At 68.9% G+C, this 111,619-nt stretch carries 114 protein-coding genes and 2 tRNA genes (2 of these 116 cut by a window edge); 50 read left to right on the top strand and 66 right to left on the bottom strand.

All coding sequences use genetic code 11. The annotated features are described in order from the left end of the window. Nucleotides 1–307, top strand: the end of a protein-coding gene (locus ACNF49_RS03880) for an FAD-dependent monooxygenase (protein WP_482942822.1). The gene continues 1,244 nt to the left of window position 1, outside the view; only the last 307 of its 1,551 coding nucleotides appear in the window; its start codon lies off the left edge, out of view; its stop codon occupies nt 305–307. A 42-nt stretch (nt 308–349) separates the two neighbouring features. Here ACNF49_RS03880 and ACNF49_RS03875 read toward each other — a convergent pair whose 3' ends face one another. The 4 genes from ACNF49_RS03875 to ACNF49_RS03860 form a co-directional block, all read right to left on the bottom strand. Next, nucleotides 350–970 (bottom strand): DedA family protein, encoded by a 621-nt coding sequence (locus ACNF49_RS03875; protein WP_357983085.1) that lies wholly within the window; start codon nt 968–970, stop codon nt 350–352. 97 nt (nt 971–1,067) lie between these two features. Then, on the bottom strand, nt 1,068–2,096 hold the full coding sequence (locus ACNF49_RS03870; protein ID WP_482942821.1) for a CU044_5270 family protein: 1,029 nt from the start codon (nt 2,094–2,096) through the stop codon (nt 1,068–1,070). Further along, nucleotides 2,093–2,665, bottom strand: a complete 573-nt coding sequence (locus ACNF49_RS03865; RefSeq protein WP_482942820.1) for an RNA polymerase sigma factor — start codon at nt 2,663–2,665, stop codon at nt 2,093–2,095. The genes ACNF49_RS03870 and ACNF49_RS03865 overlap by 4 nt, the downstream gene beginning before the upstream one ends. A gap of 161 nt (nt 2,666–2,826) precedes the next feature. After that, nucleotides 2,827–3,537, bottom strand: coding sequence for a hypothetical protein (locus ACNF49_RS03860; RefSeq protein WP_357983094.1), 711 nt, complete (start codon nt 3,535–3,537; stop codon nt 2,827–2,829). A 70-nt stretch (nt 3,538–3,607) separates the two neighbouring features. Here ACNF49_RS03860 and ACNF49_RS03855 point away from each other — a divergent pair, with 70 nt between their 5' ends. From ACNF49_RS03855 to ACNF49_RS03840, 4 genes are all read left to right on the top strand, one after another. Beyond that, complete coding sequence (locus tag ACNF49_RS03855) at nt 3,608–4,420, top strand: TetR/AcrR family transcriptional regulator (RefSeq protein ID WP_482942819.1); 813 nt, start codon at nt 3,608–3,610, stop codon at nt 4,418–4,420. A 589-nt stretch (nt 4,421–5,009) separates the two neighbouring features. Continuing rightward, nucleotides 5,010–6,116, top strand: coding sequence for a hypothetical protein (locus ACNF49_RS03850; RefSeq protein ID WP_498702045.1), 1,107 nt, complete (start codon nt 5,010–5,012; stop codon nt 6,114–6,116). Nucleotides 6,117–6,118: 2 nt separating this feature from the next. Continuing rightward, nucleotides 6,119–7,594, top strand: coding sequence for a PrsW family intramembrane metalloprotease (locus ACNF49_RS03845; protein WP_482942817.1), 1,476 nt, complete (start codon nt 6,119–6,121; stop codon nt 7,592–7,594). A 110-nt stretch (nt 7,595–7,704) separates the two neighbouring features. Beyond that, nucleotides 7,705–8,208: a hypothetical protein gene (locus ACNF49_RS03840; RefSeq protein ID WP_482942816.1), complete on the top strand. Its 504-nt coding sequence runs from the start codon at nt 7,705–7,707 to the stop codon at nt 8,206–8,208. Between the two features lie 76 nt (nt 8,209–8,284). Here ACNF49_RS03840 and ACNF49_RS03835 read toward each other — a convergent pair whose 3' ends face one another. The 4 genes from ACNF49_RS03835 to ACNF49_RS03820 form a co-directional block, all read right to left on the bottom strand. Next, entirely contained in the window at nt 8,285–8,905 is a 621-nt protein-coding gene (locus tag ACNF49_RS03835) for a YxiH-YxzG fusion protein (protein ID WP_482942815.1), read from the bottom strand. 765 nt (nt 8,906–9,670) lie between these two features. Continuing rightward, entirely contained in the window at nt 9,671–10,075 is a 405-nt protein-coding gene (locus ACNF49_RS03830; RefSeq protein ID WP_482942814.1) for a hypothetical protein, read from the bottom strand. A 385-nt stretch (nt 10,076–10,460) separates the two neighbouring features. Then, nucleotides 10,461–10,928, bottom strand: coding sequence for an SRPBCC family protein (locus tag ACNF49_RS03825; RefSeq protein WP_482942813.1), 468 nt, complete (start codon nt 10,926–10,928; stop codon nt 10,461–10,463). Beyond that, nucleotides 10,898–11,254, bottom strand: a complete 357-nt coding sequence (locus ACNF49_RS03820; RefSeq protein ID WP_482942812.1) for a GntR family transcriptional regulator — start codon at nt 11,252–11,254, stop codon at nt 10,898–10,900. The genes ACNF49_RS03825 and ACNF49_RS03820 overlap by 31 nt, the downstream gene beginning before the upstream one ends. A gap of 61 nt (nt 11,255–11,315) precedes the next feature. Between ACNF49_RS03820 and ACNF49_RS03815 the strand changes: the two genes are divergently transcribed. Beyond that, nucleotides 11,316–11,843, top strand: coding sequence for a site-specific integrase (locus ACNF49_RS03815; protein WP_482942811.1), 528 nt, complete (start codon nt 11,316–11,318; stop codon nt 11,841–11,843). A gap of 100 nt (nt 11,844–11,943) precedes the next feature. On the opposite strand, the gene ACNF49_RS03810 is transcribed toward ACNF49_RS03815, so the two are convergent. Continuing rightward, a tRNA-Arg gene (locus ACNF49_RS03810) sits at nt 11,944–12,016 on the bottom strand. A 57-nt stretch (nt 12,017–12,073) separates the two neighbouring features. Further along, nucleotides 12,074–12,619, bottom strand: coding sequence for a hypothetical protein (locus ACNF49_RS03805; RefSeq protein ID WP_482942810.1), 546 nt, complete (start codon nt 12,617–12,619; stop codon nt 12,074–12,076). A 434-nt stretch (nt 12,620–13,053) separates the two neighbouring features. Here ACNF49_RS03805 and ACNF49_RS03800 point away from each other — a divergent pair, with 434 nt between their 5' ends. From ACNF49_RS03800 to ACNF49_RS03770, 7 genes are all read left to right on the top strand, one after another. Then, a complete protein-coding gene (locus ACNF49_RS03800) occupies nt 13,054–14,751 on the top strand; it encodes a histidine kinase (RefSeq protein ID WP_482942809.1) in 1,698 nt (565 codons plus the stop codon). Then, a complete protein-coding gene (locus ACNF49_RS03795) occupies nt 14,748–15,374 on the top strand; it encodes a response regulator (RefSeq protein WP_357983166.1) in 627 nt (208 codons plus the stop codon). Before ACNF49_RS03800 ends, ACNF49_RS03795 begins: the two co-directional genes overlap by 4 nt. Nucleotides 15,375–15,828: 454 nt before the next feature. After that, on the top strand, nt 15,829–16,101 hold the full coding sequence (locus tag ACNF49_RS03790; protein ID WP_357983169.1) for a hypothetical protein: 273 nt from the start codon (nt 15,829–15,831) through the stop codon (nt 16,099–16,101). 394 nt (nt 16,102–16,495) lie between these two features. After that, nucleotides 16,496–16,786 (top strand): hypothetical protein, encoded by a 291-nt coding sequence (locus ACNF49_RS03785; RefSeq protein WP_482942808.1) that lies wholly within the window; start codon nt 16,496–16,498, stop codon nt 16,784–16,786. A 4-nt stretch (nt 16,787–16,790) separates the two neighbouring features. Further along, a complete protein-coding gene (locus ACNF49_RS03780; protein WP_357983175.1) occupies nt 16,791–17,522 on the top strand; it encodes a prolipoprotein diacylglyceryl transferase in 732 nt (243 codons plus the stop codon). After that, complete coding sequence (locus ACNF49_RS03775) at nt 17,519–19,057, top strand: radical SAM protein (RefSeq protein ID WP_357983178.1); 1,539 nt, start codon at nt 17,519–17,521, stop codon at nt 19,055–19,057. Before ACNF49_RS03780 ends, ACNF49_RS03775 begins: the two co-directional genes overlap by 4 nt. A gap of 32 nt (nt 19,058–19,089) precedes the next feature. Beyond that, nucleotides 19,090–19,299 (top strand): hypothetical protein, encoded by a 210-nt coding sequence (locus ACNF49_RS03770; protein ID WP_352365768.1) that lies wholly within the window; start codon nt 19,090–19,092, stop codon nt 19,297–19,299. Here ACNF49_RS03770 and ACNF49_RS03765 read toward each other — a convergent pair whose 3' ends face one another. From ACNF49_RS03765 to ACNF49_RS03755, 3 genes are read right to left on the bottom strand one after another with little or no spacing between them, the layout of a single operon-like run. Continuing rightward, nucleotides 19,300–19,758, bottom strand: a complete 459-nt coding sequence (locus ACNF49_RS03765; RefSeq protein ID WP_357983181.1) for a MaoC family dehydratase — start codon at nt 19,756–19,758, stop codon at nt 19,300–19,302. It abuts the gene before it with no gap. Between the two features lie 11 nt (nt 19,759–19,769). Next, nucleotides 19,770–20,954, bottom strand: coding sequence for a TolB family protein (locus ACNF49_RS03760; protein ID WP_482942807.1), 1,185 nt, complete (start codon nt 20,952–20,954; stop codon nt 19,770–19,772). Next, nucleotides 20,951–21,478 (bottom strand): SigE family RNA polymerase sigma factor, encoded by a 528-nt coding sequence (locus tag ACNF49_RS03755; protein WP_498702030.1) that lies wholly within the window; start codon nt 21,476–21,478, stop codon nt 20,951–20,953. The genes ACNF49_RS03760 and ACNF49_RS03755 overlap by 4 nt, the downstream gene beginning before the upstream one ends. A 178-nt stretch (nt 21,479–21,656) precedes the next feature. Here ACNF49_RS03755 and ACNF49_RS03750 point away from each other — a divergent pair, with 178 nt between their 5' ends. Next, nucleotides 21,657–22,838 (top strand): DUF8462 domain-containing protein, encoded by a 1,182-nt coding sequence (locus ACNF49_RS03750; RefSeq protein ID WP_357983190.1) that lies wholly within the window; start codon nt 21,657–21,659, stop codon nt 22,836–22,838. A gap of 103 nt (nt 22,839–22,941) precedes the next feature. Here the strand turns inward: ACNF49_RS03750 and ACNF49_RS03745 are convergent, their stop codons facing one another. Continuing rightward, a complete protein-coding gene (locus tag ACNF49_RS03745) occupies nt 22,942–23,673 on the bottom strand; it encodes a MauE/DoxX family redox-associated membrane protein (RefSeq protein WP_498702027.1) in 732 nt (243 codons plus the stop codon). Nucleotides 23,674–23,739: 66 nt separating this feature from the next. Next, nucleotides 23,740–24,687, bottom strand: a complete 948-nt coding sequence (locus ACNF49_RS03740; protein WP_357983196.1) for a hypothetical protein — start codon at nt 24,685–24,687, stop codon at nt 23,740–23,742. Nucleotides 24,688–24,902: 215 nt separating this feature from the next. On the opposite strand from ACNF49_RS03740, the gene ACNF49_RS03735 reads away from it, so the two are divergent. Further along, entirely contained in the window at nt 24,903–25,433 is a 531-nt protein-coding gene (locus tag ACNF49_RS03735; RefSeq protein ID WP_357983199.1) for a SigE family RNA polymerase sigma factor, read from the top strand. 15 nt (nt 25,434–25,448) lie between these two features. On the opposite strand, the gene ACNF49_RS03730 is transcribed toward ACNF49_RS03735, so the two are convergent. Next, nucleotides 25,449–25,940, bottom strand: coding sequence for a MarR family winged helix-turn-helix transcriptional regulator (locus tag ACNF49_RS03730; RefSeq protein ID WP_357983203.1), 492 nt, complete (start codon nt 25,938–25,940; stop codon nt 25,449–25,451). Between the two features lie 94 nt (nt 25,941–26,034). Between ACNF49_RS03730 and ACNF49_RS03725 the strand changes: the two genes are divergently transcribed. Both ACNF49_RS03725 and ACNF49_RS03720 read left to right on the top strand, forming a co-directional pair. Beyond that, nucleotides 26,035–26,595 carry a YceI family protein gene (locus tag ACNF49_RS03725; protein ID WP_352318104.1) on the top strand — a complete coding sequence of 187 codons (561 nt, stop codon included), beginning with the start codon at nt 26,035–26,037 and terminating at the stop codon, nt 26,593–26,595. 164 nt (nt 26,596–26,759) lie between these two features. Beyond that, nucleotides 26,760–26,848 (top strand) — tRNA-Ser (locus tag ACNF49_RS03720). Nucleotides 26,849–26,932: 84 nt separating this feature from the next. Here the strand turns inward: ACNF49_RS03720 and ACNF49_RS03715 are convergent. From ACNF49_RS03715 to ACNF49_RS03665, 11 genes are all read right to left on the bottom strand, one after another. Further along, entirely contained in the window at nt 26,933–28,282 is a 1,350-nt protein-coding gene (locus ACNF49_RS03715; RefSeq protein WP_352365752.1) for a tyrosine-type recombinase/integrase, read from the bottom strand. Beyond that, complete coding sequence (locus ACNF49_RS03710; protein WP_352365750.1) at nt 28,279–28,482, bottom strand: helix-turn-helix domain-containing protein; 204 nt, start codon at nt 28,480–28,482, stop codon at nt 28,279–28,281. Before ACNF49_RS03710 ends, ACNF49_RS03715 begins: the two co-directional genes overlap by 4 nt. Continuing rightward, nucleotides 28,483–30,090: a replication initiator gene (locus ACNF49_RS03705; protein ID WP_482942803.1), complete on the bottom strand. Its 1,608-nt coding sequence runs from the start codon at nt 30,088–30,090 to the stop codon at nt 28,483–28,485. Continuing rightward, nucleotides 30,087–30,290, bottom strand: coding sequence for a hypothetical protein (locus ACNF49_RS03700; RefSeq protein WP_482942802.1), 204 nt, complete (start codon nt 30,288–30,290; stop codon nt 30,087–30,089). The genes ACNF49_RS03705 and ACNF49_RS03700 overlap by 4 nt, the downstream gene beginning before the upstream one ends. Continuing rightward, nucleotides 30,287–31,714 carry an FtsK/SpoIIIE domain-containing protein gene (locus ACNF49_RS03695; protein WP_482942801.1) on the bottom strand — a complete coding sequence of 476 codons (1,428 nt, stop codon included), beginning with the start codon at nt 31,712–31,714 and terminating at the stop codon, nt 30,287–30,289. Before ACNF49_RS03695 ends, ACNF49_RS03700 begins: the two co-directional genes overlap by 4 nt. Nucleotides 31,715–31,798: 84 nt before the next feature. Beyond that, nucleotides 31,799–32,110, bottom strand: a complete 312-nt coding sequence (locus ACNF49_RS03690; RefSeq protein ID WP_482942800.1) for a hypothetical protein — start codon at nt 32,108–32,110, stop codon at nt 31,799–31,801. Further along, nucleotides 32,107–32,373 carry a hypothetical protein gene (locus ACNF49_RS03685; protein WP_482942799.1) on the bottom strand — a complete coding sequence of 89 codons (267 nt, stop codon included), beginning with the start codon at nt 32,371–32,373 and terminating at the stop codon, nt 32,107–32,109. The genes ACNF49_RS03690 and ACNF49_RS03685 overlap by 4 nt, the downstream gene beginning before the upstream one ends. After that, the gene (locus tag ACNF49_RS03680; protein WP_482942798.1) at nt 32,373–32,801 is read right to left on the bottom strand and encodes a plasmid replication, integration and excision activator; all 429 of its coding nucleotides are present in this window, start codon (nt 32,799–32,801) and stop codon (nt 32,373–32,375) included. Before ACNF49_RS03680 ends, ACNF49_RS03685 begins: the two co-directional genes overlap by 1 nt. 122 nt (nt 32,802–32,923) lie before the next feature. Further along, nucleotides 32,924–33,640: a GntR family transcriptional regulator gene (locus ACNF49_RS03675; RefSeq protein ID WP_482942797.1), complete on the bottom strand. Its 717-nt coding sequence runs from the start codon at nt 33,638–33,640 to the stop codon at nt 32,924–32,926. Between the two features lie 287 nt (nt 33,641–33,927). Next, entirely contained in the window at nt 33,928–34,245 is a 318-nt protein-coding gene (locus ACNF49_RS03670; RefSeq protein ID WP_482942796.1) for a hypothetical protein, read from the bottom strand. An 11-nt stretch (nt 34,246–34,256) separates the two neighbouring features. Next, nucleotides 34,257–34,436 (bottom strand): hypothetical protein, encoded by a 180-nt coding sequence (locus tag ACNF49_RS03665; protein WP_482942795.1) that lies wholly within the window; start codon nt 34,434–34,436, stop codon nt 34,257–34,259. A gap of 362 nt (nt 34,437–34,798) precedes the next feature. Between ACNF49_RS03665 and ACNF49_RS03660 the strand changes: the two genes are divergently transcribed. Further along, nucleotides 34,799–36,022 (top strand): NsdA family TPR-like regulatory protein, encoded by a 1,224-nt coding sequence (locus tag ACNF49_RS03660; RefSeq protein ID WP_482942794.1) that lies wholly within the window; start codon nt 34,799–34,801, stop codon nt 36,020–36,022. On the opposite strand, the gene ACNF49_RS03655 is transcribed toward ACNF49_RS03660, so the two are convergent. Further along, nucleotides 36,000–36,563 carry an NUDIX hydrolase gene (locus ACNF49_RS03655; RefSeq protein WP_482942793.1) on the bottom strand — a complete coding sequence of 188 codons (564 nt, stop codon included), beginning with the start codon at nt 36,561–36,563 and terminating at the stop codon, nt 36,000–36,002. The two genes, ACNF49_RS03660 and ACNF49_RS03655, sit on opposite strands and share 23 nt — an antisense overlap. Nucleotides 36,564–36,693: 130 nt before the next feature. On the opposite strand from ACNF49_RS03655, the gene ACNF49_RS03650 reads away from it, so the two are divergent. Next, on the top strand, nt 36,694–40,134 hold the full coding sequence (locus tag ACNF49_RS03650; protein WP_482942792.1) for a tetratricopeptide repeat protein: 3,441 nt from the start codon (nt 36,694–36,696) through the stop codon (nt 40,132–40,134). A gap of 481 nt (nt 40,135–40,615) precedes the next feature. Here the strand turns inward: ACNF49_RS03650 and ACNF49_RS03645 are convergent, their stop codons facing one another. Both ACNF49_RS03645 and ACNF49_RS03640 read right to left on the bottom strand, forming a co-directional pair. Beyond that, nucleotides 40,616–41,062, bottom strand: a complete 447-nt coding sequence (locus ACNF49_RS03645) for a hypothetical protein (RefSeq protein WP_498702019.1) — start codon at nt 41,060–41,062, stop codon at nt 40,616–40,618. Nucleotides 41,063–41,231: 169 nt separating this feature from the next. Further along, nucleotides 41,232–41,708, bottom strand: a complete 477-nt coding sequence (locus ACNF49_RS03640; protein ID WP_482942790.1) for a hypothetical protein — start codon at nt 41,706–41,708, stop codon at nt 41,232–41,234. 250 nt (nt 41,709–41,958) lie between these two features. On the opposite strand from ACNF49_RS03640, the gene ACNF49_RS03635 reads away from it, so the two are divergent. Next, complete coding sequence (locus tag ACNF49_RS03635) at nt 41,959–42,321, top strand: hypothetical protein (RefSeq protein WP_482942789.1); 363 nt, start codon at nt 41,959–41,961, stop codon at nt 42,319–42,321. A gap of 41 nt (nt 42,322–42,362) precedes the next feature. On the opposite strand, the gene ACNF49_RS03630 is transcribed toward ACNF49_RS03635, so the two are convergent. Next, the gene (locus ACNF49_RS03630) at nt 42,363–42,890 is read right to left on the bottom strand and encodes an NUDIX hydrolase (RefSeq protein WP_498703787.1); all 528 of its coding nucleotides are present in this window, start codon (nt 42,888–42,890) and stop codon (nt 42,363–42,365) included. Nucleotides 42,891–43,275: 385 nt separating this feature from the next. On the opposite strand from ACNF49_RS03630, the gene ACNF49_RS03625 reads away from it, so the two are divergent. Both ACNF49_RS03625 and ACNF49_RS03620 read left to right on the top strand, forming a co-directional pair. After that, nucleotides 43,276–43,938, top strand: a complete 663-nt coding sequence (locus tag ACNF49_RS03625; protein WP_357983206.1) for a hypothetical protein — start codon at nt 43,276–43,278, stop codon at nt 43,936–43,938. A 761-nt stretch (nt 43,939–44,699) separates the two neighbouring features. Beyond that, nucleotides 44,700–45,065 (top strand): DUF2809 domain-containing protein, encoded by a 366-nt coding sequence (locus ACNF49_RS03620; protein ID WP_482942788.1) that lies wholly within the window; start codon nt 44,700–44,702, stop codon nt 45,063–45,065. 721 nt (nt 45,066–45,786) lie between these two features. Here the strand turns inward: ACNF49_RS03620 and ACNF49_RS03615 are convergent. Both ACNF49_RS03615 and ACNF49_RS03610 read right to left on the bottom strand, forming a co-directional pair. After that, complete coding sequence (locus tag ACNF49_RS03615) at nt 45,787–46,017, bottom strand: tyrosine-type recombinase/integrase (protein WP_498703785.1); 231 nt, start codon at nt 46,015–46,017, stop codon at nt 45,787–45,789. 62 nt (nt 46,018–46,079) lie between these two features. Continuing rightward, on the bottom strand, nt 46,080–47,054 hold the full coding sequence (locus tag ACNF49_RS03610) for a DUF4360 domain-containing protein (protein WP_482942787.1): 975 nt from the start codon (nt 47,052–47,054) through the stop codon (nt 46,080–46,082). Nucleotides 47,055–49,152: 2,098 nt separating this feature from the next. On the opposite strand from ACNF49_RS03610, the gene ACNF49_RS03605 reads away from it, so the two are divergent. Further along, a complete protein-coding gene (locus ACNF49_RS03605) occupies nt 49,153–49,281 on the top strand; it encodes a hypothetical protein (protein ID WP_357965905.1) in 129 nt (42 codons plus the stop codon). A gap of 119 nt (nt 49,282–49,400) precedes the next feature. On the opposite strand, the gene ACNF49_RS03600 is transcribed toward ACNF49_RS03605, so the two are convergent. From ACNF49_RS03600 to ACNF49_RS03580, 5 genes are all read right to left on the bottom strand, one after another. Next, on the bottom strand, nt 49,401–49,976 hold the full coding sequence (locus tag ACNF49_RS03600; protein ID WP_482942786.1) for a DoxX family protein: 576 nt from the start codon (nt 49,974–49,976) through the stop codon (nt 49,401–49,403). A 313-nt stretch (nt 49,977–50,289) separates the two neighbouring features. Beyond that, nucleotides 50,290–50,658: a VOC family protein gene (locus ACNF49_RS03595; protein WP_482942785.1), complete on the bottom strand. Its 369-nt coding sequence runs from the start codon at nt 50,656–50,658 to the stop codon at nt 50,290–50,292. Nucleotides 50,659–50,660: 2 nt separating this feature from the next. Beyond that, on the bottom strand, nt 50,661–51,038 hold the full coding sequence (locus ACNF49_RS03590) for a VOC family protein (RefSeq protein ID WP_357965914.1): 378 nt from the start codon (nt 51,036–51,038) through the stop codon (nt 50,661–50,663). 172 nt (nt 51,039–51,210) lie between these two features. After that, on the bottom strand, nt 51,211–52,431 hold the full coding sequence (locus ACNF49_RS03585; protein ID WP_357989098.1) for an IS110 family RNA-guided transposase: 1,221 nt from the start codon (nt 52,429–52,431) through the stop codon (nt 51,211–51,213). Between the two features lie 239 nt (nt 52,432–52,670). Then, complete coding sequence (locus tag ACNF49_RS03580) at nt 52,671–53,756, bottom strand: S1 family peptidase (RefSeq protein WP_482942784.1); 1,086 nt, start codon at nt 53,754–53,756, stop codon at nt 52,671–52,673. A 185-nt stretch (nt 53,757–53,941) separates the two neighbouring features. On the opposite strand from ACNF49_RS03580, the gene ACNF49_RS03575 reads away from it, so the two are divergent. Beyond that, a complete protein-coding gene (locus ACNF49_RS03575; RefSeq protein WP_498702010.1) occupies nt 53,942–54,460 on the top strand; it encodes a hypothetical protein in 519 nt (172 codons plus the stop codon). On the opposite strand, the gene ACNF49_RS03570 is transcribed toward ACNF49_RS03575, so the two are convergent. Both ACNF49_RS03570 and ACNF49_RS03565 read right to left on the bottom strand, forming a co-directional pair. Beyond that, nucleotides 54,417–55,574, bottom strand: a complete 1,158-nt coding sequence (locus tag ACNF49_RS03570; protein WP_357965920.1) for an MFS transporter — start codon at nt 55,572–55,574, stop codon at nt 54,417–54,419. The genes ACNF49_RS03575 and ACNF49_RS03570 overlap by 44 nt on opposite strands. Before the next feature lie 161 nt (nt 55,575–55,735). Further along, complete coding sequence (locus ACNF49_RS03565) at nt 55,736–56,074, bottom strand: winged helix-turn-helix transcriptional regulator (protein ID WP_357965923.1); 339 nt, start codon at nt 56,072–56,074, stop codon at nt 55,736–55,738. Nucleotides 56,075–56,153: 79 nt separating this feature from the next. On the opposite strand from ACNF49_RS03565, the gene ACNF49_RS03560 reads away from it, so the two are divergent. Then, the gene (locus ACNF49_RS03560) at nt 56,154–56,732 is read left to right on the top strand and encodes an NADPH-dependent FMN reductase (RefSeq protein ID WP_357965924.1); all 579 of its coding nucleotides are present in this window, start codon (nt 56,154–56,156) and stop codon (nt 56,730–56,732) included. 15 nt (nt 56,733–56,747) lie between these two features. Then, on the top strand, nt 56,748–58,028 hold the full coding sequence (locus tag ACNF49_RS03555) for a TIGR04013 family B12-binding domain/radical SAM domain-containing protein (RefSeq protein ID WP_482942782.1): 1,281 nt from the start codon (nt 56,748–56,750) through the stop codon (nt 58,026–58,028). Nucleotides 58,029–58,061: 33 nt separating this feature from the next. Here ACNF49_RS03555 and ACNF49_RS03550 read toward each other — a convergent pair whose 3' ends face one another. Next, nucleotides 58,062–58,292 (bottom strand): hypothetical protein, encoded by a 231-nt coding sequence (locus ACNF49_RS03550; RefSeq protein ID WP_352318077.1) that lies wholly within the window; start codon nt 58,290–58,292, stop codon nt 58,062–58,064. A 44-nt stretch (nt 58,293–58,336) separates the two neighbouring features. Then, nucleotides 58,337–58,846, bottom strand: coding sequence for a VOC family protein (locus tag ACNF49_RS03545; RefSeq protein ID WP_358007032.1), 510 nt, complete (start codon nt 58,844–58,846; stop codon nt 58,337–58,339). 63 nt (nt 58,847–58,909) lie between these two features. Here ACNF49_RS03545 and ACNF49_RS03540 point away from each other — a divergent pair, with 63 nt between their 5' ends. From ACNF49_RS03540 to ACNF49_RS03510, 7 genes are all read left to right on the top strand, one after another. Then, the gene (locus tag ACNF49_RS03540) at nt 58,910–59,359 is read left to right on the top strand and encodes a MarR family winged helix-turn-helix transcriptional regulator (RefSeq protein ID WP_482942781.1); all 450 of its coding nucleotides are present in this window, start codon (nt 58,910–58,912) and stop codon (nt 59,357–59,359) included. 95 nt (nt 59,360–59,454) lie between these two features. Then, nucleotides 59,455–59,643 (top strand): hypothetical protein, encoded by a 189-nt coding sequence (locus ACNF49_RS03535; protein ID WP_357965933.1) that lies wholly within the window; start codon nt 59,455–59,457, stop codon nt 59,641–59,643. 86 nt (nt 59,644–59,729) lie between these two features. Continuing rightward, the gene (locus tag ACNF49_RS03530) at nt 59,730–61,202 is read left to right on the top strand and encodes a xylulokinase (protein WP_482942780.1); all 1,473 of its coding nucleotides are present in this window, start codon (nt 59,730–59,732) and stop codon (nt 61,200–61,202) included. 178 nt (nt 61,203–61,380) lie between these two features. After that, nucleotides 61,381–62,190, top strand: a complete 810-nt coding sequence (locus tag ACNF49_RS03525) for a hypothetical protein (RefSeq protein WP_482942779.1) — start codon at nt 61,381–61,383, stop codon at nt 62,188–62,190. 181 nt (nt 62,191–62,371) lie between these two features. Beyond that, the gene (locus tag ACNF49_RS03520) at nt 62,372–63,055 is read left to right on the top strand and encodes a DUF998 domain-containing protein (RefSeq protein ID WP_357965941.1); all 684 of its coding nucleotides are present in this window, start codon (nt 62,372–62,374) and stop codon (nt 63,053–63,055) included. A gap of 56 nt (nt 63,056–63,111) precedes the next feature. Further along, complete coding sequence (locus ACNF49_RS03515) at nt 63,112–65,346, top strand: sensor histidine kinase (protein ID WP_482942778.1); 2,235 nt, start codon at nt 63,112–63,114, stop codon at nt 65,344–65,346. Further along, the gene (locus ACNF49_RS03510) at nt 65,343–65,717 is read left to right on the top strand and encodes a DUF742 domain-containing protein (RefSeq protein WP_357965947.1); all 375 of its coding nucleotides are present in this window, start codon (nt 65,343–65,345) and stop codon (nt 65,715–65,717) included. The genes ACNF49_RS03515 and ACNF49_RS03510 overlap by 4 nt, the downstream gene beginning before the upstream one ends. 53 nt (nt 65,718–65,770) lie before the next feature. Here the strand turns inward: ACNF49_RS03510 and ACNF49_RS03505 are convergent, their stop codons facing one another. The 7 genes from ACNF49_RS03505 to ACNF49_RS03475 all read right to left on the bottom strand — a co-directional run bounded on the left by ACNF49_RS03505 (nt 65,771) and on the right by ACNF49_RS03475 (nt 71,604). Further along, nucleotides 65,771–66,343: a GTP-binding protein gene (locus tag ACNF49_RS03505; protein WP_352318064.1), complete on the bottom strand. Its 573-nt coding sequence runs from the start codon at nt 66,341–66,343 to the stop codon at nt 65,771–65,773. Beyond that, nucleotides 66,324–66,686, bottom strand: coding sequence for a DUF742 domain-containing protein (locus ACNF49_RS03500; protein ID WP_352357593.1), 363 nt, complete (start codon nt 66,684–66,686; stop codon nt 66,324–66,326). Before ACNF49_RS03500 ends, ACNF49_RS03505 begins: the two co-directional genes overlap by 20 nt. Continuing rightward, nucleotides 66,683–67,090: a roadblock/LC7 domain-containing protein gene (locus ACNF49_RS03495; RefSeq protein ID WP_352318060.1), complete on the bottom strand. Its 408-nt coding sequence runs from the start codon at nt 67,088–67,090 to the stop codon at nt 66,683–66,685. The genes ACNF49_RS03500 and ACNF49_RS03495 overlap by 4 nt, the downstream gene beginning before the upstream one ends. After that, nucleotides 67,087–67,806: a sensor histidine kinase gene (locus ACNF49_RS03490; RefSeq protein ID WP_482942777.1), complete on the bottom strand. Its 720-nt coding sequence runs from the start codon at nt 67,804–67,806 to the stop codon at nt 67,087–67,089. The genes ACNF49_RS03495 and ACNF49_RS03490 overlap by 4 nt, the downstream gene beginning before the upstream one ends. Continuing rightward, a complete protein-coding gene (locus ACNF49_RS03485) occupies nt 67,803–69,197 on the bottom strand; it encodes a nitrate- and nitrite sensing domain-containing protein (protein WP_482942776.1) in 1,395 nt (464 codons plus the stop codon). The genes ACNF49_RS03490 and ACNF49_RS03485 overlap by 4 nt, the downstream gene beginning before the upstream one ends. A gap of 164 nt (nt 69,198–69,361) precedes the next feature. Continuing rightward, a complete protein-coding gene (locus ACNF49_RS03480) occupies nt 69,362–70,219 on the bottom strand; it encodes a PrsW family intramembrane metalloprotease (protein WP_357965954.1) in 858 nt (285 codons plus the stop codon). Further along, nucleotides 70,216–71,604 carry an NAD(P)-binding protein gene (locus tag ACNF49_RS03475; protein WP_498701999.1) on the bottom strand — a complete coding sequence of 463 codons (1,389 nt, stop codon included), beginning with the start codon at nt 71,602–71,604 and terminating at the stop codon, nt 70,216–70,218. The genes ACNF49_RS03480 and ACNF49_RS03475 overlap by 4 nt, the downstream gene beginning before the upstream one ends. 182 nt (nt 71,605–71,786) lie before the next feature. Here ACNF49_RS03475 and ACNF49_RS03470 point away from each other — a divergent pair, with 182 nt between their 5' ends. Together ACNF49_RS03470 and ACNF49_RS03465 are read left to right on the top strand one after the other, a co-directional pair. Then, nucleotides 71,787–73,508: an SPFH domain-containing protein gene (locus ACNF49_RS03470; protein ID WP_482942774.1), complete on the top strand. Its 1,722-nt coding sequence runs from the start codon at nt 71,787–71,789 to the stop codon at nt 73,506–73,508. A 107-nt stretch (nt 73,509–73,615) separates the two neighbouring features. Further along, entirely contained in the window at nt 73,616–74,263 is a 648-nt protein-coding gene (locus ACNF49_RS03465) for a hypothetical protein (RefSeq protein WP_357965963.1), read from the top strand. A 3-nt stretch (nt 74,264–74,266) separates the two neighbouring features. On the opposite strand, the gene ACNF49_RS03460 is transcribed toward ACNF49_RS03465, so the two are convergent. Both ACNF49_RS03460 and wecB read right to left on the bottom strand, forming a co-directional pair. Further along, on the bottom strand, nt 74,267–76,303 hold the full coding sequence (locus tag ACNF49_RS03460; protein WP_482942773.1) for a glycosyltransferase family protein: 2,037 nt from the start codon (nt 76,301–76,303) through the stop codon (nt 74,267–74,269). 54 nt (nt 76,304–76,357) lie between these two features. After that, nucleotides 76,358–77,488 (bottom strand): non-hydrolyzing UDP-N-acetylglucosamine 2-epimerase, encoded by a 1,131-nt coding sequence (wecB, locus tag ACNF49_RS03455; RefSeq protein WP_357965968.1) that lies wholly within the window; start codon nt 77,486–77,488, stop codon nt 76,358–76,360. Between the two features lie 56 nt (nt 77,489–77,544). Between wecB and ACNF49_RS03450 the strand changes: the two genes are divergently transcribed. The 7 genes from ACNF49_RS03450 to hisC all read left to right on the top strand — a co-directional run bounded on the left by ACNF49_RS03450 (nt 77,545) and on the right by hisC (nt 85,864). Further along, on the top strand, nt 77,545–79,218 hold the full coding sequence (locus ACNF49_RS03450) for a glycosyltransferase family 4 protein (protein WP_357965970.1): 1,674 nt from the start codon (nt 77,545–77,547) through the stop codon (nt 79,216–79,218). 130 nt (nt 79,219–79,348) lie between these two features. After that, on the top strand, nt 79,349–80,596 hold the full coding sequence (locus ACNF49_RS03445; RefSeq protein ID WP_357965973.1) for a nucleotide sugar dehydrogenase: 1,248 nt from the start codon (nt 79,349–79,351) through the stop codon (nt 80,594–80,596). A 19-nt stretch (nt 80,597–80,615) separates the two neighbouring features. Beyond that, nucleotides 80,616–81,704: a glycosyltransferase gene (locus ACNF49_RS03440; RefSeq protein ID WP_357965976.1), complete on the top strand. Its 1,089-nt coding sequence runs from the start codon at nt 80,616–80,618 to the stop codon at nt 81,702–81,704. A 43-nt stretch (nt 81,705–81,747) separates the two neighbouring features. Further along, entirely contained in the window at nt 81,748–83,547 is a 1,800-nt protein-coding gene (locus ACNF49_RS03435; protein WP_482942772.1) for a DUF4434 domain-containing protein, read from the top strand. Nucleotides 83,548–83,578: 31 nt separating this feature from the next. Then, complete coding sequence (locus ACNF49_RS03430) at nt 83,579–84,235, top strand: NUDIX hydrolase (RefSeq protein ID WP_357965982.1); 657 nt, start codon at nt 83,579–83,581, stop codon at nt 84,233–84,235. Nucleotides 84,236–84,245: 10 nt separating this feature from the next. Then, nucleotides 84,246–84,743 carry a GNAT family N-acetyltransferase gene (locus ACNF49_RS03425; protein WP_482942771.1) on the top strand — a complete coding sequence of 166 codons (498 nt, stop codon included), beginning with the start codon at nt 84,246–84,248 and terminating at the stop codon, nt 84,741–84,743. 62 nt (nt 84,744–84,805) lie between these two features. After that, nucleotides 84,806–85,864 (top strand): histidinol-phosphate transaminase, encoded by a 1,059-nt coding sequence (gene hisC / locus ACNF49_RS03420; RefSeq protein ID WP_357965987.1) that lies wholly within the window; start codon nt 84,806–84,808, stop codon nt 85,862–85,864. Here the strand turns inward: hisC and ACNF49_RS03415 are convergent. Continuing rightward, nucleotides 85,861–86,799, bottom strand: a complete 939-nt coding sequence (locus ACNF49_RS03415; protein ID WP_357965989.1) for an EamA family transporter — start codon at nt 86,797–86,799, stop codon at nt 85,861–85,863. The genes hisC and ACNF49_RS03415 overlap by 4 nt on opposite strands. A 159-nt stretch (nt 86,800–86,958) precedes the next feature. Here ACNF49_RS03415 and ACNF49_RS03410 point away from each other — a divergent pair, with 159 nt between their 5' ends. After that, a complete protein-coding gene (locus ACNF49_RS03410; protein WP_482942770.1) occupies nt 86,959–87,417 on the top strand; it encodes a rhodanese-like domain-containing protein in 459 nt (152 codons plus the stop codon). A 342-nt stretch (nt 87,418–87,759) separates the two neighbouring features. On the opposite strand, the gene ACNF49_RS03405 is transcribed toward ACNF49_RS03410, so the two are convergent. The 5 genes from ACNF49_RS03405 to purD all read right to left on the bottom strand — a co-directional run bounded on the left by ACNF49_RS03405 (nt 87,760) and on the right by purD (nt 92,644). After that, nucleotides 87,760–87,939, bottom strand: a complete 180-nt coding sequence (locus ACNF49_RS03405; RefSeq protein WP_482942769.1) for a helix-turn-helix domain-containing protein — start codon at nt 87,937–87,939, stop codon at nt 87,760–87,762. Continuing rightward, entirely contained in the window at nt 87,900–89,048 is a 1,149-nt protein-coding gene (locus ACNF49_RS03400) for a GTP cyclohydrolase IIa (RefSeq protein WP_482942768.1), read from the bottom strand. Before ACNF49_RS03400 ends, ACNF49_RS03405 begins: the two co-directional genes overlap by 40 nt. 201 nt (nt 89,049–89,249) lie before the next feature. Further along, nucleotides 89,250–90,515 (bottom strand): UDP-N-acetylglucosamine 1-carboxyvinyltransferase, encoded by a 1,266-nt coding sequence (gene murA / locus ACNF49_RS03395; RefSeq protein WP_357965993.1) that lies wholly within the window; start codon nt 90,513–90,515, stop codon nt 89,250–89,252. 78 nt (nt 90,516–90,593) lie between these two features. Continuing rightward, nucleotides 90,594–91,430 (bottom strand): phosphoribosylaminoimidazolesuccinocarboxamide synthase, encoded by an 837-nt coding sequence (locus ACNF49_RS03390; RefSeq protein ID WP_482942767.1) that lies wholly within the window; start codon nt 91,428–91,430, stop codon nt 90,594–90,596. Continuing rightward, nucleotides 91,427–92,644: a phosphoribosylamine--glycine ligase gene (purD, locus tag ACNF49_RS03385; protein WP_357965999.1), complete on the bottom strand. Its 1,218-nt coding sequence runs from the start codon at nt 92,642–92,644 to the stop codon at nt 91,427–91,429. The genes ACNF49_RS03390 and purD overlap by 4 nt, the downstream gene beginning before the upstream one ends. Nucleotides 92,645–93,106: 462 nt before the next feature. Here purD and corA point away from each other — a divergent pair, with 462 nt between their 5' ends. Beyond that, nucleotides 93,107–94,123: a magnesium/cobalt transporter CorA gene (corA, locus tag ACNF49_RS03380; RefSeq protein WP_357966001.1), complete on the top strand. Its 1,017-nt coding sequence runs from the start codon at nt 93,107–93,109 to the stop codon at nt 94,121–94,123. 61 nt (nt 94,124–94,184) lie between these two features. Here the strand turns inward: corA and ACNF49_RS03375 are convergent, their stop codons facing one another. Continuing rightward, nucleotides 94,185–95,093 (bottom strand): glycerophosphodiester phosphodiesterase family protein, encoded by a 909-nt coding sequence (locus tag ACNF49_RS03375; protein ID WP_482942766.1) that lies wholly within the window; start codon nt 95,091–95,093, stop codon nt 94,185–94,187. A gap of 155 nt (nt 95,094–95,248) precedes the next feature. Here ACNF49_RS03375 and ACNF49_RS03370 point away from each other — a divergent pair, with 155 nt between their 5' ends. Further along, entirely contained in the window at nt 95,249–95,935 is a 687-nt protein-coding gene (locus ACNF49_RS03370; RefSeq protein ID WP_482942765.1) for a GNAT family N-acetyltransferase, read from the top strand. A 110-nt stretch (nt 95,936–96,045) separates the two neighbouring features. On the opposite strand, the gene ACNF49_RS03365 is transcribed toward ACNF49_RS03370, so the two are convergent. The 3 genes from ACNF49_RS03365 to fbaA all read right to left on the bottom strand — a co-directional run bounded on the left by ACNF49_RS03365 (nt 96,046) and on the right by fbaA (nt 98,925). After that, nucleotides 96,046–97,329 (bottom strand): adenylosuccinate synthase, encoded by a 1,284-nt coding sequence (locus tag ACNF49_RS03365; RefSeq protein WP_357966008.1) that lies wholly within the window; start codon nt 97,327–97,329, stop codon nt 96,046–96,048. Between the two features lie 128 nt (nt 97,330–97,457). Next, complete coding sequence (locus tag ACNF49_RS03360) at nt 97,458–97,868, bottom strand: DUF3151 domain-containing protein (RefSeq protein WP_357966011.1); 411 nt, start codon at nt 97,866–97,868, stop codon at nt 97,458–97,460. Nucleotides 97,869–97,902: 34 nt separating this feature from the next. After that, nucleotides 97,903–98,925 carry a class II fructose-bisphosphate aldolase gene (gene fbaA, locus ACNF49_RS03355; RefSeq protein WP_352357541.1) on the bottom strand — a complete coding sequence of 341 codons (1,023 nt, stop codon included), beginning with the start codon at nt 98,923–98,925 and terminating at the stop codon, nt 97,903–97,905. 126 nt (nt 98,926–99,051) lie between these two features. Between fbaA and ACNF49_RS03350 the strand changes: the two genes are divergently transcribed. Together ACNF49_RS03350 and ACNF49_RS03345 are read left to right on the top strand one after the other, a co-directional pair. Then, complete coding sequence (locus ACNF49_RS03350) at nt 99,052–99,762, top strand: DedA family protein (protein ID WP_482942764.1); 711 nt, start codon at nt 99,052–99,054, stop codon at nt 99,760–99,762. 77 nt (nt 99,763–99,839) lie between these two features. Continuing rightward, a complete protein-coding gene (locus ACNF49_RS03345; RefSeq protein WP_482942763.1) occupies nt 99,840–100,277 on the top strand; it encodes a hypothetical protein in 438 nt (145 codons plus the stop codon). On the opposite strand, the gene pyrE is transcribed toward ACNF49_RS03345, so the two are convergent. The 3 genes from pyrE to ACNF49_RS03330 are packed head-to-tail and all read right to left on the bottom strand — an operon-like array spanning nt 100,252 to nt 101,493. Further along, nucleotides 100,252–100,785, bottom strand: a complete 534-nt coding sequence (gene pyrE / locus ACNF49_RS03340) for an orotate phosphoribosyltransferase (protein ID WP_357966018.1) — start codon at nt 100,783–100,785, stop codon at nt 100,252–100,254. The genes ACNF49_RS03345 and pyrE overlap by 26 nt on opposite strands. Before the next feature lie 10 nt (nt 100,786–100,795). After that, nucleotides 100,796–100,951, bottom strand: coding sequence for a hypothetical protein (locus ACNF49_RS03335; protein WP_482942762.1), 156 nt, complete (start codon nt 100,949–100,951; stop codon nt 100,796–100,798). Beyond that, nucleotides 100,948–101,493 (bottom strand): hypothetical protein, encoded by a 546-nt coding sequence (locus tag ACNF49_RS03330; protein ID WP_482942761.1) that lies wholly within the window; start codon nt 101,491–101,493, stop codon nt 100,948–100,950. Before ACNF49_RS03330 ends, ACNF49_RS03335 begins: the two co-directional genes overlap by 4 nt. Before the next feature lie 111 nt (nt 101,494–101,604). Here ACNF49_RS03330 and ACNF49_RS03325 point away from each other — a divergent pair, with 111 nt between their 5' ends. Beyond that, nucleotides 101,605–103,941 (top strand): sigma-70 family RNA polymerase sigma factor, encoded by a 2,337-nt coding sequence (locus ACNF49_RS03325; protein WP_482942760.1) that lies wholly within the window; start codon nt 101,605–101,607, stop codon nt 103,939–103,941. 186 nt (nt 103,942–104,127) lie between these two features. After that, nucleotides 104,128–105,378 carry an NYN domain-containing protein gene (locus ACNF49_RS03320; protein WP_482942759.1) on the top strand — a complete coding sequence of 417 codons (1,251 nt, stop codon included), beginning with the start codon at nt 104,128–104,130 and terminating at the stop codon, nt 105,376–105,378. 73 nt (nt 105,379–105,451) lie between these two features. Here the strand turns inward: ACNF49_RS03320 and ACNF49_RS03315 are convergent, their stop codons facing one another. Both ACNF49_RS03315 and ACNF49_RS03310 read right to left on the bottom strand, forming a co-directional pair. Further along, entirely contained in the window at nt 105,452–106,081 is a 630-nt protein-coding gene (locus ACNF49_RS03315) for a response regulator (RefSeq protein WP_364327633.1), read from the bottom strand. A gap of 3 nt (nt 106,082–106,084) precedes the next feature. Continuing rightward, nucleotides 106,085–110,275 carry a HAMP domain-containing protein gene (locus ACNF49_RS03310; RefSeq protein ID WP_357966033.1) on the bottom strand — a complete coding sequence of 1,397 codons (4,191 nt, stop codon included), beginning with the start codon at nt 110,273–110,275 and terminating at the stop codon, nt 106,085–106,087. Between the two features lie 462 nt (nt 110,276–110,737). Between ACNF49_RS03310 and ACNF49_RS03305 the strand changes: the two genes are divergently transcribed. Further along, a protein-coding gene (locus ACNF49_RS03305; protein WP_357966036.1) for a PP2C family protein-serine/threonine phosphatase crosses the window boundary here: on the top strand, nt 110,738–111,619 show its 5' portion. Its footprint extends 321 nt past the window's final position; the window shows 882 of its 1,203 coding nt (coding positions 1–882); its start codon is at nt 110,738–110,740; its stop codon lies beyond the right edge, outside the window.

Genomic DNA, 111,619 nt, shown 5'->3' with positions numbered 1-111,619 from the left:
GGAACCGGGCCGCCGGATGCCACACCTCTGGCTCGCCCGTGACCGCTCGACGCTGGACACGTTCGGCGAATGGTTCACCGTGCTCACCCCGGACCCCGCCGCCTGGGCGCGGCACACGACGCCATGGCCGCTGCGGGTCGAGCCCCTTCCCACGGAACACGCCGCGTTCTGCGGGCTCACCGCGCACGGCGCGCTGCTCGTCCGCCCCGACGGCCACGTCGCCGCCCGCTGGCCCGGCCCGCCCCCGTCCGCCACCACTCTTCTCGACGCCCTCACCGCGTTGACCGGCAAGGACGCCGGGACCTGACCAGCCGCGCCGCACGGCTGGACCGGCTGCTCCCGCGTGTCGTCAGCCGGTCTGCGCCGCATGCCGTCCCTTGCGCCGCTCGCCCAGCCGGACGCCCACGAAGACCAGCACGGCCAGCAGCACCACGGCGATGACCGCGTTGGTGCCCATGCCGACGTAGGACTCCACCAGCGACCAGTTCTCGCCGAGCGCCCAGCCGGCCAGCACGAACACGGTGTTCCAGAGCAGGCTCCCGGCCGTGGTCAGGAGCGTGAAGACACCCAGCGGCATACGTTCCACCCCGGCGGGAACGGAGATCAGGCTGCGGAAGATCGGGATCATCCGGCCGAAGAACACCGTCTTGCGCCCGTGCTTGAGGAACCACGCCTCGGTCCTCGCGATGTCGGAGACCTTCAGCAGCGGGAGCCGGGCGGCCAGGGCCAGCGTGCGCTCGCGGCCGAGCACCGCGCCCACCCAGTACAGCGCCAGCGCCCCGATCACCGAGCCGGCGGTGGTCCACAGGAGCACGGCGACCAGGCTCATGGTCCCCTGTGAGGCGGTGAAACCGGCCAGCGGCAGGATCACCTCGCTGGGGAGGGGCGGGAAAAGATTCTCCAGCGCGATCGCGATCCCCGCTCCCGGCGCGCCCAGCATCTCCATCAGGTCGATCAGCCATTCCGTCATGCGTCAGAGACTAGGAACGATCAGGGTGCGGCCACCATGAGGCAGGTGGCCGTTCGGGGGTGCGGGAAACCACACCCCCAGGCGGCCCTCTGCGGTACTACGGGGCGGTGCACCAGTTACCGCTCTTGAACCGCTCCTCGACCTCGACCTCGGGCGCGGAGTCGGTGACCGAGATGTCGAGTTGCGCCGTGGCGGACACCAGGGTGCCGGCCGGCGACCTGGCGGCCTTGGCGTCGACCACCACCTGCCGGTCGCCGAGCAGCGCGTAGGTGTCCCTGTCGAAGATCAGCTCCCAGCGCACCCCGTCCGGGCTGGTGAAGCCCACGCCGACGCCCTTGCGGCCCGCGGCGTCCTGTACTCCCTCGTCGAGGGTGATGCCGGGGAACGCGCTCAGGGCCTGGTACAACGCGCTGCGCTGCGCGGCCGGCAGGTACGTCTGCCACAGCAGCTGACGTGCGGCGAGGTAGGCGAGGAACGGCGTCAGCTTCTCCGCCTTGGGCTTCCACACGGCGTCGAGGTGGGCACGCATGCCCTCCACGTCGGTCGGCAGGTTCTTGATCGTCGGGTAGTCGTTCTTGAAGTCCTTGCAGTAGACGATGGGCTGGATCCTGGTTCCCATGTCCTTGTAGGCGGACTTCGGGATCGGTTCGCCGGCATAGGCCAGGGGCTCGATGTCTGTCTGCTTGCGCACGCCGTCGGCGTACTGCCCCCGCTGCCGCTCACCCGCCCGCAGCCAGACGGTGTCCTTGAAGCGCCGGTAGTAGTGCTCCCTGGACTTGTCGTAGGGCATCAGGGAGTGGTCCATGGTCTGCAGGGTCTTCACCAGGATGTACTGGTCGTCGCGCGGCTCGATCTCGTCGACGGCGGCCCTCGCCGCGCGGTGGAGCACTTCGGCGGCCGACAGCAGCTTCATCTCGGGAGGCGGGGTCGAGGCGGGCGGCGCCTGCACCACGACCAGGCCGACGGCCACCGCCAGCCCTCCGGCGAGGGCGAAGGTGTACGGCCTGCGCCAGGACCACCGTGACCGTCCCGCCCTGAGCAGCCGATCCCTGGCCATGGCCCTGGTGCCGGGGTCGTAGGGGGCCACTTCCGGCCGGGCCTCGTTGATCAGGTCGAACTCGTTCATCGGGGGTCCTCCAGGACGTTGCGGATCTTGGCCCGGATCCGGGACAGACGGGAACGGACGGTGCCCACCGGGATGTCGAACGCCTGAGCCGCCTGCTCGTAGGACAGCTCGGCCCAGGTGACCAGGAATAGCAGCTCACGTTCCGCTGATGAGAGCCTCGCCAGCGCGTCGGCCAGGCGGGGACCGAGCCGCTGGGCGTCGATCCGGTCGATGCTGCGCTGCTCGAAGGGGTTGTCGTCGGGACCCGGCATCCTGGCCAGGGCCCGCAGCCTGCGCAGCTCGGTACGGCGGTGCTTGGCGATCAGGTTGGCGGCGATGCCGTACAACCAGGGCGCGGCGTCCGGCCTGGACAGGTCGTAGCGGGACCGTTTTCGGAACGCCGCGAGGAACGTCTCCGCCGTCACGTCGTCGGCCGCGGAGGAGTTCTCCTGGCCGAGGCGTCTGGTGGCATATCGGTGGATCTCATCCGCGTACCTGTCGAAGAGGCTCGCGAACCGATCAGGGTCGGTCAGCGACTCCTCGATGAGGGCGGCGTCCGCGATGGCCGCCACTTCGGTGAGTCCTCTCATATGGGGAAGTCCTTCCGCAGGGCGCGTTCGCACCCTTCCCCCTAACTCACCCGCACCGGCCCTTCAGTTCCATCGCTCCCCGTGCGGGTTCGGCGCGTGGGAGTTCGGCGGAATCCGAGCCGCCGAACTCGCCACGCGTACGTGCCCGTGCGCCGCCGCCGTCAGACGAACCTCGACGCCGGCATGACCCTCTTCCTCAGCGCCGCGACGCCGACGGCCGCCACCCAGATGGCGGCGATGCCGTTGAACATCGCGACCGCGCCCCAGCCGTTCGAGGCGTAGAACTCCGACGAGTTGAAGCCGAAGAACATCGACGGCACCCCGGCCAGGTGCAGTGCGGCGATGCCGAACGACGACCAGCCGACCCACCGGGAAAGGGCGCCGGTGCGCAGCACCGCGTACCCGAAGGCGACACCGAAGACGACCAGCATCAGGTGGCTCATGGAGCCGTAGAGCAGGTAGGTGGGCACGGTACGGGTCGGGTCGATCTCCTCGACGGCCTTGATGGCGTTGCTGCCCTCGATCCCCTTGGCGACCATGTCGATGATCGTCCACGCCACGCCGGCGGTGCCGGCGACCGCCCCGAACCATTCGTAGCGGGCGTCGGCCCGCGTGATCAGAGACCGGACGCCGCTCATGAACACCAGGAACAGCGTCAGCGCGCAGAAGTTGAACAGCGTACGGGTGAGGATCAGCCAGTCCGGCATGAGTGCGCCGGTCTCGACACTGCAGGCCGGAGGGTCACATGCCGGGACGACGAAGTAGAGGGGGAGCTCGGCCATCGCGAAGACGGCGCCGAGGATCGCGGCCACGCCGATCCAGCGGCGAGCCGTGGGCGGGAGCTGAATCTGTGTAAGTAATGAAGTGTTCATGGCATGCACAGTAGCAACAACTGTGTAAGCCGTCTACTATTTCCTTCAGATCTTCGAGAGGATGCCGGCCATGACCCCACGCAAGAGCTCCGGGCGCGACCTCACGCGAGACCGCGAGCCCGCGCCGGACCCCGGGCACGCCGACGAGGCCGACCTCGATGCGCTGCCGCCGGGCCTGGCCGCCGCCTGGGGCGTCGTCGACGCCGGCGGGCGGCGCGGTCCCAAGCCGGCGCACAGCGTCGAGAAGATCATCGCGGTCGCGACGGAACTGGCCGACGAGGAGGGCATCGCCGCCGCCTCGCTGCCGAAGGTGGCCGCCCGGATCGGCGTGACCGCCAACGCGCTGTACCGCTACGTCAGCTCCAAGGAAGAGCTCATCGTGCTCCTGGCCGATCGTGCCTGGGGCGACCCGCCCGAACTGCCGGACGGCGACTGGCGGGAGGCGGCCGCGCTGTGGTCGCGCCGGCTGTTCGAGCGTTTCCTCTCCCGTCCATGGCTGCTGGACGTGCCGACGACCGTCTCCCTGACCCCGCACAACGCGGCCTGGCTGGACGCCCTGATCACCGCGCTCGGGCCGACCGGCATGGAGGCGCAGCTGATGCTGAACTGCGCGTACCTGCTAGACAGCCACGCCCGGTACGGCGCCAGCCTGCGCCGCAACACCCCGACACCGGCCGCGTTGCGCCGCGCGAACCCCGACCAGCAACGTGCGGTGCGCGCGGTCCGCGTGTTCCTGGACGGCCAGCTCCGCTCCCGCAACCTGAACGCCGTCGCGGACGCGATCCAGGACCCGATGTTCCTCGCCGACGAACCTCCGCTCGACGGCTTCGAATTCGGCCTCGCCAGAATCCTCGACGGCATCGAGGCGTACGTGCAGCAGTAGGAACGCCGCAACGCGGGAGCGTCCGTGGTGGTGGCGACGGCGCCTCCGGTCGGTAGGACGAGCACGGCTGTCGTCGCGAGCGACCTGGCCCACTTCGCCGGCCCGCCGGCGCGCAATGCGACGGCCGAGCCGGCCGCCCATGGTGTGCGACCTGCGAGCGGTGCTGGGCCCAAGGGCTAGAAGTTCGTGGGGGACACCCACGGGCTGCCGTTGCGCGTGATCGCCACCGCCGCGTCGGTTGCGGGGCGCATCCGCCGCTTGGTTCTCCACCGTCACGCTGCCATGGATCGATGGCGGCTGCCCGGCTCGTCGCGAGGCCACGGACTGGGCCGCCGTGCCCCAGAGGACCCGGCCCCTGATGCGCGAGCCTGTGGTCCCACCAGTCCTGAGCCGCAGGAGCGATCCTGCATGCCGGTCTTTTCCAGCCTGGCCGCCTGTCCCCATGGTCCGCCAACAGGCTCGGACCAGTTCTCTACGGGCCGATTCTCGTCAGCAATTGCGCCTTTGTCGGCAAGTTTTTGGGTGGGCCGGTATATGTTGCATGAATTATCAGCCCTGAGTTTCGACGTCCGGTCCGGAAAGTGTGATTATGGGATACGTCCCTTTTGTGATTGGCGCTCTGGGATTCGTGGCCGCCCTCCAGGCCTCGGGCGCTGCGATCACGAACTCCGCTCACTCCGGACCAGCCTCCGTCACCTGCGAGACGGGAGGAACCGGGCAACTGACAGTGACATCACCCCCGGTGATTCCGGCCGGCCCAACCGGGCCGTTTCAGGCGCGGCTCGACATAAGTGACATCGCTGCGCCGAGGGGATTTCCCGGCGGGAATGTCCAGGGCCTGCCCACGCAGATCTCCGGCAGAGTGACATTCTCCCTGCAGCCTGGCAAACAGCTCGAAGACTATGACAATCGCCCGGCTGCGGCGACGGTTGAAATGCTGATTCCCCTCAGTGGAACAGCAGTGGGCGGCCGCGCCGTCCTGACCGGTTTCGGCAACCTGGACGACGCCACATGGAAGCCGCTCCCCGGCACATACCAGCTGCACGCGACGAACCTCGCACTCACCATCCCCGGCGCGGGGCCCTGCCACGTGAGCGACATCGAACCGGTCGGCGAGTTCTTCGTACAACCGCCGGCCACAGACGAAAACGAAGTGCCGACGCTGACGCGCCTGGTGGCGGCGATACGTAGCATCATGATCACGCTGGCTGTCGCAGCGCTCGGCGTCTTCCTGTACACGAACAGACCCAAGAGATTCAGACGCCCCCAAAAACCACGCCCGCCCGACCCCCGCGCCCCGCAACCCGCGCACCCCCACGCCCCGCACCCCGGCCAGACCCGCCCGCCGCAACCCGAGCACCCCCGCCCAGCGCAACCCGAGCGGGCCCGCGCGCCTCGCAGGCTGCCGGAGCCCGCCGGTTTCGAGTCCCGGCCACATCTGCGCTTTTTCCGGACATATGCATCGATCGCCGGGGGCTGCCTGCTCACCCTCGGACTCATCGTGAGCTGCGCGATCGACCGGCACACCACTCTGGACGACCTGCCCGGCCTCCCCGGCCGGCCGTCCCCGCCCGTGCCGGATCGCGCCTGGCCGACGGCCGTTCCCTCGCACGCCGGTACCCGGCAGGAGCCGCCCGGGACGCCCGCCACACCGCCACCTGCCCGTCCCAGCCCTCCCGCACTGCCCGACAGGTGACCATGACCGAGGAAACGCCTACCCACCTCCTGCCGGCCTGCCGGCGGCAGCGCCTGGCGCTGCTCGTCCTGGTGTCGTTGCATGTGCTGGTCGCGCTGACCATGCTGATCAACCTGGTCCGTCCGCCGCAGATCGACGTGGCGCAGGCAGGTCTTCCGGAGCTGAAAAAGCTCTCGGACATCCTCGACTCGCTCGTCTACTGGCAGTACCTGCCGGGCTGGGCGCTGCTGGCGGTGCTGTCGGCCGTCGCCTGGGGACATCTGCGGTACGCGAAGGCCCGGCACGTGCCGCCGGACCGCCGTGAGCGGGTCGCACGGCGATACCGCCGGACGCTGGCGACAATGCTGCTGGCGCTGCCGGCCTTGCGAATCCCGTCCCTCATCGACCTGGCCGTCTGGCCGCGCGCCCACGTGCTGGCCTTTCTCGCGTGCCTGCCGACGACCCTGTACGCCTTGTGGCTCGTGCACCACATACAGCGCTTCCGGCGGGTGCCCGTGCTCCTGCTGGCGACCGCCCTGGGATGGGGAGCGGTCGTCGCCGGCGGCTTCGGCCTGACCATGAACGAGTGGTGGAAGTCCTTCTCCACCCTGCATTTCCCGCTCCCGGAGAACCCTCTCGACGTGATGCTCCTGAAGGACACCGGCCTGCCCATGGTCTCGGGGTTCTTCGAGGAACTCGGCAAGGGGGCGGGCGTGGCCATCCTCTTCCTGCTCTACCGGCGGCATTTCGACTCCGTCGTGTCCGGTGTCGTCGTCGGCGCCGCGACCGGGCTCGGCTTCAACCTCGGCGAGAGCATCACGTACATGGCCGCCTTCGACGGGGCGAGCGGCGGATTTCACTTCTGGGCCCGGCAGGTGGCCGGGCTCATGGCCGCGCACACCGCGTTCACCGCCATCACCGGCGCCGCCTTCGGCATCGCCCGGCAACTGCACAGCCGTCCCCAGCAGATCACCACGATCGCCCTCGGCTTCGGTACGGCGGCCGGCGCGCACTTCTGCAACAACGCCATGCTCGACTACATCGGCAAGGAGTCCCACAAGTGGTTCACCGCCAGTGACACCCTCAACGTCCTGGTGCTGACGCCCGCCCAGTTGCTGCTGTTCCAGAGTCCTCTGGTCATTCTGTACGTGCTCCTTCTGCGCCACGGACTGCGCAGCGAAGCAGGCGGCCTGCGCGTCGCCCTGACCACCCTGCCGCCCGCCGCCCGCGACGCGATCACCGAGTCCGAAGCGGCAGTGCTGCTCTCACCCGCCCGGCGCTTCCGGCTCAAGGTCGACGCACTACGCGCCGCGAAGACCCCGCGCCACGGCATCACCGCCTACCGCCGTCTGGCACGCCTGCACGCAGCCCAGCTCGAACTCGCCACGGAACGCTGGCACAGCCTGCGCGGCGAGGCCGACCCGCTCGCACCGGACGAGGCGTCGTCGCGGGCCCGCGTCCAGGCGATCAAGGCCGTACTCGCCGGAGACAGCACATAGCGCCGAACCCATCCTGTCTCTCCGCCACCGCCAAGCCCCGAAGGACTGCCGATGAACGACCGCACGCAGCGGCTGCTGGCACGATGCCTGCTCACAGCCGGGGGAGCGGTGTGGATCCTGCTGCTCGGCGCGCCCCCGCGGCGGCCGACTGCGGCACCATCACGTACGAACAGCGTCAGGACCCCGCTCCGCCCAAGCCCGCGAACGAGTGGATCGTAGGGCGCTGCGACCAATCCGTCCCCGGGGTCGCCGCCGCCGTCGTGGGCGCGCTGGGCATGGTCGCCACCGGCCTCTACATCTTGCAGCTCCACAGGGCCGGCGCCGGCGGGGTCGCACCCGCCGGACACGGAGAGGTCGAAGTCGTCGGCCCCGGCGAGGTCAGGGTCGGCGACGTGGACGGCGACGTCGTCGTCCGGGGCGGCACCCTCGTGGGGCACGTGTCCGGCACAGTGGTGATGGTGGAAGGCGCGACCCTCATCGGCACGGCCGAGAACGTGGTCCAGATCGGCGACCGCAACAGCGTGGTCGGCGACGTCGACGGCAATCTCGTCCAGGCCCGCTCGGTCCTCGGCAACATTTTCGCCAAAGGCCGCAAGCTATGGCCACTCGACTGACACAGACTCCGCATGTGCCGTTCGATCACTCACCCTGACGCCAGCTCCTCGAACCCCACCTTCAACCAAGCAGTGCCTACGACGACGTGCAGCTCACTGCCTCGGCCGAGGATGGCCGCCCCCTGGGAACCGGCCGTCCGCCGGGCATCACCAGCCGGCTGGGACGACCCACCGACAAGGTTTCTCCCTTGATGTTCCCGGTGACCACCCGACGCCGCTGCCCCCCATACCCGCCGACAAGCGCCACTCGGTCGCCGTCGACGACGAGCGCATGAGCGCCACTCACCTGCGTGGGCCAACCGGCAACCGCGCCGGCTCGAACCCGCACGATCGGAAAGTCGGTGTAGTAGTAGGCCCAGGCTTCATTTCCCGTCACGTTCAGCGCGTAGCAGTCGGAGATCGCGCCGAACTCACCGTCGTACGGATATCGCCACGCGGGAGCCAGGTCAGCCCCGAAGCGGATCAACCCTGGGGAGCCGATGGGTGCTGGATTGCCCGTCTCTCCCCATCCGAAGTTGCCGTACACGCCTTCGTCGAAATAGCTCACCCATATGTCGTCGGAAAGCGTCGTCTGCACGTCGGCGATTCCGTCGCCCAGCACGCCCTTTCGCAGCAGCTTTCCATCGGCATCGTAGACGGCGGCATTGGACTCGGCCGCTCCGTCACGCCATCGGCACCGCGCCCCCACCGAGAGCACGGCCCCGTCCGGCAGCGGCTGGACGTGGTTGTGCGCCTGTGAGTGCCGGGCGATGGAAACCGACCTCGTCAGGTGGGGACAGTACGTGGCGACGTGTAACGAGACGGGCGCGCCCGTACGCGAATGAGGAAATGATCCTCCATCGGGGGTGACAGTCCGTGCGGTCAGCGCATCGGAGTTCTCCCGCGAGGCCCACACGACGACGAGCTCCCCCGTGGGACCTGCCGCCGTACTCACCATTTCCGCGCCCTGGGACGGCGGAGCCAAGTCCGCGTGATGGCGCAGCCTCACAACGTCTGTCTTTCGATTTCTCCCGCCGCGGCCGCGCATGGGAGACACCTAATTGATCGCGTGCCTGAATCGCGCCTGAATAAATACCAGCCAGCGCATGCACCGACCACCCTGATGCCGCACTTTGATGCCGATCCCCATATCGCAAGCGATCGGCCCGACCATGTGGCATGAAACAACGGCGGGATCAGCAGCCAGGCCCGATTCCTCTATGGACAAACACGTCACCAGCGAGCCGGCGTGCCACCCGAACTATTCGGCGAGCCGCTGTGCCGAGGCCGCGTCCGCCGGTCCGGCCTGGAAGGCTCGCCGATCGGGATTCAGGGGGAAAGCCACACCCGCCCTGGTGCCCGCCCCCGATCCGGTCCGTGAAAGAGCCACGCCGACGAGCGCGGCCGGGCCGCGCCCCGCACTCAAGGCGCGGCGGCTGCGGCGGTACGGTCGGCGATGCCTTCGAACAGGTTGTCCCGGAGTTCAGCGGCGGGCTTTGCGCAGGCCGGTGATCTGCAGCTCGGCGAACAGCCCCACAACCAGGGCCTGCGCGATGGCCCAGACCGCCCCGAGCATGCTGAACTCGAGCGCGCCCGTCACGACTGCGGCCACGCTGCCGAGCGTCCAGACGATGTTCAACGCGATGACGGCCCTGACGGCGTTCTGGCTGATCGTAGGACGTGCGGCCACCAGGCCGACGGCGGCGCCGTACACGAGCAGGAAGATCCCGATCTCGCGCAGCAGCCCCGCGCCCGGCCCGAGCAGATCGCTCGCAGGCCCGGCCAAGGCCAGATAGACCAGTCCGTTGACGCCGGTGACGACGGCGTCCGCAACAAGGGCGAGGCGCAGGAACTTGGTCCGGTCGGCGGTGACGGTGAGGGCGGTCATCTCGGCTCCTTCAAGTGCTCGTTTCGACACCTGAACGATGCCAGCAGGCACGTAAGGACCGCGATTACGCGCCAGGTAATGAGAACGACAACGAGCCCGCCCACCTGGGCCAGAGTTCCTGGTTGCGGGCCATTCGCATGTGTGCGGCCGACGGTACTCGAAAACCCCAACCTTCTGATCCGTACCAAGAACGAAGCCCGTCCAGGGGCGTTCGAGGACGTCTGCTGGGTCTGCCTGAGTCGACGGTGTGCGAGGTGATCAGCCTCTAGCCACCCATCTGCGGGCAGGGCCGTGAAGCACTCCGCCTGACCTGCTCTTTCGTCGACTTTTCCTGCGCTGGCGATGCTATTCGGGTTGGGGCCCGTTGGCTGCAGGCCGACCTGAGTCAGCTGCCCCCTTCGACGTACGACGCCAGGTTGGCCAGCGATGAGGCGATCCCGGCTTCGTGTACGGCTTGGTCGATGCCGGGTGGTACGTCCGTTGCGGTGACGGTTACCTCGGTCCCTTCGCCGGCGGCAGCGAGGTGCCAGGTCATCGTCATGGTGCCCGCGTACGACGGGTCTTCGGCCTCGAACACTGCCCGCTGCACCACGCGCTCCGGTGGCACCAGTTCGGCGAACCCGACGTCGACGACGTCTGTCGCGTCGGACGTCTTGCCGGGGCTGTCGGTGGGGTCGAGGTACGTGAGGACCATCCGGAACCCGCCACCAGGACGGGGATCCCACCGCTCGATCTGCCCTCGCATGCCGTCCGGCGGCAACCAGGCTTCGAGGGCCTCCCGGTCGAGGAGGGCGCCGTAGACAGTCGCCGGTGGTGCCGCGATCAGCCGGCTGGCGCGGTCAGTCCTGTCCATGGCCCGAGTCTAGGACCGAAGCTCTCCAGGCCCATCCTCATGGAACGACAGAGAGACCAGCGCCTTTGAAGGTGTCGTGGACAGATCCCCCTCAGGTGTCGCCCGAGATGGGCGAGGGATGACTTCTGCGGGGACACGATGGAGCCCTCGCCGGGCTTTGTAGTGATCAGCTCTCGTTCTCTGAGTGCTTCCATCACCTTGCGGATGGTCACTCGTGCGACGTCGAACTCCTCCTGCAGCTTCACCTCGGAGATGAGGGTGAGGGGCGGGTAGATGCCGTCGCCGATGCGCTCGGCCACGACGAGCCGCAGGTCCCATTCGATCACGGGACGACTCTAGGTATCCCTGCACCTAACGCCATAGAACAGGCAGGGCTAGTAATGCTATTTGCTTCATCTGTGCTGGACCGATGTCGACCTTGAGGGCAGGCAGATCACCATCCGCGGCTCGGCCTCGTTCATCGACGGCAAGCACGTCGAGGGCACCACCAAGAGCGGTCGTAAGCGCGTCGTCAGCCTCGACGCGCGGACGGTCCAGGTCTTCCGTGCACAGCGCTCCCAGCAAGCCGCGGACAAGCTCCAGCTCGGCCCCGAGTGGCGAGGCGTTGGCGACTACGTGTTCACCACGGGATGGGGCGAGCCCGTTCACCCAGACACGCTCAGCTCGCTCTTCCCAATCTTGATCAAGCGGTACAACCAAACGAACACCGGCACGCCGTTGCCCCATGCACGGCTCCACGACCTACGCCATATCCATGCCACGATCCTGCTCCTGGCCGGCGTCCCTGTTCATGTCGTCGCGGCCCGCCTCTGCCACGCCGACCCGTCGATCACCCTCAGGGTCTATGCCCATGCGATCCGCGCCGCCGAGGCGTCAGCCGCCGATGTCTTCGTTGAGGCGATCGGTCAGGGATGAGAAGTCGTGTTAGCAGAGGCGTTAGCAAGATCTGGAGATTGTCCTGACAAACGGAAAGGCCCGCTCCCAGGAACCCCTGGGAGCGGGCCTTTCGCATGTGTGCGGCCGGAGGTACTCGAAACCCCAACCTTCTGATCCGTAGTCAGATGCTCTATCCATTGAGCTACGGCCGCTCGCTGCGTAAGCAAGCATAGCGGGTTCTGTGCAGTGCATCGAACCGAATACCGCGATCACTGGCGAGCCGACTCCTCCTTCTTGGGCCAGAGTGTGTGGCTCACCGGCCAGATCAGGGCGATCAGGGGAACCTTGAGGAGGTTGAGCATGAAGTCGACCAGGGCTTTTGTGCGGGAAGGGTCGTTCACGAGCCAGATGAGGCCGAAGAGGATGAGGCACGAGATTCCGTACGCCAGGAGCAGTTTCAGCCAGAACGTCCACTCGTAGCGCGTCCGGGCGGGTCCGCCTGCTGGAGGCTTCCAGGGTGGGGGGCCGTCGGCGAAGCGGTGGTGGAAGCGGGCGTCGGCCCAGCGCATCGTCCGGTGGCCGAAGACGATCGAGTAGGCCAGGTAGGCCGCCGCCAGACCGTGGCGCAGGTCCGCCGTGGCGCCGCCGCGCATGTCGATGACCGCCGCGGCCAGCAGGACCACGTCGAGGAGCGGGACGCAGAGCAGGAGGGCCGTGCTCAGCCGTCGGCGCTTCCAGAGGTAGCGGCAGGCCAGGCCGAGGCCCAGGAGGAGCCAGAAGCCGATTTCGCAGCCGATGAGGATGGCGACAATCACATGCACCAGCTTGCTGGGATTCGCGGCCCGGCACATCGTCGGCGAAAACGAGCCTGTGGATACATCGAAAGGTGTATCCACAGGCTGACCCTCGGAGGACGGCGGCGGCGTTCGGGAGTGGTGAGATGAGGACATGACACGAGCGGCGGTGAGGGGCTGTGGCGCCGGGGCGCGGGCGGTGGCGGGTCGGGCGACGCCGTCCGGGGCGCCGCTGGGGGCCGGCTTGGGTGCTTCACGGTGTGGGCGGGGTCGGAGTAGGCCGGGTGGTCCGGGTGCGTAGGGTCGCTGACTGGCCGCCGGCCTTGACGCGGTCGGTTTCACAGTGGTGGCGGTCGGTGCCGCTGCCGTGGGGGGCCGGGGTGCGCGGGGGTTCGCGGTGGTTGAGGCGGTTCGAGGCGCGAGGGGCTTCCGGCGGCGGCCAGGAGAAGGGCAGGGTGCCGCCCTGGGTGGCGGCCGGGGTGGCCTTCGTTCTGGGGGCGCTGCTGATTCTGGCCGGTGGATACCTGCGCCGCGGCGTGCCGGTGTGGGTGCTGCTGGTGCCGTTGGCGATCACGTGTTCGGCCGTGTTGCTGCGGCAGCGGGCTCCGTTGTGGTCGCTGGCGCTGGGGGTGGTGGCCGTCACGATCGACGGGCTGGTGGGTCCGTCGCTGGCGACCGTGCTGGTGTTCACCGACAATCTCTACGCCGCGGCGCTCTACGGGCCGGCGCGGCTCGCTCGGTGGCTGCTCGGGATCACGACGGTGCTGGCCGTGGTCGGCGGGGCGGTGGCGGCGTTCATCGCGGCGGACTGGCGGTTGCTGGCCGTCATGGGGATCCAGGCGGGGCTGGTGCTGGTCACGCCGGTCACCACGGCTTGGGTGCTGCGGGAGCAGCGCGACCGGGCGGCCGCGGAACGTGCGCGGGCCGAGCAGGTCGCGCATCTGGCCGAGCTCGACCGGCAGGCCGCGATCGCGGCCGAGCGTACGCGGATGGCTCGTGAGCTGCATGACATGATCGCGAACCATTTCAGCGCCATCGCCATCCAGTCGACGGCTGCTCTGTCCCGTAAGGACCTGGATCGGGAGACGGTCCGCAAGGTCATGGAGTCCGTACGGGAGAACAGCGTCAAGGGCATGGCCGAGATGCGGGACATGATCGGGTTGCTGCGGGAGGCCAACGGCGGGCGTGAAGGGGACGGGCCGGAGCTTGAGGCCACCCGGCCGCGGCTGGCCGACGCGGAGAGTCTGGTCGAGCGTACGCGGCGGGCTGGGATGGCGGTCGAGCTGCGGGTCGACGGGGAGCTGCGTGAGGTGCCGGCATCGGTGGATCTGGCCGGCTTTCGCATCCTTCAGGAAGGGCTGACGAACGCGCTCAAGCATGGTGAGGCGCCGGTTGTCGTCTCGCTGACGTACGAACCCGGGGAGGTTCTCCTGACGGTCGAGAACCGGGTCGGGCGGCGGGGGGCTCGGCTGCCGGGTTCGGGGGCGGGGCTGATCGGCATGCGTGAACGGGCTTCGCTGGTCGGGGGGTTCTTCGAGGCGGGGCGGTCGGGGGATGGGTGGCGCATTGCGGCGGCCTTTCCGACGTCGCTCAACCCCAACGCACAGTCGCTCGATGCCCGCCCGCCGAACGGTCGCGCGTCGGGTGGTCGTCCTTCGGATGGGCGTGCCTTGGGTGGTCGTGCCTCGGGTGACTGTCCTTCGGAGGTGCGTGCTGCTGGGGAGCGGGCTTCGTCGAGCGGTCATGCATCAGAGGAGCAGACTCCAGGAGAGCGGGGCTTTGGGGAGCGGGCTTCGAGGGGGCGGGGTGCGGATGTGCAGGTGCCCGCGGCTGGCGTTGGGGCTGTGGATGGGCTGGCCGTGCGGTGGCAGGCGGACGGAGGAGCAGCGTTGGCGCCGGTGGACGAGAGCGCAGGTGACGACGGCGAACACCTTAGAGACGGTGACGGTGAACGTCCCAGGGACGGTTACGGCGTACGCCTCAAGGATGGTGATGGTGAGCGTTTCAGGGACGGGGACGGGGAGTGTCTCAGGGACGGTGATGGCGAACGTCCCAGGAATGGTGACGGCGTACGCCTCAGGGGCGGTGTTGGTGAGCGTTTCAGGGACGGGGAGCGTCTCAGGAATGGTGATGGCGGAACGGGAGTGGCATGAGCATCAGGGTGTTGGTGGCTGACGATCATGCGGCCGTTCGGGCTGGGATTGTGATGATTCTGGACGGTGCCGACGACATTGAGGTCGTGGGTGAGGCTGCCGATGGTGAGCAGGCGGTCCTTCTGGCTCACGAGCTGCGCCCTGACGTCGTCCTCATGGACATCCGCATGCCTCGTCTCGACGGCATCTCCGCCACCAGGGAGCTGGCGGGGGTGAGTGACGTCCTGATCCTCACGACGTTCGACGTCGACGAGTACGTCTTCGGCGCCCTCCGGGCGGGGGCGGCCGGTTTCCTGCTCAAGAACACCGAGGCCGACGCCCTGGTGGAAGCGGTGAGGCTCGTGGCGGGCGGCGAGGGGATGATCGCGCCGGGCGTCACCAGACGGTTGATCGCCGCCTTCGCCGACCAGCCGCCCCGCCGTGAGCCGCCTGACCCGGAATCCTTGACCCCGCGCGAGCGCGAGGTGCTGGCCTGCATCGGCCGGGGCCTGTCCAATGCCGAGATCGCCAAGGAGCTCGACATGGCGGAGGCCACCACGAAGACGCACGTCAGTCGCCTGCTGAACAAACTCGGCCTGAAGAGCCGTGTCCAGGCGGCGATTTACTACTCAGAGTCGCTTTAGCCCCGTAGGGTGAACGCCGTGACCACGCCGCCGCCTCCATCCGGGGAGCCGCCCCCGAGCGGCCTCCATCGGGACAGCGTCCCCCTGGGCCGCCCGGCAGCCAGCCTTCACCCGGGGAGCTGCCCCCGAACGGGCTCCATCGGGACAGCGTCCACCCGGGCAGCCGCCCTCCGGGCAGCCTCCTGAGCAGCGTTCACCTGGGGCGCCTGGGCAGCCTTGGTCCGAGCCGTCCGGGCAGCCTTCGTTCGGGGCGCCTGGGGAGACTCCGTCTGGGCAGCGTCCGTCTGGACCGCCTCCGTCCGGGCCGTCTGGACCGCCTCCGTCCGGGCAGCATCCGTCCGGGCAGCCTTCGTTCGGGCAGCGTCCACCTGGGCCTCCTCCTCCCGGGCAGCCGCCGGTCGGGCCGTCGGTCGGGCCGCCGGCTGGGCCGTCGCAGGCGCGGCGTCAGCCTGGGTTGACTGTTGCGTTGGCGTTCGCCGGGAGTTTCGCCTACCTGGTGATCAACCTGGTGGTCGGGCTGCTCGCGGTGAGCATTCAGTCCACGGCGGCGATCGGCGTCGCGGCGGGGTTCCTCTTGCTCCTGGGCCTCGGCGTGGGCATCGTGCTGGTCGTCCTGCGGAAGCCGTGGTCGTTCGGCCTGGGGCTCGGGTTGATGATCGGATGGTCGCTGGCGTCGATCGTCTCGGCCGGATATTGCACGGGGCTGAACCCCGGCCTGTACGCATAGGTGAAGGCATTGATCGCTCGGCACGTACCACCCCCTGCCGGCCAGAGGTAGCGGGATGACGACACCACCGCCACAGGGTCCGCGAAGCCCGCAGGGGCCGCACCAGAACTGGCCACCACCACCGCCCCCGCCGCCGTCACAGCCGGGACCGTTGCCTCAGCCGCCGTCACAGCCGGGACTGTTCCCCCCGCCGCCGTCACAGTCACGACCGCTGCCGCCGCCGCCGCCGGGACCGTTGCCTCAGCCGCCGTCACAGTCGCGACCGTTGCCCCCGCCGCCGCCACAATCGGGGGCGGTGAACTCGCCACCGCCCCCGTCGTCACCGCCGGGACCGTTGCCGTCGACGCCTCTACCGCCGCCACCATCACCACCAACACCCAGCAGCCGCAACTCCATGATGCTTCTCGGCGCGATGCTGGTCGTCGGCGTGTTCACCTACACCGTCGTCAACGGCATCGTGGGTTTCTTCGCCTTCTTCTCCGCCATCAACGGCACGAACACAGGGGTGGTGATCGCCGCCGCGGTGCTGCTGGCCCTCGTCGGCCTGGGCGGCGGTCTGGGGTTCGGGCTGCTCCGCAAGTCGTGGTCGCGGGGGCTCGGGCTGGGGCTGGCGATCGGCTGGGCACTGTGGTCGATGCTGACGGCCGGAGTCTGCACCGGTCTCAACCCCAGCCTGTACGGCTGACACCATGCCGTACCACGAGATATTCGTCGGCCTGGGCGTCCTGGTGGCCTCGGTGGTCTTCGTCCGCGAGGCCAGGGCCAGGGGCGCGCTCAACGAGCAGTCACTGGTCGCCGTCACCGGAGCCCTGGTCGGGGGCGCGATCGGCATGCGCCTGGCGGGCTGGCTGGAGACGCTCGACCTCGCCGACCTCTGGCTGTACGGCTCCCGCAGCATCCTCGGCGGCCTGACCGGCGCGTACGTCGGCGTGCTGGTCGCCAAGAAGGTCATCGGCTACAAGGAGCGCACCGGTGACCTGTTCGCCCCGGCGGTGGCGCTCGGCATGGCGATCGGCCGTATCGGCTGCCACCTGACCGAGGCCCCCGGCAGGCCCACGGACCTGCCCTGGGGGGTGCACGCGCCGCCGTCCACGCCGGAATGCCCGGGATGTCTGACGGGCCAGGCCATGCACCCGTCGTTCGTGTACGAGATCGTCTTCCAGCTGGCCGCGTTCGTCGCGCTGCGGTGGGCGCGCAAGCGGCTGACCGAGCCCGGGGAACTGTTCACGCTCTATCTCGCCGGATACGCGGTCTTCCGGTTCCTGGTCGAGTTCACCAGGGCGAACGAGACGTTGTGGCTCGGCCTGACCGGGCCGCAGTGCTTCCTGGTTCCCGGCCTGACGCTGCTCGCGCTCAGGCTCGCGTACGGCTGGCGTCGAGGCCACTACGATGCCCTTTTCAAACGGAAGGTCACGACATGAGCGCAGGGATGGGGCTGCGGGGAGATCGCATCCTCCGGTACGTCAACGCGTTCTGCCCGAAATGCCACGGCCAGGACCTCGACCAGGTCGAACGGCTGAGCGGCTACCTGGCCGAACGCGACGGCAAGGTGTGGCTGGAACGCGGCTGCCGCGAACACGGCCTGATCCGCACGCTGTACGACGAGGACCCGGAGATCCTCTCCTACCTGGAGGAGTGGACCGCTCCCACCAAGCAGCACATCCCCGACGTGTCCGGAAACTTCGCCCCGATCCCCGGCGCGTACCTCAACGGCCTGCCCGAGATGCAGACCCAGCACACCTGCATCCTCCTGGAGGACATCGCCGAGGCGTGCAACCTGCGCTGCCCCACCTGCTTCGCCGACAGCTCACCCGACCTGACCGGCGTCGTCCCGGTGGCCGACGTACTGGCGAACGTTGACCAGCGTCTGGCCAGGGAGAACGGCAAGCTCGACGTCCTGATGCTGAGCGGCGGCGAGCCCACGCTCCACCCCGAGCTGAAGACCCTCCTCGCCGAGCTGGTGGGCCGGCCGGTCACCCGCATCCTGATCAACACCAACGGCGTCCTGATCGCCAGGGACGACGCGCTGCTCGACCTGCTCACCGAGCACCGCGACCGGGTGGAGGTCTACCTCCAGTACGACGGCTCGTCGGCCGAGGCGTCCAAGCACCACCGCGGCGGCGACCTGCGCCGGATCAAGGCGGAGGCCGTACGGCGGCTGTCGGAGCGGGAGATCTTCACGACCCTGGTCATGACCGCGGCCCTGGGCGTCAACGACGGAGAGATCGGCGACGTCGTGCGCCTCGCGCTCGACACGCCGTTCGTCGGCGGCGTGTCGCTGCAACCCCAGTTCGGCTCGGGCCGGTCGGGCGTCATCGACCCGTCCGACCGGCTCACCCACACCGGCGTGCTCAAGCGGCTCGGCCCGCAGACCGGCGGCCTGGTGACCTGGCGCGACCTGACCGCCCTGCCCTGCTCGCACCCCCACTGCTGCTCGGTCGGCTACCTGATCCGCGACGACGCCCAGCAGTGGCGCTCGCTGGTCGCCCTGATGGGCCACGACCGCCTGAAGGCGAACCTGGGCCTGGTCTCCAACCGCATCGCCGACACCGAGCTGCCGCGCGAGCTGCGGCTGGCCGTCCAGGAATCGCTGCTCGGGCTGTTGTCGGAGCAGTCGTCGCTGTCCCACCCGCAGATCGGCGACCTGTGGCGGGACATCTGCGAGAACTGCGACCTCGGCGTCGCCACGCTGCTCACCCTCGCCTCCTCGGCGCTGCCCGGCCGGCGCAGGAAGCTGCGCAGGATGCTGGGCGAGCGGGTGGTGCGGATCACGATCAAGCCGTTCATGGACATCTCGACCATGATCGAGGAGCGGCTCACGCAGTGCTGCGTGCACGTCGGCACGCGTGCCGAGCAGGACCAGTGCGCGCCGTTCTGCGCCGTGCAGGCCTGGCCGCAGCTGTCGCGGCAGCGGCTGTCCGCGGTGGCCGCCAAGCCGGGGCTGGTGATCCTCTGAAGACCCAGCCGTACGACCCGCTGCGGTTGTGTGTGTACGCCACCGTGGCGCTGCTGGCCTGGCTGCTCGGGCCGTGGGCGGTGCTCGGGTTCGCGGCGCTGGGGTTCGCGGGGTACTGGAAGGCGCGGCGGGCCGGGCTGACCCGGAGCAAATGCCTGCTCAGGGACACCCGGCTCGTGCTGGCCTATCTCGGGCTGATCGGGCTCGCCGCGGTGGTGGGAATCGTCCTGTCGCTGCGGTGATCAGCTCGCGGGGACGTACAGGATCAGCGACTCGGCGATGCAGGCGGGCCGGCGCTCGCCCTCGATCTCGATCGTCACCTTCAGGTTGGCCAGATGGCCGGCCGGGGTGCCCTTGACGTCGGTGAGCTCGCCCACGGCCCTGACCCGCGCGCCCACGGGCACCGGACGGGGGAAACGGACCTTGTTCAGCCCGAAGTTGACGCCCATCGCGATGCTCTCGACGCGCACCATCTCGAACATGAACGTCGGCAGCAGCGACAGGGTCAGGAAGCCGTGGGCGATCGTGCCGCCGAAGGGCCCCTCCTTGGCGCGCTCCACGTCCACGTGGATCCACTGGTGGTCGTCGGTGGCGTCGGCGAAGAGGCCGACCTGCTCCTGGGTGACGGTGCGCCACTCGGTCGGGCCGAAGGTCTCGCCCACGGCCGCCTTGAGTTCCTGTACGTTCGCGAAGGTCCGCATGGTCACGAACGCTATTGCGCGGGCGGGACGGCTGCCAAGTTGAGCACCCGGTACTCGTCGGGCAGCCTGTCGGCCCAGTACACGATCGCGGCCGGTTCGGCGGACATGTAGTTCCCGTACCAGATGCCGGGCCGGTCGAACGTGGCCAGCGTGCCGGTCGTCACGTCGTAGACCGCGTTGCCGGCCACCACGAAACGGTCGAGGGGCGGGTAGTCGCCGAGCCTGGGCACGAGACCGAGTCCCTGAGGCTCGGCCGCGGCGCTGCCGTCGATGTGCTGCAGGTACGTGCGCCCGCCCCGTACGCCCTGGCACCAGGACGGGCCGCAGCGCAGCCTCAGGGCGTCCAGGGGCGCGACGACGTCCTTGGTGGAGGGACGGCCGGTCGACAGGTTCACGACCCTGGCCTGGCTGCGGTCCTCGCCGTCGGCGATGTCGCTCGCCCACGGCCATTTGACGAGGTGCAGGCCCTCGCTGCCCGGAAAGCGTTTGGGGGCGCCGCCCGCGAGCGGCATCCACCACACGCCGTCGGTCCGTTCCGACCAGACGACCCGGTCGCCGTCGAGGGCGATGCGCTCGATCCGCAGGTGCTCTCCCGTCATCGCGGCGATCTGTCGGGGCTCGCCGCCGGCGAGGGGGACCGTCCAGATCTCGCGCACCTCGGTGCCGTCCTTCCGTACGGCGTTCACGTGCCAGGCGAGGTTCAGCCCGTCCAGCGCCGGCGGCTGGGGGCGGTAGGTCCTCATGCCTGGCGGAACCGATATGTCGGCGATCTCGCGGAACGTCCGGGTGGTGGTGTCGTAGACCTCGATCGCGCGGATCGTGTCGTCCTTGGGTCCGGCGACGGCCAGGATCCGGGCGGCGTCGAGCGCGGTGACCGGGACGCGGCGCAGGCCGTCGGCCCGCATGGTGGGCATCGTGACGACGGCCCCCGGCCACGCCCGCTCCAGGGGCACGGCCGCCGCCTGCGGGAAGGGCCGCGCCGCCGGGGACGGCGCGGCTGCCTGCCGTCCGTTCGCCGCCATGACCGTGCCGGTCGCGAGCACGGCCGCTACCGCCGTCGCGACGGCCAGCCCCCGGGTACGCCGCCTCCGCCTGCGCCGCCGCTGCACCTCCACCCCGGCGAGCAGCCCGCCCGGCTCCGGTGCGTGGTCCGCCGCGGTACGAAGCGTCTCGGTCAGGTCCTTCTCGGTCCTCATGCCCGCTCCCTCTCCAGCAGTGCCGGCCGGATCCTCAACGTGTGCAGCGCGCGCGACGCCTGGCTGCGCACGGTTCCGCGGGAGATGCCGAGGATGTCGGCGATCTCCTGGTCCGACAGGTCCTCGTAGTACCGCAGCACCAGGACCACCCGCTGCCTGCGCGGCAGCGTCGCCAGCTCCCGCCACAGCTCGCCGGAGGAGTGGCTGTCGGTGTACGCCCCCTCGGGCACCTCGTCCGTGAGCTGCTCCCTGCGCCGCCGGCGCCACCAGCTCACGTGCTGGCGGGTCATGATCGTGCGTACGTAGGACTCCGGGTTGTCCTTGTTGCGCACCCTGCGCCAGGTGTCGCCCAGCTTGAGCAGCGCCTCCTGCACGAGGTCGGCGGCGTCGTCGGGATTTCCGGTAAGCACGTATCCGTACCGGAGCAGGGCGGCGCCACGCGCTTGCACGAACTCCTCGAACTCCACAACACCCAGACGCGCGGGCGTCCGGGGCTGTTGCAAAGATCTTTTACTCGAAACCATCGCATGCATGTTCGAGTCCGCGCTACAGTTCTGGGTATCGAAATCGAACAAGGGTTCGGCCTGGTGAGAGGGGGTGTGTCCGATGACGATGCTCGCCACAGCTCCTGCTCGGACACGCCGTAGCACTTTCTTCCCAAATCTAAGACGGCCGCTATATCCGGCAATAAAGTCCGAGAGCGTGGACCCTGTGCGCAATCCCTACGCCCCCGGCGCCGGGCAGCGTCCGCCGGAGCTGGCCGGGCGTGACCGTGAGCTGCAGCAGTTCGAAGTGGTGCTGGAGCGGGTCGCCCGAGGCCGTCCCGAGCGCAGCATGGTCGTCACCGGCCTGCGCGGCGTCGGCAAGACCGTCCTGCTCAACACGTTCAAGTCCATGGCCATGCAGCGGCTGTGGGGCACGGGCAAGATCGAGGCCCGGCCCGACCAGTCGATCCGGCGTCCCGTGGCGGCCGCCCTGCACATGGCCATCCGCGAGCTGGCGCCGCGCCACCGCGCGCCCGAGCGCATCGAGGAGTTCCTCGGCGTGCTGAAGGCGTTCGCGATGCGCGACCCGTCCGCGGCCAAGGGGACCTCCCACTGGTCGCCCGGCATCGAGGTGCCCGCCAGCCGCGGGCGCGCCGACTCGGGCGACCTGGAGATCGACCTCACCGAGCTGTTCGTCGACGCCGCCGGCGTGGCGACCGACCTCGGCGTGGGCATCGCGCTGTTCATCGACGAGATGCAGGACGTGCAGTCCGCCGACGTCTCCGCGCTCTGCGCCGCCTGCCACGAGCTGTCCCAGTCGGGCGGGCCGCTGATCGTGGTGGGCGCGGGGCTGCCGCACCTGCCGAGCGTGCTGTCGGCCAGCAAGAGCTATTCCGAACGGCTCTTCCGCTACGCGCGCATCGACAAGCTCGACCGTGAGGCGGCCGACATGGCGCTGATCCTGCCCGCGCGGGAGGAGAAGGTCGAGTTCACCCAGGAGGCCCTCGACGCGCTCTATGAGGCCGCCGACGGCTATCCCTACTTCGTCCAGGCGTACGGCAAGGTCGCCTGGGACCTCGCGCTGCGCAGCCCGATCACCCTCGACGACGTCAAGGTCTCCGCGCCCGAGGCCGAGGAGGAGCTCGCCGTGGGCTTCTTCGGCAGCCGCTACGAGCGGGCCACCCCCGCCGAGCGCGACTACATGCACGCCATGGCCCAGATCGGCGACGAGCCGGTCGCCACCGCCGACGTGGCCGACGCCCTCGGGCGGAAGCCGTCCAGCCTCTCGCCCGCCCGCGACAGTCTGATCAAGAAAGGGCTCATCTACAGCGCCGAACGCGGTCTGATCGCGTTCACGGTGCCGCACTTCGGAAGGTTCCTGCGGGCTCAACCCATTTGAGCGCCGCCCCTAGACCTCTATTGGGCTGTCTAGTGGGGAAGCTAGACAGCCCAATAGAGCTGTATCGCCATGCCCGGATAGAGAAATCTAGGGCTCTCTAGCGTCACGCCGATACTGACGTATATTCCGGCAGAGAGTCGCTGTCGTCGCTGCTCACGACCGCCACGCGCACCGCCGGACGCCGTCCGCTCAGGTAGACCGCGAAGACCACGTCGTCGTGGTCGTGGCCGGTGAAGACGAAGAAGCGCCAGCACAGCTCGCGCCAGCTGTCGTACGGTTCGGGCGAGGCCAGCGCCTCCTGGTACGTCCGCCACGGGCCGCTCGATCTGAGCCTGGAGAGCATCACCTGCTCGGCGGGGCCGGGCCGCTGCTCGCAGGGGGCGCGGTACCGTACCCGATCGATCAGCTCCTCGATCTCGGGGGAGAGCAGCGCGATCATCGCCAACCCCGCGGCCGTGAACCAGGTCGGATGGGTCATCGCCGCCCAGCCCGACGTCGGCGCGGCCACCGACAACGCCGACATCCCGGTCAGCACGACCGTCCGGCCGATCGAGCGCATGCCGACCGGCGCCGAGCTGACCTCGCCGAAGCAGCCGCAGCCCGCGTCAGGACGCCGCCTGCGCAGCTCGATCAGCACGTACGTGGACAAAGCGAAGAAGCAGACCGTCCCCCACCTGAAGATCGGCGCGGTGGTGGCCAGCAGCCCGCCGGCGAGCACCAGCTCGCCCGCCGCGCAGACCAGCAGCGAGGGCGCCTGCATACGGCCGGGCATCAGCACGGCCGGGCCCAGCCTGGACAGGGCGCCCGGCTCCCCGCCCCCGCGGACCGTGACCACCTTCCGCGCCGCTGCCCATGACCAGCAGCACGATCAGGATCGGCATCTGCGATTCCAGCACGCCCGTCACCCCAATCCGATCTGAGCGTTGAAGCAGCCTTTGATCAACTCGCCGCCCAGCTCGACGAACGAGGCGGGCGACAGCTCGGCGACGCGGCCGCGCGGCGAGGTCTCGCACTCGACGCAGCGGTCGCAGAACCGCCCGGCCAGGCATCCGCAGGCGACCACCGGCAGGTTGGCCGTGCGGTCGGCGCACGTGTTCCTGATCTGCAGCAGCGAGCCGATGGCGAGGTAGGGCAGGCCGGCGCAGGAGAGCCCGGCGTCGGGGCAGCCGGTGTCCACGCGCTCCAGCATCGGGTACGCCGCGCCGCGCTCCTCCTCGTCGAACGTGTCGGACCAGGTGGCGGTGCCGGAGATGCGCGCCTGCGCCCCGGCGTAGGCCGGCGGCGGAGCCGGGACGCTGCCCGACCGGTGGGCGGGCTGCGAGGTCGCCGGCAGCAGCGCCAGGGCGGAGCCGTCGCGCCTGATCCCGATCGCGTCGAACAGGTAACCCGGCTCGAACTTCGGATGCCGCACCTGCAGCCGTCCGGTGGCCGGGTAGGGGATGACGATCGTGCGGGGGCCGCGGTGGGGGCCGCAGTCGAGCTCGACCGTCAGCTCCTTGCGCCCCTCGATCGAGACGATCGTGCCGGTGAGGCGGGTGGTGTCGGCCCAGATCCGCTCGACCACGCGGCCTTCGCGCAACGTGCGCATGAGCACCATGGAGCCCACCGGAAGGTCGGCGGGCGCGATCTCCGAACCGTGCCAGGCCGTGGCCCAGGGGGCGATCACCAGCCGCTCCTCGACGCCCTCGGGGGTCTCGATGGCGATGAGATGGGGGCTCACGTCAAGGATCTCGCCGGTGACGGCGCATAAAGGCGCGCCGTCGGCCGGGTCGGGGCCGGCGATGCCCGGGGCGCGGCCCAGCGCGGCGGCCGCGAGCAGTCTGCGGCGCTCGACGTTCGGATAGCCCATCCGCCCTCCCTCGTCAGGTACTAGGTTCACATGACTCCGGAGCGGCTCGTGCCGCGGCGAACAGATGGGAGCAAAATACGCATCCCCGGGGAAGGTAGCTGACACCCGCCTTCGAACAATCTGCCACCGACCTTGACTGACCTTTGTCTTCGTCGGGCCGAAACCTGAATTGTGGCTCAGTCGCAAAAGGGCATCAGGCTGCGATTCTGGCCACGATGCAGACCACCGGGTGGGAAGAGGAGTTCCGCGAGTACGTCATGGCCCGCGGTCCCGCGCTGCTGCGCGCCGCCCGTCAGCTCACCGGACATCCGCTGGACGCGGAGGACCTGTTGCAGAGCGCCCTGGCCAAGACGTACCTGGCGTGGGGCAAGATCGAGGACCGGGGGGCGCTGGACGGGTACGTCCGCCGGGCGATGGTCAACATCAACATCTCGCAGTGGCGGCGGCGCAAGCTGGAGGAGTACCCGTCGGACGACCTGCCCGAGGTGGCCACGGCGGACCCGCCGGCCTGCGGGGAGGTGCACGAGCTGCTGGAGCAGGCGCTGGAAGGGCTGCCCGAACGGATGCGGGCCGCGATCGTGCTGCGGTACTACGAGGACATGACCGAGCCGGAGATCGCCAGGACGCTCGGGATCAGTGTCGGCACGGTCAAGAGCACGGTGTCACGGGCGATGGGCAAGCTCAGGAGCGCCTTGGGGATCTCCTCCGAGGCGGGGGGCCCGGGGGTGCCGGAGGCGTCTTCGTAGGATCGCTCCAAGGGATCAGTTGAGCGACGGGGTGGTCTCCTCGGCGCCGGCGGTCGCGCAGGGGCGTACGACGTCTCTGATCTTGCGGAGCGTCTGCAGGAACGCGGCGAGCTCGTCCGGGCTCAGGAGGCCGGTGAAGGTGTCCTCGATGTCCTGAAGGTGTTGGGGGAGGACGCTCGCCAGCCGTTCGCGCCCTTCGTCCGTGAGCGCGGCGTAGGAGGCCCTGCGGTCGGTGGCGCACGCCTGCCTGGTCACCAGGCCCTCGCGTTCGAGCCGGTCGACGACCCTGGTCACGCCGCTCGTGGACAGGCCCGTCTGGGCGGCCAGATCGGTCATCCGCAGCGCCTGCCGCGGTGATCGTGCCAGGCGGATGACGGTCTCGAAGTCGATGCCCGACAGCCCCGCCGTGCTGAAGACGGGCTGCATCCGGGCTGTCAGACCTGCGTGAACCTCGGCGAGCAGGCCCATCGCCGTCAGCCTGGGGTCATCGATGTGCTTCACGTCCATACCTTAACCGACGTTAGTTGACTTGCGGAATATTCCTCGTGTAGACATTTGTTGCCGCAGACATCCGCACAGCAACGTTCCCAAGGAGAACCCGATGAGCACCCGCACCTGGGAGTCCCTGACCATCCCCGCCGCCGGCACGTACAACCTCGACGTGGCCCACACCCGCATCGGGTTCGTGGTCAAGCACATGATGGTGAGCAAGGTCCGCGGCCGCTTCGGCGACTTCAGCGGCACCGTGACGATCGCGGAGAACCCGCTGGAGTCCACGGCCGAGCTGACGATCAAGACCGCCAGCATCGACACCGGCGTCGGCGACCGCGACGGCCACCTGCGCAGCGACGACTTCCTCGCCGTGGACAAGTTCCCCGAGATCACCTTCCGCAGCACCCGCGTGGTCGGCCACTCCGGCGACGAGTTCACCGTCGTCGGCGACCTGACCATCCGCGACGTCACCAAGGAGGTCGAGCTCACGGTCGAGTACGGCGGCGCCGGCACCAACCCCTGGGGCAACTCGGTCTGGGGCTTCTCCATCAACACCGAGTTCGACCGCGAGGAGTTCGGCCTGACCTGGAACCAGACCCTGGAGGCCGGCGGTGTGCTCGTGGGCAAGAAGGTCAAGATCGAGATCGAGGGCGAGGCGAACCCCGCCTGAACTGGGTTGTCCACAACCTGGAAGCCCGCCCTAGCATGGGGCGGGCTTCATCCACAGGTGGTTACCCACAGGCTGTTGATAACTCTTGGCGAAGGCGCGACGCGCAACCGCTTTGCCGCCTCGCCAGAAGGCCGGTACGCTGTGCTGAGCCGCGATGGCTTCCAGGAGGATTCGCCTAGTCAGGTCTATGGCGCCGCACTGCTAATGCGGTTTGGTGGCAACACCATCCGGGGTTCAAATCCCCGATCCTCCGCAGGTGAAAGGCCCTCTCCCCGAGTACGGGGGGAGGGCCTTTCGATCTTCCGGGGCGTCATAGTTGCAGTCCTAGTTGCAACGGCTACGGATTTCCCCAGAGCGCGGCGGCCAGGCGTTCGCCTGCGTCGCGCATCAGGGGTGTGGATACGTGGGTGTACCGTTCGGTCGTCGTGACCCTCGTGTGGCCGAGGACCTGCTGTACGACGCGGATGTTCACACCCTGCTCGATGAGGAGTGTCGCGGCGGTGTGGCGGGCATCGTGGACTCGTACGTCGCGGACGCCGGCCTGCTTGAGGATGGCCTTCCACGCTTTCCAGTCCTCGGTGCGCTCGATCGGTGTGCCGTGCTTGGTCGTGAACACCAGGTCGTGATCCTCCCAACGGTCTCCCGCCCGCTCCTGCTCGGCGTCTTGCATTTCGTGGTGCGCCTTGAGCTGGGCGAGGAGTTCAGGCGGGCACTGGAGAGTGAGCTTGCTCTTGCCCTTGCGTTGCCGGAAGACCAGGCCGCCGCCCGCCCGCTTGGGGCACTTGTCCGCGTGACCGGTGCAGTCCTTGAGGCAGGGCCGCTTGTAACAGACGTGGCCTGCTTGGGTGCAGTCCGGTTTACAGCCCGGCCGATGGCCGTGGATCTTGCACTTCTTGTGGCACGGCCGGCGGTGCCACTTCTCGCCGCAGGCGTGCGGGTCGTCGCAGCCGTGCCGCCACTCCTGGCGCTGTACCTGGAACCAGGCGCGGATCTCGCCTGTGTCCATGTCGATGTACGACCAGCGCAGTCCAAGCGCCTCGCCCTGGCGGATGCCGAGCGCCAGAGCGACCGACCAGCGGGTGCCGTTCCTCTTGGTTCTGGCGACGTCGAGGATGCGGCGAGCCTCTTCACGCGTCAGCGGCTCGATCTCGGTTTCCGCGGCCGTGGGTGCCTCCACGAGGGTCGCCACGTTCCGGGTGACCTTGTCCCGCCGGACCGCCACTTTGAGGGCGCGAGAAAGGATGCGATGCACCTTGAGGACTGTGCTTGTGGACAGGCCCTTGTCGAGCATGGTCGTGTACGCCGTGTCGAGGTGCTCCGGGGCAAGCCGGTTCAGTCGGTGCCGGCCGAGAAGCGGGATGATCCAGTGGCGGGTCTTGGATCGGTAGTCCGCCAGCGTGCGCGGAGCCATCTTCCCCGAGGCGACGAGTCGTTCACAGATCACGTCCAGGTACTCGGTCATCCACTCGGCGACCGTGGGAACTCGGCCCGGCTTGGTGACCTGCCCGGTCTCGCGGTTGCCCTCCAACTCGGCGACCTTGCGGGTTACCTCGGCCTCCGTCTTGGCCATCCGGTGACGACGGTCAGGCGAGCCGTCGGGCTTGATGCCGATGGTGACCCAGCCGTGCCAGTAGCCGTCCTGGCCGAGGTAGATGGAGGAGCGCCCGTTTGGCTTCTTCGCCATCATGCCGCGCCCTCCTGTCGTACGAGTCCGGCCTTGAGCTCCAGAACCCGAGCGAATTCGATCAGCGCCCAACGAGGAACGAGGCGGTAGCCGTCGTCCTTGATGGACTTGAGTTCGCCGCTCTTGATGAGGCGAAAGACTGCGGTCCGGCTCATGCCGAGCAGTACGGCCGCATCCTTTGGGCGATAGAACAGGGGCTCCATCTATGCCGCCTCCTCTCGGATCTCTGATGGATCTTGACCGTCTGCCTGGTCTTGGAGCCTGGCCATGTGGGCTCGCCACCGTTGGCGTTCGGCGACGGTGCGCAGGAGGCGTATGGCGAGTGGTGGCACGTTGGCGTCTCCGGCCGGGACGGGGCGCCAGATGTAGCGGTGTGGGTCGGCGGGTTCGTCGGCCTGGCCGAGGGCTTCCAGGACCCAGGTACGGCGGTCCCGCTTGTGCTCGGCCAGCGTCTTGTTGGACCACTTCCTGGAGACCAAGACCCGGCGGCCGGCGTAGCCGAGGTGTTCAGGCTTGTGTGCCTTGCTACGGCACTGTCCCGGAGCCATCCCCGCCTTGGCGTTCTTGGGCTGGACGCCGTAGCGCAGCCAGTTCGGGCAGGTCGGCGAGCAGGGTTCGTAGCGCAGGGCATCGACCATGCGCGCGGCATGCTCGCGCTGGGCCTGGCCGCCGTCGAGGCCGTCGCCGATGGACTTGGTCAGGTACTTGGACAGATACCGGATGCACTGATCGGCGTCCGGTGTACCGGCGAGAACACCTTGCACGTCCACCTGATCGCCGAAGCGCAGAACGTGGAGGGGTTCGGCGTCCTCGTCCAGAGCGTCAAGGGCCTCGTCCCAGGTGGGCAGTACCTCGCCGGTAGCGGGGTCGAGGTAGCCGGCCTCCTCGTCCCAAACAGGCGGATGATCGCCGTCGAAGACGACTTCGTCAGCCTGTGGCCACCACACCTGGTGATACGTGGCCGCAGCTATCTGCCTGATCTCCGCGCGCGGCAGGGTCCCCCGGATAGCCATGTGCAGGTGCGGCGCGAGCCGCTTCTGCGGCTCTACAGCCGCGAAGTACTGCACGTCATAGCCCGCGACCCGGCGTAGGTTCTGCACGAAGCGATCCACGAGCTTAGAGAAGTGCAGTGCGTCCCGACCGGCGCGCCGGTAGTCGTAGGTGTCGGGGTCGATCGGGACGCCGTCGCGGACCTTGCCGTAGCTGGGAAGGGTGAGCGTGACGAACAGCGATGGCCGGTAGGTCTTGCCGTCGGTGCTGGTGAAGGTGCGTCCAAGGGTTGTGTTGGTCATCTTGCGCTTGGGCAGATCGGGGGCGTCCTGCCGCCGGCGGGTTGATCGGGTGCGCTTGGGCACCGCGGATCCGGTGACGCTGCCACGCATGCCAGCGGCGTTGATCTCGTCATCGAGGCCGGACAGGACGGCGTCCAGGTCGGTGGTGTCGTCGCCGGCCTGCTCGGCGGCATCCCGTCTGGCCTGCGTGTCGGCGCGGAACTCGATCAGCCAGCGCTGTTCTTCGTTCGGCTCGTCGGGTGTGATCGTGGGTTCGGTGTCGAGGTGCCAGCCCTCGCGGCATTGGGCCATGCGGAGCTGCCGGTTGCGCTTGGCACACGGCGGGCACTTGCTGGCGAGGACAGCCCCGCACGGGACGTCGATGATCTCGGACTTGCCGGTGACGATGTCGAGCCGCCGCAGCGGGATAGGCCGGATGCAGACGCCATGGAGCTTGGCGACCTCCACGAGTACGTCCCGGGCCATCGGCATGGCTTGGCGGACGGCCCGGGGTAGTGCGCGGTCGTGCGGATGGGTCACGCGATCCTCCCTGCGTCGGGGGTCTCGGTCATCACGGCGCAGAGCCGGTAGTGCTCGTGGGAGGGGGAGGCGTGGACGTGGGGCTGGTAGAGCTCGAAGACCCGCATGCGGGGCAGATCACGGGCGGTCAGTAGGACCAGGAGGGGGCGGCCGGCGACCCGGCTGATTTCGTCGGCGGTGCCGTGGAAGCAGATCTTCACGCTGCCTCCCCATGTGGGGTGTAGGCGTCGACCATGGCGCGGATGTCGTGATCGGAGACGTAGGCGGCGCGGACACGGACGGGTTCGGGGCTGGCTTCCAGCCGGACGTAGCCGACGCCCGCGCCCAGCTCCGGGACGGGTGAGATGCGGTCGGCCAGGGCGCCCCGGTCGCGTGAGCCGTCGCCGAGGACCATGTCCACCTGCTCGGACTCATCGAGCCGGAGGGCGATCTTGTCGGGGAACAGGTTGCGGATGTTCATGACCTCTTTGCGCGGGTCCTGGAGCGCGGCCATGACGCCGACACCGACCGCGCGGCCTTGAGTGGTCAGGGTGGCCAGGGCTGCGGAGATGCGTTGCCGGAGTTGCCGGTCGGACTGGTAGGCGGTCAGGAACGCCACCTCGTCAACGACGACCAGGACGAACGGGTCATCGACGGTGGGCGTGTGGGAGCGCTGGAGTCCGGCGAACCGGGCGGCTCGTTTCTGCATGACGGCGACGGCCTCGTCCAGCAGGTCGGCGCACTCCTCGGGAGTGGCCGCGTACCGATCGCCGAACAAGGGGCGGCCGTAGGACAGTTCCATGAGTTTGGGGTCCAGCGCCCACAACTCGACCAAGCCCGCGCTGGCGGCGGGGAGCAGGGAGCGGATGACGGACCAGATGATCGACCCCTTGCCGGCCCCGGTCGCGCCCGCGACGAGGACGTGGGTGCCGTGCACCTTGAGCCGCCACGGCCGCCCGTCCTCGCCTTTGCCGATCTCGACCGGTCCCACGGTCGGCTCCTCCGGAATGGGGACCGCTGGCAGGGGAGAGGCGAGTGGATCGCTGCGCGGGAAGGTCAGCGTCAGCCGTCCGGCATGGGACAGTGCCACGCGGCACGACTTCGCGCCGAAGCCTTGGGCCAGGTGGTCGGTGCGGTCAGTCCAGTCCTTGACTGCTTGGCCCTTGAGCATGCGCACGGTGACCACGTCGGCCCACGAGGTGCAGGTGATCTTGCCCAGCCGCGGGAGGTAGTCACGGCCCCGGAGATGACGGCCGAGACCGGAGACGATCATGACGGGTTGCCAGTGCCGCCGGTAGATCCAGACGAGCCGCCACCAGGCCAGCAGCCGGTAGCCGACGAGGCGAGCGAACGACGGGCGGTGAATGAACGCCCAGGAGGCCAGGGCCATGGCGACCGTACCGGCCAGGGACGCCGCCATGGGCCAGCCGTAGACGTACCAGAGAGCACCGAGGACGACGAGGATGGCGGTCGCGATGGGGTGACGCCAGATCGTACGGACGAGTCTGGCGACCGTGCGACCGATGAGGATGATGATGGTCAGGATTGCGGGTGTCTTGACCACGGCCGGGCGGAAGACGACGGCCGTGTCGGGCGTGGTGGAGACGAGGTTGCGCGCCTCGTCTCCAGGCAGCCGCTTGAACATAAGCTGGGAACCTCTCGTGATGTGGAGTCAGGGGAGAACCGAGGGGCCGCCGGAAGTTGCCGCTTCCAGCGGCCCCGCCTCATGTCAGGTCACCGGGTCGGTGGCGTCCTTGTCGGCCTGTTCGGCGTGCAGTTGCTCGCAGTCGGCCAGGTAGCGAGCGGCGGCGGTGAAGATCTCGCGGGCGGTGCTCAGGTCGGCGTCGGTGACCGGCCCGGCTCCGGTGGTGGAGATGTGCACGTTCGCCTCGGGGGAGTAGAGCTCCAGGTACGGGCGCGGGTTGCTGAGCAGGAGACCGGCGCGGACCTTGAGGTCGGGCATGTGGAAGGAGACGCCGACGTGCGGCGTGGATTCGGGTCGCAGGGACAGGGTGATGTAGGTGTACGGGCGCAGACTCATGCCGCGACCTCCTTGCCGTCGGGCAGGCCGTAGAAGCTGCGCTCGACGGTGCGGGCGAAGCGGTTGGCTGCGTGGGCGAGCTGGCGGGCGAACTCCAGGTCCTCCACCGTGATAGGTCCGCTGGTGGTGACCAGGACGGAGGTGGCGCCGAAGTCGAGCGCCAGGACGGGCTCACGGCGGGCGAACGGGTGGTTCATGGTGCGGGCGGCGTGCCCGGTGGTCAGCCGGATCACGCTGTTGCGCGGGGTACGGCGTCGGGTCATCAGGCGGCGTCCTTTCCGGCCGAAGCCTTGGCTGTCTGGGCGGGCTGGGCAGTCTGGCGGGGGGCGTACATCTCGCGAACCTTGATCGAGTACGCGAGGCGGCCGGCGGCGTTGACATACGGGGTGACGGACATGCCGTTGAACTCGACCGGCGTGAACGGCAGCCCCGGCATGGGTTGCGGGGGGATCGGCTGGACCGGCGCGAGGATCTTGACCGCGACGGTCTTCTGGGCGGGCTTGAGGGTCGGGTCACCGTCCATGACCGCGACCTGCCAGACCAGTTCGGCGGTCTGCTTGTCGCGGGCCTGCACGAACCGGCCGCCGGTGGAGGCGTCGAAGTCCTTGACGGCCTCGACCTCGCCGACGATGTAGCAGCCGTGCGGGAAGACCATGGTGTAGCTGACGGGAATGGGTCCCTGGATTGCCATGTGGTTCCTCTCGATAGCGGTGGAGAGCTCTTCGTTCGCTCGTCCACTTGTCCGCATGAGTTGAGAGTAGGCTGTGGCCACTCGTCCGCACAAGTGGTTGAGCCGGAGTGGCGCGGTAAGAATTACCTCACCTTGTAGACATCCTCAAGCTCATGCAGGCTGCCAGGCAGCGCCAGACTCATGGCCAACAGGACGTTCCCCGCAGGGTCGTGTACCGTCGCCGTCACGCCGAGCACCGGATTGGACGATCCCAGCAGCTCGGACTCGTCCTTCGTAGGCTTGCGCGCGGACAGCCGCTCGGTGATGCGATCGAACCGCACATGCTTGACCGCCTGGAGATGCTTGCGGATGCCGCCCCGCAATGGCTCGGCCTTGTCCAGGTCGGTTCCCACCGCGATCTCCAGCGGCACCCATAGAGTCTCCACCGCCGAGACGAGATCAGCCTGACGGGCCACCCGCTTGCGGACGATCACCGGCGTGCGCTCGGCGACCCCGAGCAACTTCGCGACATGCCGAGGCGCCGGAACCCGCACCACCTCAACAAGACTGTCGGCGCTCTCTCCCTGCTCCGCAGCGCCAAGGCCAGGACGAACGGTCTCGGCCTCGCGTTCCGGCCGGCCCTTCACGAACGACCCACGCCCGTGCTCGCGCTCGATCCACCCCTGCATGGCGAGCGTCTGAAGCGCCCGCACGACCGTGGTGCGCCCAACGCCCAGCTCACGAACAAGCTGCGTCTCGGACGGCAGCATGTCGCCGGGGGCGTACTCGCCCGACTCGATGCGCTCCTGGATCGCCTGCATGACCTGCGCATATTTCGGCGGGGCGAAGTCCATGCTCATGTTGGCCGTCCGTTCACTCTTGCGCTTGTCCGCATAAGTACAGTACCGGCTGAGCCAAGACTTGTCAGGCCATGATTAGGACTCAGAACGCCCCGCCAGGAGGCGTACACACTCCTCGCAAGCGCTCGGGACGGTCGGCATGAACGGCACTTGCCAATCACCGATCACCACAAGCTGAATCGTCTCGCCGCACAACGCCTTGGAAGCGCCACGCACAACCGCGTGCTGCACGAGCGAGAAATTGCGGCGCTCCGTCCCCACCCCGCACGACACTCGCCGGCCGGTCATTACTCGACCCCGTCAACAAGATCGGCGATCAACGCCGAATATGGCTGCGTCCTACGCAGGTCCGAATAATGCATAGAGATACGGCGAGCGGCCCGCACCGGGTCAATCGCCGGATGCCAGGCATAGATGACACGACGACGGGCGACATTCCAGCCGGTTCGCCACCAGTAGTGACGACCGTCGCACCACACGACCAGCCCGACCCAGACCGACACCAGGGCGAGCCCGTACCCGTCATGGACATCTGCGCTGACGCCGTTCTGCTCCAGCGCTTCCCGGAGCAGTTCGGCGGAACGACGCGGATCGATCGTGATCACGACGGGGGCCGTCATTCGGCCACCCGCTCGAACCGCACCGAGCCCGCCGCGTCGAGGTAGGCCCGGAAGATCTCGCGCCGAGTGGTCTCGTCCCGCACGGCCCCGAGCCCGTAGACGCTGTGGACGATCCGCCCCAGCACCGCGCCAGCGTCCTCCGACATGCCCCGCATGGCCTTACGCAGCTCATCCATGGCGGTCGCCTGGAACGAACTCGACCCGCACGTCCCCAGCTCCTCACCGAGGCCGGACAGAACCCGGACCTCCCACTCGAACGCCTCGCTGGCGGCAGGACCGTGCTCGGCCCCATCGCAGTGAAGGCACTCAGTGGTGACCGACGAGGCCGCATCCAACCTCGATGCCGCCACATGCCCACGACGGGTGACGATCTTCCATCCCCGCCCCTCGCATTCTTCGCACCTGACTGGAGTTGTCATGCGGCAGAGCATGAATGGACCAACCGTTTATACATATCCCACGGCGATATACCGCCGAGGCATATAGAGTCCGCCGCACAGCAATGCACAATCTCGGAGTACGAGTTCCGGAGGGTCGCATGCGCGCGAGTGGTTTCCAGCCGATCAAGCTCCCGCCATCGGTATGGGAACGCGACGATATGCGAGAAAGCCTGAAAAACCGCGACATCGCGGGACTATTCCGCCTGGTCGCCAAATACGGCGGAATCAGTCAGGTCCGCATCGCATCAGCGACCGAAATCGCCCAGCCCCGCGTCAACAAGATCTTCAACGGAACGGCCGGCCCCATCGAAGAACTGGCCGTCTTCGAACGCATCGCCACCGGACTCGGCCTGCCCGACCACGCCCGCATGCTCCTCGGACTGGCCCCGCTCGACACCGCGTCCCCGACAGGCGACCTCGACGACGAGCACCAGGAGCAGACCGACGAACTCACCGCCCGCCTGGAAGCCGCCGCAGCCGTCGACGACACCATGGTCATGATCCTGCGTACGGACACCAACAACCTCCGCCTCCAGGACCGCCGACTCGGCAGCATCGCCATCGCCGACAAGATGCACGCCCAGATGGCCCAGATCGAACGAGCCCACCGCCACGCCGTCCGCCCACGCATCCGTACCCACCTCGCCCACCTACTTGCCGAGACAGCGTCGCTGGCCGGCTGGCAGGCCATCAACACCGTGGCGCTCAACGACGCGTGGAACCACTACGAACGAGCCAAGGCCGCCGCCCGCGAAGCCGAGAACGCCGCCGTCCTGGCCTACGTCTCCGGCGAACAGGCATACGTCCTCATGGACCTGGCACGCCCCGCCGAAGCAGCCGAACTCCTCCAGCACATCCACACCACCCACCGCGACCGCGTCCCCGCCCGCCTCAGAACATGGCTCGCCGCTGCCGAAGCCGAAGCCGCAGCCATCCTCGGCGACGAAGACGCATGCCGTCGCGCGCTCGACCAAGCCGCCCTCGTGCTGCCAGAAGGCGACGGCGACCCGGACATGCCCTACCTGTCCATCAACGTCCACCACTTCGCGCGCTGGCGCGGAAGCTGCCTGCTCCGCTTCGGCGACCCCAACACGGTCGAGGACCTACGCTCATCACTCGCCGGAATGGACGGCACCTACAACCGCGCCGAAGCAGGCGTCCGCTGCGACCTCGGCCACGCCCTGCTCGCAGCCGGCGAACCTGAAGCAGCGCAGCCCCACATCCAGCGCGCCAAGCAACTGGCCACCATGACCGGCTGCCGCCGTCAAAGACGCCGCATCGAAGAACTCTCGCGAGCCGTCAACCGCGCCCTCGGCCGTTGAGCCGCTGCTGAGCCTGAAGCAACCCGATCAGCGTCCCCGACGTCCAGATGTCCCCACGGGCGATCATCTCGGGGATCTCGGCCATCGGAACCCACTCGATCCGATCGGCCTCCACCTCACCCTCAGGCTTGCCCACCAGCTCGGCACCATGCACCAGGAACAGGATGTGCTCAGAGTCCACCATGCCGGCCATCGGCTGATAGCTCACCAGGTGCTCAACCTGCTTCGGCCGATACCCGGTCTCCTCCTCCACCTCCCGCACAGCCGTCGCCATCGGATCCTCGCTGGCCTCGACCAGCCCGCCAGGAAGCTCCCACCCCCACCGATCAAACACGAACCGATGCCGCCACATCAGCAACACGCGGTCTTGCTCATCCAGCACGACAGCAATCGCGGCCCGATCCAGGTGCACCACATGATGCTCGAACCGCTCCCCGCCCGGGATCTCAACATCAGCCAGCCCCAACCGGATCCACCGGTTGTCATAGACCAGCCGCTCCCCATGGACGACCCAGCGCGTTAGCTCAGTATCCTCACCCACACCTCGAAGCTACCGCCCCGCCCGCTCGCGGTACATGGCTTCCGGAGACGAGCCAAGATGACTGAATTGCAACGGCAAGAGATTCCTCCCTTTAAGGCGCTTACCAGCTACGGTGTCCTAAGCTCTAGATATGCCGATCGACCTAGAGTCCGGTGATCAATGGGCGTCTATCATCGCGGCCGCCGTCGCGGTCCTTGCCGCTGCGGCAGCGCTGACACGCTGGGCATGGCAGAGGTCTATCCCTTATCGCGCTCGACGCCAAGCGTCACGCTCCAATCAGACTCAGGCGATCATTCAACGCGTTAAATACTGTGATCCTATTGCGTTGGGAGTCCACCGCGCTATTCAAGACATCTCTGATGGTCGCAAAATGAAGAGACCTGACGTCCTTCCTGCATATATTAAGCGCGATTTCGACGACGATCTCGTGATGGCTTTATCGCGGTGCATGAGGTCGAGTGGCCTAATACTACTCGTTGGCACATCTTCCACAGGTAAAACGCGCAGCGCGTACGAAGCGCTCAAGAGTGCGATGCCGAATTGGAAAGTTGTTCAGCCAATCACCCCGCAACGTCTCCTAGCAGTGCTCACCGAGATCAGCAATTGGAAGAGGACGATCATATGGCTCAATGAGGCGCAGGATTATCTGGATGCTGGTGAGGGGAATGAACTAGCGGCGCAGCTAATACGATTGCTTGCGGACGCAACATCGTTCATCGTAGTGGGAACTTTGTGGCCGGATAAGTATCATGAACTTATCAATGAGGGCATCAGCAATAATGGAGGTGTTTCCAAGTCTGCGCGTCGCTCTCTACTGCATTCAGCGATCGTAGTTCCAGTAGGTACGCAGCTATCCGCCGCGGAAATGCGGACTGCGCGTGAACTTGCACAACAGGATAGCAGTTTGCGGCTCGCAATCGATTATGGCGGACACAAAATTATGCAATCGCTAGCCGCCGGCCCAGATCTTATCCACCATTGGGAGACGTCGCCCACGCCCCAGGCATCCGCTGTACTGACGGCGGCCATAGATGCTCGAATGCTGGGGGTCAATGGCCCGTTAACACGAAACTTTCTGCGATCGGGCGCGACTGCCTATTTGAGCGGGCACGATCGTGCCGTCCTCTTGTCCGATGGCCAGATCTTTGAGGCCGCACTCCAATATGCCCGATCGCCTTTGAAAGGAGCAGTTTATGCATTGAACGAGATCACTTCGCCGAGAGGCAGGACGCTGGGATACAGAATTGCCGACTATCTCCATGAATATGGAGCATCTCTGCGCCTTTTAGCAGAAATAGGAAGCGAGTTCTGGGCGGCACTCGAGAAGCATATTGTCGACCCTTCCGATCTATTCAAGCTTGGTGAAGCGGCGAAAATAACGAATGAGCTCGAGTGGGCCGAAATGTTGTTCAAAAAGGCAATAAAGCTGGGAAGCAAGGAGGCTAGCGTTGAATTAGCGCATATGTTCGCCGCTCAACTCAGGATTACAGAGGCTGATCTGACCCTGTCGGAAGCGGTGGAAAATGGGGATACTAATGCCTGGCTTACGCATTTCCGACTGCTACGCTCCCAGGGTCGGCTAGTAGATGCCGAACGGACACTTCGCAGAGCGATTCAGCTGAAAGCTCCGTGGACCATAAGTAGCAGCGGGCGAATGTCTAAGTATGGAATAGAGCATTATGGCCCTGTTCTCGGTTTCTCAACTAACGTGTACCAATTCGGGCCGAGGTCGGAACTGACGGATCTACTTCTATCCCAAGGCCGTCACGAAGACGCAATAGTGACTTGGAGAGAGGCGGCTGAGGCCGATGAAGATTATGCGCGGCAGCATTTGGCGCGTCTTCTGACAGAACATGGTCTGGTTGACGAGGCTGAAGATAATCTAGCCAGAGCTACGATGAGTGGCGAACCTGGAGCCCGATATCAATTGGCAGTCCTACTTGAAGAACAGGGCCGTGCCAATGACGTTATGGAGGTGTGGCAACAAGGCATCCTTCTGAAGGAGGCGCGTTCAGCGCAGAACCTTGGCGAGTTTCTGCTGAAGATAGGGCGTGCAGCGGAGGCAGAGAGAGTATTGAGGACGGCGGTAGACAGAGAGGATGGCGAAGCATGGATTGACCTGCTAGAGCTATATACGAAGCAGGGACGGCAAGGAGAGGTAGAGTCTCTGCTGCATCGAGCGATCGAGCGGGAGTTCCCCGGGGCGCGGTCGGAAATGGCTGTATTTCTCCAAGAAAGGGGCCGCACTGCCGACGTACGGGGGCTTCTGGGTGCTGCCATCGAGGCTGGCGAAAAGGATGCCTGGAAGCGGCTTGCGGAGTTCTTCATAGACACTGAAGCAAATCAATTGGCGGCAGTTCCGGTGTTGCGTAATGCTGCTACACGCAAGGAGCGGGACGCTGACTCCATTTTGGCAACGTTGCTTACATTGCATTCTTCCTATGATGAGGCGGAGCAGATTAGGCTCCGAATGGTTGCCACAGGTGAATATGGGGCGCGCTTTGGCTTGGCTGGCTTCTACGCTGGTCAAGGCCGATTTGATGACGCCGAGCGGGTACTGCGCGAGGCAGTTCGTCATAGTGAGACTCATGCTCGTGAGTACCTTGCGGACTTTCTGACGGCACAGAACCGCTCTGAGGACGTCCAACTGCTGTGGCGTGAAGGAATTGCAACAGGAGACTGGCATGCGCGAGAGAACTTGGCGCAGCTTCTAGAGAATAAGAATCGGCTTGGCGAGGTGGAAGAGATATTGCAAGAGGCGATTGTGGCAGGTGAGCTGAATGCGCATCAAAATCTCGCTACCTTCTTCATGAAGCATGCAAGGTATCGCGAAGCGGAGGCTGTTCTTCGGAAGGGTCTAGATATAGGTGAAACCTATATCCTGCATCATCTCGTGTCTCTGCTGGTTATGGAGGGGCGCTTTGACGAAGCAAGGGGAGAAATAGGCAAGTACAAAGAAAGAGGACTGTTTGACGCCTTCTCTTTGGAAGCGTCCATTTTCCAAGCGGAAGGAAGGGAAGGTGAAGCTCGGCAAGCGCTTGGTGAGGCCGTTCGAAGACATGAGTGGATGGCGGATGAAAAGTTACTTGATTTGGCCTTTGAGGAGACGGAACCATCTAATCTAGATGGCGAGCCCGCCCTTATTTCTCCATACGCGGTCCAGAAGTTGATTGAAGCCGGCGATGCATCGAAGGCCAAGAAGGTGCTTAACGGCCTGCTTGCCATTAAAAGCCCGTGGAAGGCGGCAGAGCATGCCGACCTCTTGGTCCGCCTTGGGGACGAATCGAGTGCGGAAGCACTCCTACGCTGGGCTATTATTCGCCAAGGATGGCACCCTCGGACCGATCTTGCGACCCACCTGCGAAAAAGGGGGCGACTTGAAGAAGCTTACAAGGTTGCAAGGCAAGCAGTTATTATGCAGGAATATGGTGCCTTGATCGAACTGTCTGCCGTTCAAATATCCCGAAACGAGTACGAGAGCGCAATCGCCGTCCTATGGGAAGCTACTGCTAGGGGAGAGCGCTGTGCGGCAGACAAGTTAACGTTCTTGCTCAATAGTGCTTCGCCTTAGGTTTCGTCTGCGAAGGGGCAGCCTCAGAGGAAGCCTTATTGAGGCTTAAGAGGTTTAGGCATTTCCAGCCCGAAAAGAGTGGAGCGGGAGAGGCGCGGCAGCTAACGCGGCGCTAAATAGCTGCCGAGTTGTTCTTGTAGGTATCAAGCGGCGGCGCGGCGCGCCGCCGTATCCCCGGCCCTCCGCCCGCCCGCCGTCCGGGCGTGCGGCCTGGGGGCCGGTCCCGGACGGCGGCGGGACACCGGGCCGGGCACCGCACGCCGGCCCCGCCGCACTTGCTGAACGCGCCGACCGGGGTTGCCACGCCGCCGCACAGATGCAGCCCTACGATCGCCACTGCCTGGCCGGCCGCCTTAGATTGCTGGGGGCGATCGACGATCCGTGCTTCGTTCCTCAGCACGGCTCACTGAGCAGGGTTGTTGCGGTCCAGCTCCATGCCGAGGGTGCTCCAGGTTCTGGGAGCTACACCACGAGATGACGATTAAGACAGCTTCGGTGAGGCAGTGGTTCTGCGGAGAGCCACCTCGTACTGCTGTCTGTCGAAGACAAAAGGACCAAGCGCCCCGAGATCCCAGTTGCGGCGGTGGCCGTTACGGAACCCAGACCAAGTGACGATCTGCTCGGTTACCTCGACCTGCGCGGTCAACGGCCAGCATTCCCACTCACCGCATTCGCAGCCCAGCAGCACCGTCTCTCCTTCGGAAAACCACTGGAGATGGGGTGCCCCGAGGAAGTGAGTGCTTGGCCAGCAGATCAAGTCCCGCTCCAGTAGCCCAGCATAGGCACCCGCGATGCTTGGGTTGGAGGCCAATGGTAGTTCGACGACGCGCGCGAGTTCGATGAGATTGATGCCGTCGATCAGGATGTCCATGTGCGGATAGACGCTGGGGGCGACCGGCCCTACAACGCGGAACTCGATCATATTCACGGCGACACCTTATGTCCTAAATTCAGGATGCCTCGCCACTTTCACACGGTCACGAACGCCCCCGGGCGCCAGGACAGGGCCAAGACCAAGTTTCGGGACGTGCGGGATGAACTGTCGGTTCCGTGGTCGATCAGACGTGCAGGTCGTAAAGCACTCAGCGTCGGAGCTGTCAGCCCGCTGGAAAGCTGGCGGCTACGACGGCGGACGGCGAATGGTTGACCAGAGGCCATTTTTTTTTGAGGAGCCGTTTCGCCGCGTGCTGATTGGTTTGGGACCCTCGGCCGAGTGCGATCTCTCGGAGTAGTTCGGTGAAGAGCTCGATCTCCTCAGGGGTGATCCATGCCAGTGTCCTTGTGACCCAGTAGTCCGACTGCGTCGCCATCAGGCCGCATTGAACAACTGCCCGTAGCGCCTCGGCTAGGTCTGGATCACCAGGACGAAGCAACTCTCTGGCCTGGCCCTCCACCTCCTCCCGTGGCCTCTCCAGCAGCGGGAGGAGTCCTATCCGCGATATCTCAAAGGGAGTGTCCGTGTCCGTAGGACGTGACTCGACGGTCCAAGCTCCCCTGGCAATCACCAACCACGGACCCTGAGGCTTGACAGCCACGACCCTACGCAGCGAAGCATCCTCCATGCCCATCAGCATGGCACGTCGCCTTGGCCAAGATCCGGGGATATATGCGGCGTGATCCACACAGCGACTGCCGAAACCGCCTGGACGTCAGCAGGCCAGCAGGCATGTGATGCGCCAATGGACAGTCCATTTCAAAGCCGACGCCATCCGAAGCCGCGTGCCCGTTGCGTGCCCGCACGGTCGGCGACCATCGGAGAGTCACAGGGGCTCACGATAAGTGGATCTGCTTACCCCAGGCCGGTGTTTTCGCAGCTCAGAATGCATGATGTTGAAGGACTTCCCAAGCTGGCAGGCCATCCTTACCCTCGCCCTCATGACACCACCGCGTGAATTTCCCCCGAACGTCGAGTGTGTTCGTGACATGCGAGGCTTCGCCGGCTATCTGGAGATCATGGCGGATGACTTCGATGCCGACCGTGCCGAGTGCGAACGGCAAGTCCGCGAAGGTAAGCAGTTCGTCGATGGCCGCTGGAGCACCTTGTACGTTGGCGACTTCCTCAGAACTTGGGCGGCGTGGCTCCAGGACGGTTGTATCCGTGAAGGAGCTCCGTTCGAGGGCGATGTTGACCCGCCGACGTGGCAGTCCCTCGCTCTCCAGATCCACGCCGCCCACCTGTACGAGTAGGCCGTCCTGGGAGCCACCTTGGGAGCCACCCGAACGGACGATCATGAACTAGGCCGAACGGATGTGAACGGCCGGAGCTCGATGAGGAGTAGGGCGAACGGCCCTGAACAGTACTGGAGATCGTTTGGGGACCTTGTAAACAGAAGGCGGAGGTGTCGCCTAGTTGCAGTGCTAGTTGCAATCCGGCGCCGTTCCACGTCGTTCCAGACTGACCAGCCGTACCCGTTGGTCCAGGTGGAACTGATCGGGACGGTTGAGATCCGAGCTGCTAATGCGGTTTGGTGGCAACACCATCCGGGGTTCAAATCCCCGATCCTCCGCCAGGTGAAAGGCCCTTCCCCGATCTTCGGGGGAGGGCCTTTTTCGATCTCTGCGGTCGCCGTCGGCTCCTCGCCGGCCTCGACCAGCCCGCCAGGTAGCTCCCACCCCCACCGGTCGAACACGAACCGATGCCGCCACATCAGCAACACGCGCGCCTGCTCGTTCACGACCACGGCGATGGCAGCCCGGTCCAGATGCGCCACATGGTGCTCGAACCGCTCCCCGCCGGGGATCTCCACGTCGGCCATCCTGAGCCGGATCCACCGGTTGTGGTAGATCAACCGCTCGCCATGCACCACCCGGCGCGTCAGCTCAGCGTCATCAGCCACACCGCGCCGTACGAACCGGACGCACCGACCGTGGTTGCCGCGCCGCCGCACAGACGAAGCCCTCACGATCGCCAGGGCATGGCTGGCCACCGTACATGGTCGATCATCGTGGCTGGTCTACGAGTTGACCCCTGAAGCGGCTGATTGCGGCCCAGTCATGCAGGGGCAGAGGACGGTACGACACCAGGCGCGTTCCGAAACGTTGCAAGCGGAGAGGGTGGCGCTTCCCCCTTTACGATCATCACCTGGGTGGGCGAGCACAACAAGACTGTTTCTTGGTTTGTGCCTTCGCCAAGCTGTATCCGTGAACGCCACAAGTAGCGAGGTCTGGGATCCGTTCGGCACCCTCCACAACGCCCTGTGGATCGGAGGTGGGCAATGGGCCGGGAAATCCACCGTTGCCAGGGTGCTGGCCATCCGGTACGAGCTGACCGCCTATCACTACGACTACCACGACGCGCGCGCACACAATGACCGCCGGATCGCCCGCCGAGTGCGACTTGGCGAGCCCACCGCGGATCCTGACCCGGACACCGTCTGGGTGAACACCACCCCTCAAGAGATGGCCGACGAGACCCTGGCCGGCTTTCCCGCGCGGTTCGAGTGGGCGTTGGACGACCTGCGCGGCCTGGTATCGGGGCGACCTGTCGTTGCCGAAGGCTGGGGATTGCGTCCCGAACTGGTCGCTCCCATCATCGACTCGCCCTGTCGGATGATCGTCATGGTGCCGAGCGAAGCATTCCGGCAGCGCCAGCTCCGCGAACTGCCCCGTGCCGGCAGCCTCCGCCTCCAGGTGAGCGACCCTGAGCGAGCACAGGAGAACCGGCTTGCCCGAGACCGCCTCGTCGCCGATGAGGCGGTCCGCTCCGCTTGCCGCTTGGGCATCCGAGTCCTGGAGGTCAATGGCTCCGACGATGCAGAAGTCGTGGCAGACACCGTGGCCGACCACTTCAGCTCCTATCTGTAGCTCACGTAGATCGACGGGTCTTACAACGCAGGTACGTGTCGCCCCTCGTTTGGGATCCAGCGATGCCACGAGGACCTGTCTCGGAGTTACGGTGCTGATCCGCAGGTTCTGCGTTCGCGTCCGGAGATCTCCCTTAGCGTTGGGGCCGTGCGATGATCATGGATCTCACGGCGAGCTCTAGACCTGTTGCAGATGGAAGGCCAAGTCGGGGCCGGAGCAGCCGCGAGCTGTAAAACCGTCGGCTCTGTCCAGAGGAGCTCAAGCCATCGTTCTCCCTGCTCAACGAGGTAGGCGAACGGTTCAACACGCCCCTGCGACACAAGGATCTCGGGCAGCGATCCGATGTCGCAGGAGCAGACCTGGTCCCTGGTCAACGGGTCCGGGTCCGAGTGACCCAGCAGCACCCGTGGGGCGTCATGGTGGAGATCCTGGGGCACGAGGGCATCGGTGCATCGATCGATGGCGCGGCGATCGACAGTCCCTCCGGTGCAGGACGGGCGTGGCTTGGCGAGTATCCGGCTGTTGGGACGGAGGTGGACGCTGTGGTGCAACAGATCCGTCGATGGAGCCCGCCGGCGTGGGCGCGTCGGTGGGGCGGGGATGAACGATGGCTGCGTTCCGGATGAATCGTCACTACGTGTCGGCGTGCTGGCACTCCGCTGCGGTCGCCCACCTGACGCCAATGAGCATGCCGCCATAGGTAATGAGCTCTATGATCAGGTTCGTCCTGATCGTTGTGATTCGGAGAAGATGTCAATCTCATGCGCCGCGCCATGGTCCTTCTGGGTGGCGTTGCCCTCGCCATCGGCGCGTTCGTCCTCTTCTACCGGGGCCCGGGACAACCGTTCATCCGCGGCTACGTGAGCGACGTCGTCGCCACCATGCTGGTCTACGCGTTCTTGGGGCTGTTGTGGCGCACCACCGCCGGGCGCCGCACCCTGGCCACGGCCGCGATCGCCGCCGCCGTCGAGTTCTACCAAATAGTCGGTATGGCCCTGCCGGGGGTCGGCGGTGTCCTGGTCGGCGCGTTCCCCGACCCATGGGACCTGGTCGCCTATGCCATCGGTGTCGTCGTGGCCCTGGTCTGGGAACGCCGATTGGTCCGATCCGGTGATCAGGCCGGCTGACTCTCTGACATCACCCCACCGGCACGCTGACGGTACGGATGCCTCCACAGCGGCGAGGTCATCGGGTTCGTCCTGCGCGGTGGCCGGCCGTCGCAAGGCAGGACCGCCGCATCTCAGGAAAAGCCGGCGCATCGCGTCGCGTTTCTCCTGATCGCGGTCAGTCATTTCCGAGGTCCGCCTATCGGGACCCTTCTGGCTATCCGCCTGGATACACCTGTCCGTCGACCTGGAGTTTTGTATGGCCGCTTACACGTTCCTCAGTCCCGGCCTGCCGAACGGTGCGGTTGGCGTGCCCGTTGCGTGCCCGCTGAGGCGGGGAAGCGCGGGGATGGTGGGGAGTCACGGGGAATGCCACCCGCATGCTGAGCTGCGTCTTCGCTGTTGGAGCGAGATCGGCGTGCGTATTTGCAAGCAGTACATCAGCGGAATCCGATATGCAGCGCGCCAAGTTCACAGGCATACCGAGTTCGACTTGGGCAAGCCGGATTGCTTGTTCTTCTGATCGCTATGGGTTGTAGTTCTGCGCCGTACCATCCCGTTCCGCCAAGACCGCTCGGTCCATATGAGACGGCCTGGGACGGCCAAGACCCGAGCTGCTCATGCGGTTTGGTGGCAACACCATCCGGGGTTCAAATCCCCGATCCTCCGCCAGGCGGAAGGCCCTCTCCCTTGATCGGGGAGAGGGCCTTTTTGATTTTCGAAGGTGTCATAGTCGCAACGACTAGAGATTTCCCCAGAGAGTGGAGGCGAGCTCGCCCGCGTCGCGCACCAGGGGTGTGGATACGTGGGTGTAGCGCTCGGTGGTGGTCACTCGGGTGTGGCCGAGCACTTGCTGAACGATCCGGATGTTCACACCTTGCTCGATGAGGACTGTCGTGGCGGTGTGGCGAGCGTCGTGAATCCGACCTCTCGGACGCCGGCCTGCTGAAGGATGGACTTCCGGCTCTTCCAGTCCTCGGTGCGCTCGATGGGAGAGCCGTGCTTGGTCGCGAACACCAGGAGCGTCGACCTGGCTCAGCAGGAGGTGGTCGTCTCGGCTACGCAGGAATCGGTGCCCGGCCCGCCGTTGGCGGTGTCGGTGCCCGCCCCACCCAGGATCCGGTCGTTGCCGGCTTCGCCGTCGAGGGTGTCGTTGCCGTCGTCGCCGCTGATGTCGTCGTCGCCGTTGCCGCCGAAGACGGTGTCGTTGCCGGCACCGGCGGAGATCCGGTCGTTGCCCGCGAAGGAGAGGATGACGTCGTCGCCGCCCAGCGAGGCGATACGGTCGGCGAACGGTGAGCCGCAGATGACATCGGCGCCCGAGGTGCCGACGATGGTCTGCCCCGAGGTGGCGGTGCGCCGGTCGATGGTGCAGCCCGGTCCGTTTTGGAGCGTCCCGTCGACACTGTTGGTGTTGAAGTAGCCGCTGCCGGTCTCTGCGGGGTTGTTGGTGAGGAGCAGGCCCGTTTCCACGTTCAGCGCGCGGGTTGCGCCCTGGGCCGACGCCACGTCGTCGTGAAGCAAGATGCGGTCGGAGAAGAGGTACGAGTCGTCTTGTGGCCCCAAGATCTGCGAGCGCACCGACTGAGCCGGGACGGGAGCACCGTTGAAGTTGTAGCTTGCGCTCTGCGTCGCGCTCATCCCTGCTTGGTCCATGAGCGCGTAGCCCTGGTAGGTGAACTTGGCGGTGGAAAGCGAGCTCCCCGACGGCGTATGCACGTTCAGCGAGAGCGTGCATTCCTTATCCGAAGCATTACTACCAGGTTCGATGAGCGTCTCGTATGCGCTGAATGTAACCGTGAACGACTTCCCGTCGGGGCTGATCGCCGCCTCCCATGTCCCGGGCGGGCACCCGGTTCCGTTCGCACTGACGCTCGATATGTATGCCTCGGCCGGGTTGGGGGCAGAGGATGCTGCGACCGCGGGCGTCATGACTGCTGCGGTGAGGACGGTGGCGGCGAGTGTACTTGCGGCCAGCTTGGGGAGGGGGTTGCGCATGATGAATGGCATCGGGCATTCCTTTCCGTGGTGAGCATTCCCGGCGAGAACGTTGGGTAAGTTCCTGAGGCTCGTTGACCTGCGTAAGATCGAGCTCTTGAATGGTGTCGCGGTAGCGCGGATGCCGGAGCTGTTCTTTTTGTATCCGCCGACACCGCTGCGATAGTGCGACAAGGGAGATACCCCAGCGTCAAGCATGAAAGACGTACGCACTTTTTATAAGCGGGCAAACAATCAGCAATGAGCGAAACGATGGCGCGTCCTTGATGTCCTAGTATTCGCCATCAAAATGGATATTATCCTGACGTGTGGCTCCCGAAAGTCCCGATTCGCGCAGATATGCCACGATTTAGAGAATCCGGCCCATCGTGCGGCGGTGGGCCGGGGGCAGCAACCGCGCCATATTCGGGCGACCTTGAGCGGTCGTCAATGAACCTTCGAGCAGCGCAAACAACCTGTAGCGATCTCGCTGGCGAGATTTCATGGCTCCGAGGTTTCCGCGCTGGACTCGGCGGTCGGCCTGGGGGGACGGTCTCCCCGTGCTCGGCCTCGTCTCCCGTCGACGCACAAGCTCGTGCTCGTTGGGGAGCCGCTTTGGCTTGCCGGGAGTCTTCAATGGCTGTGCGACTTGTGCGGCATGCCCACCGTCCTCAGTCCGGAAGGCGACGGCGTGGTCATGGATGTCAGGAGCGCCGACGTCCCTGGCAGCCATGCCGTCGTCGCGCCCGGAGAATGTTTGGGAAGCCGTCTCCATGAGTCGAGCAGCGAGCACGCGCGTGTCGACTCGGTAGGTCGGTGCTGAGCGATGGCTACCTTGATGTCCGTCACTCCGCGCTTGGCGATCAGGCGGCAGCGGGGCTGGTCTAGTTGCAATCCCGTCTCGTATATAGCCCGTCCAGGGAGACGGACGCGGCCAGGTGGTCCAGGCGGAACCAATAGGGACACCCAAGACTCGAGCTGCTAATACGGTTTGGTGGCAACACCATCCGGGGTTTAAATCCCTGATCCTCCGTCAGGTCAATGGCTCTTCCCCATCTTCGGGGGAGGGCCTTTCGATCTCTGCGGGACCGTGAGTTGCAGTTGGCCCGTCAGCCCCAGAGGGCGGAGTCCAGTCGCTGGGGTCCTTTCACAACTCGCCTCAAGGACCGCCGCCGGGCTGGTAGGCCATAAACGCTGTGGCGCTCAACGACGCGTGGAACCCTCAGGTGGTCGGTGTTCTTCTAAAAGGTCGGGCGCCGCCGCTGTCGCCACCATGGCCAATCGGGGGATGCGAGCGGATCCGGGGACGTTCGAGCGAGAAAGCTTCTGTCAACGGGAAGTACGAGGCTGTAGAGGTGCGGTCGCGCCCATGGGGGCAATGCCATGAGCACCTGTTCCAGCTCCCCACGCGGATCGTCCTCGTATCAGCCAAGGCATGTGCAGATGGGCAGGAGCCGGGTGGAGGTGCCGGGAATGACTTCCCGCGTCCAAGCCAGCAGCACCGCAGCCACATGACCTGGGCCCAGCCGGGTGTGCTCCAGCGCGATCACTGCAGCCATGGGGCGCGGTCCGAGACCGGGAACCTGATGAATCGAAGCTCTGTGGGTCACGCACATGAATCCTCGGGTGCGAACCGCTGAAGGGCGCCTACGCGGCATGGCCCTTTCTGCACGTAGTCATGAGCGTGATGATCGCATGCCTGCAGCGTGATCTCCAGGTCCCGATCGGCCGAAGCGAACTACACCCCGGCGGGGGACTTCGGCGCCGGGACAGCTGCTGGCGGTCCGGGCGTCTTTCGCACACGTACGATCCCCTGATCTCGGGCGATCGAGCGGGAGGGGCCGATGGGGGTCTTCTCCGACTATTACCGGGCGGCAAACAGGCAGGCCGCTGCGGAGAAGCCCGATAACCCACGTGCAGTTGAGAAGCCCATCCCGGGCGTAGCTACGTTCGACGCCGTGGACGCCAAGTGGATCGACCCCGGCGTGCTCGGCCGGCTCGTAGCCCTTGCTGGAGACGTTCCGTTCAGCTTGGACCTGGTGCAGACGATCACCACCTGTCCGCCGCCCGAGGGCGCTCCGACGACTCTCCCTACAAGGAGGGGCCGGGAATTGAAGAGCTCCCCGCAGACGTGCGCGACACGCTCGCCGGCATCCCGGACAGCAGGTTGGACGAACTCGTTGAGCACTGGGAGCGGATCGAGGAGTTCGCCGACGTGCCACCGGCCGATGGATACCTCGAGAAGCCGCCTGATCTCTGATCAATGAGGCCGAGCCTGTTCACGCCGTCCCCCTCCGGGCTGAGGACGGTCACGGCTCCGGCGCCGGTGGTGTGGTGCGGCGAGTCGTGCCCGGGGTGCTCGACGTACCAGGGCAGTGATCAGAACTGGGCGTTGGTCATCGTGTACCACGTCGGCGCGAAGGTCAGCAGGGCCAGCGCGACCAGGACGGCGAGCGCGCCGAGTACGCGCGGAGTGGTGACGGGCGCGGGGGAGACGGGGCGCATCTTCCAGCGTCCGGCCGTGACGAAGGCCGCGACGCCTCCCAGGAGGAGGTTGGCGGGAACCAGTTCGTACTCGCCGCGCACGATGTGGAAGCCGGCCGCGAGGACCATCGTCAGCGCCAGGCCGGCGGCGGCGAGCGGCGTCAGCATCGGCTTGACCTTCGTCATCGCCGGCAGGATCAGGCCGATGCCGCCGAGCACCTCGACGATCCCGATGAAGACGATCAGGGACTGCGGCACCGCCGCGTACCAGGCCACAGCCCGGGGCGCCGCCGCGTACAGGACGTCGTCGTACAGCAGCACCTTGCCGAAGCCGCTGCCGGCGAAGAAGAAGCCCCACAACGCTTGAAGTGACCAGAGTGCGCCGTTGAGGGTGAACCTCAGTCTGCGTGCCTTGGGCTGCTGCTCGACGTCCGTGATGCTGAGGAGGTTCTCGCTGACGTGGTGGCTCATGTCCTGTCACTGCCTTTTCTGATCGGATTCGCGGGGGAACTCGCCGGTGCTTCGGGCCTTCGTCAGTACGTGGTGATCGGTGCGTGCTGACGGGGCTTATCCGAGCACGGAAGCGAGGTCGTGCGCATCGTCCGTGGGACAGGGTGGGACACGAGAGAGGCGGTCCGCCTGCGGAAACGTGAGTTATGCCGTAACCGTGGGATGGGACGGTCCACACGCGAGGCCCGCGCGTGCACCGCTCGGCGGTCGGGCGGGCGCCGCAGGGTGGGGAAGGTGTTCCTGCGGCGCCGAACCGCGGCCCGGCTCCCGGGCGTCAGTCCTGGAGGACCGAGAGGACGTTGCCCGCCGGGTCGGTGAACCAGGCGATCAGGGGGTCGCCGCCGCGGAAGATGCCCCTTTCGTCGGTCTTCAGGTGCTCGTAGCGCTGGAACTGCACGCCGCGGGCCGCCAGGGCGTCGACGGTCTGCTCGATGTCCTCGACCGGGAAGTTGAGGATGGTGAAGGTTGCGGGGACGTGGTCGGGTTTGGGGTAGACCAGGATGTCGGTGCCGCCGGTGATGTGCAGGGTCAGCAGGCCGTTCGACTCCGACACCTCCAGCCCCAGGGTGTCGCCGTAGAACGCCTTCGCGGCGGCCAGATCGTCGACGGAGAATCCGCTGAACGCCTTCGTCTTGCCGAACATCGTCACATCGCCTTCCGGTGTTCCTCGCTGAGCTGGATGATCTGGACGTAGTTGCCGTCGGGATCGATCGCCGTGGCGAACAGGCTGCCCTCGCGGTCCTCGAGCTCGGCCAGCCAGGACACGCCCGCCTCCTCCATCCGGGCGGCGATCGCGCGCGCGTCCGGGACGTCGAAGTTGAGTATCACCCGTCCGGGCTCGGGATTCTTGTCCGCCACGTCGGCCCGGGTGTCGATGATCAGGTGAAAGTCGCCGAACGTCAGCACGCCGTAGTGGGTGACGTCGGTGTCGGACTCGGGGTCGAGCACGGTGGCGTACCAGGCGCGTAGTCGTGCCGGGTCGGTGCTGGCCAGGAGCAGGCTGTTCAGGATGGGGCGCGTCATCGTTGCCTCCCGATGGTCGGTGCGGCGGAGGGGATCCGCTTTCGGGAGGGCAGACTCGACCGGGCGTGGGAACTCATCGGTGGCGCGCGAACGGATTTCCTGAAGGTGCCGGGCGTTCCTGGAGGAGTGGGGGCCCTGGACGAGAGGGTCAGACATCCCTGGACGTTGAGTGTCAAGCGGTGAGGTCGTAGTCGTGGTGTGACCAGGCGGTTGCTTGGTCGTAGTGGCTGTGGGTTTTGAGGCAGCCGTGGAAGATGCCGACCAGGCGGTTGCCGACTTGGCGCAGGGCGGCGTTATGGCTGATGTCGCGGGCTTTGAGCTGGTCGTAGTAGGCGCGGACTGCACGGTCGTGGAGGATGGCGCAGGACGCCTGGAGATGGAGGGCGTCGACGAGCCGGTCGTTGTGAACAAACCGGGCCTGGACGACCCGTGTCTTGCCGGACTGGCGAGTGATCGGGCTGGTGCCGGCGTAGTTCTTGCGGGCTTTGGCGGAGGCGTACCGGTTCTTGGCGTCTCCGAATTCGGCGAGCACCCGGGCGCCGAGGACGACGCCGATGCCGGGCTGGCTGAGGATGACCTCAGCGTCCGGGTGCCGGCCAAAATGGGCCTCGACCTCGCCCTGGAGGGTCTTGATCTCGGTGTTGAGGACGGCGATGATCGCGGCTAGTGATTTCACGGTCGAGGCGTAGGCGGTCGTGACGAGTGGCGCCTGGCCCAGGTGTTGCGCGCGCAGCACGTCCTGGATCGCGACGGCTTTGCCAGGGATATCGCGGCGGCCCTTCAGGCAGGCACTGATCTGGCTGATCGTCAGCTTGGCCGCGGCTTCGGGGGCGGGGGCCTTGGCCAGCAGCTTCAGCACGGCCTGGCTGGTGAGGCCGAGGGGCTTGTATGCCTCCAGAGCGGCTGGGAAGTAGTCCCGCAACGCGACCCGCAGCCGGAGCATGTGTCTCGTGCGCTCCCACAGCAGCGTCTGATGCGCCCGCGTGACGACCTTGACCGCCTCGGCGATCTCGGAGTCCCCGGCCACCTCGCGGAGCTGGTGACGGCGGGTGCGGATCATATCCGCGAGCGCATGGGCGTCACCCTTGTCGCTCTTGGCGCCAGAGGAACTGAGGATCTCCCGGTGCCGAGCCGCTTGCTTGGGGTCGACCCCGAACACCTGGTACCCGGCCGCGACCAGCGCCCGCACCCAGGGCCCTCGATCGGTCTCGATACACACCAGCACCTCGCGGGGATCGGCATCCTCGGCGACGAACCGGCCCACCAGGTCGTGGAACCGGGTGACCCCGGCCATCCCCTCGGGCAGCCGAACTCGCTTCAACACCTTCCCAGCCTCGTTCTGGACCTCGACGTCGTGGTGATCTTCAGCCCAGTCATCCCCAACGAACAGCACAACGACCTCCACGATCGACAACAGGACACGGAAGCCCGCAGGAGCCGGTCGGCGACCTAATGGACCAGTGCTCACCCAACCATCGGAGGGCACGACATCCCATCAGCGATCAAAGACCCCTGACCACCAGTGAGGGCACGATCTGACCCTAGGATTCAAGATCCAGGCGGCGAGAGTGCTCACTCACCAGCGGCTACCAGGCACCGAGTCTGCCCGATCAGCAGCCACGGTAGCTCCCATTAGGCGGTGCGGAGGGTCAGGCCGTACGCGCTGAGGATCTCGTTGACGGGCTGGTAGTACGTCGTGCCGCCCGTGCTGCAGTTGCCGGAGCCGCCCGAGGTCACGCCCTGGGCCTGGCCGCCCGAGATGAACGGTCCGCCGGAGTCGCCGGGTTCGGCGCACACGTTGGTGCGGGTCAGGCCGTACACGGTGCCCTGGGCGTAGGTGATGGTGGCGTTGTGCTGCTGGACGGTGCCGCAGTGCCAGCCGGTGGTCGGCCCGGCACGGCAGACGGACGCGCCCACCGTCGACTGGACCGAGCCGCGTACGGTCACCAGCGTCCCGCCGGGGCCGCGGACGTACGGCTGCGCGGTGTGCCCGGGGGTGGCGACCCACGCGTAGTCGTTGCCCGGGAAGGACGAGCCCTGGAAGGTGCCGGCTGGTGACTTGACCAGGTCGCCGGTGTGCCCGCAGTGTCCCGCGGTGACGAAGCCCTGGACGCTGCCCTTGGTGACCGAGAAGCCGATCGTGCAGCGCATCGAGCCGACGTAGAAGGGGTCGCCGCCGATGATGTCGGCGTACGTGCGGGGGAGCTCGGCGGCCGGCGCCACCACGACGGCCGCACTGCGCGCGGCCGCCACCAGGGCGGCGGCCGGTGCGGACCCGGACGGGGAGGCGACCTGGAGGACGACCCGGTTCGCGCGGACGTCGGCGTACCAGAGGGCGGGGCCCGTCCGGATGCGGCGGGCGGCCTGGTCCAGGCGGCGGACGACGGCGTCCAGCTCCGACAGCGAGTGCCGCACGACGACAGGGCGCGCCCCCCGGGCCGAGATCGCGGCGGTCCGGGCGGGGTCGGTGGTGGCGACGACGAGGGCGGAGGCGTCCTCGGTCAGCCATGACCCGCCGTAGGAGTCGCCCAGCGAGGCGGCCAGTTCGGCCTCCAGGGCGGCGGCATGCCGCTCGTTCGCCAGCCGGGTGACCACTGCGGGCTCCGAGAGGCCGAGGTCGCGCGAGAGCGCCTCGATCACGGGGTCGGACGCCGCGTGGGCGGGGGTGGCCAGGCAAGCGGCCACGAGGGTGATGCCTGCCACTGCACAGCGAAACATGCCGCCGCTCCTCGATGGGGGGTTCTGTCACGGTAACGGCTGACAGCCAAATGAGGAGATACCAAATATTTCCTATTAAGGCGATATGCCCGTCTTTCCGGCCACCGGCCACAAATGGAGATTTTTCGACCTAAAGTTGTAACTGGTGGTATGTCGGTATCGTATTGGGCCTGGAGGTGTTCCCTATGGGTAATGGTGTTCGTCATTTCGCCGGGGCCGCGGTGGGGGTCGCCGCGATCCCGTTGATCGCGGCCGGTCTCCTGTACGGACCCCGCGCGACCACGTCCGTCCTCGACTGGACGGCGACGGCGGCGCTGGCGGGGATCGCGGTCCTCATCGGAGTCCTGGCCGGTTCCCGGATTTCCCCGGTCGCCTCGCTGCTGCCCGGCCTGGCTTTCACGGCCCTGGCCGGGGCGACGGTCGTGCGGGCCGCCACGGGAGGCGACCGGAGAATGGGATTCGACCTGGTGCCCGCCGATTATCTGGACGCGTACGCGGCATTGCTGAATACCTGGTCGTTGGTGGTCGGCGGCATTCTGCTGACCGCTTCGGTGTTCCCGTCCCGGTGGCGGGCGCGCCGGGGCGGGGCGGCGGCTCCGGAGAAGGAGGGGGAGGAGCCGCCGCCGCTGCCCAAGCGCGTCCCGTTCGCGTCGAAGAGGATCACATCGGCGCGACCCGCTCCCGGGCCAGCCACAGGGCGATGACCACGTACGGCAGGATCAGGAGGGCGAACGTCGTGCCGTGGGACAGGAACGGCGATCCTGCGCCGTAGGCCGTGTAGACGGCCAGGGTGACCACGTTCGTCCCGAGCCCGGCCACCGACGTCACGGTGGCCCGCTGGCCGCCCGAGACACGTTCCTGCAGCCGCGTGTCGGCCACCACGCCGGCCATCTGGAACGCCCCGAAGGCGCCGGCGACCAGCAGGAACCCGGCCGGATGCGGAACCAGCGCGCCCGCCGCCATGGCCAGCGCCGCCAGCGCCAGGACCAGCGCGAACGACCGCTCGCTCAGGCGGCGGGCGGGCCCCGCCAGCAGGCCGCCCGCCGCGGCCCCGACCCAGACGGCCAGGACGAGCAGCGGAACGGCCGTCCTGGGCGCACCGGTCTCGGCGGCCAGGAAGGGCACGTACTCCTCCAGCGCACCCCAGATCGCCGTCACGACGGAGATCAGGACGATCGCTTCGAGCACGTTCCGATCGGTACGGGCCTCGGCCACACCGGCCCGCAGAACCGCGAGATACCGCCCATCCGAATCAGCGGACGCCGCTCGGGCAGGACGCCGCTCGGGCAGGGTCAGCGCGGTCGCCGCGCACAACAGGCAGGCCACCACGCTGGCCACCCCCACCGCCGGATAACCGCCGATCGCGAAGACGGGCGTGGCGAGGGCGATCGCCGACGCGGCGGCGGCGATGCCGATCGAGTGGGCCCGGCCCATGATCGCGGCGTACCGGCTCTGGAGGCCCCGGCGTTCGAGCTCCTCGTACGCGAGCGCCTCGAAGGCGCCCGAGACGAGCGCGCCCTCGGCTCCCCACAACACGAAGCCCAGCGCGAAGGCCCAGTAGGACGGGAACAGCACCCACAGTGCGAAGCCGGCGCCGGCCAGCAGCGGGCCGAGGAACAACAGCAGTCGGCGGGACACCGCGTCGGCCCAGGCGCCGGAGGGGATCTCCAGCACCATGCCGGTCACGGACCAGATGACGAACAGCGAGGACGTCTCGGCCACCGAGAGCCCGGAATCGGTGAACAGCAGCGTGTACACCGGGTAGAGCAGGACGAACTCGCCGAGGAACGTGTAGACGTAAAGCTTGGGGACGAACATGCGGCCCTCTCGGAAGGGGCGGACAGGGACTCCGTCTGGTGCTCGGCACCTCGGAGGCCCGCGCGCGCTCCTGCCGCGTCGGCCGCTGGTGGTTCATCAATGTCGCCAGTGCATGCCCGGAGTCTAACCCCGGCCCGCCTCCCCGCGCTCGCCCGTACGCGCTAGGCGGACCTGGCCGGCTCCTCGGGCAGCGGGATCCACTTGTGCGCCCAGGTGACCAGCTCGTCGAGGACCGGACGCAGCTCCTGGCCCATCTCCGTCAGGTGGTACTCGACCCGCACCGGCGACGTGGCCAGCACGCGCCGCTCGACGAGCCCGGCCGTCTCCAGCTCGCGCAGCCGGCGGGCCAGCATCGTGTCGTTGATGCCGGGGATGGCCGCCTTGAGAGCGGCGTAACGATGGGCGCCCTTGAAGATCATGTGGATCACGGCCCCCGACCACCGGGCGCCGATCAGTTCGAGGGCGACGTGGAACCGGACGCAGACGGAATGGGGGCTCACGGGGGTGATCCTAGCATTTGCTAAGAAATGTTTAGTTACTCAATAATGTTGAGGTATCAACCACCTGAGGAGGAACCCCATGGACAAGCCGGTCCTGCAGATCATCGTCGCCAGCACCCGCCCCGGCCGTGCCGGGCGCGAGGTCGCCGAGTGGTTCAGGAGCCGGGCCGTCGCCGCCGGCCACTTCGACGTCGAGCTGGTCGACCTCGCCGAGGTGGGCCTGCCGTTCCTCGACGAGCCGAACCACCCCAAGCTCAAGCAGTACGTGAACGCCCACACCAAGGAGTGGAGCGCCACCGTCGACCGGGGTGACGCCTTCGTGTTCGTGACCCCCGAGTACAACCACAGCTTCACGGCCGTGCTGAAGAACGCTCTGGACTACCTGCACCACGAGTGGCAGCACAAGGCGGCGGGGTTCGTCAGTTACGGCGGGATCTCCGGCGGCACCCGGGCGGTGAACGGCCTGCGCCAGGTCGTCAGCACGCTGAAGATGATCCCCGTGGTCGAAGCCGTCAACATCCCCTTCTACCAGCAGTTCATCGCCGAGGACGGCACCGTGGCGCCCAACGACGTCATGATCGCCGCCGCCGACGCCATGCTCGCCGAGCTGGCCAAGCTCACCGGCGCGCTGCGTCCCATGCGGCTGGCCTCCGCCTGAGCTACGCTGCCGGTCGTGGCGCTGGCAGTGGATGTGGTGGTCCGTTACCGCAAGGCCGTGACGTACGGCGTGCACGCGGTGCTCGCCGCCCTGGAGACCTCGGGCGTGGAGCACCGGCAGCTGCTGGGCGTCACCCCGGAGGAGACGGCGGCCCACATCGCGGCGAGCGGGGCCGACCGGGTGCTCGTGCTCTGGTCGTTCTACTCGCCCGACGCCGAGGCCATGGCCGCCGAGCTGGCCGCCGTCAGATCGCTCAGCGGCGGCCGGGGGCTGCACGTCGCCGGCGGGGTGCACGCCACCGCCGAGCCGCAGCAGGTCATCGACGCCGGCTGGGACCTGGCCGCGATCGGCGAGGGCGAGTCCACGATCATCGCCCTGGTGGAGGCGCTGCGGCGGGACGAGCCGCTGACGACCGTGCCGGGCCTCGCGGTCAAGGACGGCGACGGCGTCGCGCTCAGGACGCGCCCGGCCCCGCAGCTCCCGCTCGACGCGTTCCCGTCGTTCCTGGGGCGTAAGGGGCCGATCGAGATCACCCGGGGATGCCGGTACACCTGCCGGTTCTGCCAGACGCCGTTCATGTTCGGCGGCCAGTTCCGCCACCGGTCGGTGGCGAGCGTGCGCCGGCACGTCAAGGGCATGGTCGAGCAGGGGCTGCGTGACGTGCGGTTCATCACGCCGACCTCGCTCTCCTACGGCTCGCCGGGCCCCGATCCCGATCTCGGCGCGGTGGAGGAGCTGCTGGCGGGGGTCAAGGAGGAGCTGCCGCCGCACGGCCGGGTGTTCTTCGGCAGTTTCCCCTCCGAGGTGCGGCCCGAGCACGTCACGCCCGAGGCCATGCGGCTGCTCAAGCGGTACGTCGCCAACGACAACCTGATCATCGGCGCCCAGTCGGGGTCCGACCGGGTGCTGGCCGCCTCGGGTCGCGGGCACGGCACCTCGCCCGTGCGCGACGCCGTCAGGATCGCCGTCGAGCACGGCTTCAGGCCGAACGTCGACTTCATCTTCGGCATGCCGGGGGAGTCGGAGGAGGACCAGCGCCAGTCGCTCGTGCTGGCCGGTGACCTGGCCGAGCTGGGCGCCCGCATCCACACGCACACGTTCATGCCGCTGCCCGGCACGCCCTGGCGGGACGCCGAGCCCGCGTTCATCCCGCTCACGACCGTGCGGGAGCTCGACCGGCTGGCCCAGCGCGGCGACGCGTACGGCCATTGGCGCCGGCAGGCCGAGCACTCGGCCCGGCTGGCCGAGACGGCCAAGGCGTACCCGCGCCGCACCCGCCGCCGCAGAACGGACTGAAGGCCACGAAACGCTACGCGCGGAACAGGCCGGTCAGTCGTCGTCGGTGAGTCGTTCCAGCGCGCGGTTGATGGAGTCGCCGAGCGGCCGCAGAACCTCGGAGAGCGCCTCGGCCAGCGGCCTGAGGATCTCCGTCGCCTCGTCCAGCAGGTCGGGCGACTTGTGCTCGGGAGGCGCCCAGCGCATGGCGTCCGCGCTCAGCGTCTCCCATTCGTCCACGACGCCGTCGATGGCGTCGAGGACGTGATCCGGATCGTTTGGCATGACCCTCTCCGGAACAAATCGGTCGGATACCTGCCACGGTACCTTCAGGCCGGGATCGACACCCCTACCCCGCCCCGGGTCTGCGCGCCGTACCGCTCCTTGTCGGCGGCCAGGTCGAGCGGGCGGATGGCGGACCGGGCGGCCAGCGTCTCGTCCGTGATCAGCGAGGCGGGCACGAGCCAGGAGACCTCGAACTCCAGCCCGTCGGGGTCCTTGGCGTACAGCGCCTTGGTCGTCCCGTGGTCGGAGGCGCCGACGAGGGAGCCGAGCTCGCTCAGGGTCACCGCGATGCGCTCCAGCTCGTCGAGCGTGTCGACCTCCCACGCCAGGTGGTAGAGCCCGACGGCGGTGCGTCCGGCGGGCGAGGGACCGGCGCCCGCGCCGATCTCGAACAGCCCGAGGTCGTGGTCGTTGCTGGAGCCGGGGGCCTGGAGGAACGCGGCGCCGCGCATGCCCATGACCACCTCGAATCCGAGCGCCTCCCGGTAGAAGGCCACGCTGCGCTCCACGTCACGGACGTAGAGGACCGCGTGATTGAGCCTGTGGACCGGCATGGTCGTCCCCTTTCACCTGGTTCTCCCGGCCAGAGTATATGAGAGTTCAACTAAAATGAGAGGGTGACCCGATGGCTGGATCCGGACGAGCAGCAGACCTGGCGTGACTTCCTGGCAGCCGGCCAGCTCATCAACGAGGCGCTGGACCGGCAGCTCCAGCGCGAGGCGGGCATGCCGCACACCTATTACGTGATCCTGGTGGCCCTGTCGGAGGCGCCGGGCCGGTCGATGCGCATGAGCGAGCTGGCCGCCAGGGCCCAGAGCTCCCAGAGCCGCCTGTCGCACGCCGTGGCCCGCCTGGAGGAGCGCGGCTGGGTGCGCCGCGAGCGCTGCCCGGCCGACGGCAGGGGCAACGTCGCCGTCCTGACGGACGAGGGGTTCGCCACGCTGGCCTCCGCCGCCCCCGGCCACGTCGAGGAGGTGCGCCGGAGCCTGTTCGACGTCCTCACCCGCGAGCAGGTCCGCGAGCTCGGCGCGATCTGCTCGGCCGTGCGGGGCGCGCTGGAACGGTAGAACGCCCGGCCGTGCGGGACACGCTGGAGCGGTAGCGAGCGAACTGTCACGGCCAGGCCGTAGCCTCTCCCGGTAGCCGAACGAGGGGATTGCCGATGCACCACACCGAAGAGGCACTGTTCCGGACGGTCCACGGCATCGCCGGGTTGATGGCGGGCCAGCCCGTGCCCGTCGTCATGGAGGCGTTGCTGCGCCACCTGCCCAAGGCTCCAGGTCTCGAGGTGGCGGAGATCCGCAAGATCGCGGAGGAGATCAGCGTCGGCCGCGACCCCTCGGGGCTGTGAATCACCCAGAATTGCCCCTGATTGTGGCTCCCGAGCGGGGATACCATCTCAACCATCTCGCGCTGGAGCACGCATAAGGAGTTCGGGTGACGCTGGTCGCTGGGGTTGATTCCTCCACGCAGAGCTGCAAGGTCGTCATTCGCGAGGCCGAGACGGGCGCACTGGTCAGGCAGGGCCGCGCCGCCCATCCGGCCGGCACCGAGATCCACCCCTCCCACTGGTGGACCGCCCTGCTGCGGGCCGTCGAGGAGGCCGGCGGGCTCGCCGACGTCGCCGCCGTCAGCGTGGCCGGGCAGCAGCACGGCATGGTCTGCCTCGACGAGGCGGGCGAGGTCGTGCGCGACGCCCTGCTCTGGAACGACACCCGCTCCGCCCGGTCCGCCGCCGACCTGGTGGCGGAGCTGGGCGGGCCGGGGGCCTGGGCCGACGCGGTCGGCTCGGTGCCCGTCGCCGCGTTCACCGTGGCCAAGCTGCGGTGGCTGGCCGAGCACGAGCCGGACAACGCCCGCCGCACGGCGGCGGTCTGCCTGCCGCACGACTGGCTGACCTGGCGGCTGGCGGGCGCGCTCGCCCTCGGCGGCGGCTCCGGTCCGGGCGGTGGCTCCGGTCTCGGCAAGGGCTCCGGTCCGGGCGCCGATCTCGCGGCCTGGCAGGACGCGCCCCCGCCGCCGCTCGACCTGCTCACCACCGACCGGGGCGACGCCTCGGGCACCGGCTACTGGTCCCCGGCCACCGGCGCCTACCGCACCGACCTGCTCAAGGCCGCCTTCGGTGCCGTCCCGCTGCTGCCCAGGGTGCTGGGGCCCACCGACCGGGCGGGCGACCCGGCGTCGGCCGGGCCGCTGCTCGCGCCGGGCACCGGCGACAACATGGCGGCCGCCCTCGGTGTCGGGGCCGGGCCGGGTGACGTGGTGGTCTCGCTCGGCACGTCCGGGACGGTGTTCGCGGTCGCGGAGACGCCGAGCGCCGACCCCACCGGCGCCGTCGCCGGGTTCGCCGACGCCACCGGGCGTTTCCTGCCGCTGGTGTGCACGCTGAACGCGGCCAGGGTCCTCGACGCCGCCGCCGGGCTGGCCGGGGTCGGCCTCGACGAGCTGAGCGACCTCGCGCTCCGGGCCCCGGCGGGGGCCGGCGGGCTGACGCTGGTGCCGTACCTGGAGGGGGAGCGCACCCCCAACCGGCCCACCGCGACCGGCTCGGTCCTCGGGCTCACACTGGCCACCTCGACCCCGGCCCACCTGGCCCGCGCGGCCGTCGAGGGCATGCTGTGCGGCCTCGCCGACGCCCTCGACGCGCTTGGCACCCGGCCGGAGCGGGTGCTGCTGATCGGCGGCGCGGCCCGCTCGGAGGCCGTACGCCGCGTCGCGCCGACCGTCTTCGGCGTGCCGATCGCGGTGCCGCCGCCCGGCGAGTACGTCGCCGACGGCGCCGCCCGCCAGGCCGCCGCCCTTCTCACGACCCCCGACTGGCGGACCGAGGACACCGAGACCTACGACGCCCCGGCCGTCCCGGAGATCCGCGCCCGCTATGCCAGGGCCACGTCCCACGTGCTCGACTGAGGGCTCTTGTTATTGGGTGAAAAAAGCCTCGCGGTGGACAAGTCATTAGAAATCCGATGCGTGTCGGAGTTGCTGGTCGCGGACGTGTGAAGCGATGCTGCGATCAGCGTGATGCCTGGAACCACGGGTGTCCTTCCTGCGAGAAACGGAGAGATCCGTGGCCCTCACTCTTAATGCCGTGACCATCGACGCTGCGGACAATATCAACGGCGTGTTCCGGTACGACGGATTCGGCACTTCCTGGACCCAGATCAGAGGGCCGGTAACCGTCAATGGGCCTTTCGGCGGCGGGTGGGGAACCCTCGTCGAGGGCGCCGGCGACGAGGCAGGCACCGCGTTCGGCTACAGCGGCACCCCTTTCGACTGGTTCTCCGTCGGCGAGATCGGTGGGACCTACGCCGTCTCCGACGACACCGTCTACAAGACGCCTCGGGACGGCAGCCGGATACTCCAGTTCGACGGCTTCGACGGCGACACGCCGCTGTGGAGCAAGGTCGGCGACTCCGGGTTCCTGGCGGTCGGCGGGTTCAGCGTCGTGGCCCAGATGCCCGACTTCCAGGGTGACACCTTCCTCTACAGCGGCAATCCGAACGACTGGGAACGCATCGGCCCGAAGGGCGGCGCATACGCGATCGCGGACACGGTCTACCGGACGGACCCGCTCAACAACACGGTGTTCAGATACACCGGCTCCGGCACCGTCTGGGACGACCTCGGCGCCCCTCCCCGCGGTGTCCTCCAAATCTTCGCCGGAGGTTTCGGGCTCTTCGCCACCGCCGCCGACTTCAGTGGCGTATATCGATTTCAGGACGCAGCCGGAAATTGGCAGCGCATAGGGGACCACAGTGCGTCCTGCGCGGTCACGGACGATACCGTTTTTCGAGTGGCTCGGGATATGAGCGTATTTCAATACGATGGATTCGATGATTCCTGGACGCCCATCGGCCGTCCCGATCGCGTGCTCCGCCTGTTCGTCGCCTCCGACTGAGGAGCACCGTCCACCCCGGGGACGGGGGAGGGGGACTCAGGGGCTGACTCAGGGACGGCTCGGGGGTGCCACCGGATGTGGCGACACGCCTGGGGGCGCGAGAGTTGGGCACATGACCGCAGTGCCGAACAGCAGAGTGAGAGTCGCGAGAGCGCCCTGGAGCGCGAGCCTGAGGGCCCTCATGACCCCGGCGAGGCTCTACCCCCTGATCGCCTGTGCATCGATCGTGTTCTCGGTGGTCGCGATCCTGGTCGGTCACTTCGGGCCCGACCCCTACCTCGACCCCATGAACGTGACCATCAGCGAGTACGCCGTGACCGACCGCGGGGGCGTCACGGAGGTCGCGATGGCGGTGCTCGGGATCGGGTCGCTCGCCCTGCTGGCCGCGCTGAGGAGGATGGGGGCGCCGATCCGGGGGCTGCCGGAGAAATTGCTCATGGTGTGGGCGGCGGCGCTGGTCGTGGTGGCGGTCATCCCGACCGTCCCCCTCGGCCTCGATCTCGACCTCGCGGCCCAGGTTCACCGGTACGTGTCGATCGCGGCCTTCGTGAGCCTGCCGGCCGCCGGGGCCCTGCTGGTGCCCAGGCTGACCGCGGACGCCCACTGGAAGCCCGTCGCGCGGGCCGTGGAGTGGGTGGCGCTGGCGGGCGGGTTCGGGCTGCTGGCGATCACGTACGTGGCCCTGCCGGGGGAGCGGGTCATGATCGGCCTGGTCGAGCGACTGCTGCTGGGCGCCGAGGTGTCGTTGCTCGGCCTGCTGGCGGCGTGGGCGCTGTGGCTGACGTGGTCGCCGGCCCGCGCCCCGAAGCACCCAGTAGACGCAAATTTCCCGACATATCACAGATTTATCGCTAGTCGATCTTAATCTCGTCTGTTTCGATGCTATTCTCTCCCGCGATCTTCTATGCGGGAGCAGGTGTCATGGCATCGGGCAGATCCATCCGATTCAAGATCTCGACGCTGCTCGTCATCCCCTTGATCTCCCTGATCGCGCTCTGGGGCTTCGCCGCGAGCACGACCACGGGCGAGGCGCTGAACCTCTTCAAGGTTGACGCCATCTGGTCGGGAGTGATCAACAACGCCGACGGCCTGGTCTCCAACCTCCAGGTCGAACGCCTGGCCTCCGCCGAACGCCTCGCCGGCACGGCGACCGAGCAGGGGGCCCTGACCAAGGCCCGCGCCAAGGTGGACGCCGCCAGGAAGACCCTGCGCGAGCAGGCCCTGTCGGCGGACGCCCAGGCGGCGATGACCGACGACATGAGGAAGCAGTTCCAGGTCGTGCTGGACACCGTCGACCGGCTGCCGGAGGTCAGGCGCAAGGTCGACGAGCGGAGGCTCACCCCCGGCAACCTGGTCACCGAGTACGCCAAGGTCTCCGACGAGGTCCACCTGCTCTACTCCAGGCTGACCGTCAGCACCGACCTCGAACTGTCCCTCCAGGCCCACGGCCTGATCGCGGCCGACGAGGTGCGCGAGCTGCTCAGCCGCGAGAACGCCCTGGTCGTCGCCTCCAACGGCCGCCCCTCGATGCACGACGTGCACCTGCTGGCCGGCATCGACGGCACCCGCACGTTCCTGTTCCCGAAGGCGCTGGCCAACCTCGACACCGAGCTGCGGGCGCCGTTCGAGAAGCTGTTCTACTCCTCCAGGTACATCACCATGGAGAGCCTCCTGAGGAGCTTCGTCGCCGGCCAGCCGGCCGACATGGACCTCTGGCGCGGCATCGCCGACCAGGTGCTCAAGGACTACAGCGAGGCCGTCTGGGACACCGGGGACAAGCTGCTTGGCCGGATGGAGCCGGCCGGCGTGGTCATCGTGGTCAGGGCCGCGATCGCGGGCGCGCTGGGGCTCATCGCGGTGGCCTTCTCGATCTTCATCTCCGTCCGGGTGGGCCGCAGGATCACCAGGGAGCTGGCCACCCTCCGCCGTACGGCGCTCGACCTGGCCGAGGTCAGGCTGCCCGACGTGGTGACGAAGCTGCGTACCGGCGAGCGGGTGGACATCGAGGCCGAGGCGCCGCCCATCAAGGTCGGCGACAACGCCACCAGCGAGGTCGTCGACCTCGCCGCGGCCTTCGACAGCGTGCAGAGCACCGCCGTGGACGCCGCCGTCGAGCAGGCCAGGCTGCGCGAGGGCGTGGCCGAGGCGCTGCGGAACCTGGCCAGGCGCAGCCAGTCGCTGCTCCAGCGCCAGCTCAGGATGCTGGACGAGATGCAGCGCCAGACCGAGGAGCCCGAGGCCCTGGAGCGCCTGTTCCGGCTCGACCACCTGACCACCCGCATGCGCCGCCACGCCGAGGGCCTGGTGCTGCTCTCGGGCGGCACGGCGGGCCGCAGGTGGCGCGGCGTCATCCCGGTCGAGGACGTGCTGAGCGGCGCCGCCGCCCAGGTCGAGGAGTACACCCGGGTCCGCGTCTACCCGATGCCCGAGTGCGGCGTGTCCGGCTCGGCCGTGGCCGACCTCATGCACCTGTTCGCCGAGCTGATCGAGAACGCGACGTCATTCTCCTCGCCCGCCAACGAGGTCTCGGTGCGCGGCGAGATGGTCGGCAGGGGCTTCGCGGTCGAGATCGAGGACCGCGGCCTCGGCATGGACGAGGAGACCCGCAAGGCCATCAACGACCGGCTGGCCAGCCCGCCCGAGTTCGACCCCGCGCAGACCGAGCGGCTGGGGTTCGCGGTGGTCGGCATGCTGGCCGCCCGGCACGGCATCAAGGTGACGCTGAAGCTGTCCCCGTACGGCGGCACGACCGCCATCGTGCTCGTGCCGGGATCGCTGGTCGAGCCCATGGCGACGCCGGTGCGGCCGATGGAGTTCGAGCCCGTGTCCGTCTCCGTCGTCCGGTCCGAGCGGCCGGTCGACGCGGGGGAGGCGACCGGGCCGGGCGAGCTGCCGCGCCGGGTGCGCACGAGCAAGCGCGCGGGACCCGCGCCGGGCCCGGAGCAGGACCTGCCGCGCCGCGAACGGCAGACGGGCCTGCCGCAGCGGCAGCGGCTCAGGCAGGCGCCCATGGCCGCGCCGACGCCCCCGGCGCCCGTGGCGCCCGTGGCCGACGAGCGTTCTCCTGAGGAGACCAGGGCGCTGCTCTCCTCACTCCAGTCCGGATGGCAGCGGGGGCGGCAGGAAAGCGACCAGGATGGGGGTTCCCGAGCGTGAGCGGCGAGCACGAGTGGGTTGACGAGGAGGCCGGGCCCGTCGTCCGGCCGTACGCCGTGGCGCGGGGGCGCACCAGGCCCTCGTCCCCGGCCCTCGATCTGCTGGCGACCGTCGTCTCGACGGGACGGCCCGCGCCGGCCAAGGCCGAGCTGAGCGGCCAGCACCGGCGGCTGATGGGCTGCCTGTCCGGTCACTCCAGGCCCGTCGCCGAGGTCGCCTCGGAGCTCGGGCTGCCCGTGGGCGTGATCCGGGTGCTGCTCGGCGACCTGCTGGAGTACGACCTGATCGACGTGCGCCCGCCGCGCGACAAGACCGCCACCCCGACGGAGAGCCTGCTCCGCGAGGTGATCAACGGGCTGCGCGCGCTCTAGCCCGGCGACGGGCCGCGCGCGCCCCGGTTCGCGACGGCGGCGGGCCGCGCGTCCTAGTTGGCGGCGGTGAGCGTCCGCAGGGAGTGCTCGACCAGGGTGATCATCACTTCCTTGGCCGAGGCCCTGCGCCGCACGTCGCACAGCATCACGGGCACGTCGTCGTCGAGGTCGAGCGCGATGCGCACGTCGTCCACGCTGTGCTGGGACGCGCCATCGAAGCAGTTGACGGCCACCACGAACGGCGTGCCGCGCTGCTCGAAGTAGTCCACCGACGGGAAGCAGTCGGTCAGCCGCCGGGTGTCGGCGATCACGACCGCGCCCAGCGCGCCGTAGGACAGCTCGTCCCACATGAACCAGAACCGTTCCTGGCCGGGGGTGCCGAACAGGTAGACGACCAGTCCGTCGCGGATCGTGATGCGGCCGAAGTCCATCGCCACGGTGGTGGTCGTCTTGGCCTCCACGCCGTCGAGGTCGTCGACCCCGATCCCGCGGTCGGAGAGCACCTCTTCCGTGCGCAGCGGCTTGATCTCGCTGATCGACCCGACCAGGGTGGTCTTGCCGACGCCGAACCCGCCCGCGATGAGGATCTTCAGCGCGACGGGGTCCTCAGAGAGCACGGAGTCCATTGATCACTTCCTTGAGAATGCGCTCATTCGAACGCGACCCCGTTGCCGAGGGCGACGTCACCGAGATGAGGCCGTGGTCACGCATGTCGCCGAGCAGCACCCGGACGACGCCTACGGGCAGGTCGAGCTCGACGGCCAGGTCGGCCACCGAGATCGGGCTCCGCGCCGCCCGCAGGATGAGCTGCTGTTCCGGACCGAGGTCGTCCGCCTGGTCGGCGAGCGCACGCACGGACGCGACGAGGTCGAAGGCGTCTCCCGACGAGCGCGTCCGGCCTCGGATGAGGGCGAAGGGCCGGACGACGGGCCCGGCCTCCTCGTCGTACCAGCGGGGGGCGTCGGTCATGCCGTTCCCGCGCGCGGGTTGGTGGTGATGTGCTGGCCCACCCGCTTGACCAGCATCGCCATCTCGTACGCGATGTGCCCGACGTCGACGTTCGCCTCGGCGATCACGGCCAGGCAGGTGCCCTGGCCGGCCGCGGTGACGAACAGGAACGCGCTCTCCATCTCCACGATGGTCTGGCGCACGTCGCCGCCGCCGAAATGGCGCCCGGTGCCGCGGGCCAGGCTCTGGAAGCCCGCGGCCACGGCCGACAGGTGCTCGGCGTCCTCGCGGGTCAATCCCTTGGAGTACCCGACGGCCAGGCCGTCGGTGGAAAGGATGACCGCCTGGCGGACGGCCGCGACCCGGCCTGCCAGGTCGTCGAGCAGCCAGTTCAGCTCACCGGTGTTGGTGGTTTGCGCAGTCATGCGTCCCCCTTGCTCATGGGCTCCTCCTCGGAGGCTTCTTCTCGGGCACGTTGGGTTCCCCGCTGGAACGCGGAGAACAGATCGCGTACCTCGTCGGGAGAGCGTTCGGCCTGCGGCTCCGGCTCCGGCGGTTCTTCCTTGAGCTGCGGCGCCAGGTTCGCCTGGCGCACGCGCCTGGGCAGTCCGGCGTGGGTGCCCGAGCTGACCACCGCGAGGGCCTTCTTCGTACGGCTCGGCAGCTCCGCCGGCCGGCCGTCGTCGTCGCCGGCGGTCAGCGCGGCCTGCTCGGTGACCAGCGAGCGCGGCACGAGCACGATGGCCGCGGTGCCGCCGTAGGGCGAGCGGCGGAGCTGGACCTTGATGCCGTGGCGTTCGGCCAGCCTGGCCACCACGAACAGGCCCAGCCGGTCGCTGTCGGCCAGGTCGAACTCGGGCGGCTCGGTCAGCAGCTTGTTGATCGCGGCGTACTCGACGGCCGACAGCCCGAGCCCCTTGTCCTCGATCTCGACGGCGTAGCCGTTGCTGACCACGTCGCCGCGGATCTGGACCACGGTGTCCGGCGGTGAATAGATGGTGGCGTTCTCGATCAGCTCGGCCACGAGGTGCGTGAGGTCGGCCGCGGACCCGCCGTCGAACGCGCTGACCGGCATGGCCTCGACGTTGACCCTCGTGTAGTCCTCGACCTCGGCGACCGCGGCCCGGACGATGTCGATCACGGGCACCGGCCTGCGCCAGGCCCGCGCGGGGGCGCCCCCGACAGGATCATCAGGCTCTCGGCGTGCCGCCGCATGCGGGTGGTCAGGTGGTCGAGGCGGAAGAGCTCCTCCAGCCGGTCTGGGTCGTGCGTGCGGCGCTGCATGCTGTCGAGCAGCCCGAGCTGCCGGTGCAGCAGGCCCTGCTTGCGCCTGGCGAGGTTGAGGAAGACCTGCCCGACCCCGCGGCGCAGCGCGGCCTGCCCGACGGCCGCCGTCACCGCCGTGCGCTGTACGGACGCGAAGGCCCGGCCCACGTCGGTGATCTCCGCCGATCCGCTCACCCTGATGGCCCTGGCCTCCTTCCGCACGTCAACGTCCTCGCCGTTGCGCAGCCTGTCCACGACGTCGGGCAGGCGCACCTCCGCCAGCTCGATCGCGGCGGTACGCAGCCCGTACAGCTCGCCCGCCAGGCGGCGACCGAAGCGTACAGAGATGATGATCGACGCGAGCACGGCTATCAACCCGAGGCCGCCCGCGACGGCGATCTCGACGACCGTGCCGGTCGCGGCCCGCGCGGTCCGGCCGGCCAGCGCCTCGGCGGCGGCGGCGCTGTCGCGGTCCAGTTCGGTGGTGAGCCGGTCCACCGCGCTCTTCCACGCCTCGGCGTCGGCGGGCGGCGTCCCGGTCTTGACGATCCTGGACTCCAGCGAGGAGAAGGTCAGGAACGGCTGGGACGCGAACACCTGCTCGAACGGCCTGCGCAGCGGCACGTCGAGCCCGGCCAGCCCGCGGGCGTGCAGGAACTTCCTGGAGGCCGCGTACTCGGTGAAGGCCGCCCGCTCGGGCTCGGTCAGCCGCTTGTCCACCAGCGCGCCGACGATGAGGGCGTGCTCCCTGGCGATGTACTCCCGGGCGCTGCCCATGGCGTGCAGGGAGGTGGCCTGCTGGAAGACGGTCAGGTCGGAGACGGAGATCAGGTGGTCGTAGAGGGCGAAGACGCTGTCGAGCACCTGGTTGTAGGCGTCCAGGCCGGCCAGGCGGGAGCTGATGCCGCCGTCGATGTCGGCGCGGATGGTGCCGAGCCGGTCGAGGTGGGCGGTCAGGGCTTCGAGCGGCGTCCGCAGGTCGTCGCCGATCGCGTCGCCCGCCTCGGTGACGGCGTGCTCGAAGTCGGCCGCCGCCTTGTCCGTACGGGCCCGCTGCGCGCCCAGGACCTCGGTGAGTTCACGGGTAGTGAGCGCCTCGGCGGAGCGCACCCGCTCGGACTGGAGCTGTACGCCCAGGTCGGTGGAGGTGACGCCGAGTGTTTCGTAGAGCGTGTCGGCCCGGAGGAGTGACTGTGCGTCGCCCATGGTCAGGTTGAGGACGAAACCCCACAGCGCGCTGAGAGACAGGAGGGGTAGCAGCAGCAATAAAAAGATCTTGAACCGAATTGACCGGTTTCGCGAGCCCATGTCCCAACCTCGAGTCGGGGGCATTTCCACACCTTGTGTAAATACACCTCCGGAAGATCGCACAGGAGACTAGCATCGTTTATGCTTCCGGCGCAGTGGGAGGAACAGGATGATTACCGTGATTATTGGGGCATGATCTCGGTCTCCCGGCGGGCCGTGCGCAGCACCCGCCAGAGCCACCCCAGCGCGACCAGCGAGATCACGATGAGTCCGGCCCAGTTCACCAGCGTGTACACGTGCACCTGCCCTTCGGTCACGTTCGGCACCCGGCCGATCCGCAGCAGCTCGAACTGCCACGGCCGCCCGGTCAGCACCAGCGTGATCGCGATGGCGATGGCGCTCATCGAGTCCCACAGCGCGTGCAGCAGCGAGACGCCGAGATAGCTCCACACGACGTGCCCGGTGAGGCGTCCGTGGGCGGCGAACAGCACGCCGCCGAGTATCGCGGTCCACAGGCCGTGGCCCACCGGCGCCAGGATGCCTCTCAGGATCTCGGTCTCGACGAGCTGCGCCAGCGACAGGCCGTCGGCGGTGAACAGGGCGTTGAAGGCGTAGCCGGAGCTCTCGAAGGCGGCGAAGCCGAAGCCGACCGTCGCGCCGAGCACCACGCCGTCCCGGGACGAGCGCCGCACCGCGTGCCGGGTGACGTACATCAGCGCCGCCAGCTTCACGCCCTCCTCGATCAGGCCGACCAGCGCGTACATGAGGAACGAGGGCCGGATCAGCCAGCTCTCCAGCAGCGACGCGCCGAGCACCCCGAGCACGCCGCCCACCACGAACGCCCTGAACTGCAGCTCCACCGTGACCACCGGCGAGCGGTCGCGCCCGTGCGCCCACACCACGAACGTCACCGGGATCAGGAAGCTGCCGAACAGCACGACGGTCGGCACCAGGTTGGAGTTGGCCGTCCAGGCCGTGACGCCGACCGTGGCCAGCCACAGGACCAGCCCGCCGAGGAAGACCCGCAGCCAGGGCCTCATGCGGTGAGCTCGCGCACGGCCCGGTGCGCGGCCACCACGGCCGCGTCGGCGCCGGCCGCCGGTTCGGTGTCCGACCCGGCGATGGCGATGCGCCCGAACCGCCTGCGGGCGACGTCGGCGGGGAAGGGGCCGTCGGGGTAGAAGGGGTGCCAGGGCCTGCAGTACGCCACCGGCCGCCCGTGCCCCCAGCGGTGGACGGTGACCGCCTCGACGCCGGCCCGGGGGCCCAGCAGCCGGGCCACCTGGTCGCGCACGCCCTCCGCCAGCCGGTCGTACGGCGTCGCCATCATCTCCCGCCGGCCCGCCGCCGCCCCCGCCACGGGCCCCAGCTCCGACCGGCACGGCGTGGCCAGCAGGCGCAACCCCTCGGGCGCGGGCTCGCTCAGGCACCAGAACGCGCCCGTCCAGCGGGTGCGCCCGATCCGCGCCCGGCCGCCGCTCAGCCGCACGCTCGCCTCCAGGACCGGCAGCCGGGCCGCCTGGCCCAACGCCCGCCGCTGCTGATCGGGCAGGTCGGGCACCAGGTGCGGCACGACCGCGCTCCAGCAGGCCATGATCACCGACTCGGCGCCGACCGTCCTGACCCGATGCCCGTCGAAGTACGCGACCACCACGGACGCGTCCCCGTGCCGTACCGAGACCACCGGGCTGGACGGCCGCAACACCGCCCGCGCGGCCCCGAGCGGGCTCCCGGTCGCGGGCCCGGCCGCCGAGGCGTACCGCGAGGGCTTGTCGAGCCCCAGGCCGCCGAACCCCGGGTAGCCGGCGGCCCAGGCGTCCACCGCCCCGAGCGCCCGGCCGTCGTAGGCCCGTTCGGCGCACGGCAGCGTCCGGCAGAACCGTTCCGCGTCGGGATGCACGCCGCAGACCTCCAGCAGGAACCGTGAGTAGGTCAGCCCGGCCAGGCGCTCCTGCTTGTCCTCCTGCGACAGCCCGGGGAACCAGTCGGGCGGGTCGTCGTGCAACATGCGCAGGTCGCCGACGGCCCGCGCGGCGAGCGGCAGCTCCTCCAGCCGACCGGCCGGGACCAGCGTGTCGGCGCCGAAGCTCTCCTTGTCGCACATCACGCGTACGGCCGGGCGCGCGCTGAACCCCGCCGGGCCGCCGTGCTCGCCGGGGTCGCGGTTGTCCAGGACGAGCACGCGGGCCCTCGGCTCCCGGCGCAGCCACTCCTCCGCCGCGCTGAGACCGCTGCGCCCGCCGCCCACCACCACGAGGTCGTAGCTCTCGCCGGTGGGCTCGGGCGGCCCAGCGTGCCGCCAGAAGCGGCCGTCGCGCAGCGCGTGCGGCACCGCGACCGCCTGTGCGGTGTCCCCGCGCAGGCCGCCGGCCGGTTCCGCGGCATTGACAACGGCCTTCGCCGCCGTACATCCCAGAGCGCTCACCGCAATCCCGTCGAACAAGTCACGGCGGGAAATGGGCACATCCATCCCGAGGTCGCGTGGATTCCTGCTCATGAGGGCGATCATCGGCACTTCGGCCAAAAGCCCCACAGGGGCGCGCAGCGGTTCGAGAAACATTTTGCGTGGCCTATTACCGCGAATGCCCGTTTGGAGTAGCGTCCGGAATGGAAGCGAGCGGGGGGAGCGCGGTGGTCGGCAAGCAGGGCAGGGTCACCGGAAAGATCGGCCCAGGGCTCGTCGGCGAGGTCATGATCCCGGTCAGGGGCGGGGTGGAGGCCTTCTATGCCCACCCCAGCCTGCCGGACGAGGAGTTCGGCCTCGGCACCATCGTCGTCGTGGTGGAGTACTTCCCCCGCGGACGGTTTACGTGGCCAGAGCACTCGTCTAGGGAGGGCCCGATGTCCCCCGAGTTCTTCATCGTCGCCGGAGCCGCGGTCGTCGCGGTCGTCATCGTGATTCTGCTGTTCAAGGCCGTCTGGCGGGTCGCCGAGCCCAACGAGGCGCTGATCATCTCCGGTCTGGGGGCGCGCCGCCGGGGCGAGGGCGTCGACAGCCTGGGCTTCAAGATCATCACCGGCAAGGGCGCGGCCGTGCTCCCCGGCTTCCAGGCCGCCCGGCGGCTGCGCCTGGACACCAGGGCGGCCAATCTCCAGGTCTCCTGCGTCACCCAGCAGGGCATCCCCGTGCACATCCGCGGCGTGGTCATCTACAAGGTCGGCGACGACCTGTCCTCGATCGCCAACGCCGCCCGCCGCTTCCTCGACCAGCAGGACTTCATGACCAGCGCGATCCACGAGCTGTTCACCGGGCACCTGCGCTCGATCATCGGCAACCTCACCATCGAGGATCTGATACTCAACCGCGAGCGCCTGACCAGCGAGACCAGGGCCTCGGCCGCCGACGAGATGAGCAAGCTCGGGCTGATCGTCGACTCGCTGCAGATCCAGGAGATCGACGACGAGACCGGCTACATCGCCAACCTCGGCAAGCCGCACGCCGCCAGGGTCGCCGCCATCGCCCGCATCGCCCAGGCCCAGCGCGACCAGGAGGCCACGGAGGCCGAGCAGATCGCCGCCGCCAACAAGGCCGCCGCCCAGCGTGACGCGCAGCTCAAGCGGGCCGCCTACCAGGCCGAGATCGACCGGGCGCAGGCCACGACCCGGCAGGCGGGGCCGCTGTCGGAGGCCAGCGCCCGGCAGGAGGTCGTCGTCCAGGAGACCAGGGCGGCCGAGCTGGAGGCCCAGCTCGCCGAGCAGCGGCTCCAGTCGCAGGTGCGCAAGCCCGCCGACGCCAAGGCGTACGAGACCGTCACGCTCGCGCAGGCCGACCGGGACGCCCGGATCGCCCAGGCCCAGGCCGAGGCCCAGGAGACCGAGCTGCGCGCCGGGGCCCAGGCGAGCCAGGTCAAGCTGGCCGCTGCGGCCGAGGCCGAGTCCGTACGGCTGCGCGGCGAGGCGGCCGGCGCGGCCACCAAGATCGCGGGCGAGGCGGAGGCCCAGGCCGCCCAGGCGCGCGGGCTGGCCGAGGCGCAGGCGGCCAGGGCGCTGGGCCTGGCCGAGGCCGAGGCGATCAGGGCGCGGGCCGAGGCGCTGAAGGAGAACCAGGAGGCTGTCATCGCCCAGCAGCTCGCCGAGCGCTGGCCGGAGGTCGTCGAGGCGGGCGCGAAGGCGTTCGGGAACGTGGACCACATGGTGGTGCTGAACGGCGCCCAGGGCGTGGAGGAGCTTCTGGCCAAGGCGCTCACGCTCGGCGGCACCGGGATCGGCCTGGCCAGGGCGCTGCTCAACGGAGGAAGCCGGAACGGCGCCGAACCCGAAGCCCCTCGCGAGCCCGAAATCCCTCGCCAGCCCGATATTCCTCGTGAACCCGCCGAATTCCGCGAATAGCGACGTTACTCGGCTCCTTACTCGCCCCTTCCTCTAGCGTTTTCGAAAAAGCCGCTAGAGCGAGGGGGAAATTCGTGCTTAAGGCTATTTCGGGGGTATGTCTGAGCATGATGGTCGTCGCCGGATGTTCCGCCGGCGAGGCCGGGAACCAGGCCGCCGGGTCGGCGCAGCCCGCCGCGTCCTCCTCGGCGGTGGAGGCGGCCCGGCTGCGCGCCGCCCTGCTGCCCGTGCCCAAGGGCATGCGCATCGCGTACGGGCCGGAGATGGGGGCGTTCGGCTCGCTCAAGTCCACTCAGGAGGGGCTGGCCGCCATCCAGCAGGCCAAGCTGGAACGTCCGGAGTGCGCCGGGGCCGCCCAGCTCGACGCGGCCAAGCCGGAGGTCGCCCGCGCGCCCGCCGCCGTGATCGCCTTCTCCGCCGCGCGCGGCTCGATCACGCAGGCCGTCGTGTCGATGCCGTCGGCGTCCATGCCCGCGCCGCTGCCGCCGCAGTGCGCCCTGTACAAGGCCACCGTCGAGGGCGCGGACGTGACCTACCGCACCGCCAAGCTGGCCATGCCGGCCAGGGGCGACGAGTCGCGGGCGTACCTGACGACGGCCACCGGCGGCGACAAGCACGCCCAGATCGGGTCGGTGGTGATCAGGCGGGCCCACCTGATCATGAGCATGCTCGTCGTCGGCGAGAAGGTGAAGGCGGCCGGCCTGTACGAGCTCGCCCGCCTGGCCGACCAGAACCTGGCCCGCGTCACCCGCTGAGGCTCAGATGAGCACGTGGTCGTCCGGGCGGCCGACGAAGGAGAACTGCGCGTTGCGGGTCAGCTTGATGTGGTCGGCCTGCCAGGTGTGCATCGAGGCGTCGGCGCTGCGCCAGTAGACGAAGTTGAACCGGTCGGCCGAGTAGATCTTGACGGAGTCCTCCTTCAGCCGGCGTACCAGCTGGGTGTCCTCCCCCCGCGTGATGTCCGCGAAGCCGTACGAGCGGAACATGTCCGCCTTGCCGAGGAACGTGCCGCCCTGGACGAGGAAGGAGTACCGGTGCTCCAGGCCGGGCAGCCGGAGCATGGTGGTGTTGCTGCCCTCGAAGTACGCGTAGTGCGCCCCCTTGCCGACCAGCTCGGCGTCGGAGTAGTCGAACGCGCGCACCAGGTCCGACAGGTAGTGCTCGCCGTAGAGGTTGTCGTCGTCCATCTTGGCGATCAGGTCGCCCTCGGCGGCGGCGATGCCCAGGTTCATGCAGGCGCCGAGCGTCAGCTCAGGGGCGGCGGGCAGGACGACGACGTCCGTGATGCCGGCCATCCGGGCCTTGTCGGCGACCACCACCGGGTCGATGTCCAGCCCGTGCAGGACCATGACGAGCTGCAGCGGCCGGTGGAGCTGCCGGGCCACCGACGAGATCGCGTGCTCGATCTGTGCGGCCCGGTTGGTCGGCAGCACGACCGAGATCGAACGTGACCGGGGCGCGGTGGCCTGGCCGAGGTTCTGCAGGATCTGGTCCACCCGGTGCGAGAACAGGTGCTTGTCGAAGACCTCCCGCATGGCCAGGTGGCCCGTCCTGGCCCGCAGCTCGGGGCTGTTGATCAGGTGCAGCACCTGGTTGTACGACTCGATCGGCTCGCGCGCGATCGGCACCAGCTCGCCGAACGTCTCCTCGATCGCCCGCGACCACCCCGACACCACCGGGGTCGCGCACGCCGACAGCTCGAAGACGCGGCGGGCGCACATGGTCGGCGAGTCGAGCACCGAGTTGACGTTGAGGAAGACCTTGTACATCCGGTACGCGGCCAGCATCTGGTCGTAGGGCAGCTCGCCCACGATGTGCGGCCGGTACTTCTCCGGCCAGGCGTACTTCTCGTCCACCTCGCCGTTGCGGGCGAAGATGTGCAGGCCGAGCTCGCGCACCGGGTCGAGGACGACCTCCATCTGCTCACGGCGCTCGGGGTGCTTGTCGCGGAAGTACATGCCGGCGAACACGACGTCGTGCAGGCGGCCCTGCTTCTGCTGGATCGGGTTGTGCACCCGCGGCTGGGCGGCGAACTGCAGCACGTCGACCCGGTCGTGGCCGAGCACCTCGCGGTACTTCGGCACCATGTCGCCGTCGCAGGTGAACACGTAGTCGAACAGCTTGGCCGTGTCGATGAAGAAGTCGAAGTTCGGCGGGTCCTCCTTGTTCCAGAAGACCGTGGGGATGCCCTCGGAACGGCACCAGGCGACCAGGTCGCGCAGCGGCTCCTTGGGGGCGTTCGTGCCGGTCATCTGGTAGCGCCAGCGGCCCTGGTTCCCGTGCCAGGCCGACTCGCAGAACAGCAGGTCGGGGCGCTTTTCGGCGAAGATCTCCGGCCAGTCCTTGAGGCCGAACTCGATCTGGTCCCACTCGTACCTGAAGGCCATCCTGGAGAAGTCGTCCAGGATGACCGCCACCTTGAGGTCGGGCCGGTTGACCGGGCCGAGCGGCCACTTCGCCGCCGGCACCTCGACCAGCGGCGGGCGGTGGTTGGCGAGCTCGACCGCCTCGGTGACCGGCATGGGCGGCTTGGGCGCCCTGTCCTTCGACCGGACCGCGTCCACGATCTTCCCCGGGCTCTTCGAGCCCAGGGCCTCGCCCAGCTTGAACGTGCGCTTGGCCTGGGTGGCCTCCAGCTTCCAGCCCGCGTACGCGGCCTTGGCCTCGGCGATCTCCAGCCGCCGCCGCAGCTCCCTGACCTCGGCCTCGTACCGCTCGATGAGCTTGCGCTCCTCGGGCAGCCAGTTGACGGGTCCCAGTCGCTGGAACGCGGGGGGCTCAGGGTTTTCGGCCATGGTGATACGCCTATCGCTCAGCGGAGGTATGTCATAGTACGGCGGATTCAGCCGCTATTCGGGGCGTTTGGCCTGGGAAGCGGGAGCCAGGTTGTCGCCCTTCAGCCACGCCGCGATCACTGTCGCGATGCGCGGACCGGCCTTGCCGTCCCACAGCACCGGCAGCTCGCCGGCCGGCGTGGCGGCACCGTCGGCGAGCGCCTTCTCCGCCGCGGCGGGCAGCAGCGCGGGGGTGACCAGGCGGTTCGTGCCGTGCGTGATCGTGATCGGCCGCTCGGTGTTGGGCCGCAGCGTCAGGCAGGGGACGCCCAGCATGGTCGTCTCCTCCTGCACGCCGCCGGAGTCGGTGACGACCAGCGCCGCGCCCCGGACGAGTGAGAGGAAGTCCACATAACCCAGCGGCTCGATGACCTTGATCGTGTCGCCGTCCACCAGACCGGCCTCGGCCAGCCGCGCCTTGCCGCGCGGGTGCACCGGCACCACGACCGGCGTCCGCCGCGACACCTCCAGCACCGCCTCGACCAGCTCCCTGGCGGCCTCGGCGGTGTCCACGTTGGCCGGACGGTGCAGCGTCGCCACGGCGTACCGGGCCGGCAGGCCGAGCCGCGTCACCACCGGCGCCGGGTCAAGCGAGGGCAGCGCGGCGAACAGGCTGTCGATCATCGGGTTGCCCACCAGGTGCACCTTCGCGGGCGGCACGCCCTCCGAGGCCAGATAGGCGAGGGCCTCGGGCGAGGTGACGAACAGCAGGTCGGCCAGCGCGTCGGTGACGACCCGGTTGACCTCCTCGGGCATGCCCCGGTCGAACGAGCGCAGCCCGGCCTCGACGTGCGCCGTCCTGATGCCGAGCTTGGCGGCGACCAGGATCGCGGCCAGCGTCGAGTTCACGTCGCCGTAGACCACGACGAGGTCGGGCTCCTGGGCGACGAAGACGTCCTCCAGGCCCACGAGCAGGGCCGCGGTCTGCCTGGCGTGCGTGCCGGAGCCCACCGCCAGGTTGGCCACCGGCTCGGGCAGGCCGAGGTCGGCGAAGAAGACGTCCGACATCAGCGCGTCGTAGTGCTGACCGGTGTGGATGATGCCCTGCCGCACGCCGAGTTCACCGAGTGCACGCACCACCGGGGCCGCTTTCACGAAATTGGGACGAGCACCCAAAACGTGCAGGACCAGGGGGTTCTCCCTCATTGACCTCGCCTTTCATAGCGGAAGGGAAAAAACGCTGCCTATGGTACGGTCACCGCGTGGCATCCGACGCCAGTCGTCAAGACTCCTCCAAGGTTTCCGCGAAGTCCGCCCGGGCCGGCGTCGGGGGACTTCTCAAAGGCTTCGTCCAGCACCCCGTCATCGTTTCCCGCGTCGTCGTGACCAAGGTCAAGTCCGACCCCGTCCGCGTGGCGCAGGCCGCCGCCGACGCGCTCCCGCCCAAGCTGCGCCCGTTCGTCGGCAGCGTGGCCTGGCCCGCCGCCCGCGGCGCCCGGCGCATGGTCCGCAAGCTCGGCATGCGCATGATCAAGGCGCCGTGGAACGAGGCGAAGGCCCACTGGGACGCCGGCCGGGTCGCCCAGGCCGCCGAGGTGCTCGACGCGCACACCAAATATCCCTTCGTCAAGCGCAGGGCCGCCTACTACCGCGGTGAGCTGGCCGCCATCAGCCCCGACCCGATCCCGCCGGCGCCGAAGGTGGCCATCGGCGGGCGCGTCGAGGGCCGCGTGCTGCACCTGGTCACCAACGCGCTGCCGTACACGCAGGCCGGTTACACCGTGCGCACCCACAGGATCGTCACCTCCCAGAAGGCGGCCGGGCTCGACCCGCACGTCGTGACGAGCTGGGGCTGGCCCATGCTCCAGGGGCACGCCGACGCGCCCGCGCAGGAGGAGATCGACGGCATCCCCTACTACCGCCTGCTGCCCGACGGGCACGGCGAGGTGCCGTTCGAGATGCGCGGCCGCATGGTCAAGGGCGCCGAGGGCGTCACCCGCCTGGTCGAGCAGCTGCGCCCGCAGGTCCTGCACGCCGCCACCGACCACCGCAACGGCTCGGTCGCCCACGCCGTCCGCGACCGGACGGGCACCCCGTTCGTCTACGAGGTGCGCGGCTTCCTGGAGGAGACGTGGGCCTCCCGCGACCCGATCCGGGTCGGCAGCCAGCGGCACGTGCTCCAGCGTGAGCGCGAGGCGTTCCTCATGCGGGAGGCTGACGCGGTCGTCACGCTGGCCGAGACGATGGCCACGGAGATCGTCGAGCGCGGCGTGCCCAGGGAACGCATCCACCTGGCGCCCAACGCCGTCGACGACACCCTGCTGTCGGCCCACTACGACGGCGCCTCGTTCCGCGACGCGTACGGCATCGCCCCCGGCGAGATCGTGGTCGGCTCGGTGTCCAGCATCGTGGCCTACGAGGGCTTCGCGACCCTGCTGCGCGCCGCCGCGCTGCTGCGCGACGACCGCACGCCCGTGCGGGTGCTCATCGTGGGCGACGGCGCCGAGCGGGAGAACCTGCTCGCCCTGGTCGAGGAGCTGGGGCTGCGCGACGCCGTCCTGCCCGGCCGGGTCGGCCCCGACGAGGCGCTGCAGGCCCAGGACGCCATCGACATCTTCGCCTGCCCGCGCGAGGACCTGCGGGTCTGCCGGCTCGTCACGCCCCTGAAGCCGGTCGAGGCGATGGCGCTCGGCAAGCCGGTGGTGCTCAGCGATCTGCCCGCGTTGTCCGAGCTCGTCGGCTCCGACGGAGCCGGCCTGCTGGTGCCCGCCGGCGACCCGGCCGAGCTGGCCAAGGCGATCGCCGGCCTGCGCGAGGACCCGGCCAGGCGGGCGGAGATGGGCGAGGCCGGACGCGCCGAAGTCGCCGCGAAGCGGACCTGGAGCCGCGTTGCCGAGACTTATCAAGCTCTATACCGATCGCTTGCCGAAAGATGACCTCCACGTTGGCTGTACGTTGTGACGGGTTCGGTCGCATTAGGCGTGAGCTAGGTGGACTTGAGATAACCTTTGCGACCATGAAGTGTTGTTTCCGGCTCTCGAAGGCACTGCTGTGACAGAAATCGACTTGGCTGTCATCGGCCTCGGCTACGTCGGCATGCCGCTCGCGAAGGAAGCGGTGGCCGCCGGGCTGCGGGTCGTCGGCGTGGACGTGGACCCCCGGAAGGTCGACGCGCTCAACGCCGGGCAGTCCTACATCGATGACCTGACCGACGCTGACCTCGATCACATGCTGGCGAACGGATTCAGCGCGACGCTGGACGACTCCGTGCTGGCCAGAAGCAACACGATCGTCATCTGCGTTCCCACCCCGCTGGACGAGGACCACCGTCCCGACCTGTCCGCGGTCGAGGGCGCGACCAAGGCCGTCGCCCGCAACCTCAGCAAGGGCACGCTCGTCGTGCTCGAATCCACCACCTGGCCCGGCACCACCGACGAGGTGGCCCGCCCGCTGCTGGAGCAGTCGGGCCTGGCCGCCGGCGTGGACTTCCACCTGGCCTTCTCGCCCGAGCGCATCGACCCGGGCAACCCGAAGTTCGGGCTCAAGAACACCCCGAAGGTCGTGGGCGGCTACACGCCGGTCTGCCGCGACCGGGCGACGGCGTTCTACAAGCAGTTCATCGAGCAGGTGGTGCCGGTCAGCGGCACCCGCGAGGCCGAGATGGCCAAGCTGCTGGAGAACACCTACCGGCACGTCAACATCGCCCTCGTCAACGAGATGGCGATCTTCTGTGACGAGCTCGGCATCAACCTGTGGGAATCGATCGAGGCCGCGGCCACCAAGCCGTTCGGCTTCCAGAAGTTCCTGCCGGGGCCGGGCGTCGGCGGTCACTGCATCCCCGTGGACCCCTCGTACCTGTCCTACACCGTGCGCAAGCTCGGGTACCCGTTCAGGTTCGTGGAGCTGGCCCAGGAGATCAACGAGCGCATGCCGTCCTACGTGGTGGCCCGCGTCCAGCGACTGCTGAACAGACATAAGAAGCCCGTGAACGGCGCCCGAGTGGTTATGCTCGGCGTCACGTACAAACCGGATATCGCCGACGAACGGGAAACTCCGGCTCTGCCTGTGGCGCGTGCGCTGCTGGAGCTGGGGGCCGACCTCTCGTTCGCCGATCCGTACGTCAAGGAGTGGTCGGTCGACGGCACTCCGGTGCCACGGGAAGAGGATCTGACCGAGGCCGTGGTCAACGCCGACGTGACGCTGCTGCTGCAGCAGCACGCCGCGTTCGATCTGGCCATGGTCGAGGCGAAGGCCAAGCTCGTGCTGGACACCCGCGGTGTGCTCACCGAGGGTGAACGCGTCGAGCGGCTGTAGCGACGGAGGGCTGCGCGCAGTGCACGTGCTCGTCATGACGGTGGTGCATAACCCCGAGGACGCGAGAATTCTGCATCGGCAGATCCGTGCCCTCGTGGATGCCGGTCATGAGGTCACGTATGCCGCCTCCTTCTCGGCGCACGGGGTCGTACCGCGTCCATGGGTCAACGGCGTCGATCTGCCCAGGGCTGCCCAGCGCAAACGCATGGCGGCCGTCTGGGCCGCCCGGCGGCTGTTCAAGCGCATGCGGAACAAGGTCGACCTGGTCATGATCCACGACCCGGAGCTGCTGTTCGCGGTCTGGGGCGTGCGCAACCGGCCGCCGGTGGTCTGGGACGTGCACGAGGACACCCCGGCGACGTTGTCGCTCAAGCCGTGGCTGCCCTCGTTCCTGCGCCCGCCGGTGCGCTTCTTCGCCCGCATGCTGGAGGGCACGGCCGAGCGGCACATGCACCTGCTGCTGGCCGAGACCGCCTACGCGGGCCGGTTCAAGCACGCCCATCTGATCGTGCCGAACGAGACCTGGGTGCCGGACTCGGTGACGCCTCCGGGCGACGACCGGGTGGTCTACCTCGGGTGGTTGTCGCGGGCGCGCGGGGTGTTCGAGGCCGTCGAGGTGGCCAAGCTGCTGCAGCCGTACCGGGTGACGGTGGAGCTGATCGGGTACGCCGATCCGCAGAGCCGTCCCATGCTCAACCAGGCCGTCGCCGACGGCCTGCTGGAGTGGCGTGACTTCATGCCCAACGACGAGGCGCTCAAGCGGCTCGACGGGGCGCTGGCCGGGCTGTCGCTGCTGCACGACGAGCCCAACTACCGGCACTCGATGCCCACCAAGATCGTGGAGTACATGGCGCACGGCATCCCGGTCATCACGACGCCGTCGCCGCGCGCGGTCGAGCTCGTGGAGCGGTACGACAGCGGCGTCGTCGTGCCCTGGGAGGACCCGAAGGCCGTCGCGCAGGCGGCGCTGACGCTGCGGGACGACGTGCGCGAGCGGCGGGCGCAGGGCGCTCGCGGGTACGCCGCGGCCCGCGCGAACCACCACTGGCCGAACTCGGCCAAGCGGTTCGTGACCCAGCTCGAGGCATGGGCCGGGATCACGCGATAGCGGTTTATCTCCGGCAGATCACGAGAGCGGTAGGTTCCTGAACGTGCGATGGCTCTTCCTGCTCGTGGGCGCAGCCGTCCTGGCGGTGGTCGCGGTGGCGATCATCCTCTTCCCGTCGTCGTCGTCCGAGCGGCCGGTCGCGTCCTCGTCGAGCACGCCGAAGCCGTCCAGGACCGTCTCGACGCCGCCGCCGCCGAAGGTCAAGGAGTTCACCGACCCCTGTGGAACGTTCGACACCACGACCAAGAACTTCTACGCCGTCACCGGCTACTGGATCACGCCGAAGTCGAACCCGTGCACCTGGCGTCACCAGCTCCAGGAGATCCACCGCGCCGGCGGCGACACGATCATCAGGATCGGGTACGGCCTGCAGTTCCGCGGCGTCTCCGACACCGGTGAGGTGCTGTCGAAGGACGGGACGCTCGACCCGCTCTACAAGGCGTGCGAGGAAGACGGCCTGAGCTGCCACGACGCGGCCGAACGGGACCTGCGCAAGGCCAACCCCGGCAACCGGATCGGGCGCACGTACGTCTACCGCACCGACGAGGCGTTCGGCGGCGGCCTGTTCCGCTGCCCCAAGATGGAACACAGCGTCAAGGCCGGCGACCGCATCTACTACCGCATGGTCGCCCCTCCGGACGGCTCCGACGACGCCACCTGCGACTTCAGCAAGAAGGCCACGTCGTACGACCTGATCCTGGTGGCCGGCTCGGCCAAGGACAGCCTGAACGAGCTGCTCGACCTGGCCGACCAGTTCAGCATGCGGGTGTTCCCGGCGCTGCCGCTCGCCCCGCGCGACTCCGAGACGCCGACCAGGGCGAACAAGCGGCACATCGGCACCCTCACCACGCTGACCCGGCGCATCCTGCAGGACTACGGCGTGCGTTTCGCCGACCGGCAGGCCCTGGGCGGCGTCTACCAGCCGTTCGAGGTCCAGATGGCGGCCACGCTGGCCACCAACCCCACCCTTGAGGTGTACGCCGACCAGCACCGGATCGTGGAGCAGGAGCTGGGCAAGCCGATCCTGATCAGCCCGTACCTGGACGCGCGCAAGCGGGTCGGCTTCGGCCAGACGCCGGCCCAGGTGGCCGAGGCGTTCAAGGCGCTGGCGCGGACCGGCGTCGGCATCATCGCCCCGCAGGACAGCCGGGGCACCGGCAAGGTCGGCCTGTTCTGGCCGGACGAGCGCGACACCGAGGTGGACGACCGGCTGCGTCCGGTGGTGGGCGAGGCCACGTACGGCACCGCGTACCACGGCTCGACCCGCGACTACTACCGGGAGATGGCCAAGGCCCGCGACGAGATGCTCCAGGCCGGTCACGAGGTGGAGCTGTGGGCGAACGTGGAGGCGTTCGAGCCGTCCGGCAAGCAGCCGTGCGCCCCGCAGGGCACCCGCGGCCAGACGGACAAGAAGCGCCTCGACCAGGCCGTCACGATGGCCGGCCGGTACGTCCAGAAGATCGTTTCCTACATGTGGAGCGACTTCATGACCTGCGGCGACCCCTCCCTCCAGGACGAGATCGCCGGCGACTGGCAACGCCCGATCGCCGTGGACGCCATCAGGCGGGCCCGCGACCCCCAGGACGGCGTCGAGGTGCGCGGCTACAACCTCGACGGCAGCACCGTGCTCGTCGAATGGTCCGGCGGCACCAAGGAGCTGGTGGTCTCGGCCGTCGGCTGGCTGGACAAGGACCCGCTGGAGGAGCATCCGGCCCGGATGGCGACGGCCTGGGTGCCGTTCGACTGGACCCAGGTGCCGCCCGGGGAATGGGTCAAGATAGGGATCAAGGGGGCGTCCGGCAAGGAGGCCACGACGCCGCTCCACGTACGCATATCCGCATAGGGCAGACGGGACTCCGTGTAACGTGCCGTCCATGGTCCCGAGCATCCCGGTCAGCGTCGACCTGGTCGTGCTCACCGTACGCAACCACGCACTCAGCGCCCTGGTGTGGCGGCGCGACAACCCGCCGTTCCTGCGCCGCTGGTCGCTGCCGGGCGGCTTCATCCAGCTCGACGAGGACCTGCCGGCCGCCGCCCACCGCGTGCTGGCCGAGCGGGCCGGCCTCCCGGGCGCCCCGGTGCACCTGGAGCAGCTCCAGACGTACGGATACCCCGACCGCGACCCGCGCCAGCGCGTGCTGAGCGTCGCCTACCTGGGCCTGGCCCCCGACCTGCCGGCCTCGGAGAAGGCGCACATGAGCTGGCAGCCGGTCGAGGCGCTGGCCGTCATGGCCTTCGACCACCGCCGCATCATGCTCGACGGGGTCGACCGCGCCCGCGCCAAGCTGGAGTACACGTCCCTGGGGGCGGCCTTCTGCCCGCCGGAGTTCACCGTCGCGGACCTGCGCCGGGTGTACGAGATCGTCTGGGGGCGCCCCCTCGATCCCCGGAACTTCCACCGGAAGGTCACCAAGGCCGAGGGTTTCCTGGTGGAGACCGGCGCCACCACCACCAGAGACGGCGGCCGCCCCGCCAAGCTCTACCGCCGCGGCCCCGCCGAGCTCCTCCACCCGCCCATGCTCCAGGAGTGACCGCCCGCCCGTGAACATCCCGAACGGTCCCATGGACGTCATCGAGACCCCTCGCCTGTCGCTGGAGCCCCTGCGGATCGAGCACGCCGCGGAGATGGCGGCCGTGCTCGACGACCCGCGCCTGCACGAGTTCATCGGCGGCGCCCCCGCCACCGAGCCGGAGCTGCGCGCCCGTTACGAACGTCTGGTCGCGGGCCCGCCCGGCTGGCGCAACTGGGTACTCCGCCTGCGCGCCGACGGCCGGCTGACCGGCTACGTGCAGGCGACCGTCGAGGCGGGCACGGCCGAGATCGCCTGGGTGGTCGCGGTGCCCTGGCAGGGCCGTGGCCTGGCCGCCGAGGCCGCCCGCGCCCTGGTCTCCTGGTGCGACACACACGACATCGGCACGGTTGTCGCCCACATCCATCCCGGCCACGCGGCCTCCGCCGCGGTCGCCGCCCACGCCGGCCTCCACCCCACCGACCTCGTGCACGACGGGGAGACGCGCTGGGAACGCGTCCGGCCGTGAGCCGTCTCGACGTGCGGGGGCTGGCGGATGCTTCATCGGGCGTGGCCTTTTAAGGTAGTTCTATGCCTCGTTTCCGCCACATCCTGGACACCATGCCCCCCTACAAGCCGGGCAAGGCCGTGGTCTCCGCCGACGGCCGGTCGTACAAGCTCTCCTCGAACGAATCCCCCTACGACCCGCTGCCCTCCGTGGTCGAGGCCGTCGCCGAGGGCGCCCGGCAGATCAACCGCTACCCCGACCCCGGCGCCGTCGGGCTGACCGAGGCCCTCGCCGAGCGGTACGACGTGCCGTTCGAGCACATCGCGCTGGGCGCCGGCTCGGTCACGGTGGCCCAGCAGCTGTTCGAGTCGGTCGGCGAGCCCGGCGTCGAGGTCGTCTACGCGTGGCGGTCGTTCGAGGCGTACCCGTTGCTGGCCGACCTGTCGGGGGTCACGTCCGTCCAGGTGCCGCTGGCCGGTGAGGACCACGACCTGGACGCCATGGCCGAGGCGATCACCGACCGCACCCGCATGGTCTTCGTGTGCAACCCCAACAACCCCACCGGCACCGCGATCCGCCGCGACGCCCTGGTGTCCTTCCTCGACCGCGTGCCGGAGCACGTGCTCGTGGTGCTGGACGAGGCCTACCGCGAGTACGTCCGCGACGAGGACGTCCCCGACGGCCTGACGCTCTACCGCGACCGGCCGAACGTCTGCGTGCTGCGCACCTTCTCCAAGGCGTACGGCCTGGCGGGCCTGCGGGTCGGCTACCTGATCGGGCACGAGCCCGTGGCCGCGGCCGTCCGCAAGACGATCATCCCGTTCGCCGTCAACCACCTCGCGCAGATCGCCGCCGTCGCCTCACTGAAGGCCGAGGACGAGCTGCTGGAGCGGGTCGAGCGGGTGGTCAAGGAGCGCAGCCGCGTCCGCGAGTCGCTGATCGAGCAGGGCTGGACGGTTCCGCCGACCGAGGCGAACTTCGTCTGGCTGCGGCTCGGCGAGCGCACCCTCGACTTCGCCGCCGCCTGCGCGGTGGAGGGTGTGGCCGTACGGCCGTTCGCGGGCGAGGGGGCCCGGGTGTCCATCGGCGACCCCGAGGCCAACGACGCCTTCCTCGCCGCGGCCAAGGAGTTCCGCGGTTAGGCGCTGACCTCTTCGGCGAGGGCCGCGGTCCTGGTCCTGGCGCGTCGTTCGGTGGAGACCACCAGGGCGACGCCCACCAGGATCACCGCCCCGCCGGCGATGATCTGCGGGGTCACGCTCTCGTTCACGACCAGCACGCCGAGGATGACGGCGACGACCGGGTTGACGTAGGCGTACGTGGAGACCAGCGAGATGGGCGCGTTCCCCAGCAGCCAGGTGTAGGCGGTGAAGCCGACCAGCGATCCGACCAGCACCAGGTAGGCCAGCGCCGCCCAGGAACGCCCGGAGATCGCCGCCAGGTCGAGCCGTTCGCCGAGCGCCGTGCCGGTCACGGCCAGGCCCGCGCCGCCGACCAGCATCTCGATCGAGCTGGCCGCGAACGGGTTGGCGGGCATGGGGATGCGCGCCGACAGGAACGAGCCGACCGACCACGAGAACGAGGCGACCAGGATCACCACGATCCCGGTGACGTCGACCGACTGGCCGCCGGTCAGCGACAGCGCCGCGACGCCGCCGAACCCGACGAGCACGCCGGCCAGCGTCAGCACGGCCGGCCGGTCCCTGACCAGGATCCGGAACACGACGAGCCAGAGCGGCACCGAGGCCACGAGCAGCGCGGCCAGGCCGCTGGAGATGTGCTGCTCGGCCACGGCGACCATGCCGTTTCCGCTGGTCAGCAGGAGCAGGCCGACCAGCCCGGCGCCGCAGACCTGCCGCCACGACACCCGGAACGGCTCCAGGCCCTTCCTGATCAGCAGGAAGCCGCCGAGCAGCAGCGCGGCCGTCACGAAACGCAGCGCGCCGCTCAGCATGGGGGGCATGGTCTCGATGGCGATCCTGATGCCGAGGTAGGTCGAACCCCACACCACGTACACGATCGCCAGGGCGCTCCAGACAAGGACGGGAGCCCGGCTGTCAGTGGTGTTCGCACTCATGGGTCATGACTTTATCGGGCGACTCCGACAAAGCACCTGCGGGTATCGGACTTAGGACTTTGGCGCGATATTAGCGACAGGCGGCTTTCGTGCCACTGTTGAGCGGGCGGGCCGGCTGAGACGATCGCGACTGACCAGCAATGAAGGGAAATGTCGTAGATGTCAGCCGTCACCTCCACCCCGGCCGCCGCCAACGCCGCCGCCCTCGCCCACTTCGCCGCCCGCCTGGCCTTCGAGACCGACGTCTCCGACGTGGCCGCCGACCTGGCCGCCGGCGCGCCGGGCGTCGTGGTCGTGGACTCGCGCAGCCGGGAGAGCTGGGACCAGGGGCACGTCCAGGGGGCGGTGCACCTGCCGACGGCCGAGATCGCCGCAGTAGCCGCCGCGCTGGTCCCCCGGGACGCCACCGTCGTCACCTACTGCTGGGGCCCCGGCTGCAACGGCGCCACGCGGGCCGCACTGGAGTTCGCCAGGCTCGGTTACGCGGTCAAGGAGATGCTCGGCGGCTTCGAGTACTGGGCCAGGGAGGGCTTTCCGGTCGAGACCGCCTCGGGGGTGAGCCGGCGGCCGATCGACGCCCTGACGGCGCCGGTGTCGGGGATCGCGTGCGCCTGCTGAAGTCGGTGCGGGGGATCGCGTGCGCCTGCTGAAAGCGTCCCAGGCGGGTTGTGGTGACCGGCTATATCCGGACATGCCCGCCGGTCCGACAGTGCCGCCAAACCGCCTCACAGCCCCTTACGGACGCCTTCCGTAAAAAGGGTGGCGCCGAAGGGGCTGTGCGGGAAAGTTTGGCGCCCCCGTCCGAATCCCGTCGATCGGGGGCGTGGGAGAACATACCCGCATCTACTCGGGTCAACCAATAAGTCCCCAAGAGTCAAGGGGATTGTCTGTACCTTTGACTCCTCAGGTCAAGAAATCGGCACCCGTCGCCCCTGAAATGGGGCGACGGGCCCCGTACGGTCACCGCGGGCCGAGCTTCTCCACGATGAGCCGATAGAGCTGGCGCGGACGCCCCGGCTGCGGGGTGCGGTTCGGCGGAAGCGGCCACGCGAGTCCCTCGTCAACCAGCGTGCGCAGCAACCGCCGAGCCGTGCGCGGCGTCACCCCGAGCATCTTGCCCGCGCCCTCGGCGTCGACCACCGTGTCGCCGCCTTCGAGCTTGGCCGCCAGCCTGGCCAGTACCTCCACGCCCTTCGGCTTGAGCGCGGTCGACCCGGTGGGCGGCATCCGGGGGCCGGGATGAGGGCCCGGCCCTCGCGGTCCACCGCGAACCCCTGGGCCTGCTTGCCCGCCTGGGTACGGGCCAGCGCGGCCCGCGCGTGCGACTCCGCGTCGTGTGTCGTCCGCCCCATCCCGACGCCCACCTCGACCGCCAGCCCCAGCTCGTCCCGGATCCGGGCCGCGAAGGGCAGCACCCTGAACCCGTCGGTGGCCGCGGCGATCGAGCCCCTGGTCGCGGTGACCAGGTAACTGTGATCGTCGATCGGCCAGACCGTCGCGTTGATCCGGTTCGCCTCCTGGACCAGCAGCCGGTGCAGCGACAGCCGCAGCTCGTCGCGCCAGTAGCGGGGCGCCGCGCGCCGCACGGGCTCGCGCAGCGTCGGCACCTCCACCAGCACCACGGTGAGCTGTGACTCCTCCAGCCGGTGATGCGCCCCGAGCAGCGCCGCGGTGTGCAGCGCCGTCCGGACCGCGGCCGAGGTCGGCCTGATCCTGATGACCGGCACGCCCGCGGCGTGCAGGCGTTCGGCCACCGCGGGCAGGCACGTCAGTGCCCCCGAGGTGGCTCCCTGACGGGCCAGCCGTTCGTGGTAGGCCGCGATCGTGCCCGTGGCTCCGGGCTCGTCGCGGCTGTGCACGTCCGTGGCCGGTATGCCGAGGTCGGTGTACGCCTCCTCGACATCCGCCCTGCTGACCACGTCGACGCTGACCCGTTGCGGGTCCATCCGAGTGTCAAGTGCGGCCTTCGCCAGCGCCGCCACCAATGCCGCTCCGCCGAGTTGCACGTAGGTCGCGGGCATCGTCAGCACGCCTGATCGCCTGGCCAGGTCATAAGGGACCGGGCTGGCGAACAGACACGCGTCGACACCGGGACCGAGCCGCGTCACCTTGTCGGGCGCCTCCTGCTCATCGCGGTACGCGGCCGCGACCAGGCGACACGGCAGCGGTGCCGCGGCGTGACCCATCAGCATGACTCGCTCGACCAGGTCGTGGGGTCCGACCACGCCGATGGTGAGGTCCGGTGTCATGGCGCCCGGGCGTGACACTCGGGGAGTTTCTTCGGCCCTCTCGACCAATGTTCGTCCCATCCTGCCGTCCGTTGCAGTGCTCTCTTTTGGAACGATCGCTCGCGGGGGCCGTAATGTCACGCCCGACTTTTCCGGAAAGTCGTTCTGGTTGACCGCCCGACAAGATGTCTCAGCAGCTCAACGCGGTTTTTCTCATGTTTTTTAGCGCTCAGAAATCTCTCGTGTAATGTCCGCGCCGAGCGCGCGCATTCGCGCCGCGAGATGTGCGTGGCCGCGATCGATGAGGTATCCGGACTCGATGACGGTCTCTCCTTCGGCCGCCAGACCGGCGAGCACGAGCGCGATACCGGAGCGCAGATCGTGGGCCGTGACTTGTGCGCCCTTGAGCGGAGTGCGCCCGCGTACGACGGCCCTGCTGCCGTCGACCTCGACGTCGGCGCCCATCTTGTTGAGCTCGCCGGCCAGGGCGAAGCGGCCGTCGAAGATGCGCTCGTGGATGTAGCTCGTGCCGTCGGCCAGGGCGGCCACCGTCATCATCGGCGACTGCAGGTCGGTCGCGAACCCGGGATAGGTGTCGGTGATGATGTTGATGGGCCGCAGCGGACGGTCGCACCGCACGTGCAGCACCGCGCCCTGCCGGGCGAAGTCGACGCCCATCTGCTCCAGCTTGTAGCGGACGACGCCCAGGTCGAGGCCGGTGCCCACGAGGCTGAGCTCGCCGCCGGTGATCGCCGCGGCCATCGCGAACACGCCCGCGTCGAGCCGGTCGGGCATCACGGTGTGCTCGACGGCGTGCAGCTCCTCCACGCCCTCGACGGTGATGAACCCGGTGCCGCCGCCGCTGATGCGCGCGCCCATCTTGGTGAGCATGTCGATGACGTCGAGCACTTCCGGCTCAAGGGCCGCGTTCTCGATCACCGTCGTGCCCTTGGCCAGGGCGGCGGCCATGATCAGGTTCTCGGTGCCGGTGTGGGAGGGCGTGTCGAGGTAGAGCGTCGCGCCGGTCAGGCCGCTGGCCTTGACGTGGATGACGGTCTCGCCCTCGTCGACGACCGCGCCCAGCCGCTTGTAGCCCAGGTAGTGGAAGTCGAGGTTGCGGCTGCCGAGGTTGCAGCCGCCCACGCCCTCCACGATCGCCTCGCCCAGCCGGTGGAGCAGCGCGGGCGTGAACAGCACCGAGCCGCGGAACCGGCGCGCGATCTCGGCCGGCAGCACGGGGCTGCTCAGCCGGGAGGCGTCGATGACCAGCGTGCGCTCGGACTCGTGCAGCTCCACGTACGCGCCGATCGTCTCGGCCAGCTCGACCGCGCGCCGGACGTCTTCGATGATCGGCACGTTCCGCAGCACGGTACGGCCCTTGGCGGCGAGCAGAGCCGCACCGATCATGGGAAGCACGGCGTTCTTCGCGCCCTGGATGAACGCGGTTCCACGCAGTGCGTTGCCACCGCGCACGCGGTAACGGACCATTTCGTGCGGCTCCTTGAAATCAACGGTGAGGCTCGATCGGGCCAACAGTAGTGGCTGACACCAGGTGACCCAGCCGAATCATCCGCTAAAGGGAGCCCCCGTGACGCGCTCATACGCTTCTAGGTATCGCTGCCTTGTGCGCTCGACAACGTGCTTGGGAAGTCGAGGTGGGGGGTTTCCTGAGGATTTGTCCCATCCGGATTCGGGCGAGAGTAGCCAATCACGTACATATTGCTTATCGAAAGAAGGTTGCGCCCGGCCCGGCTGCCATTCGTCGGCCGGCCAGAACCGCGACGAGTCCGGCGTCAGCACCTCGTCGCCCAGCGTCAGCACGCCGTCGGCGTCGAAGCCCAGCTCGATCTTGGTGTCGGCCAGGATGATGCCGCGCTCACGGGCGATCTCCGAGCCGCGCGTGTAGACGTCGAGCGTGATGCGCCGCAGCTCGTCGGCCGTCTCCGCGCCGACCTCGGCGACGACCTGCTCGAAGGAGATCGGCTCGTCGTGCTCTCCCTGCGGGGCCTTCGTCGAGGGGGTGAAGATCGGCTCCGGCAGCCGGGAGCCGTCCTCCAGCCCCGGGGGCAGCGGCACCCCGGAGACCGTGCCGCTCGCGCGGTACTCCGACAGGCCGCCGCCGGTCAGGTAGCCGCGGGCCACGCACTCCACCTGGACCATGCGCAGCGGCTTGCACACCACGCTGCGCGCGTCGTCGCCCCTGGCCAGGATGTGGTTGGGCACGACGTCCTTGAGCTGGTCGAACCACCACAGCGACATCTGCGTGAGGATGGCGCCCTTGTCGGGGATGCCGGGCTCCAGCACGTAGTCGAAGGCCGAGATCCGGTCGGAGGCGACCATCAGCAGCAGGCCCTCGTCGGTCTCGTAGAGGTCGCGTACCTTGCCGGAGTGCAGATGCTTCATCGGGCGATGTCCGTCCTGTGGTGCGAGCCGCGCAGCTCGACGCGGTCGACGAGGTCGTAGGCGTTGCGGCGGGCGCTCGCCTGGTCGGGGCCGTGGCCGACGACGGTCAGCACCCGGCCGCCGTTGGAGACGACCTCGCCGCCGGGGCCGCGCGTGGTGCCGGCGTGGATGACGTACGCGTGCTCGGTCTCGGCCAGGCCGGTGATCACGTCGCCCTTGACCGGCGAGTCGGGATAGTTCTCCGCCGCGATCACCACGGTCACCGCCGAGCCGTCCTTGAACACCGGGTCGAGGCCGAGCTCGCCGGTCGCGCAGGCCATCAGCAGCCCGCCGAGCGGTGTCTCCAGCCGGTCGAGCAGCACCTGGGTCTCGGGGTCGCCGAACCGGGCGTTGAACTCCACCACCTTCGGCCCCTTCCGGGTCAGGGCCAGCCCCACGTAGAGCACCCCCTGGTACGGCAGCCCGCGCCGCCCCAGCTCGGCGATCGTCGGGTGCACGACCTCGCGCATGACCTGCTCGGTCAGCCCTTCCGGCGCCCAGGGGAGCGGCGTGTACGCGCCCATGCCGCCGGTGTTGGGCCCCTCGTCGCCGTCGTAGGCGCGCTTGAAGTCCTGGGCGAGCTGGAGCGGCACCGCCGTGCTGCCGTCGCACAGCGCGAACAGCGACACCTCGGGCCCGTCGAGGAACTCCTCGATGACCACCCGTTCGCAGGCCCGCGCGTGCTCCAGCGCCTGGTCGCGGTCGCGGGTGACGACCACGCCCTTGCCCGCCGCGAGGCCGTCGTCCTTGACGACGTAGGGGGCGCCGAACTCGTCGAGCGCAGCGGCGGCCTCCTCCTCGGTCTCGCACGTACGGGCGCGGGCGGTCGGCACGTCGGCGGCCTTCATGATCTCCTTGGCGAACGCCTTGGAGCCTTCGAGCATGGCCGCCTCGCGGGTCGGCCCGAAGCAGGCGATGCCGGCCTCGCGCACGGCGTCGGCCACGCCCGCGACGAGCGGCGCCTCGGGCCCGATCACGACGAGGTCGGCCGCCAGCCGCCCGGCCAGCTCGGCCACCTGCGCGGGATCGACGGGATCGACGGGATGAACGGTCGCGACGCCTTCGATGCCCGCGTTACCGGGAGCACAGTGGAGCTCGCTGACCTGGGGATCGAGTTTGAGCGAACGGCACAGGGCGTGCTCACGCCCTCCGGAACCAATGACTAGAACGCGCACGTGCCCCATTGTCGCAGGCCCAGCCCCCTCGCCCGGCGCGGGTCCCGGGCGGGTTGCAGGCACGTCGGATGCCGGAACAAGCCCGCATCTTTGTGCGGTTCTACCTGAACCGAGCACCCTCCGGCGAGTATCGTCGTTTGGGTTCACCCGCCTGTGGTAGGTTAAGGCGGCTTTGCGGCGTCTCTTGTGATTGGAGGTGGTCCGGGATGAAACCTGGTGATCCCAGCAGTACGTGCTCTCCCACGTACGCCCCAGTTACCCCCGACCACTCCAATCCGGCAGCCTGATCGTGCCTCCACGCATTTGTGTCGATTGAGGTGACTTTTCATCGCGCGTGGAGCGTGCCAGGTCGGGCGGAAAGGGACTGCCATGCGCTCGTCCACGCTTTTCCGTCGCATCAACCGTCACCCTGTTCAGCCGCACGCCGCACGCCCGCTCACCAAGCCGGTGCGTGAGATCTGCGTGCCTCCTGTCGACTCCATCGTCGAATTCGGCGCCTACATCCAGGGCAAGAAGGTCTGCGCCCCGGGCATCGTCGAGTCCCTCGAACTCGTCCGTGAGCACAACAAGAACGCCGACGGCGCGAACGCGTTCGTCTGGGTCGGCCTGCACGAGCCCGAGGCGCCCGAGGTGGAGTGGTTGTCCGAGGTCTTCGGGCTGCACCCGCTGGCCGTCGAGGACGCGGTCAAGGCCCACCAGCGTCCCAAGGTGGAGCGCTACGGCGAGTCGCTGTTCATGGTGCTGAAGACGGTCGCCTACCTCGACCACGACGAGCTGACGGCCAACAGCGAGATCATCGCCACCGGCGAGATCATGGTGTTCCTCGGGGTCGACTTCGTGGTCACCGTGCGCCACGGCGAGCACTGCCCGCTCACCCTGGTCCGCGAGCGCCTTGAGGACAAGCCCAAGCTGATGAACCGCGGCCCGGCCGGCGTGCTGCACGCCATCGCCGACCACGTCGTCGACCAGTACCTCCAGGTGGCCGACCTGATGCAGCTGGAGCTCGAAGAGGTCGAGGCGACCGTCTTCGCCGACGTCAGCTCCCGCGACATCAACCGGATCTACCAGCTCAAGCGGGAGATGCTGGAGATGAAGCGGGCCGTGACCCCGCTGCAGTCGCCGCTGTCGGCGCTGCCGCAGCGCCGCGTCATCCCCTCGGAGATGCGCGAGTACTTCCGCGACGTCGGCGACCACCTGTCCCGCGTGTGCGAGCAGGTCGAGTCCTCCAACGAACTGTGCAGCTCGATCCTGCAGGCCGCCCTGGCCCGCTCGAACGCCCTGGCCAACGAGGACATGCGCAAGATCTCGTCGTGGGTCGCCATCCTGGCCGTGCCGACGATGATCGCCGGCATCTACGGCATGAACTTCGACTTCATGCCCGAGACCAAGCAGGTCTGGGGTTATCCGGCGGTGCTGGCCGTAATGATCACCGCCTGTGTGCTGCTGCACCGCGGCTTCCGCCGCAACGGCTGGCTCTGAGCGGCGCTCAGACGCTCACGGGCTTGAGCGGCGCTCAAACGCTCACGGGCTTGAGCGGCGCTCAGACGCTCACGGGCTTGAGCGGCCGAACGCCCTCCGGCAGATCGAGGCCGCGCTCGCGCCACAACTCCCGCATGCGGTCGGGGTAGTCGGTCACGATCCCGGCCACGCCGAGGTCGATCATGCGGTCGGCCAGGGCCTGGTCGTTGACCGTCCAGACCGCCACGTCGAGGCCCGCCGCGGCCGCCTGGGCCATCAGCTTCTCGTCGACCATCACGTGCTCGGGCGAGAGCGTGGTGGCCCCGGCCTCGCGCGCGGCGGCCGGGATGTCGTCGCCCAGCCCGCCCTCGTGCCAGTGGAGCGTGTCGAGCTCGATCAGCGCGAACCGCCCGGCCGCCGGCGCGAGCCGGGCCGCGTGCCTGATGACGCGCCAGTCGAAGCTGAGGACGGCGGCGTTGCCCAGCCTGCCGTGCCGGTCGAGCTCCTCGACCACCAGCTCGGTGAACATCTCCGGGTCGGCCGTCAGCTCGGGCCTGGTCGGGTCGGACTTCAGCTCGACGTGCAGCCGTACGTGCTCGGCCTCGTAGGCGTTGACCAGCCCGAGCACCGCGCCGAGCGTGGGCATCCTGGTCTCCGGCATGGCGACCTGGGTGAGCGCGAACGGGTCGTCGAGGTGGCGCGGCAGGCGTACGCCCACGTCGAGCGTGCGCAGCTGGGCGAGGCTGAGCGCGTTGATCGGCTTGCCCACGTACGGGAAGAGCGGATCGCCCTGCCGCAGCGGCCGGCGGTCGGCGCTGGTGACGGCCGAGACCGTGAGGTCGTGCGTGAGCACGAGGCGGCGATCGGCGGTGAGGGCGACGTCGAGCTCAAGCGCGTGGACGCCCAGCTCCATCGTGCGGCTCAGCCCTGGCAGGGTGTTCTCCGGCCACAGGCCCCGCGCTCCTCGGTGACCATGAATCTCAACGCGCACACCGGGGACCCTACCCGGCGCGAGGCCCGCTGAGGCAGTGCCACGCCGTGTCCTTTTTATCCTGCTACGCCCGGTCGGAGGCGAAGGCGGCCAAGAGGACCCTCCGCCCGCTTATTGCACGATAAATGCAACTACCTTGCAATAAGCTGGAGCTCATGACGGAGGTTCTCAAACATGCCCATTCAGCAACAGTCCGGGCATGGGTGGACGGCTGGGTGATCTCCCGCAACGCCCCGCGGCCCGTACCCGAACCGTGGGGCCTCAGAGTGGACGTCGGCCTTCCCGGCCACGTGGCGCGGCACGTCGTCCCCACCCCTACCGCGGAGATCCTGGACCACCTGACCGGCACCCTCACCGTCCCCGGCACCTGGCTCAAGCTCTGCGCCCCCGCCGAGGCGGTCGCCCCCTCCCTGCCCCCGCGGTGGTCCGTGCAGGAGCAGGAGTACATGATGACCACCGCGTCCCTGGCCCGCACCACCCCGAAGGCCCCTCCGGGCTACACCCTGGCGATCACCACCCGGGCGGGGGTGACCGTGGCCCGGCTGCTCACGGCCGCGGGCGAGGTCGCGGCGCGCGGCCAGTTCGCCGTCGCGGACCGCGCCGCCGTGATCGACCAGGTGGAGACGGCCGCCGAACACCGGCGGCGCGGCCTCGGCACGGTGGTCATGGCCGCGCTCGCCGCCGCCGCCGTCTCCCGGGGCGCCCGCACGGGCATCCTGGTCGCCACCGCCGCCGGCCAGGCCCTGTACGAGACCCTGGGCTGGACCCTGCACACCCCGATGACCGCCGCCGTCCTCACCGCCGAGGGCCCGGCGGGCGGGGAACCCGCCGGCCGGCCGTAGGCCCCGCGACACACCGCGACACACCGCGACACACCGCGACACACCGCGACACACCGCGACACACGAGGGGCCCGGCGCGTTCCCGCGCCGGGCCCCTCGTCACGTGCCGGTCAGACCAGCGACCGCACCACCACGGTCTGGTCGCGGCCGGGGCCGACGCCGATCGCCGAGATGGGCGCCCCGCTCATCTCCTCCAGCGCCCGCACGTACGACTGCGCGTTCGGCGGCAGGTCCTCGAACGACTTGGCGTGCGAGATGTCCTCCTGCCAGCCCGGCAGCTCCTCGTAGACCGGGACCGCGTGGTGGAAGTCGGTCTGGGTCATCGGGATCTCGTCGAACCGCACGCCGTCGACCTCGTACGCCACGCACACCGGGATGCGCTCGAGCCCGGACAGGATGTCGAGCTTGGTGAGGAAGTAGTCGGTGACCCCGTTGATCCGGGTCGCGTAGCGGGCGATCACCGCGTCGAACCAGCCGCAGCGACGGTCGCGGCCGGTGGTGACGCCGTACTCGCCGCCGGTCCTGCGCAGCCACTCGCCCGTCTCGTCGGTCAGCTCGGTCGGGAACGGCCCCGAGCCCACGCGGGTCGTGTACGCCTTCAGGATCCCGATGATCTTCGTGAGCCGGTTCGGCGGGATGCCCGCCCCGGCGCACGCGCCCCCGGACGTCGGCGAGGAGGAGGTGACGAACGGGTACGTGCCGTGGTCGATGTCCAGCAGCGTGCCCTGGCCGCCCTCCAGCAGCACGAACTTGCCCTCGTCCAGCGCCTTGGAGAGCACCAGCGAGGTGTCGGCGATGTGCGGCTTGAGCCGTTCGGCGTAGGCCAGGTACTCCTCCAGCACGGCGACCGGGTCGATGCCGCGCCGGTTGTAGACCTTGGTCAGCACCTGGTTCTTCTCGGTCAGGGCGACCTCGATCTTCTTGGCCAGGATGCCCGGGTCGAGCAGGTCCTGGACCCGCACGCCCATCCGGGCGATCTTGTCGCCGTACGCGGGGCCGATGCCGCGCCCGGTGGTGCCGATCTTGGCCTTGCCCAGATAGCGCTCGGTGACCTTGTCCAGCGCCTTGTGGTGCGGCATGATCAGGTGCGCGTTGGAGGAGATCAGCAGGCGTTCGGCGGAGATGCCCCGCGCGGCCAGCCCGTCGATCTCGCTCAGCAGCACCCCCGGGTCGATCACCACACCGTTGCCGATCACCGGTACGACGTCCGGCGACAGGATCCCCGTCGGCAGAAGATGCAGAGCGTATTTCTGGTCACCGATGACGACGGTGTGTCCCGCGTTGTTGCCACCCTGATAACGGACGACGTAGTCGACGTCGCCACCGAGCAGGTCGGTGGCCTTGCCCTTGCCCTCATCGCCCCACTGGGCCCCAACGAGAACGGCAGCCGGCATTGTTCAGTCTCCCGAGCACAAAACGAAACCCCTGGCGCAAGTGCGACAGGGGCTCTTGCGTAGAGAGACTACCCGAGTCTGCCCATTCGTCCCAAGGCGCGTGGGTCCAATGCGGGCCCAACGCGCTGCTAACCCTTGGTCAGCGCCTCATATCCGGTCTCGGTGCTGTCCTTGAGGAACTGCAGGCAACGCTCGGCCTCGTCCTTCTCGCCGATGGACTGCGCCGCCCTGGACAGGGCGTGCAGGCAGCGCAGGAAGCCGCGGTTGGGCTCGTGCTCCCACGGGATGGGACCGTGGCCCTTCCAGCCGCTCCTGCGCAGCTGGTCGAGGCCGCGATGGTAGCCCGTGCGGGCGAAGGCGTAGGAGGTGACGGCATGGCCCTGCGCGAAGTACTCCTCCGCGAGCGCGGCCCAGGCCGCCGGGTGGGCGGGGAAGCGGGCGGCCACGTCGGCGGCCTTGGCCCCGGATTCCAGCGCCTCCCTGGCCTCGGGCAGGTCCGGCAGGTGAGTCGGGGGCGGCCCGGCGAGAAGGTTATCCATAGGACAAGTCATACCCGCCGTGCCGCCCAAGTGGCTAGGAGATCTTCGTCCCACTGCTCTTGAGGTTGTGGCAGGCCTCCGCCACACGGGCCGCCATGCCGGTCTCGGCGCTCTTGCCATAGGCGCGCGGGTCGTAGGCCTTCTTGTTGCCGACCTCGCCGTCGACCTTCAGCACGCCGTCGTAGTTGCGGAACATGTGGTCGGCGATCGGCCTGGTGAAGGCGTACTGGGTGTCGGTGTCGACGTTCATCTTCACCACGCCGTAGGAGATGGCCTCGTGGATCTCCTCCAGCAGCGAGCCGGAGCCGCCGTGGAAGACCAGGTCGAACGGCTTGTCCTTGCCGTACTTGGCCCCGACCGCGTCCTGGATCTCCTTCAGCACGCTCGGCCGCAGCTTCACGTGGCCCGGCTTGTAGACGCCGTGCACGTTGCCGAACGTGGCGGCCAGCATGTAGCGGCCCCGGTCGCCGACGCCGACGGCCTCGGCCGTGGCCAGCGCGTCTTCGGCGGTGGTGTAGAGCTTCTCGTTGATCTCGCCGACGACGCCGTCCTCCTCGCCGCCGACGACGCCGATCTCCATCTCCATGATGATCCGGGCGCGGGCGCACTTGTCCAGGAGCTCCTTGGCGATCTCCAGGTTCTCCTCCAGCGGCACGGCCGAGCCGTCCCACATGTGCGACTGGAAGAGCGGGTCGAGGCCCTTGGACACCCGCTCCAGCGAGATGTCGATCAGCGGCCGCATGTAGCCGTCGAGCTTGTCCTTCGGGCAGTGGTCGGTGTGCAGCGCCACCGTGACCGGGTACTTGGCGGCCACCACCCGTGCGTACTCGGCCAGCGCGGTCGCGCCCGTCACCATGTCCTTGACCGTCGTGCCGGAGAGGAACTCGGCGCCGCCGGTGGACACCTGCACGATGCCGTCGCTCTCGGCCTCGGCGAACCCGCGCAGCGCGGCGTTCAAGGTCTGAGAAGAGGTCACGTTGATCGCCGGATAGGCGAACCCGCCCGCTTTGGCACGGTCGAGCATCTCGGCGTAGACCTCTGGAGTCGCGATGGGCATGAGTCATCTCCCTGAGAAGTACGGCTTCGCGCCTGCCCAGTATCCCGGCTCCCAACCACAACTGGTAGTGACAACGCGAGCCGGATGGCCACATCCGATTCGCTCGGCTCCAGGTAGGCTCACGGGGTGGACTGGCTCTGGAATCTCCTCGACCCGACGTGGTGGCTCACCATCCTCGGCGCCTTCGCCACCATCGGCGTCCTGGCGATCATCTTCGCCGAGACGGGTCTGCTGCTCGGCTTCTTCCTGCCGGGCGACTCGCTGCTGGTGGCGGCGGGGATCTTCAGTTCCGCGTCGCTGGTCGTGGGCGAGGCGCCGCCGATCTCCTTCCCCGTCCTGGTGATCGGCACACCGTTGTGTGCCATCGCGGGCGCCCAGCTCGGCCACTTCCTGGGTGCCCGGTTCGGCAGGAAGATGTTCGACCGGCCCGACTCGCGGCTGTTCAAGCGCGAACACGTCATACGCGCCGAGGAGTTCTTCCAGAAGTTCGGCCCGGCCAGGGCGGTCGTGCTGGCGCGGTTCGTGCCGATCGTCCGCACGTTCATGAACCCGGTGGCCGGCGTCCTGGAGATGCCCGCCAGGCGCTTCTTCCTGTGGAACGTCATCGGCGGTGTGGTCTGGGTCGAGGGCCTGGTGCTGCTCGGCTACTTCCTCGGCAGCAAGGTCGATCCCAAGCAGATCGACAAGTACATCCTGCCGGGCGTGTTCATCATCGTCTTCATCTCGCTGATCCCGATCATCGTCGAGGTCGTCAAGAAGCGCCGCGAGCGCAAGCGGCTGCCGCTGCCCAACGGCAAGCACCACCGCGCGCCCTCCAGCAGCGACCCCCAGCACTGACCTCCGGCACTGACCCCGGGGGCCCTGGGTTACCACCGGGTACAGTGCCCCCTGTGGGACGCCACAGGTCAGATCCGATGGGAATCGCCCGATCAGCCCTCGTCGTCCTCGCGGTGGGGGCCGTGGTGACGCTGGTGGTCGTCGGCGTGCGCGCCCTGATCGACTCGTTCGGCTCGCAGCCGGAGCGGCCGGCGTCCACGGCAGCGTCCACGACAGCGCTCACGGCCATGCCCACGGGCACCGGGGCCGTGCGGGCGAGCGAGGGCAGGGTGCCGACCGTGCGCATCGAGTGCGTGGCCGAGGTCTGCCCCACCGTGACCGTCCGCGTCCCCGGCGGGGACGTGCTGCAACATCGCGAGATGAGCAGGGGTGAAGAGGTCAGCTACTTCGAGCCGGAGCTCGACGTCGTGCTCGGCGACGCGGGCACCGTCCGCGTCACCGAGAACGGCAGCCCGCGCGCCCCCGGCGGGCAGGGCGCGAGGGCGGCCTTCACAGTCCGAGGTCCTGGAGGCTGAAGGCGGTGCGGTAGTCGAGCCCCTCCTCCGCCATCCGCGCGCCCGCGCCCCGGTCGACGATCGTGGCCACGGCCACCACCTCGGCGCCCGCCTCCCGCAGCGCCTCGACGGCGGTCAGCGGCGATCCGCCGGTCGTCGAGGTGTCCTCCACGGCCAGCACCCGTCGGCCCTTCACCTCGGGCCCCTCGATCCGGCGCTGCATGCCGTGCGACTTCTGCGTCTTGCGCACCACGAACGCGTCGAGCGTGCGCCCGCGCGCCGCCGCGGCGTGCAGCATCGCGCAGGCCACCGGGTCGGCCCCCATCGTGAGCCCGCCGACGGCGTCGAAGTCGAGATCGTCGGTCAGGTCGAGCATCACCTTGCCGACGAGCGGCGCGGCCACCCCGTCGAGCGTGATCCGCCGCAGGTCGAGGTAGAAGTCGGCCTCCTTGCCCGAGGAGAGCGTGACCTTGCCGTGGACGACGGCCTTGCGCTTGATCTCGGCCAGCAGGTTGTCGCGGTCTGTCATGCGCCCAAGCTTAGGGTCCCAGGCTCAGCGTCCTGATGAGAGCCAGGGCCTGCGCGTGCGCGCGGGGGAGCCGCCGCACCCGGACGCGGGCGTGGCGGCCGTGCAGGATCTCCGTGGCGCGCAGGTCGGCGACCTTGCCGGGCAGCCGATCGTCCTCCCTGGTCACCGCGGCGACGCGGGTGGGCGCGAGCAGTGCCAGTGTCTCCTCGCCGGTGAACGCCCTGCGCAGCGCCGTGGCCAGGTTGAGCGCCGCCGCCAGCCGCTCGGCCAGCTCCGCGATCTGCCCGTACGGCTCGGCCACCACCAGCAGGTGCCCGCCCGCGACCGCCCCCGGTAGAGCTCGCCCAACCTGGTACGCAGGTAGGCCACCGTGGCCAGGCCGGTCAGCGGGTCCTCGCACTGCAGGTCGCTCATGGGCGCGAAGCTCTGTTCGGCCCACCCGGCCGCGTACGCCCGTACCAGGGGGAACGTCGGCTCCCCCCGATCGGTGACGGCGAACAGCGCCGCCAGGTCGCCCAGCCCCTCGTTGATCCCCACCCCCGCCCCCGCGCGTGCCGCGCCCAGCTCCTCGCAGGCGCGCGGCAGGTCGCCGCCGTCCGTCGCGGCCCTGATCGCGTACGCCACCGCCGGGGTCCACCAGTCGTCGGCCAGCGACCAGCCCTCCGCCATGCTCCGGCCGCGCCAGCGCGACAGCACGTCCTCGTCCATGCGTCCTCCCGTGGTCCTCAGAGGTAAAGACGGCGCTTCGGTTTAGTCATGACGGAGAATGCGGAATGATTGCGCGGGGCAACCCGCTGTAATCGTGAGGTCACAATGAGTGTGGAATCGCCGCTAAGCGATGCGGACCTGCTGAAGGAGGTCCGGGCCGGCGTCGCGACCGCGTACGGACGGCTCTACGAGCGTCACGTGGCCGCGGCGCGCGCGCTGGCCAGACAGCTCGTCAGGGGCGAGTCCGAGGTCGAGGACGTCGTGGCCGAGTCGTTCACGAAGATCCTCGACCTGGTGGGCAGGGGTGGCGGCCCGGAGTCGGGGTTCCGCACGTACCTGCTGACCGTCGTGCGCCGCACCGTCTACGACCGCAGCCGGGTCGAGAGCCGCCAGGTGACCACCGGCGAGATCGAGCGCTACGACGCGGGCGTGCCCTTCGTCGATCCCGCGCTCGTCGGCCTTGAGCGGTCGATGATCTCGCGCGCGTTCCTGTCGCTGCCCGAGCGGTGGCGGGCGGTGCTCTGGCACACCGAGGTGGAGAAGTGCAAGCCCGCCGAGGTCGCGCCGCTGCTCGGCCTGTCGGCCAACGGGGTGGCGGCGCTGGCCTACCGGGCGCGCGAGGGGCTGCGGCAGGCGTACCTGCAGATGCACCTGCGCGCGGCGCCGCAGCACGAGTGTCGTCCCGTGCTCGGCAAGATGGGCGCCTACGTCAGGGGCGGCCTGGCCAGGCGCGACTCGCGCGCGGTCGACGACCACGTGAACGACTGCGAGGAATGCCACGGCGTCCTGCTCGAACTGACCGACGTCAACCGCGGCCTGCGCGTCATCGTCGGCCCGCTGATCGCCGGCCCGGTGTTCAGCGGCTACGCCGCGGCGCTGGCCAAGGCGGGCGCGGCCGGCGGCGGAGCGGGCTGGCTCCTGCGGCTGTTCGGCTGGTTGCGACGGGCGCCCTCGCGGCAGCAGGTCGTGGCGGCGGGCGGCGTCGCGGTCGCGTCCGCGGCGGTGGCGGCGTTCGTGCTGGTGTCCGGGGAGTCGCCGGTGGCCGAGCGGCCGGTGGCCACGCCCACGCCGCTGGCCCAGCCCCCGGTGTCGGTGCGGCCGGTGCCGCTGCCCGTGGCGAGCGAGCCGCCGGCGCGCGTCCCGCCGCCGCGGAAGGAGCCGCGGGGCAGGCCGCGGCTGCGCGCCACGATCGGCGCGCTCGGCGCCCTCGTACGCGCCCAGCCCGGCATCGTCGGCATGCGCCTGCGCAACGACGGCGACGGCCCGAGCGGCGAGCTGGCCGCGACCGTCGAGCTGCCGCCCGGCGTGACGCTCCTGCCGCCGGCCAGGCGCGGGCACGGCGTGGCGCTCCTCGATCCCGTGGGCACGGTCGACGGCTGGTCCTGCCGGCAGGCCGGCCAGGGCGCCCGGTGCGCCAGGCAGCCGCTGGCCGCGGGGCACGGCACGGCGGTGTTCCTGCGCGTGCTGGTGTCGGAGCTGGCCCCGGAGGGCGCCGGGCCGGCCGTGCGCGTCGACGCCGACGACCTCCACGTCAACGCGCGGGCCGCGCAGGGCGTGCGCACGGTGGGGGCGTCGGCCCGGTTCGCCACCGAGGGCAGGGTGGCCGTCCGGGCGATCGGCAACACGCTGCTGAGCTGTCCCGAGGAGCACGACGGTTGCGCCGAGGCCAGGCGCCGCCAGGGCGACCAGCGCGACAACGACCTGTGGCCGATGACCCCGCTCGACCAGGACTCCAGCCCGGCCACCACCGCGTCCAGCGCGGCCCGGCTCACCCTGCCCAAGGACAGCAGGGTCGTGTGGGCCGGGCTCTACTGGTCGGCGAGCGGCGCGGCGGCGGGGCCCGTCAAGGTCAGGGCGCCGGGCCGGCGCACGTACGTGTCGGTCCTTCCCGACCACGTCACGGCCCTCGACATGCCGCTCGGCCCGGCCTACCAGGCGTTCGCCGACGTCACCGCGCTGGCCGGGCAGGCGCGGCCGGGCGGCCTGTGGTGGGCGGCCGACGCGCCGATGGCGGAGGGGGCCTCCAGCCACGCCGGGTGGAGCCTGGTGGTGGTCGTGGCCGGGCCGCGGGAGCCGTACAGCCAGGCCGTGGTGCTCGACACGGCGACCGTGATCGGCGGCGCGGCCAGGAAGGTGCGCATGCCGCTCGGCGGCCTGAACCCGGCCGCCGCGCCGGCCCGGGCCGAGCTGGTGACCTGGGAGGGCGACGCCGATCTCCAGGGCGACAAGGTCTCGCTCGGCACCGGCGCGATCGTCCCCGACGGCGGCGACCGTGAGCGCGCCAACGTCTTCGACGGCTCCGCCAACGGTGCCAGGGGGATGACCTTCGGCGTCGACGTCGACACGGTCGACGCCGAGCTGGGCCGCGATCCGGCGCTGACGATCGTGACCGACAAGGACGTCGTGCTCTTCGGCGCGGCCGCGCTGACCGTCAGGGGACGCTCATGACCGCAAACAGGACGAACTGGTACGGTCTGCCTAAATGGTCTGGCTGGACGGCGGCCCGCGGTCGAATCGTCGGGATTCACCCTCGCGCGATCACCTGCTTTCATTACCCTGAAAGAGGGCCGCCGAGTCCGGTCTCTGACGGTGCAGAGCCAGCAAGGTCGGACCACCAGGAAAGGGGCGGTGTCAGTGGATCGCTGTGCGCTGTTCGTGGACGCCGGCTATCTGCTGGCAGACGGAGCGATGGCCGTGCACGGCACTCGCCATCGAGAGGCCGTCGCCTGGGACTATCCCGGGCTCCTCCAGCTGATGACCAACCTGTCGCGCGAACGCACGGGCCTGCCGCTGCTGCGGTGCTACTGGTACGAGGCGACCGTCGAGGGCCGCCGCACCCCGGAGCACGACGCGCTGGCCGACATCCCGGGCCTCAAGCTCAGGCTCTCGCGCATCCGGCCGGGCCGCCGCGAGGGCGTCGACGCCCAGGTCCATCGCGACCTCATGACCCTCGCCCGCAACAACGCCATCTGCGACGCCGTCGTCGTCAGCGGCGACGAAGACCTCGCCCAGGTGGTGTGCGACGCCCAGGATCTCGGCATCAGGGTCACCGTCATCCACATCGCCGCCGACGGCGGGTGGGCCGTGTCCCGGTCGCTGCGGCAGGAGTCCGACGACCTGGTCGAGCTGGGCAGCGCCCACCTGCGGCCCTACGTCACGATGGTGAGCGGCGTCACCGAGTCCGCCAACGGCCACCACCAGCCGCTCAGCAACGGGCACGCCGCCCACTCGCTGCCGCCCGCACCGCCGGCCGCGCCCCCGGTGACCCCGACGGCCTCGCTGCCGCCGGCGCCGTCCTCGGGCAGCCACGCGGCCGGGCAGTCCTCCGGGAGCCACGCGGCGCCCTCCTCCGGCCAGCCGTCCGCCAACGGGCAGACGTCCTCGGGCGGGCGGTCGGCCACGCCGCCGGTGTTGCCCTCGTACTCGGGGTACCAGGAGCAGCCGCCGTCGATCCCGCCGTCCGTGCCGCCGTCCGCGCCGGCGACGGGGCCGCTGCAGCAGCCGCAGTCCGCCTCGCCGAGCACCGGGCAGTTCGCCACGCCGTCCTCGGGGGGCACGTACCAGCAGGCGCAGCTCGGGCCGTACACCGGGCCGCAGGCCGCGCCCGTCTCCCCGCCACCCGCCGCCACCGCCGGGGCCACCACGCTGGCCGACGCCGTGAAGGCCGCCCATCGCGAAGGGCACGACTTCGGCGAGTCCGTGGCCCGCGACGCGCCCGCGCTGTGGCTGGAGGCGGTGCTCGCCCGCAAGCCCCGCATGCCCTCCGACCTGGAGGCCCGCCTCCTGCAGGGGTCCTCGCTGCCGATCGACTTCCTCCTGCACGACGAGGTCCGCCACGCTCTGCGCCGCGGCTTCTGGGACGCCCTCGAACGCGCCCGCCACTGACCCTCCCGGGAGGCGTGGCAAGCCAGACGCCCGGGCGCCATGAGCGGCGGCCCGGGCGTCGGACGGGACGAGGTCAGGAGAGCGCGTCGAAGCCGGCGCGCAGGTGGGCGACCCGATCGCCCAGGTCGGCCAGCGGTACGGCGAGCGCCGGATCCTGCGACTTGCGGGCCAGTTCCCGCACCCGGGCCAGCTCGTCCTCCACCGCCGTGAGCCGCCGGGACAACTCCGGCAGCACCGAGGCGTGGTCACCCGCTCCGGGCGGCAGCTCGCCGGTCAGCCGCTCGCGGAGCAACGACGCCTGCTCGGCCAGGCGCTTGTTCATGTTGTAGAGCTCGGTGAACACCGACACCTTCGCCCGCAGCACCCAAGGGTCGAACGGCTTGGTGAGATAGTCGACCGCGCCCGCCGCGTATCCGCGGAAGGCGTAGTCGGGAGCGCTGTCGACCACGGTCAGGAAGATGATCGGGATGTTCCTGGTCCGCTCTCGCCGCTTGATGTGGGCGGCCGTCTCGAAGCCGTCCATGCCCGGCATCCGGACGTCGAGCAGGATCAGCGCGAACTCGGTGTTGAGCAGCGCCTTGAGCGCCTCCTCGCCGGACCTGGCGCGTACGGGCACCAGGTCGAGCGAGCTGAGGATCGCCTCCAGGGCGATCAGGTTCTCCTCGCGGTCGTCGACCAGGAGGATCTTTGCACGGTCCGGCATCGATCACGACCCTTCAGCGGTTGAGGGCGACGAGTCGGTCGTGGCTCCTCGCCCACGGCTGAGCCAGCCGCGCAGCCGTTCGAGCAGGCGATCGACGTCGACCGGCTTGGGCACGTAGTCGGACGCGCCCGAGGCGATGCTCTTCTCGCGATCACCACGCATGACCTTAGCGGTCAGCGCGATGATCGGCAGGTCGGCGAACTGGGGCATGCGCCGGATGGCCGAGGTCGTGGCCCAGCCGTCCATCTCCGGCATCATGATGTCCATCAGGACGAGCGCGACGTCTTCGTTCCGTTCGAGCTGCTCGATCCCCTCGCGGCCGTTCTCGGCGTAGACGACCGTCGATCCGTGTCGCTCCAGCACGCTGGTGAGGGCGAACACGTTGCGGATGTCGTCGTCGACGATGAGGATCTTGGCGCCGTTGAGCGGGTCGTCGCCCTGCCACTGGGCGGGCGTCTCCACGGGCGCCTCGACCAGCTCGGGCATCGGCATGTCGAGCGGCGGCGGCTCGGGCAAGGTCGCGGCGGCGGCCTGCTCCTCGGCGGGCGAGGTCATGAGCTGCCGGCGCGGGGCCGTGCTGCCGTCGGTGGCGGCCAGCGGGCCGGTGTAGGAGGCCGGCAGGTAGAGGGTGAACGTGCTGCCCCTGCCCAGCTCGCTGTCGACGTGGATCTCGCCGCCGAGCAGCCGGGCGATGTCGCGGCAGATGGCCAGGCCGAGGCCGGTGCCGCCGTATTTGCGGCTGGTGGTGCCGTCGGCCTGCCTGAACGCCTCGAAGATGACCTCGCGCTTGTCGGGCGCGATGCCGATGCCGGTGTCGATCACCTGGAAGGCCAGCAGGTCGGTGGCGTCGTGGAGGGTGTCGTCGTCGAAGTCGACGCCCCGGGGCGCCGCCGCCACCCGCAGCTTGACCTCGCCCTTCGGGGTGAACTTCACCGCGTTGGACAGCAGGTTGCGCAGCACCTGCTGCAGACGCTGCTCGTCGGCCCGCAGCTCGCTCGGCACGTCGGAGGCCACCTCGACGCCGAACGACAACCCCTTGTCCTGGGCCAGCGGCGCGAAGGCCGCCTCCAGCAGGTCGACCATCTTGGGCAGCGACACCTGGATCGGATGGATGTCCATCCGGCCCGCCTCGACCTTCGACAGGTCGAGCATGTCGTTGATGAGCTGCAGCAGCGCCGAGCCCGCGCTGTGGATCGTGCGGGCGAACTCGACCTGCTGGGACGTCAGGTTGCCCTCGGCGTTCTCGGTCAGCAGCTTGGCCAGCACCAGCAGGCTGTTGAGCGGTGTGCGCAGCTCGTGGGACATGTTCGCGAGGAACTCGGACTTGTACCGCGAGGAGACGGCGAGCTGCTCGGCGCGCTCCTCCAGGGTGCGGCGGGCCTGCTCGATCTGGAAGTTCTGGATCTCGATCGCGCGGTTCTGCTTGGCCAGCAGCGCCGCCTTGTCCTCCAGCTCGGCGTTGGACCTGCGCAGCTCCTCCTGCTGCCGCTGGAGCTCGTCAGAGCGTTCCTGCAGCTCACGGGTGAGCCGCTGGGACTCGGTCAGCAGGTCTTCGGTGCGGGAGTTGGCGATGATCGTGTTCATCGTGACGCCGATGGTCTCGACGAGCTGCGTCAGGAAGTCGAGGTGCACCTCGCCGAACGGGGTGAAGGAGGCCAGCTCCAGCACGCCGAGCACGCGGTTCTCGAACAGGATCGGCAGCACGACGATCTGCGCGGGCGTGGACTGGCTGAGCCCGCTGTCGATGGTGATGAACTGCGGCGGCACGTCGTCGAGGATGATGTGCCTGCCCTCGGCCGCCGCCTGGCCGACGATGCCCTCGCCGATCGCGAAGCGCCGGCGCGGCCCCCGGTCGGGGCGCACGCCGTAGCCGCCGATCAGCGTCAGCTCGTGGTCGCCCTCGGGGTCGATGCCGTAGAAGGCGCCGTAGCGGGCCGAGACCAGCGGAGTGAGCTCGCTCATCGTCAGCTTGGCCACCTCGAACAGGTCGCGGTGGCCCTGCATGAGCCGGGAGATGCGGGCCAGGTTGGACTTGAGCCAGTCCTGTTCCTGGTTGGCCTGGGTGGTCTCGCGGAGGTTGGCCACCATCGAGTTGATGTTGTCCTTCAGCTCCGCCAGCTCGCCCTGCGCCTCGACGGCGATCGAACGGGTCAGGTCGCCCCGGGCCACGGCGCTGGTCACGGTCGCGATGGCGCGCACCTGCGTGGTCAGGTTGCCGGCCAGCTCGTTGACGCTCTCGGTGAGCCGCTTCCAGGTGCCCTCGACGCCCTCGACCCGGGCCTGGCCGCCGAGCTGGCCCTCCGAGCCCACCTCGCGGGCCACGCGGGTGACCTCGGAGGCGAAGGAGGACAGCTGGTCGACCATCCGGTTGATGGTGGTCTTCAGCGCCAGGATCTCGCCCTGGGCGTCGACGTCGATCTTGCGGGTCAGGTCGCCGTTGGCCACGGCCGTGGTGACCTCGGCGATGTTGCGCACCTGATAGGTCAGGTTGTTCGCCATGAAGTTGACGTTGTCGGTGAGGTCCTTCCACACGCCCGACACGCCCTGCACCCTCGCCTGGCCGCCGAGCTGCCCCTGCGTGCCCACCTCGCGGGCCACCCGGGTGACCTCGTCGGCGAAGGACGACAGCTGGTCGACCATCGTGTTGAGGGTGTCCTTGAGCTGCAGGATCTCGCCCTGCGCGTCAACGGTGATCTTCTTCGACAGGTTGCCCTGCGCCACCGCGGACGAGACGGCCGCGATCTGGCGCACCTGCGAGGTGAGGTTGTTGGCCATCGAGTTGACGTTGTCGGTGAGGTCTTTCCAGACCCCGGACACGCCGCGCACCTGCGCCTGGCCGCCGAGCTGGCCCTCGGTGCCGACCTCGCGGGCCACGCGGGTGACCTCGGAGGCGAACGAGGACAGCTGCTCGACCATCGTGTTCATGGTCGACTTGAGTTCGAGGATCTCGCCCTGGGCGTCGACGTCGATCTTGCGGGTCAGGTCGCCGTTGGCCACGGCCGTGGTCACCTGGGCGATGTTGCGCACCTGGTAGGTCAGGTTGTTGGCCATCGAGTTGACGTTGTCGGTGAGGTCCTTCCAGACCCCGGACACGCCCTTCACCTCGGCGCGCCCGCCGAGCTTGCCTTCGGTGCCGACCTCGCGGGCCACGCGGGTGACCTCGTCGGCGAAGGACGACAGCTGGTCGACCATCGTGTTGAGGGTGTCCTTGAGCTGCAGGATCTCGCCCTCGGCGTCAACGGTGATCTTCTTCGACAGGTTGCCCTGGGCGACCGCCGTCGCGACGGTCGCGATCGAGCGCACCTGCGAGGTCAGGTTGTTGGCCATGAAGTTGACGTTGTCGGTGAGGTCCTTCCAGACGCCCGACACGCCGGTGACCTGCGCCTGGCCGCCCAGCTGGCCCTCGGTGCCGACCTCGCGGGCCACGCGGGTGACCTCCTCGGCGAAGCCCGAGAGCTGGTCGACCATCGTGTTGACGGTGTTCTTCAGCTCGAACATCTCGCCCACGGCGTCGACCGTGACCTTGCGGCTCAGGTCGCCCTTGGCGACCGCCGTGGTGACCACGGCGATGTCGCGGACCTGCGCGGCCACGCGTGAGGACATCGTGTTGACGGCCTCGGTGAGGTCGCGCCAGCTTCCCGACATGCCCCGCAGGTTGGCGCTGCCGCCCAGCCGGCCCTCGGTGCCCGCCTCGCGGGCGACCCTGGTGACCTCGGAGTTGAACAGGGCGAGCTGGTCGACCATGCCGTTGATGGCCTTGCCCAGGCGGCGCACCTCGCCGCGGGCCGACCGGTCGAGGTCGATGCGTCGTGACAGGTCGCCCTTGGCCACCGCGTCGATCACGTCGGCCGCGCCGCTGACCGGGCTCACCAGGGCGTCGATCAGCATGTTGACCGACTCGACGCTCTCGGACCACGCCCCGACGCCCGGGCCGGGCGTCAGCCGCTCCCCGAAGCGCCCTTCCTTGACGACTTCTTTGCGAACTCTCGCCAGCTCGTTCGCGAGATGTTCGCGGCGGTCGGCCACTTCGTTCAGCAGCAGGCGCACTTCGCTGAGGATGCCGGGAGGAGCGTGCGGGACCCGACGCCGGAAATCGCCGTCACGCCAGGAGAACAGAGTCTCCAGCACGGGAACGAGATCCGATTCTGTATAGGTCCTCTCCTCCGGGCTTGATGCGGCCTTGGCCGTGGTCATGGGGCCTCCTTCACTCGCGACGGGTCCCGGCGAGTGATTCAAGTCTGTCACGATGAGTAGCTCGTAGTCCTGCCCTTGGATTTACCCCAAGTCAGTGAGAAGTGTGGTAGGCACGATGGGATGACTGCTTCTCCCCACGCGGTGCTGGCCGCGACCTTCGCGCCTGGCGATACCGCTGTGACGGCTGCGATGAGGTTCACGCGCGAGGTGATGACCGCGTGGGCCACCGTCAGCGTGCTCCATACCGCCGAGCAGGTGGCCGGCGATCTCGCGGAGCAGGTCTCTGACGAGCCGTTTGAGGTGATTTGGAAGCATTACGGGGACGCAGTCCAGGTCGAACTGCGGCAGCGGATCACCGCGCACGGTGACCCGAAGGCTCCTTCCGTGAACGTGGAAGAGTGGGGAGTCACCTTCGCGGGCGATTCCCGTGTCCAATGGGCAAGGCTCACGCTACCCGGCTCCGTGGACCAGGTGGCCGCGGAGTGGGTGGAGGAGAGCGCGCGGGGCCCCCACTGGCTCGGGTTCCTGGCCGACGCGAGCGACCTGCTGGCCGGCACCCTCGACCCCGACATGGTCCCGGCGATCATCGCCCAGATCGTCGTGCCCCGTCTGTCGAGCTGGTGCGCCGTCTACACCGCCGGCAACTCGGGCGGCCCGCTGCGGCTGGTCTACCTCTGGCACGCCGACGAGGCCCGCATCGACGGCCTGCGCGAGCAGCTCACGGACATGGACGTCGGCGCGGCCGACACCAGGGCCACGTCCGTCATCCACCTGAACGACTCCCAGGTGCTGGCCGTGCCGCTCACCGCGCGCGGCCGCGGGCTCGGCATGATGTGCCTCGGCCGGTCCGACCGCTTCCCCGACGAGGTCATCCAGTTCGCCGACGACATCGGCAGGCGCGCCGCGCTGGCCATGGACAACGCCCGGCTCTACGCCCAGCAGGCCGCGGCCAACCGGGCGCTGCAGCGCAGCCTCCTGCCGCCCAACGAGCCCGAGGTGCCCGGCCTCGACTACGGCGTCATCTACGAGCCCGCCGGCGAGGCCAACGAGGTCGGCGGCGACTTCTACGACCTGTTCAAGGCGGGCGACGACTCCTGGCGCTTCGCGATCGGCGACGTCTGCGGCACCGGCCCCGAGGCCGCCGCGGTGACCGGCCTGGCCCGTCACACGCTGCGCCTGCTGGCCCGCGAGGGCTACGGCGTCGCCGCGGTGCTCGGCCGGCTCAACCAGGCGATCCTGGAGGAGGGCGAGCGCGCCAGGTTCCTCACGCTGCTCCACGGCGACATCACGCCCGTGGAGTCCGGCCTGGAGGTGCGGCTGGTGTCAGCCGGCCATCCCGAGGCG

This window comes from Actinomadura sp. ATCC 39365 (assembly GCF_054392275.1).
Note: the sequence above shows the minus strand (reverse complement) of the source record. Positions and strands in the feature narration are given on the sequence as shown.

Bases quoted from the DNA above. Each gene is read 5' to 3' on its own strand.
- ACNF49_RS03875 (WP_357983085.1), bottom strand. From the start codon at position 970: ATGACGGAATGGCTGATCGACCTGATGGAGATGCTGGGCGCGCCGGGA.
- ACNF49_RS03870 (WP_482942821.1), bottom strand. From the start codon at position 2,096: ATGAACGAGTTCGACCTGATCAACGAGGCCCGGCCGGAAGTGGCCCCC.
- ACNF49_RS03865 (WP_482942820.1), bottom strand. From the start codon at position 2,665: ATGAGAGGACTCACCGAAGTGGCGGCCATCGCGGACGCCGCCCTCATC.
- ACNF49_RS03860 (WP_357983094.1), bottom strand. From the start codon at position 3,537: ATGAACACTTCATTACTTACACAGATTCAGCTCCCGCCCACGGCTCGC.
- ACNF49_RS03855 (WP_482942819.1), top strand. From the start codon at position 3,608: ATGACCCCACGCAAGAGCTCCGGGCGCGACCTCACGCGAGACCGCGAG.
- ACNF49_RS03850 (WP_498702045.1), top strand. From the start codon at position 5,010: ATGGGATACGTCCCTTTTGTGATTGGCGCTCTGGGATTCGTGGCCGCC.
- ACNF49_RS03845 (WP_482942817.1), top strand. From the start codon at position 6,119: ATGACCGAGGAAACGCCTACCCACCTCCTGCCGGCCTGCCGGCGGCAG.
- ACNF49_RS03830 (WP_482942814.1), bottom strand. From the start codon at position 10,075: ATGACCGCCCTCACCGTCACCGCCGACCGGACCAAGTTCCTGCGCCTC.
- ACNF49_RS03825 (WP_482942813.1), bottom strand. From the start codon at position 10,928: ATGGACAGGACTGACCGCGCCAGCCGGCTGATCGCGGCACCACCGGCG.
- ACNF49_RS03795 (WP_357983166.1), top strand. From the start codon at position 14,748: ATGAGCATCAGGGTGTTGGTGGCTGACGATCATGCGGCCGTTCGGGCT.
- ACNF49_RS03785 (WP_482942808.1), top strand. From the start codon at position 16,496: ATGATGCTTCTCGGCGCGATGCTGGTCGTCGGCGTGTTCACCTACACC.
- ACNF49_RS03780 (WP_357983175.1), top strand. From the start codon at position 16,791: ATGCCGTACCACGAGATATTCGTCGGCCTGGGCGTCCTGGTGGCCTCG.
- ACNF49_RS03775 (WP_357983178.1), top strand. From the start codon at position 17,519: ATGAGCGCAGGGATGGGGCTGCGGGGAGATCGCATCCTCCGGTACGTC.
- ACNF49_RS03765 (WP_357983181.1), bottom strand. From the start codon at position 19,758: ATGCGGACCTTCGCGAACGTACAGGAACTCAAGGCGGCCGTGGGCGAG.
- ACNF49_RS03760 (WP_482942807.1), bottom strand. From the start codon at position 20,954: ATGAGGACCGAGAAGGACCTGACCGAGACGCTTCGTACCGCGGCGGAC.
- ACNF49_RS03755 (WP_498702030.1), bottom strand. From the start codon at position 21,478: ATGGTTTCGAGTAAAAGATCTTTGCAACAGCCCCGGACGCCCGCGCGT.
- ACNF49_RS03740 (WP_357983196.1), bottom strand. From the start codon at position 24,687: ATGGGCTATCCGAACGTCGAGCGCCGCAGACTGCTCGCGGCCGCCGCG.
- ACNF49_RS03735 (WP_357983199.1), top strand. From the start codon at position 24,903: ATGCAGACCACCGGGTGGGAAGAGGAGTTCCGCGAGTACGTCATGGCC.
- ACNF49_RS03730 (WP_357983203.1), bottom strand. From the start codon at position 25,940: ATGGACGTGAAGCACATCGATGACCCCAGGCTGACGGCGATGGGCCTG.
- ACNF49_RS03725 (WP_352318104.1), top strand. From the start codon at position 26,035: ATGAGCACCCGCACCTGGGAGTCCCTGACCATCCCCGCCGCCGGCACG.
- ACNF49_RS03715 (WP_352365752.1), bottom strand. From the start codon at position 28,282: ATGATGGCGAAGAAGCCAAACGGGCGCTCCTCCATCTACCTCGGCCAG.
- ACNF49_RS03710 (WP_352365750.1), bottom strand. From the start codon at position 28,482: ATGGAGCCCCTGTTCTATCGCCCAAAGGATGCGGCCGTACTGCTCGGC.
- ACNF49_RS03695 (WP_482942801.1), bottom strand. From the start codon at position 31,714: ATGTTCAAGCGGCTGCCTGGAGACGAGGCGCGCAACCTCGTCTCCACC.
- ACNF49_RS03690 (WP_482942800.1), bottom strand. From the start codon at position 32,110: ATGAGTCTGCGCCCGTACACCTACATCACCCTGTCCCTGCGACCCGAA.
- ACNF49_RS03685 (WP_482942799.1), bottom strand. From the start codon at position 32,373: ATGACCCGACGCCGTACCCCGCGCAACAGCGTGATCCGGCTGACCACC.
- ACNF49_RS03680 (WP_482942798.1), bottom strand. From the start codon at position 32,801: ATGGCAATCCAGGGACCCATTCCCGTCAGCTACACCATGGTCTTCCCG.
- ACNF49_RS03675 (WP_482942797.1), bottom strand. From the start codon at position 33,640: ATGAGCATGGACTTCGCCCCGCCGAAATATGCGCAGGTCATGCAGGCG.
- ACNF49_RS03665 (WP_482942795.1), bottom strand. From the start codon at position 34,436: ATGGATGAGCTGCGTAAGGCCATGCGGGGCATGTCGGAGGACGCTGGC.
- ACNF49_RS03660 (WP_482942794.1), top strand. From the start codon at position 34,799: ATGCGCGCGAGTGGTTTCCAGCCGATCAAGCTCCCGCCATCGGTATGG.
- ACNF49_RS03650 (WP_482942792.1), top strand. From the start codon at position 36,694: ATGCCGATCGACCTAGAGTCCGGTGATCAATGGGCGTCTATCATCGCG.
- ACNF49_RS03640 (WP_482942790.1), bottom strand. From the start codon at position 41,708: ATGCTGATGGGCATGGAGGATGCTTCGCTGCGTAGGGTCGTGGCTGTC.
- ACNF49_RS03635 (WP_482942789.1), top strand. From the start codon at position 41,959: ATGATGTTGAAGGACTTCCCAAGCTGGCAGGCCATCCTTACCCTCGCC.
- ACNF49_RS03630 (WP_498703787.1), bottom strand. From the start codon at position 42,890: ATGGCCGACGTGGAGATCCCCGGCGGGGAGCGGTTCGAGCACCATGTG.
- ACNF49_RS03620 (WP_482942788.1), top strand. From the start codon at position 44,700: ATGCGCCGCGCCATGGTCCTTCTGGGTGGCGTTGCCCTCGCCATCGGC.
- ACNF49_RS03610 (WP_482942787.1), bottom strand. From the start codon at position 47,054: ATGCCATTCATCATGCGCAACCCCCTCCCCAAGCTGGCCGCAAGTACA.
- ACNF49_RS03600 (WP_482942786.1), bottom strand. From the start codon at position 49,976: ATGAGCCACCACGTCAGCGAGAACCTCCTCAGCATCACGGACGTCGAG.
- ACNF49_RS03595 (WP_482942785.1), bottom strand. From the start codon at position 50,658: ATGTTCGGCAAGACGAAGGCGTTCAGCGGATTCTCCGTCGACGATCTG.
- ACNF49_RS03590 (WP_357965914.1), bottom strand. From the start codon at position 51,038: ATGACGCGCCCCATCCTGAACAGCCTGCTCCTGGCCAGCACCGACCCG.
- ACNF49_RS03580 (WP_482942784.1), bottom strand. From the start codon at position 53,756: ATGTTTCGCTGTGCAGTGGCAGGCATCACCCTCGTGGCCGCTTGCCTG.
- ACNF49_RS03575 (WP_498702010.1), top strand. From the start codon at position 53,942: ATGGGTAATGGTGTTCGTCATTTCGCCGGGGCCGCGGTGGGGGTCGCC.
- ACNF49_RS03570 (WP_357965920.1), bottom strand. From the start codon at position 55,574: ATGTTCGTCCCCAAGCTTTACGTCTACACGTTCCTCGGCGAGTTCGTC.
- ACNF49_RS03560 (WP_357965924.1), top strand. From the start codon at position 56,154: ATGGACAAGCCGGTCCTGCAGATCATCGTCGCCAGCACCCGCCCCGGC.
- ACNF49_RS03550 (WP_352318077.1), bottom strand. From the start codon at position 58,292: ATGCCAAACGATCCGGATCACGTCCTCGACGCCATCGACGGCGTCGTG.
- ACNF49_RS03545 (WP_358007032.1), bottom strand. From the start codon at position 58,846: ATGCCGGTCCACAGGCTCAATCACGCGGTCCTCTACGTCCGTGACGTG.
- ACNF49_RS03535 (WP_357965933.1), top strand. From the start codon at position 59,455: ATGCACCACACCGAAGAGGCACTGTTCCGGACGGTCCACGGCATCGCC.
- ACNF49_RS03520 (WP_357965941.1), top strand. From the start codon at position 62,372: ATGACCCCGGCGAGGCTCTACCCCCTGATCGCCTGTGCATCGATCGTG.
- ACNF49_RS03515 (WP_482942778.1), top strand. From the start codon at position 63,112: ATGGCATCGGGCAGATCCATCCGATTCAAGATCTCGACGCTGCTCGTC.
- ACNF49_RS03505 (WP_352318064.1), bottom strand. From the start codon at position 66,343: ATGGACTCCGTGCTCTCTGAGGACCCCGTCGCGCTGAAGATCCTCATC.
- ACNF49_RS03500 (WP_352357593.1), bottom strand. From the start codon at position 66,686: ATGACCGACGCCCCCCGCTGGTACGACGAGGAGGCCGGGCCCGTCGTC.
- ACNF49_RS03495 (WP_352318060.1), bottom strand. From the start codon at position 67,090: ATGACTGCGCAAACCACCAACACCGGTGAGCTGAACTGGCTGCTCGAC.
- ACNF49_RS03480 (WP_357965954.1), bottom strand. From the start codon at position 70,219: ATGAGGCCCTGGCTGCGGGTCTTCCTCGGCGGGCTGGTCCTGTGGCTG.
- ACNF49_RS03470 (WP_482942774.1), top strand. From the start codon at position 71,787: ATGGAAGCGAGCGGGGGGAGCGCGGTGGTCGGCAAGCAGGGCAGGGTC.
- ACNF49_RS03465 (WP_357965963.1), top strand. From the start codon at position 73,616: ATGATGGTCGTCGCCGGATGTTCCGCCGGCGAGGCCGGGAACCAGGCC.
- ACNF49_RS03460 (WP_482942773.1), bottom strand. From the start codon at position 76,303: ATGGCCGAAAACCCTGAGCCCCCCGCGTTCCAGCGACTGGGACCCGTC.
- wecB (WP_357965968.1), bottom strand. From the start codon at position 77,488: ATGAGGGAGAACCCCCTGGTCCTGCACGTTTTGGGTGCTCGTCCCAAT.
- ACNF49_RS03430 (WP_357965982.1), top strand. From the start codon at position 83,579: ATGGTCCCGAGCATCCCGGTCAGCGTCGACCTGGTCGTGCTCACCGTA.
- hisC (WP_357965987.1), top strand. From the start codon at position 84,806: ATGCCTCGTTTCCGCCACATCCTGGACACCATGCCCCCCTACAAGCCG.
- ACNF49_RS03415 (WP_357965989.1), bottom strand. From the start codon at position 86,799: ATGAGTGCGAACACCACTGACAGCCGGGCTCCCGTCCTTGTCTGGAGC.
- ACNF49_RS03410 (WP_482942770.1), top strand. From the start codon at position 86,959: ATGTCAGCCGTCACCTCCACCCCGGCCGCCGCCAACGCCGCCGCCCTC.
- ACNF49_RS03400 (WP_482942768.1), bottom strand. From the start codon at position 89,048: ATGACACCGGACCTCACCATCGGCGTGGTCGGACCCCACGACCTGGTC.
- murA (WP_357965993.1), bottom strand. From the start codon at position 90,515: ATGGTCCGTTACCGCGTGCGCGGTGGCAACGCACTGCGTGGAACCGCG.
- ACNF49_RS03390 (WP_482942767.1), bottom strand. From the start codon at position 91,430: ATGAAGCATCTGCACTCCGGCAAGGTACGCGACCTCTACGAGACCGAC.
- ACNF49_RS03370 (WP_482942765.1), top strand. From the start codon at position 95,249: ATGACGGAGGTTCTCAAACATGCCCATTCAGCAACAGTCCGGGCATGG.
- ACNF49_RS03365 (WP_357966008.1), bottom strand. From the start codon at position 97,329: ATGCCGGCTGCCGTTCTCGTTGGGGCCCAGTGGGGCGATGAGGGCAAG.
- ACNF49_RS03360 (WP_357966011.1), bottom strand. From the start codon at position 97,868: ATGGATAACCTTCTCGCCGGGCCGCCCCCGACTCACCTGCCGGACCTG.
- fbaA (WP_352357541.1), bottom strand. From the start codon at position 98,925: ATGCCCATCGCGACTCCAGAGGTCTACGCCGAGATGCTCGACCGTGCC.
- ACNF49_RS03345 (WP_482942763.1), top strand. From the start codon at position 99,840: ATGGGAATCGCCCGATCAGCCCTCGTCGTCCTCGCGGTGGGGGCCGTG.
- pyrE (WP_357966018.1), bottom strand. From the start codon at position 100,785: ATGACAGACCGCGACAACCTGCTGGCCGAGATCAAGCGCAAGGCCGTC.
- ACNF49_RS03330 (WP_482942761.1), bottom strand. From the start codon at position 101,493: ATGGACGAGGACGTGCTGTCGCGCTGGCGCGGCCGGAGCATGGCGGAG.
- ACNF49_RS03315 (WP_364327633.1), bottom strand. From the start codon at position 106,081: ATGCCGGACCGTGCAAAGATCCTCCTGGTCGACGACCGCGAGGAGAAC.
- ACNF49_RS03310 (WP_357966033.1), bottom strand. From the start codon at position 110,275: ATGACCACGGCCAAGGCCGCATCAAGCCCGGAGGAGAGGACCTATACA.